General features: G+C 71.3%; 100 protein-coding genes and 1 tRNA gene. 48 read left to right on the forward strand and 53 right to left on the reverse strand.

The features are described 5' to 3' along the window. Window positions 1–119 precede the first annotated feature (119 nt). From HII36_RS04145 to HII36_RS04160, 4 genes are all read right to left on the reverse strand, one after another. Window positions 120–887: an aspartate/glutamate racemase family protein gene (locus HII36_RS04145; RefSeq protein ID WP_173521684.1), complete on the reverse strand. Its 768-nt coding sequence runs from the start codon at window positions 885–887 to the stop codon at window positions 120–122. A gap of 91 nt (window positions 888–978) precedes the next feature. Continuing rightward, complete coding sequence (locus HII36_RS04150) at window positions 979–3,546, reverse strand: glycosyl hydrolase family 18 protein (protein ID WP_173521685.1); 2,568 nt, start codon at window positions 3,544–3,546, stop codon at window positions 979–981. A 166-nt stretch (window positions 3,547–3,712) separates the two neighbouring features. Then, a complete protein-coding gene (locus HII36_RS04155) occupies window positions 3,713–4,189 on the reverse strand; it encodes a TIGR03618 family F420-dependent PPOX class oxidoreductase (RefSeq protein WP_173521686.1) in 477 nt (158 codons plus the stop codon). A gap of 30 nt (window positions 4,190–4,219) precedes the next feature. Next, window positions 4,220–4,618, reverse strand: a complete 399-nt coding sequence (locus HII36_RS04160) for an ester cyclase (protein WP_173521687.1) — start codon at window positions 4,616–4,618, stop codon at window positions 4,220–4,222. A 97-nt stretch (window positions 4,619–4,715) separates the two neighbouring features. On the opposite strand from HII36_RS04160, the gene HII36_RS04165 reads away from it, so the two are divergent. Then, window positions 4,716–5,801: a PrsW family intramembrane metalloprotease gene (locus HII36_RS04165; RefSeq protein ID WP_173521688.1), complete on the forward strand. Its 1,086-nt coding sequence runs from the start codon at window positions 4,716–4,718 to the stop codon at window positions 5,799–5,801. 74 nt (window positions 5,802–5,875) lie between these two features. Then, window positions 5,876–6,496 carry a pyridoxamine 5'-phosphate oxidase family protein gene (locus HII36_RS04170; protein WP_173521689.1) on the forward strand — a complete coding sequence of 207 codons (621 nt, stop codon included), beginning with the start codon at window positions 5,876–5,878 and terminating at the stop codon, window positions 6,494–6,496. Window positions 6,497–6,501: 5 nt separating this feature from the next. Here HII36_RS04170 and HII36_RS04175 read toward each other — a convergent pair whose 3' ends face one another. Beyond that, on the reverse strand, window positions 6,502–6,675 hold the full coding sequence (locus HII36_RS04175) for a hypothetical protein (RefSeq protein WP_173521690.1): 174 nt from the start codon (window positions 6,673–6,675) through the stop codon (window positions 6,502–6,504). 345 nt (window positions 6,676–7,020) lie between these two features. Then, window positions 7,021–7,470, reverse strand: a complete 450-nt coding sequence (locus HII36_RS04180) for a hypothetical protein (protein WP_173521691.1) — start codon at window positions 7,468–7,470, stop codon at window positions 7,021–7,023. A gap of 602 nt (window positions 7,471–8,072) precedes the next feature. Between HII36_RS04180 and HII36_RS04185 the strand changes: the two genes are divergently transcribed. Then, window positions 8,073–8,540, forward strand: a complete 468-nt coding sequence (locus HII36_RS04185; protein ID WP_173521692.1) for an MFS transporter — start codon at window positions 8,073–8,075, stop codon at window positions 8,538–8,540. A gap of 79 nt (window positions 8,541–8,619) precedes the next feature. Further along, window positions 8,620–8,871, forward strand: coding sequence for a hypothetical protein (locus tag HII36_RS04190; protein ID WP_173521693.1), 252 nt, complete (start codon window positions 8,620–8,622; stop codon window positions 8,869–8,871). Between the two features lie 5 nt (window positions 8,872–8,876). Here HII36_RS04190 and HII36_RS04195 read toward each other — a convergent pair whose 3' ends face one another. The 8 genes from HII36_RS04195 to HII36_RS04230 all read right to left on the reverse strand — a co-directional run bounded on the left by HII36_RS04195 (window position 8,877) and on the right by HII36_RS04230 (window position 20,846). After that, on the reverse strand, window positions 8,877–9,965 hold the full coding sequence (locus HII36_RS04195; protein ID WP_328807583.1) for a winged helix DNA-binding domain-containing protein: 1,089 nt from the start codon (window positions 9,963–9,965) through the stop codon (window positions 8,877–8,879). A gap of 77 nt (window positions 9,966–10,042) precedes the next feature. Continuing rightward, complete coding sequence (locus HII36_RS04200; RefSeq protein ID WP_217369148.1) at window positions 10,043–11,734, reverse strand: ABC transporter family substrate-binding protein; 1,692 nt, start codon at window positions 11,732–11,734, stop codon at window positions 10,043–10,045. 36 nt (window positions 11,735–11,770) lie between these two features. Continuing rightward, window positions 11,771–13,807, reverse strand: a complete 2,037-nt coding sequence (locus HII36_RS04205) for a dipeptide ABC transporter ATP-binding protein (RefSeq protein WP_173521694.1) — start codon at window positions 13,805–13,807, stop codon at window positions 11,771–11,773. Further along, window positions 13,804–14,721, reverse strand: coding sequence for an ABC transporter permease (locus HII36_RS04210; RefSeq protein ID WP_173521695.1), 918 nt, complete (start codon window positions 14,719–14,721; stop codon window positions 13,804–13,806). The genes HII36_RS04205 and HII36_RS04210 overlap by 4 nt, the downstream gene beginning before the upstream one ends. Next, window positions 14,718–15,704, reverse strand: a complete 987-nt coding sequence (locus tag HII36_RS04215) for an ABC transporter permease (RefSeq protein WP_173521696.1) — start codon at window positions 15,702–15,704, stop codon at window positions 14,718–14,720. Before HII36_RS04215 ends, HII36_RS04210 begins: the two co-directional genes overlap by 4 nt. An 89-nt stretch (window positions 15,705–15,793) precedes the next feature. Further along, window positions 15,794–18,139, reverse strand: a complete 2,346-nt coding sequence (locus HII36_RS04220; RefSeq protein ID WP_173521697.1) for an AAA family ATPase — start codon at window positions 18,137–18,139, stop codon at window positions 15,794–15,796. A gap of 64 nt (window positions 18,140–18,203) precedes the next feature. After that, window positions 18,204–19,100 carry a haloalkane dehalogenase gene (locus HII36_RS04225; protein WP_173521698.1) on the reverse strand — a complete coding sequence of 299 codons (897 nt, stop codon included), beginning with the start codon at window positions 19,098–19,100 and terminating at the stop codon, window positions 18,204–18,206. A 15-nt stretch (window positions 19,101–19,115) separates the two neighbouring features. Beyond that, window positions 19,116–20,846 (reverse strand): tetratricopeptide repeat protein, encoded by a 1,731-nt coding sequence (locus HII36_RS04230; RefSeq protein WP_173521699.1) that lies wholly within the window; start codon window positions 20,844–20,846, stop codon window positions 19,116–19,118. 183 nt (window positions 20,847–21,029) lie between these two features. Between HII36_RS04230 and HII36_RS04235 the strand changes: the two genes are divergently transcribed. After that, a complete protein-coding gene (locus HII36_RS04235; RefSeq protein ID WP_173521700.1) occupies window positions 21,030–22,640 on the forward strand; it encodes an MFS transporter in 1,611 nt (536 codons plus the stop codon). Between the two features lie 8 nt (window positions 22,641–22,648). After that, window positions 22,649–23,365, forward strand: a complete 717-nt coding sequence (locus HII36_RS04240) for a DoxX family protein (protein ID WP_236003188.1) — start codon at window positions 22,649–22,651, stop codon at window positions 23,363–23,365. A 67-nt stretch (window positions 23,366–23,432) separates the two neighbouring features. Here the strand turns inward: HII36_RS04240 and HII36_RS04245 are convergent, their stop codons facing one another. Continuing rightward, complete coding sequence (locus tag HII36_RS04245) at window positions 23,433–24,368, reverse strand: DMT family transporter (RefSeq protein WP_173521702.1); 936 nt, start codon at window positions 24,366–24,368, stop codon at window positions 23,433–23,435. A gap of 80 nt (window positions 24,369–24,448) precedes the next feature. After that, window positions 24,449–25,861 (reverse strand): Si-specific NAD(P)(+) transhydrogenase, encoded by a 1,413-nt coding sequence (gene sthA, locus HII36_RS04250; RefSeq protein ID WP_173521703.1) that lies wholly within the window; start codon window positions 25,859–25,861, stop codon window positions 24,449–24,451. Window positions 25,862–25,942: 81 nt separating this feature from the next. Between sthA and HII36_RS04255 the strand changes: the two genes are divergently transcribed. From HII36_RS04255 to HII36_RS04290, 8 genes are all read left to right on the forward strand, one after another. Continuing rightward, window positions 25,943–27,529: a phospholipase D family protein gene (locus HII36_RS04255; protein WP_173521704.1), complete on the forward strand. Its 1,587-nt coding sequence runs from the start codon at window positions 25,943–25,945 to the stop codon at window positions 27,527–27,529. 60 nt (window positions 27,530–27,589) lie between these two features. After that, the gene (locus HII36_RS04260) at window positions 27,590–28,411 is read left to right on the forward strand and encodes a PhzF family phenazine biosynthesis protein (RefSeq protein ID WP_173521705.1); all 822 of its coding nucleotides are present in this window, start codon (window positions 27,590–27,592) and stop codon (window positions 28,409–28,411) included. 98 nt (window positions 28,412–28,509) lie between these two features. After that, a complete protein-coding gene (locus HII36_RS04265) occupies window positions 28,510–29,217 on the forward strand; it encodes a response regulator transcription factor (RefSeq protein WP_328807584.1) in 708 nt (235 codons plus the stop codon). Between the two features lie 44 nt (window positions 29,218–29,261). Next, window positions 29,262–30,557 (forward strand): sensor histidine kinase, encoded by a 1,296-nt coding sequence (locus HII36_RS04270; protein WP_173521706.1) that lies wholly within the window; start codon window positions 29,262–29,264, stop codon window positions 30,555–30,557. Window positions 30,558–30,782: 225 nt separating this feature from the next. After that, window positions 30,783–31,139: a hypothetical protein gene (locus tag HII36_RS04275; protein ID WP_173521707.1), complete on the forward strand. Its 357-nt coding sequence runs from the start codon at window positions 30,783–30,785 to the stop codon at window positions 31,137–31,139. A gap of 47 nt (window positions 31,140–31,186) precedes the next feature. Further along, window positions 31,187–32,269, forward strand: a complete 1,083-nt coding sequence (locus HII36_RS04280) for a peptidoglycan-binding protein (protein WP_173521708.1) — start codon at window positions 31,187–31,189, stop codon at window positions 32,267–32,269. Between the two features lie 107 nt (window positions 32,270–32,376). Beyond that, window positions 32,377–33,057 (forward strand): ABC transporter ATP-binding protein, encoded by a 681-nt coding sequence (locus HII36_RS04285; RefSeq protein WP_173521770.1) that lies wholly within the window; start codon window positions 32,377–32,379, stop codon window positions 33,055–33,057. Continuing rightward, window positions 33,045–34,241 (forward strand): ABC transporter permease, encoded by a 1,197-nt coding sequence (locus HII36_RS04290; RefSeq protein ID WP_173521709.1) that lies wholly within the window; start codon window positions 33,045–33,047, stop codon window positions 34,239–34,241. The genes HII36_RS04285 and HII36_RS04290 overlap by 13 nt, the downstream gene beginning before the upstream one ends. Here HII36_RS04290 and HII36_RS04295 read toward each other — a convergent pair. The 6 genes from HII36_RS04295 to HII36_RS04320 all read right to left on the reverse strand — a co-directional run bounded on the left by HII36_RS04295 (window position 34,230) and on the right by HII36_RS04320 (window position 39,206). Beyond that, a complete protein-coding gene (locus HII36_RS04295) occupies window positions 34,230–35,090 on the reverse strand; it encodes a 5-oxoprolinase subunit C family protein (protein ID WP_173521710.1) in 861 nt (286 codons plus the stop codon). The genes HII36_RS04290 and HII36_RS04295 overlap by 12 nt on opposite strands. Next, window positions 35,087–35,728 carry a 5-oxoprolinase subunit B family protein gene (locus HII36_RS04300; protein ID WP_328807585.1) on the reverse strand — a complete coding sequence of 214 codons (642 nt, stop codon included), beginning with the start codon at window positions 35,726–35,728 and terminating at the stop codon, window positions 35,087–35,089. Before HII36_RS04300 ends, HII36_RS04295 begins: the two co-directional genes overlap by 4 nt. Next, the gene (locus HII36_RS04305) at window positions 35,725–36,480 is read right to left on the reverse strand and encodes a LamB/YcsF family protein (RefSeq protein WP_173521711.1); all 756 of its coding nucleotides are present in this window, start codon (window positions 36,478–36,480) and stop codon (window positions 35,725–35,727) included. Before HII36_RS04305 ends, HII36_RS04300 begins: the two co-directional genes overlap by 4 nt. Before the next feature lie 22 nt (window positions 36,481–36,502). Continuing rightward, the gene (locus HII36_RS04310) at window positions 36,503–37,273 is read right to left on the reverse strand and encodes a thioesterase family protein (RefSeq protein ID WP_173521712.1); all 771 of its coding nucleotides are present in this window, start codon (window positions 37,271–37,273) and stop codon (window positions 36,503–36,505) included. Window positions 37,274–37,284: 11 nt separating this feature from the next. After that, complete coding sequence (locus tag HII36_RS04315) at window positions 37,285–38,793, reverse strand: hypothetical protein (protein WP_217369163.1); 1,509 nt, start codon at window positions 38,791–38,793, stop codon at window positions 37,285–37,287. Window positions 38,794–38,981: 188 nt separating this feature from the next. Next, entirely contained in the window at window positions 38,982–39,206 is a 225-nt protein-coding gene (locus HII36_RS04320; RefSeq protein WP_173521713.1) for a hypothetical protein, read from the reverse strand. A 166-nt stretch (window positions 39,207–39,372) separates the two neighbouring features. On the opposite strand from HII36_RS04320, the gene HII36_RS04325 reads away from it, so the two are divergent. The 3 genes from HII36_RS04325 (at window position 39,373) to HII36_RS04335 (ending at window position 44,218) form a co-directional block, all read left to right on the forward strand. Beyond that, complete coding sequence (locus HII36_RS04325) at window positions 39,373–39,942, forward strand: HhH-GPD-type base excision DNA repair protein (RefSeq protein ID WP_173521714.1); 570 nt, start codon at window positions 39,373–39,375, stop codon at window positions 39,940–39,942. 290 nt (window positions 39,943–40,232) lie between these two features. Beyond that, the gene (locus HII36_RS04330; protein ID WP_173521715.1) at window positions 40,233–42,326 is read left to right on the forward strand and encodes a SpoIIE family protein phosphatase; all 2,094 of its coding nucleotides are present in this window, start codon (window positions 40,233–40,235) and stop codon (window positions 42,324–42,326) included. A gap of 242 nt (window positions 42,327–42,568) precedes the next feature. Continuing rightward, the gene (locus HII36_RS04335; protein WP_173521716.1) at window positions 42,569–44,218 is read left to right on the forward strand and encodes an RNA polymerase sigma factor; all 1,650 of its coding nucleotides are present in this window, start codon (window positions 42,569–42,571) and stop codon (window positions 44,216–44,218) included. Window positions 44,219–44,503: 285 nt separating this feature from the next. Here the strand turns inward: HII36_RS04335 and HII36_RS04340 are convergent, their stop codons facing one another. The 4 genes from HII36_RS04340 to HII36_RS04355 are packed head-to-tail and all read right to left on the reverse strand — an operon-like array spanning window position 44,504 to window position 48,320. Continuing rightward, window positions 44,504–45,241 (reverse strand): YaaA family protein, encoded by a 738-nt coding sequence (locus HII36_RS04340; protein WP_173521717.1) that lies wholly within the window; start codon window positions 45,239–45,241, stop codon window positions 44,504–44,506. Window positions 45,242–45,277: 36 nt separating this feature from the next. Beyond that, window positions 45,278–46,105, reverse strand: coding sequence for a carbohydrate ABC transporter permease (locus tag HII36_RS04345; RefSeq protein ID WP_217369149.1), 828 nt, complete (start codon window positions 46,103–46,105; stop codon window positions 45,278–45,280). Then, a complete protein-coding gene (locus HII36_RS04350) occupies window positions 46,102–46,998 on the reverse strand; it encodes a carbohydrate ABC transporter permease (RefSeq protein WP_217369150.1) in 897 nt (298 codons plus the stop codon). The genes HII36_RS04345 and HII36_RS04350 overlap by 4 nt, the downstream gene beginning before the upstream one ends. Further along, window positions 46,995–48,320, reverse strand: a complete 1,326-nt coding sequence (locus tag HII36_RS04355) for an ABC transporter substrate-binding protein (RefSeq protein WP_173521718.1) — start codon at window positions 48,318–48,320, stop codon at window positions 46,995–46,997. Before HII36_RS04355 ends, HII36_RS04350 begins: the two co-directional genes overlap by 4 nt. Window positions 48,321–48,406: 86 nt before the next feature. On the opposite strand from HII36_RS04355, the gene HII36_RS58545 reads away from it, so the two are divergent. Continuing rightward, a complete protein-coding gene (locus HII36_RS58545; RefSeq protein WP_328807586.1) occupies window positions 48,407–49,102 on the forward strand; it encodes a GNAT family N-acetyltransferase in 696 nt (231 codons plus the stop codon). A gap of 93 nt (window positions 49,103–49,195) precedes the next feature. Here HII36_RS58545 and HII36_RS56325 read toward each other — a convergent pair whose 3' ends face one another. Beyond that, entirely contained in the window at window positions 49,196–49,426 is a 231-nt protein-coding gene (locus HII36_RS56325) for a DUF7455 domain-containing protein (RefSeq protein ID WP_328807587.1), read from the reverse strand. Window positions 49,427–49,674: 248 nt separating this feature from the next. Between HII36_RS56325 and HII36_RS04365 the strand changes: the two genes are divergently transcribed. Next, entirely contained in the window at window positions 49,675–51,741 is a 2,067-nt protein-coding gene (locus HII36_RS04365; protein ID WP_173521719.1) for a DNA gyrase/topoisomerase IV subunit B, read from the forward strand. Between the two features lie 112 nt (window positions 51,742–51,853). Here the strand turns inward: HII36_RS04365 and HII36_RS04370 are convergent, their stop codons facing one another. After that, window positions 51,854–52,348, reverse strand: coding sequence for a beta-class carbonic anhydrase (locus HII36_RS04370; RefSeq protein ID WP_173521720.1), 495 nt, complete (start codon window positions 52,346–52,348; stop codon window positions 51,854–51,856). Window positions 52,349–52,486: 138 nt separating this feature from the next. Here HII36_RS04370 and HII36_RS04375 point away from each other — a divergent pair, with 138 nt between their 5' ends. From HII36_RS04375 to HII36_RS55525, 3 genes are all read left to right on the forward strand, one after another. Then, the gene (locus tag HII36_RS04375) at window positions 52,487–52,801 is read left to right on the forward strand and encodes a hypothetical protein (RefSeq protein ID WP_173521721.1); all 315 of its coding nucleotides are present in this window, start codon (window positions 52,487–52,489) and stop codon (window positions 52,799–52,801) included. An 88-nt stretch (window positions 52,802–52,889) separates the two neighbouring features. Further along, window positions 52,890–53,264 (forward strand): VOC family protein, encoded by a 375-nt coding sequence (locus HII36_RS04380; protein ID WP_173521722.1) that lies wholly within the window; start codon window positions 52,890–52,892, stop codon window positions 53,262–53,264. 299 nt (window positions 53,265–53,563) lie between these two features. Continuing rightward, on the forward strand, window positions 53,564–53,743 hold the full coding sequence (locus HII36_RS55525; RefSeq protein WP_217369152.1) for a glycoside hydrolase family 3 C-terminal domain-containing protein: 180 nt from the start codon (window positions 53,564–53,566) through the stop codon (window positions 53,741–53,743). Between the two features lie 290 nt (window positions 53,744–54,033). Here HII36_RS55525 and HII36_RS04390 read toward each other — a convergent pair whose 3' ends face one another. After that, window positions 54,034–56,523 (reverse strand): DNA gyrase/topoisomerase IV subunit A, encoded by a 2,490-nt coding sequence (locus HII36_RS04390; RefSeq protein ID WP_173521723.1) that lies wholly within the window; start codon window positions 56,521–56,523, stop codon window positions 54,034–54,036. Between the two features lie 162 nt (window positions 56,524–56,685). Here HII36_RS04390 and HII36_RS04395 point away from each other — a divergent pair, with 162 nt between their 5' ends. Beyond that, window positions 56,686–57,507: a TauD/TfdA dioxygenase family protein gene (locus HII36_RS04395; RefSeq protein ID WP_173521724.1), complete on the forward strand. Its 822-nt coding sequence runs from the start codon at window positions 56,686–56,688 to the stop codon at window positions 57,505–57,507. A gap of 6 nt (window positions 57,508–57,513) precedes the next feature. On the opposite strand, the gene HII36_RS04400 is transcribed toward HII36_RS04395, so the two are convergent. Then, complete coding sequence (locus HII36_RS04400) at window positions 57,514–58,335, reverse strand: hypothetical protein (protein ID WP_173521725.1); 822 nt, start codon at window positions 58,333–58,335, stop codon at window positions 57,514–57,516. A 131-nt stretch (window positions 58,336–58,466) separates the two neighbouring features. On the opposite strand from HII36_RS04400, the gene HII36_RS04405 reads away from it, so the two are divergent. After that, window positions 58,467–60,554: a RecQ family ATP-dependent DNA helicase gene (locus HII36_RS04405; RefSeq protein WP_236003189.1), complete on the forward strand. Its 2,088-nt coding sequence runs from the start codon at window positions 58,467–58,469 to the stop codon at window positions 60,552–60,554. Between the two features lie 76 nt (window positions 60,555–60,630). Further along, a complete protein-coding gene (locus HII36_RS04410; RefSeq protein WP_173521726.1) occupies window positions 60,631–61,437 on the forward strand; it encodes a hypothetical protein in 807 nt (268 codons plus the stop codon). 22 nt (window positions 61,438–61,459) lie between these two features. On the opposite strand, the gene HII36_RS04415 is transcribed toward HII36_RS04410, so the two are convergent. After that, a complete protein-coding gene (locus HII36_RS04415; RefSeq protein ID WP_173521727.1) occupies window positions 61,460–62,353 on the reverse strand; it encodes a carbohydrate kinase family protein in 894 nt (297 codons plus the stop codon). Window positions 62,354–62,534: 181 nt separating this feature from the next. Between HII36_RS04415 and HII36_RS04420 the strand changes: the two genes are divergently transcribed. From HII36_RS04420 to HII36_RS04435, 4 genes are all read left to right on the forward strand, one after another. Further along, complete coding sequence (locus HII36_RS04420) at window positions 62,535–65,234, forward strand: GNAT family N-acetyltransferase (protein WP_328807588.1); 2,700 nt, start codon at window positions 62,535–62,537, stop codon at window positions 65,232–65,234. 119 nt (window positions 65,235–65,353) lie between these two features. Next, entirely contained in the window at window positions 65,354–65,935 is a 582-nt protein-coding gene (locus HII36_RS04425) for a DUF5998 family protein (RefSeq protein WP_173521729.1), read from the forward strand. Between the two features lie 50 nt (window positions 65,936–65,985). Beyond that, a complete protein-coding gene (locus HII36_RS04430) occupies window positions 65,986–67,107 on the forward strand; it encodes an alkaline phosphatase family protein (protein WP_173521730.1) in 1,122 nt (373 codons plus the stop codon). Then, a complete protein-coding gene (locus HII36_RS04435; RefSeq protein ID WP_173521731.1) occupies window positions 67,104–67,919 on the forward strand; it encodes a sulfurtransferase in 816 nt (271 codons plus the stop codon). Before HII36_RS04430 ends, HII36_RS04435 begins: the two co-directional genes overlap by 4 nt. Here the strand turns inward: HII36_RS04435 and HII36_RS04440 are convergent. The 4 genes from HII36_RS04440 to HII36_RS04455 all read right to left on the reverse strand — a co-directional run bounded on the left by HII36_RS04440 (window position 67,856) and on the right by HII36_RS04455 (window position 72,733). Next, window positions 67,856–70,510, reverse strand: a complete 2,655-nt coding sequence (locus HII36_RS04440) for a CHAT domain-containing protein (RefSeq protein WP_173521732.1) — start codon at window positions 70,508–70,510, stop codon at window positions 67,856–67,858. The two genes, HII36_RS04435 and HII36_RS04440, sit on opposite strands and share 64 nt — an antisense overlap. Window positions 70,511–70,652: 142 nt before the next feature. Beyond that, window positions 70,653–71,099, reverse strand: coding sequence for a hypothetical protein (locus tag HII36_RS04445; protein ID WP_173521733.1), 447 nt, complete (start codon window positions 71,097–71,099; stop codon window positions 70,653–70,655). Beyond that, entirely contained in the window at window positions 71,096–71,632 is a 537-nt protein-coding gene (locus HII36_RS04450; RefSeq protein ID WP_328807589.1) for an RNA polymerase sigma factor, read from the reverse strand. Before HII36_RS04450 ends, HII36_RS04445 begins: the two co-directional genes overlap by 4 nt. Before the next feature lie 72 nt (window positions 71,633–71,704). Then, entirely contained in the window at window positions 71,705–72,733 is a 1,029-nt protein-coding gene (locus tag HII36_RS04455; RefSeq protein ID WP_173521735.1) for a S8 family peptidase, read from the reverse strand. A 175-nt stretch (window positions 72,734–72,908) separates the two neighbouring features. Between HII36_RS04455 and HII36_RS04460 the strand changes: the two genes are divergently transcribed. After that, entirely contained in the window at window positions 72,909–73,403 is a 495-nt protein-coding gene (locus HII36_RS04460) for a DUF3145 domain-containing protein (protein WP_173521736.1), read from the forward strand. A gap of 167 nt (window positions 73,404–73,570) precedes the next feature. On the opposite strand, the gene HII36_RS04465 is transcribed toward HII36_RS04460, so the two are convergent. From HII36_RS04465 to HII36_RS04505, 9 genes are all read right to left on the reverse strand, one after another. Continuing rightward, window positions 73,571–74,995, reverse strand: a complete 1,425-nt coding sequence (locus HII36_RS04465) for an acyl-CoA carboxylase subunit beta (protein ID WP_173521737.1) — start codon at window positions 74,993–74,995, stop codon at window positions 73,571–73,573. Continuing rightward, window positions 74,995–76,221 (reverse strand): beta-ketoacyl-ACP synthase II, encoded by a 1,227-nt coding sequence (gene fabF, locus HII36_RS04470; protein WP_173521777.1) that lies wholly within the window; start codon window positions 76,219–76,221, stop codon window positions 74,995–74,997. The genes HII36_RS04465 and fabF overlap by 1 nt, the downstream gene beginning before the upstream one ends. 51 nt (window positions 76,222–76,272) lie before the next feature. After that, window positions 76,273–76,512, reverse strand: a complete 240-nt coding sequence (locus tag HII36_RS04475; RefSeq protein ID WP_173521738.1) for an acyl carrier protein — start codon at window positions 76,510–76,512, stop codon at window positions 76,273–76,275. Window positions 76,513–76,603: 91 nt separating this feature from the next. After that, a complete protein-coding gene (locus HII36_RS04480; protein ID WP_173521739.1) occupies window positions 76,604–77,560 on the reverse strand; it encodes a beta-ketoacyl-ACP synthase III in 957 nt (318 codons plus the stop codon). Further along, on the reverse strand, window positions 77,557–78,453 hold the full coding sequence (locus tag HII36_RS04485) for an ACP S-malonyltransferase (RefSeq protein ID WP_173521740.1): 897 nt from the start codon (window positions 78,451–78,453) through the stop codon (window positions 77,557–77,559). The genes HII36_RS04480 and HII36_RS04485 overlap by 4 nt, the downstream gene beginning before the upstream one ends. 103 nt (window positions 78,454–78,556) lie before the next feature. Continuing rightward, entirely contained in the window at window positions 78,557–79,681 is a 1,125-nt protein-coding gene (locus tag HII36_RS04490; protein ID WP_173521778.1) for a PucR family transcriptional regulator, read from the reverse strand. A 118-nt stretch (window positions 79,682–79,799) separates the two neighbouring features. After that, a complete protein-coding gene (locus tag HII36_RS04495; RefSeq protein ID WP_173521741.1) occupies window positions 79,800–80,237 on the reverse strand; it encodes a DUF350 domain-containing protein in 438 nt (145 codons plus the stop codon). Continuing rightward, on the reverse strand, window positions 80,234–81,382 hold the full coding sequence (locus HII36_RS04500; protein ID WP_173521742.1) for a glutathionylspermidine synthase family protein: 1,149 nt from the start codon (window positions 81,380–81,382) through the stop codon (window positions 80,234–80,236). Before HII36_RS04500 ends, HII36_RS04495 begins: the two co-directional genes overlap by 4 nt. Before the next feature lie 3 nt (window positions 81,383–81,385). Continuing rightward, window positions 81,386–81,802, reverse strand: coding sequence for a hypothetical protein (locus HII36_RS04505; RefSeq protein WP_173521743.1), 417 nt, complete (start codon window positions 81,800–81,802; stop codon window positions 81,386–81,388). Window positions 81,803–81,904: 102 nt separating this feature from the next. Between HII36_RS04505 and HII36_RS04510 the strand changes: the two genes are divergently transcribed. From HII36_RS04510 to HII36_RS04520, 3 genes are all read left to right on the forward strand, one after another. Continuing rightward, window positions 81,905–82,930, forward strand: coding sequence for a PHP domain-containing protein (locus HII36_RS04510; RefSeq protein ID WP_173521744.1), 1,026 nt, complete (start codon window positions 81,905–81,907; stop codon window positions 82,928–82,930). A gap of 124 nt (window positions 82,931–83,054) precedes the next feature. Beyond that, on the forward strand, window positions 83,055–83,783 hold the full coding sequence (locus HII36_RS04515) for a helix-turn-helix transcriptional regulator (protein ID WP_173521745.1): 729 nt from the start codon (window positions 83,055–83,057) through the stop codon (window positions 83,781–83,783). A gap of 89 nt (window positions 83,784–83,872) precedes the next feature. Beyond that, on the forward strand, window positions 83,873–84,244 hold the full coding sequence (locus HII36_RS04520) for a VOC family protein (RefSeq protein WP_173521746.1): 372 nt from the start codon (window positions 83,873–83,875) through the stop codon (window positions 84,242–84,244). A gap of 152 nt (window positions 84,245–84,396) precedes the next feature. Here HII36_RS04520 and HII36_RS04525 read toward each other — a convergent pair whose 3' ends face one another. From HII36_RS04525 to HII36_RS04545, 5 genes are all read right to left on the reverse strand, one after another. Further along, a complete protein-coding gene (locus HII36_RS04525) occupies window positions 84,397–85,140 on the reverse strand; it encodes a maleylpyruvate isomerase family mycothiol-dependent enzyme (RefSeq protein WP_173521747.1) in 744 nt (247 codons plus the stop codon). A 90-nt stretch (window positions 85,141–85,230) separates the two neighbouring features. Next, window positions 85,231–86,733, reverse strand: a complete 1,503-nt coding sequence (locus HII36_RS04530) for an alpha/beta hydrolase (protein ID WP_173521748.1) — start codon at window positions 86,731–86,733, stop codon at window positions 85,231–85,233. Between the two features lie 187 nt (window positions 86,734–86,920). Further along, window positions 86,921–89,668, reverse strand: coding sequence for a pyruvate dehydrogenase (acetyl-transferring), homodimeric type (gene aceE / locus HII36_RS04535; protein ID WP_173521749.1), 2,748 nt, complete (start codon window positions 89,666–89,668; stop codon window positions 86,921–86,923). A gap of 601 nt (window positions 89,669–90,269) precedes the next feature. Then, entirely contained in the window at window positions 90,270–90,479 is a 210-nt protein-coding gene (locus HII36_RS04540; protein WP_173521750.1) for a response regulator, read from the reverse strand. Between the two features lie 462 nt (window positions 90,480–90,941). Next, complete coding sequence (locus HII36_RS04545) at window positions 90,942–91,292, reverse strand: hypothetical protein (protein WP_173521751.1); 351 nt, start codon at window positions 91,290–91,292, stop codon at window positions 90,942–90,944. A gap of 192 nt (window positions 91,293–91,484) precedes the next feature. Here HII36_RS04545 and HII36_RS04550 point away from each other — a divergent pair, with 192 nt between their 5' ends. The 7 genes from HII36_RS04550 to HII36_RS04580 all read left to right on the forward strand — a co-directional run bounded on the left by HII36_RS04550 (window position 91,485) and on the right by HII36_RS04580 (window position 95,388). Next, complete coding sequence (locus HII36_RS04550; RefSeq protein ID WP_173521752.1) at window positions 91,485–91,667, forward strand: DUF1918 domain-containing protein; 183 nt, start codon at window positions 91,485–91,487, stop codon at window positions 91,665–91,667. Window positions 91,668–91,676: 9 nt separating this feature from the next. Continuing rightward, a complete protein-coding gene (locus HII36_RS04555) occupies window positions 91,677–92,084 on the forward strand; it encodes a secondary thiamine-phosphate synthase enzyme YjbQ (RefSeq protein ID WP_173521753.1) in 408 nt (135 codons plus the stop codon). A gap of 115 nt (window positions 92,085–92,199) precedes the next feature. Next, window positions 92,200–92,628 carry a DUF3052 domain-containing protein gene (locus tag HII36_RS04560; RefSeq protein ID WP_173521754.1) on the forward strand — a complete coding sequence of 143 codons (429 nt, stop codon included), beginning with the start codon at window positions 92,200–92,202 and terminating at the stop codon, window positions 92,626–92,628. Window positions 92,629–93,359: 731 nt separating this feature from the next. Then, on the forward strand, window positions 93,360–93,818 hold the full coding sequence (locus tag HII36_RS04565; protein ID WP_173521755.1) for a peroxiredoxin: 459 nt from the start codon (window positions 93,360–93,362) through the stop codon (window positions 93,816–93,818). A 14-nt stretch (window positions 93,819–93,832) separates the two neighbouring features. Then, window positions 93,833–94,144, forward strand: coding sequence for a hypothetical protein (locus HII36_RS04570; RefSeq protein ID WP_173521756.1), 312 nt, complete (start codon window positions 93,833–93,835; stop codon window positions 94,142–94,144). A gap of 214 nt (window positions 94,145–94,358) precedes the next feature. Continuing rightward, window positions 94,359–95,300, forward strand: coding sequence for an ROK family protein (locus HII36_RS04575; RefSeq protein WP_173521757.1), 942 nt, complete (start codon window positions 94,359–94,361; stop codon window positions 95,298–95,300). A 16-nt stretch (window positions 95,301–95,316) separates the two neighbouring features. Beyond that, window positions 95,317–95,388: transfer RNA gene (locus HII36_RS04580), tRNA-Val, on the forward strand. 9 nt (window positions 95,389–95,397) lie between these two features. Here HII36_RS04580 and HII36_RS04585 read toward each other — a convergent pair. Next, window positions 95,398–95,649: a hypothetical protein gene (locus tag HII36_RS04585; RefSeq protein ID WP_173521758.1), complete on the reverse strand. Its 252-nt coding sequence runs from the start codon at window positions 95,647–95,649 to the stop codon at window positions 95,398–95,400. Window positions 95,650–95,761: 112 nt separating this feature from the next. On the opposite strand from HII36_RS04585, the gene HII36_RS04590 reads away from it, so the two are divergent. Both HII36_RS04590 and HII36_RS59130 read left to right on the forward strand, forming a co-directional pair. Continuing rightward, window positions 95,762–96,001 (forward strand): hypothetical protein, encoded by a 240-nt coding sequence (locus HII36_RS04590; RefSeq protein ID WP_173521759.1) that lies wholly within the window; start codon window positions 95,762–95,764, stop codon window positions 95,999–96,001. A 269-nt stretch (window positions 96,002–96,270) separates the two neighbouring features. Then, on the forward strand, window positions 96,271–96,522 hold the full coding sequence (locus tag HII36_RS59130; protein WP_173521779.1) for a CPCC family cysteine-rich protein: 252 nt from the start codon (window positions 96,271–96,273) through the stop codon (window positions 96,520–96,522). Window positions 96,523–96,682: 160 nt separating this feature from the next. Here the strand turns inward: HII36_RS59130 and HII36_RS04600 are convergent, their stop codons facing one another. Beyond that, window positions 96,683–97,450, reverse strand: coding sequence for a LysR family substrate-binding domain-containing protein (locus HII36_RS04600; RefSeq protein ID WP_328807590.1), 768 nt, complete (start codon window positions 97,448–97,450; stop codon window positions 96,683–96,685). A 55-nt stretch (window positions 97,451–97,505) separates the two neighbouring features. Here HII36_RS04600 and HII36_RS04605 point away from each other — a divergent pair, with 55 nt between their 5' ends. From HII36_RS04605 to HII36_RS04620, 4 genes are all read left to right on the forward strand, one after another. Further along, on the forward strand, window positions 97,506–97,892 hold the full coding sequence (locus HII36_RS04605; protein WP_173521760.1) for a DUF5997 family protein: 387 nt from the start codon (window positions 97,506–97,508) through the stop codon (window positions 97,890–97,892). A gap of 50 nt (window positions 97,893–97,942) precedes the next feature. Then, window positions 97,943–98,680: a neutral zinc metallopeptidase gene (locus tag HII36_RS04610; RefSeq protein ID WP_173521761.1), complete on the forward strand. Its 738-nt coding sequence runs from the start codon at window positions 97,943–97,945 to the stop codon at window positions 98,678–98,680. Window positions 98,681–98,798: 118 nt separating this feature from the next. Further along, the gene (locus HII36_RS04615) at window positions 98,799–98,999 is read left to right on the forward strand and encodes a hypothetical protein (protein WP_173521762.1); all 201 of its coding nucleotides are present in this window, start codon (window positions 98,799–98,801) and stop codon (window positions 98,997–98,999) included. Between the two features lie 79 nt (window positions 99,000–99,078). Beyond that, window positions 99,079–99,684 carry a response regulator transcription factor gene (locus tag HII36_RS04620; RefSeq protein WP_173521763.1) on the forward strand — a complete coding sequence of 202 codons (606 nt, stop codon included), beginning with the start codon at window positions 99,079–99,081 and terminating at the stop codon, window positions 99,682–99,684. A 30-nt stretch (window positions 99,685–99,714) separates the two neighbouring features. Here the strand turns inward: HII36_RS04620 and HII36_RS58550 are convergent, their stop codons facing one another. Next, on the reverse strand, window positions 99,715–101,586 hold the full coding sequence (locus HII36_RS58550) for a sensor histidine kinase (RefSeq protein WP_173521764.1): 1,872 nt from the start codon (window positions 101,584–101,586) through the stop codon (window positions 99,715–99,717). A gap of 291 nt (window positions 101,587–101,877) precedes the next feature. On the opposite strand from HII36_RS58550, the gene HII36_RS04630 reads away from it, so the two are divergent. Both HII36_RS04630 and HII36_RS04635 read left to right on the forward strand, forming a co-directional pair. After that, on the forward strand, window positions 101,878–102,717 hold the full coding sequence (locus HII36_RS04630; RefSeq protein WP_173521765.1) for an SDR family oxidoreductase: 840 nt from the start codon (window positions 101,878–101,880) through the stop codon (window positions 102,715–102,717). Window positions 102,718–102,974: 257 nt separating this feature from the next. Then, window positions 102,975–104,294 (forward strand): SGNH/GDSL hydrolase family protein, encoded by a 1,320-nt coding sequence (locus HII36_RS04635; RefSeq protein ID WP_173521766.1) that lies wholly within the window; start codon window positions 102,975–102,977, stop codon window positions 104,292–104,294. Window positions 104,295–104,371: 77 nt separating this feature from the next. Here HII36_RS04635 and HII36_RS04640 read toward each other — a convergent pair. Further along, window positions 104,372–105,323, reverse strand: a 952-nt coding sequence (locus HII36_RS04640) for an aldo/keto reductase (protein WP_217369157.1), incomplete at its 5' end; no start/stop codon positions are given.

Below are 105,323 nucleotides of genomic sequence, written 5' to 3' on the forward strand. Positions count from 1 at the left end.
AGAGGGGACAGGGCGACCCAGGAGGCCACGAGAACGAGGCCGAGTCGTCGGAACATGGATCTCCTCGATGGGGGGAGAAAGCCAACGACCCGACCATGACAAGATCGAATGACGACCGGTCAAGAAAATGATAGCGAGACGGTGCCACTCAAGTGAGCATTTCCCGCCACCGGGCCGCCGCGCCACGACGGCAGTGCCCGTTCGCCCGTCGCCACCTCATAGGCCGCGCTCGCCAGCAGCCGCGTCGAGTCCAGCGTCGGCAGCGGCGCGACCTCCGGCGTCACCAGCAGCGGGATCTCCGTGCACACCAGCGCCACCGCGTCGCAGCCACGCGCCGCCAGCTTCTCGATCACCCGCAGGTACGCCTGCCGCGAGCTGTCACTGAACACCCCGTTGACCAGCTCGGCGAAGATGATCTCGTTGACCAGACGCCGGTCGTCCTCATCGGGCACCACGGCCTCGATGCCGCGCGCCCCGAGCGCGCGCGGGTAGACCGGACCGTCCATCGTGTACGCCGTGCCGAGCACGCCCACCCGCCGCCGCCCGTCGCGTTCGGCCTGGTCGGCGACCACCTCGGCGATGTGCAGGCCGGGCAGCGCCAGGTCGTCGCCAGGACGTTCGAGCGCCAGGTGCGCGGTGTTGTCCGGGCAGGCGAAGAAGTCGGCGCCGGCCCGGGCGAGCCGCGACACGCTCACCGCCAGCGTCGCGCGCACCGCGTCGTGGTCACCGGCGTCCCAGGCGGGCATGCTGCGGCCGAAGGCGATGTAGTCGAGCGTGACGTCCGGGTGGTCGTGGCGGCCCAGGCGGCGGAAGCCCTCCTGGCAGTAGGACAGGAAGCACAGCGCGGCGCCTTCCGTGCTGTGGGCGAGAATTCCGACATGCCGCATGATGGCCCGACCTTCCTGCAGGAGATACGAGGCCATCATGCCCGAACGGCGGTATCCCGAAATTTCGGGATACCGCCGTCGAGAAACGGTGTTACCTCAGTCCCGCGTCCAGCGCGGTGGTCAGGGCGCCGTTGGCGGTGTCGCCCGACATCTCCCAGATCATCGCGCCCAGCAGGCCCTTGCTCTTCAGCCACGCGGTCTTCTTGCCGATCGACCACGCGTCGTCGAACGACCACCACTGGCCGTTGTTACCGGTGTAGCAGTACGTCGCCACCGCCGGCTCGTCGTGCCGGATCGTGCAGCCCGGCACGCTGGCGAGCAGGTTGCTGTAGCCCCTGGTACCGGCCTCCTCCTGGAACTGGCCGGGTGCGGCGCCCTTGGCGTCCTGCCACTCGCCGTACTTGCCGCCGTCCGTCACCTGCTGCCAGCCGCGCCCGTAGTAGGCGAGACCGATGGTCAGCTTGCGGGGGCTCACCCCGGCCTGGAGATAGACGTCGACCGCCTTCTCGACGCTGAAGTCCGGGTTGTACGGGCTGTCGCTGTCGAGGTAGAGGTTGCCCTGGTGGCCGGTACGGTTCGGCTCCCAGGAGTTGTCGCTGCCCGCGCCGTGGAAGTCGTAGCCCTGGACGTTGAAGATGTCCAGGTGCTTGGCGACCTCGGCGAGCTCCCAGCCGGCCTCGATCTTGACCGGGTCGGCGGGGGTGAACGCGGTGAGCTGGTACCGCTGGCCCGTCGTCGTGGTGAGCGCGTCGAGCTGGCGGCGGAACTCCGCGATCAGCAGCGTGTTGTTCCGCTTGTCGTTCGGGCTGATGTGGTTGCCCGCGTGCCCTTCGGCGCCCGGCCACTCCCAGTCGAGGTCGATGCCGTCGAAGATGCCGGCGCCGGTGCCCGGGCCGCCCTTGCCGTTGTACACGGGCAGGTTGCCCTTGATGTAGATGTCGATGCACGACGACACGAACTTCTTACGCGCGGCGTCCGTGGCGGCCACGTCGGAGAAGTACTTGGAGTACGTCCAGCCGCCGAGCGAGATCAGCACCTTCAGCTTCGGGTACTTGGCCTTGAGCTTCTTGAGCTGGTTGAAGTTGCCCTGCAGCTTCTCCCAGCCGGTGTCGGCCACGCCGTCCACCGACTGCGCCGAGCTGAACGGCCGGCCGTAGTCGGCCTCTGCGTCGCCCGCGCCGTCACCCTGGTTCGGGTCCTGCGGGTTCTGCGTGGTGCCCTTCGTCACGCCCTGCAGACAGGTCAGGTTCTGCGGGTCGATGTTGGCGAAGGCGTAGTTGATGTGGGTGAGCTTCGCCGCGGCCCCGCTGGTGTCGAGGTTCCTGACGAAGAACTGGCGGCCGTAGATACCCCACTGGACGAAGTATCCGACGCGGGCGTACCCGGTCTCCACGATATCCGCCGTCGTCACCTTCACCGCGGCGGAGGCCCCGGAGACGTTGTCGTACAGGTCCCTGGCCTTGACGGTGAAGCTGTACTCGGTGGACGGCGACAGGCCGGTGACGGTCGCGGTCGTGCCGGTGACCGTGGTGGCCACCGTCGAGCCCACGTACACGTCGTAGTTGGCCACGCCGCTGTTGTCGGTGGCGGCGCTCCAGCTCAGCGTGACGCTCGCGGACGTCTTGCCGGTGCTGGTCAGCCCGCCCGGCGTGGACGGCGCCTGGGTGTCGTCGGCCGGGTTGCGGGTGGTGACCGTGAGCGCGTTCGAGGCCGGCGACAGGGTGCCCTTGCGGTCCTTGGCCTTGACCGTGAACGTGTACTCGGTGTTCGCGGTCAGACCCGACACGGTCGCCGTGGTCCCGGTGACCGAGGCGGCCTGCGCCGTACCGTTGTACACCTCGTAGCCGACGATGGGCAGGCTGCCCGCCGTGGCGGCGTCCCAGGCCAGCGAGACCGTCTTGGTGGTCTTGACCGGCGAACGCAGGTTGCCCGGCGCACCGGGCGGTGCGTCGGGGGCGCCGTCGCAGTTCACGTCGTTGATGCGGCAGCTGGTCGGCTCGGCGTTGGCCTGGCTGACCGTGAACGTCGGGCTGTAGGGCTCGGTGGTGCGGCCCGGGTTCACCGTGGTGTTGTAGTGGGCGGGCGTGAGCGTGACCGTACGGCCGGACTGGGTGATCGAGCCGTTGGAGGCGTTGCTCGCGGTGACGCCGGCCGGCAGGTCGAAGACGATCGACCAGCCGTTGAGCGCGGCGGTGCCGTTGTTGGCCACGATGAACTTGGCCGAGGTGCCGCTCACGTCGTAGGTCGCGCTGATCGGCGGCGGGGGCGGCGGCTCGTCACCGCTGCCGTCGCACTTGGCCCCGTTGATCAGGCAGCTCGTCGGCTGGACGGCCGAGCTGAGCGTCACCTTGGGGCTGAACGGCTCGGTGCTCCTGCCCGCCTGGACGGTGTTGATGTAGTAGGCGGGGGTGAGCGTCACCTTGGTGCCGCTCTGTCTGATGGTGGCGTTCTGCGGATTGGACGCGGTGACCCCGGCGGGCAGTTCGAAGACGATCGTCCAACCGCTCACAGCGGTGGTCCCGGGGTTGTTCACCACGAATGTGCCGGTGTTCCCCGACAAGGAGAACGTGGCGATGAGGCGGCTCGCGGCCTGCGACGGTAGAGCCGACAGGGCGATGATCACGACAACGGCGATCAGGGGGGTGACTAATCGGCGCACGTAGAAAGCCTTTCTTTAAAGAAAGTTTCCTAACAATTACGCGGATCGTAAGCCCCGGTCAGCGAACATGCAAGGGCCGCCGGGGGCCTGATCTTCCTGGCGTCCCGGCTTGAGAAACGTGAGATTCGAGGTCCGGCGCCGGCTGTACGGCTCCTGACCGGGTGGTTTACTCGCTCGGCAGGTCGAGTGCGGTGCCGTACAGACGAGACACCCGCAACCTGATCACCAGCCGGCGATCGGCCACCATCTGGCTCAGGAACGCGGACTCGGCGGCCGGGTCGGCGAAGGGCGGCTGCATGGCCAGCAACTCCCTGCCCACCTCGTCCCCGGGCTCGTCGCTGACCGGCGACAGCTCGGCCAGGCCCTCGGCCACCGCGTACGACCAGAAGTCGGCGCTGGCCACGTAGAGCGCGGCCCGCGGGTCCTTGTGCAGCTGGCGGACCTTGAGCCGGTCGGCGACCGTGGAGACGCGGACCACCCGCTGCCCGGGGTCCCAGGTGTACAGGACGGTCGACAGGTGCGGGTGGCCGCTGCTCTTGTTGGTCGCCAGCGCGCCGAAGCGCTGCCCGGCCAGCATCCGCGACAGGTCCTCGTCACCGAGCGAACGCGGACCGGGGCCCTGACCGGGACCGTGCTGTGACATCCACCCTCCCCATGGGGTTTGCTGAGAATGTCACCCTATGCCCAATTGGCGGGAGAAGGTCTGCGCGTCGGAGATCACCCAGTACTCGGCGAACCTCCCCTCGGAGACCCGCAGGAGGTCGTGCCCGCTGAAGGCGACCCTGGTGCCCTTCCGCGCGGTGGCGCCGGGGATCGTGCCCAGGTAGTCGCCGCTGAACGTCCAGCGCGCCGCCACCAGGTCGCCGTCGACGACCGGGCCCACGTCGAGGGTGACCGTGACGTTCTCGAACGGCTCGTGACCTTGCCGGAGCGCCTCGGTCAGGCCGTCCGGGCCGGAGACGTCCATGCCCGGCCAGTGGCCGGTGAAGTCGGGGGTGACCAGTTCGTGGGCGAGCGCGAAGTCGCCGTTCCACATCCGCAGCAGCCAGCGCTCGTACAATTCGGCGATCATCCCAGACCGTTACCCCGGTAAGCGGCGAATTCACCGGGGAAAGCGGGGCCAAAGCGGGGATGCTGTGGTGGATGCGCCCGAGCCGAGGAGACACCCGATGACAGCTCCCCCCATGGCCCAGCGGCCGAGCAAGCTCCTGCTGATCGCCCTAGTGATCTCGGGACTCCTGGCGCTGGCCGTGCTGGCCATCCTGCTGATCTCCGGCGGGCCGTTCAGCTTCGGGCTGTCGGCGCTGATGGGGTTCGCGCCGCTGCCGGTGCTGCTGGCGGCGGTGCTGTCGATCGACCGGCTGGAGCCCGAGCCCAAGCTGCACCTGATCTTCGCCTTCGCCTGGGGCGCCGGGGTGGCGGTGCTGCTGGCCATCGCGTTCACCGAGGCCGGCCAGTCGCTGTTCGAGCGCGCCGGATACGGCACGCGCATCGTCAACGAGGTCGGCGCGGTGCTGCTCGCGCCGGTCATCGAGGAGGCGCTCAAGGGATCGGCGCTGCTGCTCCTGCTGCGCAGGAAACGGGAGATCGACGGCCTCACCGACGGCATCGTGTACGCCTCCATGTGCGCGCTCGGCTTCGCCACCGTGGAGAACATCGGCTACTACATGATGGCCTTCGACGAGTCGGGCACCGCGGGCGTCATGCAGCTGTTCGTGCTCAGAGGCCTGATCGACCCGCTCGGCCACCCGATCTACACCTCGCTCATCGGCGTCGGCGTGGCCTACGCGCTCACCCGGCGCAACCCGGCCAGGTACGCCGCGATCCCGCTCGGCTACCTGGGCGCGGTGTTCCTGCACGGGCTGTGGAACGGCGCCGCGACCCTCGCCCCGCGCACGCTGCTGATCCCGGCCTACCTGGTGATCATGCTGGTGCTGATCGGCCTGATCGTGGTGAGCGTGCGCGAACGCCAGCACCTGGTCGCCAAGATGGCCGCCTACCTGCCCGGCTACGAGAGCACCCACCTGGTCACCCCGGACGACGTGCGGATGCTGACCACGCTCTCGCGCCGCAAGCAGGCCAGGTCCTGGGCCAGGTCCAGAGGGCTGGGCCGGGCGATGAGCGACTACCAGCAGGCGGCCACCGAGCTGACGATGTTGCACCTGCGGGCCGAACGCGAGGGCATGGACCCGGACGAATTCGCCGCCCGGCGCGACGCCCTGCTGGCGGCCATGGCCTACGCCCGCAGGTGGTGACACCCGGACACCCCGCACAGTGCGCAATCCGGACGCCCTGGCAAGATTTGGGCGTACCCCCGAGAGGAGAACGCATGAGCTGGGTGGAGATCGGGTCGGAGACGGAACTGCGCGAACTGCTCGGCGAGGTGATGCCGCGTGCGCTGACCAAGGAACGCGTGCGGCTGCACGAGCGTGACAGGGAGTGGCTGGCCGCGTCGCCGTTCTGCCTGATCGCCACCTCCGACGCGGAGGGCAACTGCGACGTCTCGCCCAAGGGCGACCCGGCCGGCTTCACGTACGTCATCGACGACACCACGATCGCCATCCCGGACCGTCCGGGCAACCGGCGCGCCGACGGCTTCCTCAACATCCTGCGCAACCCGCACGTCGGCCTCGTCTACCTGATCCCCGGCCGCAACGAGACGCTGCGCATCAACGGCCGGGCCAGGCTCGTCCGCGAGGCCCCGTTCCTCGACGAGATGATCGTCAAGGGCAACCGGCCGCACCTGGCGCTGGTGGTGGAGATCGAGCAGATCTTCTTCCACTGCGCCAAGGCGTTCCTGCGCTCCTCGCTCTGGAAGCCCGACAGCTGGCGGCCCGACGTGCTGCCGTCGCACGCCAGCCTGGTCAAGGAAGTGCAGAAGGTCGAGGAGACGGTGGAGGAACTCGAGGCGTACTACGGCGAGGCCTACGCCAAGAAGCTCTACGGGTAGGCGCGTCAGGCGGCGGGGGTGGGGCCGCCGGGGAAACGCAGCACGTTGCGCCCGGTGTAGGCGTGCAGATCGACGACCTTGGGGTCCGCGGCGGCGGCGCGGCGCCGCCGCGCGGCCGAGCGGATGTCGCGGATCTTGTGCCTGGCGACCTGCGGCGGCACCACCGCTAGCCTCTTCATCGTGAGCCCCCCGTGACGTTCTTGTTACCTATGTTATCTACAGACACGTAGGTAAGTTTTGTGTAAGGACTGACCTCAGTAGGGGAGCTTGCGGCCCGACGGAGACCGCAGGTCCAGGTCCGTGCTCCGGTCCGGACGCCGTTTCGTCGTCGCCTTGATGACTCTGACGCGTTTCATGGGTCTGCCCCCTTCCCGCGTTGCCGTGCTCCAGCTCTTCGTGTCTCACGATGCGCCGCGCCGGTTGACGGCGGCTTGGCGGAGGCTTGCCATCCGCCATGCGCGCCAACCTAACGGGGTACGGCCGTCCGGCTCAATGCATTTCTACCGAATGGCCGCACGAGGCCGTCAGCCCCCGCAGTTGCCCCAGGACTTGCGGCCGCCCCACGCCTCGACCCGGTTGTGCGGGTCGCGGGTCCAGCCGGCGTACCGCACGCACTTCCAGCTGCCGTCCAGGTGGCCGGTCTCGGCGTAGTAGCGGTACTTCTGCGCGTCCTCCGACCGGCCGCCGCCCCTGACCTCCAGGTACGCGCCGGTGACCGTGCGGGTGCCGGTGTACGCCGTCTTGATCGCGGCCACGCAGTTCTTGCCGGTGCGCTTGTTGTACATCAGGTACACGTGCCCGAACACGGCGCCCGCGCGTGTCTCCATCGGCCGGTGGCCGTCCTTGACCCGGTGGAAGCCGGGGCCGCAGACCCGCTCGGGGGTGTAGCCGGCCGAGGTGGCGTAGGCGGCGGACGGCGTTGCGGCGATACCGGCGGCGACCAGGGCGGCCGCGATGACCGTGCGGGTGAGCACGTGTTTCCCTTCGGCAGGGGGGCATTGAGGACATCGCCGATCTTTACTGGGACTCAACCGGATGTGCAAGGGGTTCTGACAGATCCGCGTGGGAGGTGCCTTCGGATGCCGCTGATCGTGGTGTGCGCGATGTGGGGCGTTTTCTGGGGCTCCTGGTCGGTGTTGCTGCCCGCGCTGAAGGACCAGCTCGGCCTGTCCGCGGCCGATCTCGGGCTGGCGCTGGCCGCCGTGCCCGTGGGCGCGCTGCCCGCGATGACGCTGGCCGGACGGTGGGCGCGGGGACGCGAACGGCCGGGCTTGATCGCCGCCGTCGTCGCCTTCGGGCTCGCGGTGGGGGCGCTCGCGCTGGTCTCGTCCCGGTGGCAGCTCGTGCTGGTGCTGGTCGCGCTCGGGGCGGCCGTCGCCGTGCTCGTGCTGGCCGCCGCGCCGCCGCTACGCGCCCTGCCCGGTGGCCAGGTTCAGGCAGGACCGGCCGAACCAGGGCCCGAGCCAGGACGCGCGGAGTCAGAGCCGGTCGAGCCAGGGCCCCGCCCGGCGGGCTGTGGCGGGCGGCGCTGGGGCTGGGGGCGACGGCCGCGTGCGCGCTCGTCATCGAGAACGCGGTGGAGCAGTGGTCGGTGCTGCTGCTCGAAGCGCATCGCGGCGCCGGGCCGCTGCTGGCCGGGGCCGCCCCCGCGGTGTACATGGGCGCGCTCACCGCCGGCCGGATCGCCGCGCAGGCGCTGCCCGGGCTCTCGCTCAGCCACCTGAGCCTGGTGGCCGGCGCGGGCGGCGGCGCCGGCATCGCCCTGGCGGGCCTGGGCGGGTCGGCCCTGGTGTCGATGGCCGGGTTCGGGCTGGCCGGCCTCGCGCTCGGGCCGCTGGTGCCCGCCCTGCTCAGCCGCGCGGCCGCCGACGACCCGCGCGGCACGCTGGTGTGGATCGTCTCCACCGTGTCGTACGCGGGTTTCGTGGTGAGCCCGCCGCTCGTCGGCCTGCTGACGACCTGGGTGGGGCTGCCCGCGGCCGTCGCCTGCCTGGGCGTGCTCGGCGTGCCGCTGGCGCTGCGGTCCTTCCGATTCTTCCGATGAATATGGGCGTCATTTGAGGAGAACAGACCCGGGAACCGGGTATCCCCCCGGCGGATCGTACTGCGAGAAGGGGATCACCATGGCTGTCTGCGAGACGTGCGGCAACGACTACGACATGTCCTTCGAGGTGCACGCGCAGGGGGCGGTGCACACCTTCGACTGCTTCCAGTGCGCGATCCAGGCGATGGCCCCGATCTGCGAGCACTGCGGGACCAAGGTCATCGGGCACGGGGTGCAGTCGGGCGAGCACTGGTACTGCTGCGCCCACTGCGCCCGTCAGGAGGGGACGAAGGGCATCGTCGACCGCGTGATGGCCGGCTCGTCCGCCTGAGCCCGTTACAGCAGGGCCTCCACCCGGGCCACGGCCTCGGCCAGCGGACCCTCGGGCAGCGGCTCGAACAGGTCGAGCACGACCTTGCCGTTCTTGGGCTCCCAGACGCCCGACACGCGGCCCTGATGCACCACCACCGGCGAGATCCAGCCCGCCTGGCGGCTGACCCTGGACTTGACGTCGGCCGGGATGAGCGGGGTGAGCGAGCGCGGCGCGCCCAGGATGTACTGGTCGAAGCCGGGCAGCAGCCGGACGTCGCCGGTCGGGGCGGTCGCGGCCAGGTCGTCGAGGTGCTCGGTCAGGGCCAGCAGGCTCTGGCCGTCGTCGGCGGTGACCTCGGTCAGCTCCGGCGCCAGCGCCCGGAACCAGCTCTTGAGCAGGGTCTTGCTCGCCACCGTGCCGAACAGCCAGGTGGCGAACATCTCCGGCGTGGCCGGGCCGTGCGCGCCCAGGTAGGCGCGGGCCAAGCGGACCGCGGCCTCGTCCGCCGGCGGCAGGGCCCGCGGCCAGCCGGTGATCCACTGCCCTGGGGCGGTGAAGGTCACCCGGCCCTCGCGCGGCGGCGCGTAGCACAGCTCGCCCAGCCGGCTCAGCGGCTTGAGCAGGGCGCCCCAGCCCGAGGTGAGCGCCTCGCGCAGATGCGCGTCGCCGGTGACCTCGACCACCGCGTCGACCAGCTCTTCCCGGGTGAGCGGCGGCCCGGCCAGCGCCTGGGGCACGGCCTCGATGATCGCCGAGATCTCGGCCGCGGTGACGCCGTGGCCGCGCTGCCAGGCGCCCTTCTCCCAGGAACGCAACGTGCTCAGCACCGCGCAGTAGTCGGCCAGTTCGTCGGCCGGGACGAGATGCAGGGTGCCACGCATGACCCAGGTCTTGACCAGCGTGCGCTCGGCCCACAGCGCCCGGTCGATCGCGCCGGGATCGGCCTCGGCGCTCCTGAGCGCGATGGCCAGCTGGGCCGAGGAGGCGACCTGGGTCTGCACGCCGCACAGCCGCCGCGCCACCTCGACGGGACCGGGGGCGTCGGCGCGGCTGACGAACTGCCGGCGCAGCCGCCAGGCCAGGATCTGGGGCCAGGTCAGGTGAAGAGTCACGACACCATGTTCTACACCCGCCCACCGACGCTTTCGCCCGGCAGCCCGGGCACCGCGGACCGGACCGGGTGCGGAGGTCAGCCGGTGAAGCCGATGTCCTGGTAGCGCAGGTCGTAGAAGCCGCGGGCGCCCAGGTTCGCGATGTTCTCCCGCACCGCGACCAGCTGCGGACGCTGATACAGCGGCAGCACGTTGACCTTCTGCCAGATCAGCTTGTCGGCCTCGTTGGTGGCCGCCTTGGCCTCGGCCGGGTCGAGGCTCTGGCCGGCGCGGCTCATGGCCCGGTCGATCTCGGGCGAGCCGGTGCGCCCGAAGTTGGCGTTCCACGTCTTGCCGGTAGGCGAGTTCGCGTAGATCCCGTAGCTGCTCGAGATCGGGAAGGGCGTGCCGATGTACGCGAACGGCGTGATGTCGAAGTTGCCGGGGATGACGTACTTGCTGAAGAAGTCGTCGCTGGGCACCGCCTTGAGCGTGAGCTTCACCCCGAGCTGCGCCAGCATGCTCTGCGCCAGCTCGCCCTCCGACTTGCTCAACTGCACCCCGGACGGCACCACGAACCGCAGGTCGAGCGGCTTGCCGTCCTTCTGGCGCACGGCCCCGTTCAGCTTCCAGCCGGCCGCGTCGAGCAGCTGCTTGGCCTTCTGCGGGTTGTAGACCCCCAGCTCACCGGCGTTGTCCTGGTACCCCTCCTGGGTGTTCATGAAGAAGCGGTTGTTCAGCAGCGTGATGGGCCAGTTCAGCCCCTGCAGGTCGGACTGCACGATCGCCTGGCGGTTGATGCCGAGCTGGATCGCCTGCCGCACCCGTTCGTCCTTCAGCAGCTCGCTGGAGCCGTTGAAGGTGAAGTGCCGGAAATCGGGCCCGGCCGCCCGGCGCACCGCCGCGCCCTGCGTGGAGTTGGCCCGCGACAGGTCGGGCGCGGACGGCCCGATGTTGACGAAGTCGAGCTCGCCGTTGCTGAACGCGCCCATCAGCGAATCCTGCTCCGACGCGCGATAGATGATCTGGTCGAGCTTGGCCCGCTCGCCCCACCAGGCGTCGTCGCGCACCAGCGTGATCGTCTTGGCCGTCGGGTCGATGCCCTTGAACTTGAACGGCCCCGCGGTCACCGGGATCTTGTTCAGCCACGAGCCGTTGAACGACTGCGGCGTGCTGTTCGCCGCCACTGGCAGCAGCGGCCCGAACAGCGACTGCCAGTCGCTGAACGGCCGGGCGAAGGTGACGATCACCTCGTGGTCATCCTTGCCCCGCGCCACCTTCTCGATGTCCTGGTAGCCGGTGGAGGACACGATGTGGAACTCGGGGTTCCTGCCGTTCAGCGCCTTCCACTGGGCCTGGTAGTCGGCCCAGGTGATCGGCTTGCCGTCGGACCACTTGGCCTTGGGGTTGAGCGTGTAGGTGACGACCTGCTTGGGCGACTGCTCGGTCACCTTCGCGTCGAGCACGTAGTCGCGATTGACCGAGATGTCGGCCTTCTCGTTCGAGATGAACGCCTGCGGCAGCAGCGCGTTGCTCACCACGGCGGCCTCGGCCAGGTTGCCGTCGACGTGGTTCCTGTTCCACTGGTCGGGGAACTCGTTGATGCCCCAGCGCAGCGTGCCGCCGTCCTTGACCTTGTCACGCGGCTGCGGGTTGATGTCGAAGGCCTGGATGGACGGGGTGCCGCTGCCCCCGGCGCCGCCCTCGCCCTCCTGACCGGCCTTGCCGCAGCCGGCCAGTGACAGCGACCCGGCCACGGCGACGGCCACGACAAGACGTGATGCTTTCATTCGGACGATTCCTCCTGGGACTTCATGACGTCGCGGTCAGATGACGTCGCGTCTTTCTGCGTAGTGGCAGGCGGCCTCCTGGTCGTGGCCGCGCTCGCCGACGGCCAGCAGCTCCGGCTCGACGTCCACGCAGAGCCTGCGCTCGTCGTCGGTCAGCTCCGCGCGGAACTTCGGGCAGCGGGTGCGGAACCGGCAGCCGGTCGGCGGGTCGGCCGGGCTGGGCAGGTCGCCTTCCAGCAGGATCCGCGCGCGCCCGCGCTCCAGCTGCGGGTCGGGCAGCGGGATCGCCGACAACAACGCCTGCGTGTACGGGTGCGCCGGCGCGTCGTAGACGGCGTCGACCTGCCCGATCTCGGCGATCCTGCCCAGGTACATCACCGCCACCCGGTCCGCGATGTAGCGCACCACGGCCAGGTCGTGCGCGACGAACAAGTACGACAGCCCCAGCCGCCGCTTCAGCGAGGCCAGCAGGTTGATCACCCCGGCCTGGATCGACACGTCGAGCGCCGAGACCGGCTCGTCCAGCACCAGCAGCTTCGGCTCCAGCGCCAGCGCGCGGGCGATGCCGATGCGCTGGCGCTGGCCGCCGGAGAAGTCCTGCGGGTAGCGGGCGGCGTGGGCGGCCGGGTCGAGCCCGACCAGCCGCAGCAGCTCGGCGACCCGCCGCCCCGGGTGCGGCACGCCGTGCGTGCGCAGCGGCTCGGCGACGATGTCGTGCACGGTCATGCGCGGGTCGAGCGAGGCCAGCGGATCCTGGAAGACCACCTGCAGGTCGCGCCTGACCCCGGTGCGTCCCGCCGCGCTCAGCCCGGCCGTGTCGTGCCCCAGCACCACGATGCGGCCCTCCTGCGGCGCGGCCAGCTCCAGGATCTGCGTCAGCGTGGTGGTCTTGCCGCTGCCCGACTCGCCGACCAGGCCCAGCGTCTCGCCCTCGCGCAGGTCGAAGGTCACCCCGGCCACCGCGTGCACGGTGCCGACCCGCCGCTTGAACACCGCCCCCTTCATCAGCGGGTACTGCTTGACCAGCCCGCTGACGGCGAGCACCACGCGATCCGAGCGCGGCGGGCGCTCCTCGGCCGGCGGCGCGGCGTGCTTGCCGGGGCCGCGCGGCGGGCGCACGTCCTGCCAGCGGATGCAGGCCGCCCGGTGGCCGAGGGTGTCCGTCTCGAACAGCGGCGGCTCGGACGCGTCGCACTCGTCGATCTTCAGCGGGCAGCGCGGCGCGAACGGGCAGCCCGGCGGCAGCGCGGCCGGCGCGGGCGGGCCGCCCTCGATCGGCACCAGCGGATGCCGGCCGCCCCGGTCGACGCGCGGGATCGAGCCGAGCAGCCCCACCGTGTACGGCATCCGCGGCCGCTGGTAGATGTCGTCGACCTCGCCGATCTCGACCGGCCGGCCCGCGTACATGACGAGCACCCGGTCGGCGAACCCGGCCACCACCCCGAGGTCGTGCGTGATCATGATGATCGCCGCCCCGGTCTTGCGCTGCGCCTTCTTCAGCACCTCCAGCACCTGCGCCTGGATGGTGACGTCGAGCGCGGTGGTGGGCTCGTCACAGATGATCACGTCGGGGTCGTTGGCGATGGCCATCGCGATCATCGCCCGCTGCCGCATGCCGCCGGAGAACTCGTGCGGGAAGGCCAGCGCCCGCTCGGCCGGGCGCGGGATGCCGACCAGCTCCAGCAGCTCGACCGCCTTGACCGCGGCGTTCTCCCTGCTGATGCGCTGGTGCACGCGTACCGCCTCGGCGATCTGGTCGCCGACCCGGTAGACCGGGGTGAGCGCCGACAGCGGGTCCTGGAACACCATCGACACGGCCTTGCCGCGCAGCGCGGTCAGCTCGCGCTCGCGGGCTCCGATCAGCTCCTGGCCGTGCAGCCGTACCGAGCCGGTGACCTTGGCGTTCTGCGGCAGCAGGCCCATCACCGCGGCCGAGGTGACCGACTTGCCCGAGCCGGACTCGCCGACGATGCCCAGCACCTCGCCCGGACGTACCGCGTAGCTGACCCCGCGTACCGCGCGGACGCCGTCGAAGGCCACGTTCAGCTCGGTGACCTGCAGGACCGGCCTCATCGTGGCCTCTTCGCGGTCGGGTCGAACGCGTCGCGCAGCGCGTCGCCGATCAGGTTGACCGCCAGCACCGTGATCACCAGCAGCCCGGCCACGAACCAGAACGTCCACGGGGCGTACACCGCGGTCCTGGAGCCGTCGGCGATGAGCGTGCCGAACGACACGTCGGGCGGCTGGATGCCGAAACCGAAGTACGACAGCGACGTCTCGGTGAGTATGGCAGAGCTGACGTTGAGCGTGGCGTCCACGATGAGCAGCGACGACAGGTTCGGCAGCACGTGACGGAAGATGATCGTGGTCGGCCGCACGCCCATGTACCTGGCCGCCTGGATGTACTCGCGCTCCTTCAGCGAGATCGTCATCCCGCGCACCACCTTGGACGTGATCATCCACAGGAACAGCGCCAGCATGATCACGAACAGCGCCCACTGCCCGGAGCCGAACAGCGGCGACATGATCGCCAGGATCAGGAACGCGGGCAGCACCAGCAGCAGATCGGTCAGCCAGCTCAGCGCCCGGTCGGTCCAGCCGAGGAAGTATCCCGCGAACGCGCCCACCACCGCCGCCAGCGCCGTGGACACCAGCGCCGCCAGCAACCCGACGATCAGCGACTTCTGCATGCCGCGCATCGTCACCGCGAAGACGTCGGCCCCGGTCTGCAGCGTGCCGAACCAGTGCGTTGCCGACGGCGGCTGCAGGAACGCCATGAAGTCCTTGTCGGTGTAGGACCACCGGTTGACCAGCGGCCCGCAGAAGGCCAGCAGGAACATCAGCGCCAGCACCGCGAGGCCGAGCATCCCCTGACGCGAGCGGAGGAACCGCCCGGCCACCACCTTGAGCCTGGACGGCGCCCGCCCCTCGACGGCGGGCCCGCCGGTGAGCTCCTCGGCCAGCTCCTCCTCGGGCAGCAGGCTCATCCCGACCTCACCCTCGGGTCGAGCGCGGCGTGCAGCAGGTCGGCGGCCAGCGCGGCGAGCAGCACGGCCACCGCGGCCAGCAGCGAGATGGCCGCCACCGTGTTGACGTCGTTGGTGAAGATCGAGTCGATCAGCCGCTCGCCCAGCCCGTGCCAGCCGAAGATCTTCTCGGTGAACGTGGCCCCGGTCAGCAGCGCGCCGAACGTGAACGCGAAGTACGTCGCCACCGGGATCAGCGCGGTACGCAGCGCGTGCCTGGTCAGCGCCTGCCACCTGCTCAGCCCCTTGGCCCGGGCGGTGCGGACGAAGTCGGCGCCCAGCACGTCGAGCATCATGTTGCGCTGGTAGCGGCTGAAGACCGCGATCAGCCCGATCGACAACGAGAGCGTGGGCAGGATCAGGTGCTGCAGCCGGTCGAGCACGTGCCCCCAGAACCCGGTCACCAGCCCGTCGCTGTACTCGCCGCTGACCAGGAACACCGACCGGCCGAAGACGTTGTCGTTGGCCCAGGTGCCGACCAGTTTGAGCATGTTGGCCAGCACCACCACCGGAATCGCGAGCACCGCGAACGACAGCGCGGTCGACAGCCGGTCGAACCACCCGTACTGCTTGACCGCGGCCAGCGCGCCCACCAGCACGCCCAGCAGGCTGCCGAAGATCAGCCCCAGCATGATCAGCCGGAACGTGACGCCGGCCCGCCGCCGGAGATCGTCGTTGACCGGCGACCCCGTCACGGTCTTGCCGAAGTCGCCGTGCAGCACCCCGCCGGCCCAGGTGGCGTAGCGCTGCAGCAGCGGGGTCCTGTCGTTCAGGTTGAGCGCGGTGAGCTGGGCGTCGACCACCGCGGGCGGCGGCTTGGGCGTGCGGTCGGCGTAGTTGGAGCGCGGGTCGAGCGCGGCGGCGGCGAGCAGGTAGGCGAGGCTGGCGGCGACGGCGACGAGCACCACGTAGTTGAGCAGCCTGCGGGCCAGGAACCCCGCCATCGTCCCCCCTCCGGATGCGCACGCCGTGTAGTCATATTGCTACACCATGTCACCGAGGGATCGCAGGCAAGCGTCAAAGAGGGGTCTGATTAACGTCCGGAAAGTTCGTCTACGGCCGTTCTGACGTCGTCGCTGGTGATTGTGGTGAGATCGGCGGAGCTGGCCGATCCGCCGCGCGAGGCGTGCGCGGCCAGGCGCACGTCGCGGCGCATCGCCGCCCGCTCGAACAGCGAGCGCGCGAACCGGCCGTTGCCCAGGCCGTCGATCAGCCGCTCCTCGCACACCCAGGCGAACACCTCGTCGAGGTCGCGCAGCGCCTGCTCGTCGAAGCTGTCGCCGGCGTTCTCCGCCAGCAGCACCGCGATCTGCGACAACTCGCCCGGGCTGTAGCTGGGGAAGGCGACCCGCTGGTTGAACCTGCTGGCCAGGCCCGGGTTGGTGGACAGGAACGCGTCCATCTCGCGCTCGTAGCCGGCCAGCACGATGACGAGCCGGTCGCGGTCGTCCTCGGCCCGCTTGAGCAGGGTCTGCACGGCCTCGGCGCCGAACGCGTCGCCGCCGGAGTAGCCGGGGTTGACCAGGCTGTAGGCCTCGTCGATGAACAGCACGCCGCCCAGCGCCCGGTCGACCAGCTCGTTCGTCTTGATCGCGGTCGCGCCGAGATGCTGGCCGACCAGGTCGGCGCGGTGCGCCTCGACCACGTCGGGCCTGGCCAGCAGCCCGAGCGCGGCGAAGATGCGGCCCACCACCCTGGCCACCGTGGTCTTGCCGGTGCCCGGCGGGCCGACGAACACGAAGTGCCGCATCTGCTGCGGCGTGGGCAGGCCGCGCTCCTGCCGCATGCGCGCCACCTGGAGCTGCGCCGCGATCGCGTGGACCTGCCGCTTGACCGGGGCGAGGCCGGCCATCCTGTCGAGGTCGGCCAGCGCCTCCTCCAGCGTGGGCGTGGCAACGTAGCCGCGAAAGCGCGCGGTCAGCTCGTCGAAGGCCTTGGTCACGTCGGCGGTGGTGGTGGTGACCAGGTCCTGCGTGGTCGGCGTGCCGCCCGCGCCCACCACCCGCACGTCGCGGGCCTGCGCGGCGGCCTCGACCAGGCTGCGCGCGAACCTGGCGTTGCCCAGTTCGTCGACCAGGCCGCGGCGCTGGACGTCGTCGAACCTGCTCAGCAGCACCTGCTTGGTCTCGGCGGCCATGATGTCGCCCCTGCGCCGCTGCAGCAGCTCGGTGACCTCGACCAGCTCGGCGGGCGAGTAGCCGGGGAACCGCACCCGGGTGGCGAACCTGCTGGCCAGGCCCGGGTTGCTGGACAGGAACGCGCTCATCTCCTGCTCGTAGCCGGCCAGGATGATGATCACCCGGTCGCGGTCGTCCTCAGCCCGCTTGAGCAGGGTCTGCACAGCCTCGGCGCCGAACCTGTCGGGCTGGCCGTCGGAGGAGTTCATCAGCCCGTATGCCTCGTCGATGAACAGCACGCCGCCCAGCGCCCGGTCGACCAGCTCGTTCGTCTTGATCGCGGTCGCGCCCAGGAACTCGCCGACCAGGTCGGCCCGCTGCGCCTCCACCACGTACGGGGTGTCGAGCAGGCCGAACGCGTAGAAGATCTTGGCGACCGCCCTGGCCACGCTGGTCTTGCCGGTGCCCGGCGGGCCGACGAAGACGAAGTGCCTGGTGGGCCGGTCGGTGGTGTAGCCGGCCTCGGCCCGCAGCCTGGAGGCCTCGATGGAGGCGGCGATCGAGCGCACCTGCTCCTTGACCGGCGCCAGGCCGACCATGCTCTCCAGCTCGCTGAGCGCCTCCTCGACGGAGATCTGCGGCAGCGCGCCCTGCTTGTCGGCGGGCGACTCGGGCCTGCCCTCGCGCCCCCTGACCCTGACCTGCTCCTCGGCGGTGGTCTCCGCCTTGGCCTTGCGTGCCAGCAGGAACCGGTAGACCAGCACGGCGCCGGCCGTCAGGTACGCCCCCCAGACCGCGGCCCCCACCCCGATCAGCGAGAGCGCGGCGGCCAGCAGGCCCGCGGGGGTCAGCGCGGACAGCGTGGTCACCCAGGGCGCCACCCAGCGGATGAGATGCGCGCCCGCGGCGACGGGCAGGGCCAGCGCGACCATCAGGTGCAGGCCGTTGGACCCGGCGGGGAAGAGCCCGGAGAACAGCACCAGCGCCAGCGCCACCCAGGCCACCACCACCAGCGCGGTCGCCGCCGCCCGCGGATAACGCATGGTCAGCGCGACGAAGCCGAGCAGCGCGACGGTGAGCGGGAAGGTCGCGCTCAGGTCCCAGCCGAGCATGGCCGCCGCGGCCATGACGGCGACCAGCACGACGACGTAGAGCACCCGGCGCACGGCGGCGGGAATGTGGAAGTACCGCTCCCGCACCTGCTCGAACAGATCCCGCGCCGCGGCCCGCCCCGCGGCCTGGGCCCTGCCGGACTCACGCATCACGCCTCCCCGGTCCGCCCCTGGTTATACCGCACCGGACCGACGATTGGGCGGCCCTGACACGCTAGGTGGAGGTCACGAAAGCGGAGATTTGCCGCCCGAGTTCGGGCCCGGCGTCCTCCTGGAGGAAATGACCGGCTCCGGCGATCGTCGGGTGCTCGCGTCCGGCGGCCCCGGCCATCGTCCTGATCAGGATCGGCGCCATGCCGCCCGTGATGGGGTCACCGTCGGAGAACGCCACCAGGAACGGCCGCTCCAGCGTGGTGAGGATCTGCCAGGCAGCGCGGTTGGCCGGCGCGGCGGGATCGTCCGGGTCGGTCGGGACGAGTCCCGGCATCGCGCGCGGTCCCGCCTTGTACGACTCGTCGGGGAACGGGGCGTCGTAGGCGGCCAGCACCTCCTTCGGCAGCTCGCGCCGGCAGCCGGCCTGGACCAGCCGCGCGACGTCCAGCACCGGCGCGGTGCGCACGGCCTGCCTGAAGCGGTGCCACACCTCCGGCATGGGAATGTCACCCGTGGGCAACCCCGTGTTGGCCGCCACGATCCTGGCCACGCGCTCCGGGTGCTCGGCGGCGACGCGCAGGCCGATCAGCCCGCCCCAGTCCTGGCCGACGACGGTGACGCCGGTCAGTCCGAGCGCGTCGAACAGCAGCGCCCTGGTCCACTCGACGTGCCTGGCGTAGGTGTGCCCGGCCGGGTCGACCGGCTTGTCGGAGCGGCCGAACCCGATCAGGTCGGGCGCGATCGCGCGCAGCCCGGCCGCGGCCAGTTCGGGCATGACGTGCCGGTACAGGAACGACCAGCTCGGCTCGCCGTGCAGCAGCACGACGGGCTCGCCGCCGGCCGGGCCGGTCTCGACGTACGCCATGCGCAGGCCGTCGCCCACCTCGGCGTGGCGCGGCTCGTACGGGAAGTCGGGCAGGGCGGCGAAGCGTTCTTCGGGGGTGCGCAGGGCCTCCATAGAACAAAATTCTAACTACCGGCGCTGGTGTCGGCCAGGGAACTCCCCGACGAGCACGTGCTTGGGCGTGACCCGCAGGACGTCGGAGTCCGCCTGCGCCACGCCGCGCACCTCCACCCAGAACCGCCGCTGCAGCGGGTCGGCGGCGAAGACCGCCACGCGCGGGTCGGATTCGATGGCCGCCCAGGCCGCCGGCTCGGCGATCAGCCGCAGCTCGCCCGCCGCCGTGACCGAGGCCACCGCGCCCACCACGCGCGGGCCGAGCGGGTCGTCGTAGGACAACACGATGCTCCTGGCGTACGCGAACGCCTGGCGCACCTCGGGATCGAGCGCCACCGACGGCGCGCCGCCGACCGGCAGGTCGCACATGATCAGCGACGCCCGCCAGGGCCCGGGGCCGCCGCGCCACCAGGCCAGGGCGGCGCGCAGCACGAACACCGCCGCCACCGCGCCCAGCGCGCCCAGCCCGATCCGCCACCCCCACACCTGCCCGAGCACCCCGCCGACCGCGCAGGCCGGCGCGGCCACCACTAGCAGCCAGATCGCCACGCGCAGCCACGCGTCCCCCCGGTGCCGCACCCGGCGGTAACAACGCAGCAGCGGGTACGGCGCCACCACCGCCACCAGCGCCGCCCGCGGCTCCATCACCAGCGCCCCGCCCAGCAGCGGCACCAGCACCGACCAGGTACGCCCGAGCACGATCCACAACGTCACCCCGGCGTTCCTGCGCGCGCTGCGCTCGGACCCGGCCCGGACGAACTCGGCCAGCGCGCGCACCGGCCTGCCACGCCACGCGTCGGCCAATGCGCGCACGGCCGCCAGCACCGGCCAGCCCAGCACCACGATCCCGGCCAGCCCCGCCCAGACCGGGTCGAACGACGCAGGCAGCACCGGCACCGCGGCCAGCAGCAGCCACGCCGCGAACGCCGGGACCGACATCGCCGCCGACACCACGGCCGTGCCCAGCCACGGGTCGCGGCCGAGCATGGCGGGCACGTACGGCCAGATCCCCACCCTGCGGGCCTGCCTGATCGTGATCACCGCCACCAGGGCCAGCACGACCAGGCCGCCTGCCTCCGCCTGCCTGCCCCAGTCCAGCCGGAGCGCGGCCGCCGCGATCGCCAGCGTGGCCACCGCCAGCAGCAGGCGTACCTGGCGCGACCACACCTCCAGCGCCCGCCTGGCCCGGCCGGTCTCGCGCGGGTCCAGCGGCCAGGCGGGGTCGTGGTGCGGCCGCGGCCGCTGCCAGCGCAGCAGGGCGAGACCCAGGTTCACCCGGGCCTGCGCGTGCTCGGGCCGCCGGTCGAGGACGGCCAGGTAGGAACGTTCCGCCCCGGCGTGGTCGCCGCCGAGCAGCGCCAGGTCTCCCAGCATGACCTGCGGGTCGGGCTCCTCGGGCGCGAAGCGGTGCGCGTGCTCGGCGTGCGCCACGGCCTCGCTCCAGCGGCCCGGCGCCCGGCGCAGCACCGCGGCCAGGCGCAGCCGGGCCGACCAGGAGCCGCGCGACAGCCGGACGGCCTGCTCGGCCGGTGGGGTCGCGTCGGCGTCGCGGCCCAGGCGCTCGTGGGCCAGGCTGATCAGCCGGTGCGCCCACTCGTTGGCGGGATCGAGGTCCGCGGCCCGGCGCGCGGCACGCAGCGCCGACTCGGGACGGCCCGCGTCGAGCCTGGCCAGCGCCTCGGCACACCACTCACGCGGGGACCGATCAGGTATGTCGCCCTTTTCATCACTTTCATCGGTCCCCACGGCTCCATGATCGGTTGGCTACGCGATGTTGGATAGATGACGACATATGGCTGTATCTCTCTAGAGAGGTGAGCGGCAGCCGTGGATCATCCGATACCGCTATCCCGGGCGGGGGAGATGGCCTAACCTGTCACGCACCAGCACGTGCGGGCCTCGCGAACGGATCGGCCTGCAAGGAGGGCCATGACCGTCACCCAGGCCGCACCCGTCATACGGCGTGCCGAGCGGCGGCATCAGGACAAGCGCTGGTCCATCCTGGTGCTGCTGTGCGTCAGCCTGTTGCTGATCACGGTCGACGCCACGGTCCTGCACATCGCGGTCCCCGCGCTCACCGCGGCGCTGGAGCCGTCCGCGGTGCAACTGCTGTGGATCATCGACGTCTACTCGCTCGTCGTCGCCCCGCTGCTGATCATGTTCGGCACGCTCGGCGACAGGTACGGCAGGAAACGTCTGGTCCTGTGCGGCTTCGTGCTGTTCGGCGTGGCCTCGGCCGCGGCCGCGTTCGCCCCGACGCCGCTGACGCTCATCCTGGCCAGGGCGCTGCTCGGCGTCGGCGGCGCCATGATCATGCCGGCCACGCTCTCTCTGATCAGGCAGGTCTTCACCGACCGGCGCGAACGGGCCATCGCGCTCGGCGTCTGGAGCGCGGTCGCCGCGGCCGGCGCGGCGGTCGGGCCGCTCGTCGGCGGCGTGCTCGTCGGCCTGTGGTGGGGCTCGGTCTTCCTGATCAACGTGCCGATCCTGCTCGTCCTCCTGCCCGCCGCGGTCCGGCTGCTGCCGGAGTCGCCCAGCCGCAGCGACACGGGCCTTGAAAGCGACATGGGCCTTAAAAAGGCGGGCCGCGGGGACGTGGGCCTCAAGGACGTGGGCCGCAGGGAGGTGGGCCGTTGGGACCGGCCGAGCGCGGCGCTGTCCGTGCTGGGCCTGCTGGCGCTGGCGTTCGGGCTGAAGGAGGCGGGCTCGGGCAGCCTGATGCCGTTCCCCGCCGCCGTGCTGGTGTTCCTGGCCGGGGCGGGGCTGCTGGTGTTGTTCGTCCGGCGGCAGACCAGGCTCGCCGCGCCGCTGCTGGAGGTCGGGCTGTTCCGGCGGCGCGAGTTCGCCACCGGCGTGGCCGGGGTGCTGCTCGGCGTGTTCGCGCTGGTCGGGCTGCAGCTCATGCTGGCGCAGTACCTGCAGCTCGTGCTCGGCGACAGCCCGCTGCGTGCCGCGATCAGGATGTTGCCGCTGGTCGTCTCGGCCGTGGCCGGCGGGCTCGCGGCGGCGCACATCCTGGCCAGGATCGGCATGCGGGCCACCATGAGCGGCGGGCTCGGGCTCGTCGCGCTGTCGCTCACCCCCACGCTCACCTGGGGCGTCGAGGGCCATCCCGTGCTGCTGGCGATCTGTTTCGTGGGCATCGGGTTCGGCGTGCAGGTGGCGTTGCTGGCCGCGTCCGACACGATCATGTCCTCCGCGCCAGAGGCGCAGGCGGGCGGGGCGGCGGCGATCGAGGAGACGGCCTACGAGCTGGGCGCGGGCCTGGGCGTCGCGGTGCTCGGCACGATCACCACGATCGTGTACGCGCCCGCGCTGCGTGCCGTCCCCGGCGTGTCCGAGGCCTCCATGGAGGAGGCCAGGCAGTCCCTGGCCGGCGCCGCCCACGCCGCGCACAAGATCGGCGGCACCACCGGCGGCGCGTTGCTCGACGCGGCCCGGTGGGCCTTCGTCAACGCCCTGCACACGACCGTGGTCGTCAGCGTCGTGCTGCTCAGCCTCACCGCCGTCGCGGTGGCCGTGCTGCTCAACCGTGATTGAGGTGTGCGATGTCCCGTATAGGGCAGACAACTACCGTGAAAGCGGTCCTTCGTGATCTTGCTGCTTTAGTCGCCCGCATCGGGGTGGGCGGCATATTCTTCGCCAACGGTTGGACGAAGCTGGAAGACGGCCTCACGGCCACCGGGGCGGAATTTCTCAAGCAGGGTGCTCCCGCACCCGGTGCCTGGGCCACGGTCACCATGCTCACGGAACTGATCGGCGGCGCGCTGCTGATCGCCGGGCTGGCCGTCTCCACCACCGGGCTGATCTTGTTCGCCGAGGCGCTGGCGGTCTTCCTGGTCGCGCCTCCGCTCAATCCGATCACCATGAACGAACTGGTCCTGCTCGCCGCCGCGTCCCTGCTGCTCGCGGTGGTCGGGGCGGGACGGCTGTCGGTCGACCACATGGTGGTGATCCGGCGCAGGGAATCGGAGGCGGAGAACGAGTTCGCCGCCGACGCCGAGGCCGACCGGGTCATCGCCTCGCTACGCGACCCGGACAAGCCGCCACCGGCCGCCGGGCGCGCCTCGGACAAGCCCACGCAGGACGACGACGCGAGCCTGGAGGACACCGCGCCGCACGCGCGTCCGCAGGACAAGCCGGCCGCGGAGGCCAGGCGCGGCGACGGAGAGTCCGCCGCCGCGTCGGCGCCCGGTGACACGCTCGTGGCGGGACGCAAGAAGCCGGCCTCGGGCCGCGGCCGCCGCCCTGCCTCGGACGGCTGACGCAGCAGGCGGGCTGCCGGCCGGCCGGGCGCTCAGGGACGGCCGGCCCGGCGGCCCGCCATCAGGGTCAGGAGCGCGAGCCCGCCGCGGGCACGGACTCGCGCCTCCGGCCGGCCTTCAGCGCGCCCTGCGTCAGCGCGATGGCCAGCAGGATGATCACCGCGCCGACCGGCTGGTTCCAGCTGATCGTCTCGCCCAGCACCACCACGCCGGAGACCGCGGCGAACACCGGCAGCAGGTACGTCACCGTCGAGGTGGTCGTCACCCCCGCTCTGACCTGCACCCAGTACAGCAGCAGGTACGCCAGCCCGGTCCCCAGGCCGCCCAGACCCGCCATGCTCCACCAGACCTCGGCCGGCGCGGACAGGTCGACCAGCGGCACCCCGGCCACCAGCGTGATCACGCCGAGTTGCACGGCGCCGCTGAGCAGCTGCCCGGCCGCCAGCACCACCGGCGGCTCCGGCCGGCGCCCGGTGATGAAGCGGCCCATGTACGCGCCGCCGACGCCGTAACACATCGCCGCGCCGAAGCAGGCCAGGCTGCCGCCGAGCTGCCCGCCCGCCATCGGCTGCCAGACGCCGAGCACGACCATGACCCCGGCGAAGCCGAGCCCGAGCCCGGCCATGCGGCTCGCGGTCGGCTTCTCCGTACGCAGGAGCAGGGTGAAGGCCAGCGTGCACAGGGGCGTGGTGGCGTTCCAGATGGCGGCCACCACGGACGAGACGTACTGCTCGCCCCAGGCGAACAGGGTGAAGGGCAGCGTGGTGAGCACCACGGAGGCGAGCTGGAAGTGGCCCCACAGTCGGGGGTCGCGCGGCAGCGCCTTCCTGCCGATGGCCAGCACGGCGAGCAGGGCCGCCGCGCCGATGACCATGCGGCCGAAGGAGACCTGGAGCGGGTGCAGCACCTCCACCGCGATCTTGATGAAGAAGAAACTGTTGCCCCAGATGGCGGCCAGGGCGATGAAGCCCGGCAGCCATCCGGCGACGCCCTTGCTGCGCACGCCTTCGCCTCCCGCTGACTGAAACCATCGAGGAGCGTAGCGAGCGCGGCCGACCGAAACCTAGGGATATTTCCCTATTTTCACAGCTCAGCTGTCAGCCGGGCGATCACCCGCATCTTGTTCATCGCGTCCAGCGCCGCCACCTTGTACGACTCGGCCAGCGTCGGATAGTTGAACACCGCGCTGACCAGGTAGTCGACGGTGCCGCCGCAGCCCATCAGCGTCTGGCCGATGTGCACCAGCTCCGTCGCGCCCGTGCCGAACACGTGCACGCCCAGCAGCCTGCGGTCCTCGGAGGAGACGAGCAGCTTGAGCATTCCGTACGAGTCGCCGATGATCTGCCCCCTGGCCAGCTCCCGGTAGCGCGAGACGCCCACCTCGAACGGGATCCTGTCGCGAGTCAGCTCGTCCTCGGACTTACCGACGAAGCTGATCTCCGGGATCGTGTAGATCCCGATCGGGGCCAGGTCGTGGATGTCGGCCACCGGCTCGCCGCAGGCGTGCTGCGCGGCCACCCGGCCCTGCTCCATCGAGGTCGCGGCGAGCGCGGGGAAGCCGATCACGTCGCCGACCGCGTAGATGTGCGGCACGGCGGTGACGTAGTTCTCGTCCACCGCGATCCTGCCCCGGTCGTCGGCGCTCAGCCCGGCGGCCTCCAGGCACAGCTCGCCCGTCTGGCCCTGGCGGCCGGCCGAGTACATGACGCAGTCGGCGGGGATCTTCTTGCCGCTCTCCAGGATCGTCAGCGCGCCGCGCGGGCGCCGTTCGACCGCGGCCACGTTCTCGCCGAACCTGAACGTCACGGCCAGGTCCCGCAGGTGGTACTTCAGCGCCTCGACGATCTCCAGGTCGCAGAACTCCAGCATCCTGTCGCGCCGCTCCACCACCGTGACCTTGGTGCCCAGCGCGGCGAACATCGAGGCGTACTCGATGCCGATGACCCCGGCGCCCACCACGACCAGGGTCTCCGGCACCCGGTCGAGCCGCAGGATGGCGTCGGAGTCGATGACCGTCCTGTCGTCGAACTCCACGGTGGCCGGTCGGGCCGGCGTGGTGCCGGTGGCGATCACGATCTTGTCCGCGCTGACCTTCTTCTCGCCCTTGTCGTCGTCGCCGGAGATGCCGATCGTGTGCGGGTCGAGGAAGCGGCCCGTGCCGATCAGGACGGTGACGTGGTTGCGGCCGAGCTGGCTGCGGATCACCTGGATCTCGCGGCCGATCACGTGCTGGGTGCGCATGCCGAGGTCGGCGACGGTGATCTCGTCCTTGACCCGGTAGCTCGCGCCGTACAGCTCGCGCTGGTTGAGACCGGTGAGGTAGAGGACCGCCTCACGCAGGGTCTTGGAGGGGATCGTGCCGGTGTTGATGCACACGCCGCCGATCATGTTCCGCTTCTCGACCACGGCGACCCGCTTGCCGAGTTTCGCCGCCGCGATCGCCGCCTTCTGCCCGCCCGGCCCGGTGCCGATGACGAGGAGATCGAAGTCCGTCACAGTGTTCAGTCTGCGCACCGGAGGTGATCGGGGAAAGACCTGCGGCGGTTACAGCATCGGCTGCCGGGTAGCCAGGGGCGGGTGAAGCTGGAGGACTGGTTCCTCACCGCGGAGGAACGGGACAACCCCGACACCCGGCTGGAAGCGTGGACGACCGGCAACCTGGTGCGGCCGCTCGTGCACGGCGCCTGCTACTTCGCCGAGCTCAAGGCGAGGGTGGACCGGCTGGGCAAGGACGACCTGCTGCTGTTCGCCGACTGGCGCGGAGACCCCGACGAACGGCTGACCGACGACGGCCCGGGCGTGGCCAGGGTGCTGGCGCTCGCCGCCGAGCGCGGCGCGCTGGTCAGGGGCCTGATCTGGCGCTCGCACCTGGACCGGCTGCGCTTCAGCGCGGCCGAGAACCGGCACCTGGGCGAGGACGTCGAGGCGGCCGGCGGCCAGGCCCTGCTCGACACCCGGGTGCGTCCGGGCGGCTCGCACCACCAGAAGTTCGTCGTGCTGCGCCACGACCGCGAACCCGACAGGGACGTGGCCTTCGTGGGCGGCATCGACCTGTGCCACAGCCGCCGCGACGACGCCGCGCACCACGGCGACCCGCAGGCCGCGCCCATGCCCCGGGTGTACGGCGCCCGCCCGCCCTGGCACGACGCCCAGGTGTCGATCAGCGGTCCGGCCGTGGCCGAGGTGGAGAAGATCTTCTGCGAACGCTGGGAGGACCCGGCGCCGGAGACCAGGCAGCCCATCAGGCGGCTGCGCGACCACCTGGAACGCATGGACGACATGCCGCCGCTGCCCCCGCCGGGACCGCCGCCCGCCCCGGTGGGCCCGCACGCCGTGCAGCTGCTGCGGACCTACCCGTACCGGCGCAGGCCCTATCCGTTCGCCAGGCGCGGGGAGCGCAGCGTGGCGCGGGCCTACCGCAAGGTGCTGCGCAACGCCAGGTCGCTGGTCTACCTGGAGGACCAGTACCTGTGGTCGACCGAGGTGGTCGAGCCGTTCGCCGAGGCGCTGGAGCGCGAGCCGGACCTGCGCATGATCATCGTGGTGCCGCGTCACCCCGACCAGGACGGCTGGCTGGCCGGGCCGGCGAGCCTCATCGGCCGCGCCGACGCGCTGGCCAGGCTGCGTCAGGCGGGCGGCGACCGGGTGGCGGTCTACGACCTGGAGAACCACGCGGGCACGCCGGTGTACGTGCACGCCAAGGTGTGCGTGGTCGACGACGTGTGGGCCTCGGTCGGCTCCGACAACGTCAACCTGCGGTCCTGGACGAACGACTCCGAGCTGAGCTGCGCCGTCATCGACGAGCGGCCCGATCCCCGGCCGCCGGGCGGGGCCCGCAGGTTCGCCAGGGAGTTGCGGCTGACCATGGCCGCCGAACACCTCGACCGCGCCGAGGGGGACCCCTGCGACGACGGCGCCTTCCCCGAGGGGCTCGATGAGTTGTGTGACCCGGTGGTGGCGTTCGAGGCGTTCGCCGCCTCCGCCGAGCGCCTGGAGTCGTGGCACCGGGGCGGACGCCGTGGCCCGCGACCGCCCGGACGGCTGCGCCCGCACCCGGCCCCGGAGATCGGCCGCCTGCGCAGGAGGCTGGCCATGCCGCTGTACCGGCTGGCCGTGGACCCCGACGGCCGCCCGCCCGATCTGCGACGTTCGGGAGAGTTCTGACAAGGTAGGGGGGTCCGGGGGTTATGACAGAGCTCGGGGGGTTCTGACAGACTCGCCGGCATGTCACGTGCCTTCCGTCAGGTCGATGTGTTCACGGCCACGCCGTACCACGGGAACCCGCTCGCCGTCGTGCACGACGCCGAGGGGCTGACCACCGAGGAGATGCGGCGCTTCGCCAACTGGACGAACCTGTCCGAGACCACCTTCCTGCTCCCGCCCACCACCCCCGGCGCCGACTACCGGGTCCGGATCTTCACCACCTCCGGCGAGCTGCCCTTCGCCGGACACCCGACCCTCGGCTCCTGCCACGCCTGGCTGGAGGCCGGGGGAGTGCCGCGTGACGCGGCGCGGATCGTCCAGGAGTGCGAGGTCGGCCTGGTGCGAGTGCGCAGGACCGGCGACGGGCTGGCCTTCGCCGCGCCGCCGCTGCGCCGCTCCGGCCCGCTGGACGAGCCCACCGCCGAACGCGTGGCCACCGCGCTGGGCATCGCGCGTTCCGACATCGTGGCCGCCGCGTGGGCCGACAACGGTCCCGGCTGGGTGGGCGTGCTGCTCAGGGACGCCGGCGCGGTGCTCGCACTGCGTCCCAGGGACGTCGACCTGCCGATCGGCGTGGCCGGGCCGCACCTCGAAGCCGGCGGGCCGGCCGACTTCGAGGTGCGGGTGTTCACGCCCGACGTCGAGGACCCGGTCACGGGCAGCTTCAACGCGTCGCTGGCCCAGTGGCTGCTGGGCGCGGGCCTGGCCACCGCGCCGTACACGGCCGCCCAGGGCACCGTGCTGGGCCGGTCCGGCCGCGTGCGCATCTCCACCGACGCCGAGGGCGACGTGTGGGTCGGCGGCTCGGTGGTCACCTGCGTCACCGGCCGCGTCGAGCTGTGAACCGGCCCTGACCTGACGGTCAGCGCACCTTCAGGTTTTCGTCAGCCTCGCCGATGATGATGATCGGCGAGGCCGGCGGACGAAGCGGGGGTGACGGCGTGGCCGAGACCGTCAGGCGGCCGGAGGCGCGGCTGCTCGTCATCGAGGATGAGCCGGACATCCGCGAGTTGCTCGCCGCCAGCCTGCGTTTCTCCGGCTTCGAGGTGACCGGCCTGGCCAAGGGCATGGGCGCGGCCGAGGCGGCGCTGCGGCACCGGCCCGACCTGATCATCCTGGACGTGATGCTGCCCGACCTCGACGGATTCGAGGTGATCAAGCGGCTGCGCTCGGGCGGCGACCGCACCCCGGTGGTGTTCCTGACCGCCCGCGACTCCGTCGACGACCGGATCAGGGGGCTGACCCTGGGCGGCGACGACTACGTGAGCAAGCCGTTCAGCCTCGACGAGGTCGTCGCCAGGATCAGGGCCGTGCTCAGAAGGCTGGGCGACGGCACCCCCACGCAGCCGACCCGGCTCACGTTCGCCGACATCGAGCTCGACGAGGAGAGCCACCAGACCTGGCGCGGCGGTGAGCCGGTCCAGCTCTCGCCGACCGAGTTCAACCTGCTGCGTTACTTCATGCTCAACGTCGGCAGGGTGTTGTCGAAGGCGCAGATACTCGAGCACGTCTGGCACTACGACTTCCGCGGGGACGACTCCATCGTGGAGAAGTACGTCTCGGCGCTGCGCAGAAAGGTCGACCACCGCGACCCCCGGCTGATCCACACCCTGCGCGGCGTCGGCTACGTGCTCAGGCCGCCCCAGTGACGGGGCGCAGGATCTCGCTCAGGGCCAAGCTCACCGTAACCGTGATGCTGCTGGTCACGGTGGCCGCCCTGGTGATCAGCGCGGCGAGCGTGCTGCTGCTGCGCGACCGCCTGCTCGACCGGGTCGACGACCAGATCAGACGGGTCACCGAGACCCTGCACAACGACATGCGCGACGATCGGCCGAGCCCGCAGGGCCAGTTGCTGGTGTACGTGCCGAGCGATGTCTCGGTGCTGCGCCTGGGCCCGGACGGCACGGTGGTGGCGCGCTCCAGGAACGCCGACCCCGCCTTCGAGGCCGCGCTGCCGGAGAACCTGCCGCCGGGCAGCTCGACCGTGGGCCGCTGGCGGGTGCTCGCCGACGGCGGGCTGCTGGTGGCCATGCCGCTCGCCCAGGTCGACGAGACCGTCGCCCAGATGGCCTGGATCGACGCGATCGTGGCGCTGGCCGTGGTGGCCATCGTGGCCGCGACCGGCGTGCTCGTCGTGCGGGGGAGCCTGCGGCCGCTGGCGGAGATCGAGCGCACGGCAGAGGTGATCGCCGCGGGCAACCTGTCGCACCGGGTGGAGGGCGAGGACCCGCGTACCGAGGTGGGGCGGCTGGCCCGGGCGCTGAACGGCATGCTGGCCCAGATCGAGTCCGCCTTCCGGGACAGGGCCGCCTCGGAGTCGTACATGCGGCGGTTCGTCGCCGACGCCGGCCACGAGCTGCGCACCCCGCTGACCGCGATCCGCGGCTTCGCCGACCTGTTCAGGCGCCAGAAGGGCGAGGACGAGCTGGTCGCCAGGATCGGCCGGGCGGCCGCCAGGATGAGCCTGCTGGTGGAGGACCTGCTGCTGCTGGCCGGCCTCGACCAGCGCAGGCCGCTGCGCAGGGACCGCGTCGACCTGCTGGCGGTCGCCGCCGAGGCCGTGCAGGAGTCGGCGCTGCTGGCGCGCGACAGGAAGATCGACCTCATCGTCGAGGGCGAGAACGCGCCGCTGGTGATCGGCGACGAGTCACGGCTGCGCCAGGTGATGGGCAACCTGCTGAGCAACGCCCTGCGGCACACGCCGCCGGGCACCGCCGTCGAGGTGCGGCTGCTGGAGGGACGGCTCGACGACGGCGCGCCCGCGGTCGTGCTCGAAGTCGCCGACCAGGGCCCTGGCCTGACCCCCGAGCAGGCCGAGCGGGTGTTCGAGCGGTTCTACCGCGCCGACAAGGCCCGCTCGCGCGACGAGGGCGGCAGCGGCCTGGGGCTGGCCATCGTCGCCGCGCTCGCCACCGCGCACGGCGGCGCCGCCGAGGCCGACCCGGGCCCCGGGGCCACCTTCCGGATTCGCCTGCCCGCCGCCGACTGAACGGTCAGCCTTCTTTCCGCCGGACAGGAAGGCCGCGGTCAGCTTCGGCCGGGAGGGTGGGCGCGGAGGTGATCGAGGATGAGACCACGAGGGTCCATCAGGTTGTTCTGCGCCGCTGCCCTCCTGTCGGTGTCGGCCTGTGCGGGTACTCCGGGACAGACGGGAACGGCCGCGGCGTCGTCCACGGGAGGCGCCGAGGAGAGCCTGGCCCGGTGGATGACCTGCATGCGCGAGAACGGCGTGCCGGTGCGGGATCCACGGGAGAGCGGCCGGTTGAGCGCCGCCGACACCGGCGTCGGCCAGGAGACGCTGGAGAAGGCCCAGCAGGCGTGCCGCCAGCACGTCCAGCCGGCCGCCGGTGACCGGCCCAACGCCGACGACGCGGGGGTGATGGACAAGTACCTGGCCTATGCGGCGTGCATGCGTGAGAACGGCGTCGACCTGCCCGACCCGAAGGCCGGCGCCGACGGCGAGATCGTGATGGAGCCGAAGACCGCCACCGACTCACCCCAGTACGTGGCGGCGAACAAGACCTGCGCGAGCAAACTGCCCGGCGGCGGTGGACCCGGCGGGGCGCGATGAGCGGACAGGGCGATGAGCGGGCAGGGCGCGCCGGGCGAGGGGGCGCGATGAGCAAGAGGGGCCTCATCGCGTCGGCGGCGGCCATGGCGCTGCTGCTCGGCGTGGGCGCCGCCGCCGTCCGGCTCACCTCCTCCGTCGGCGACGAGGCGAGCACCGCGGACGAGAGCGCCGCCGGGATGGGCGGCACGGCGGAACCGGCCGCCGCCACCGCGGCCGTGGAGCGGGGTGACCTGGTCGACACGCTGACCGTGAGCGGCGTGCTCGGCCACGGCGCCGCCAGGCCGGTGGTCAACTCCGCGTCCGGCACGCTCACCGCGCTGCCCGCCGAGGGCGCGGTGATACGGCGCGGCGGCGAGCTCTACGAGGTCGACCGCGACCCCGTGGTCCTGATGTACGGGCCCAAACCGATGCACCGCACGCTCGAACTCGGCGTGGCCGACGGCGCGGACGTCCGCCATCTGGAACGCAACCTGCGGGCACTCGGCCACCGGCTCACCGTGGACGACCACTTCGACCTGGCCACCAGGACCGCCGTACGCGCCTGGCAGGACGACGCCGGGCTCCCCGTGACCGGCGCGGCCGGCCGGGACCAGGTGGTGTTCCTGCCCGGTGAGGCACGCGTCCAGGAACTGCGAGTCCCCGTCGGTGCGCCGGTGCGAGCCGGTCAGAGCATGCTGGCCGTCACCGGGGTCGAGCCCGTCGTGACCGTCCGGCTCGACGCCGGCCGCCAGAACCTGGCCGTGCGGGACGCCCCGGTACGGCTGCGGCTGCCCGGCGAGCCATGGCTCACCGGCAGGATCGCCGAGGTCGGCACCGTGGCCAAGCCGACAGGCGAGGACGGCACGCCCACCGTCGAGGTGCGCATCACGCTTGACGACCCGGCCCGGGCCAGGTCGCTCGACCAGGCGCCGGTCAGCGTCGAGCTGCGCGGCGAGGTCCGCCGTGACGTGCTGTCCGTACCGGTGGAGGCACTGCTCGCGCTGCGCGAGGGCGGCTACGGCGTCGAGGTCGTCGAAGGCGCGGCCACGCGGGTCGTGCCGGTCGCGGCCGGGATCTTCGCCGGCGGCCGCGTCGAGGTCTCCGGCGCCGGCCTGCGCGCGGGCCGGCGCGTGGAGGTGCCCACCACATGAGCACCCCCGACGCCCCTCACATGAACCCCGGACCCGCCGACACGAACCCTCGACCCACCGACGCGGATCCCGGACCCGCCGGCGTGAACGCCGCCCGTGTGACGCCCATGGTCCGGCTGGAGAACGTGGTGAAGACCTACGAAGGCGGTGTGACCGCGCTGCGCGGCGTGGACCTGGACATCCTGCCCGGCGAGCTGGTGGCCGTCGTCGGCCCGTCGGGCTCGGGCAAGTCGACGCTGCTGCACCTGATGGGCGTGCTCGACCGGCCCACCTCGGGGCGCGTACTCATCGCCGGGCACGACGTCGCCCGACTGCCCGACCGCGACCTGTCGGGCCTGCGCGCCTCGCTGCTCGGCTTCGTCTTCCAGCGGTTCCACCTGGCCGCGGGCGTGTCGGCGCTCCACAACGTGGCCGACGGGATGCTGTATTCCGGCGTGCCCCTGGCCGAGCGCCGCCGGCGGGCCGCGCTCGCGCTGGAGCGGGTCGGGCTGGGCGGGCGCCTGTCGCACCGGCCGCACGAGCTGTCCGGCGGAGAGCAACAGCGCGTCGCCGTGGCCAGGGCCGTCGTCAGGGAACCGGCGATACTCTACGCCGACGAGCCCACCGGCAACCTCGACAGCGCCTCGGGCGCCGAGGTGCTCAACGCGCTCAGGACGCTCAACGACGACGGCACCACCATCGTGATCATCACGCACGAGCCGGAGGTGGCCGCCGCGGCGAGCCGGCAGGTCGGCGTGCGCGACGGCCGGATCGTCTCCGACGTGAGGAGCCCGGCGTGGTCGCGGTGACGCCGTCCCGGCTGGCCGCCCGCGACCTGCTCAGGGTCGGCCTGGCAGGGCTCCGGGTGCGGCGCGCCCGCGTGGCGCTGGCCTCGCTGGGCATCGCGATCGGCATCGCCACCATGGTCGCGGTCGTCGGCATCTCCTCCTCCAGCCAGGCCGACCTGCTGCGCAGGCTCGACGAGCTGGGCACCAACCTGCTCACGGTCAAGGCGGGCCAGACCCTGGCGGGCGCGGACGCCGAGCTGCCCGAGCCGTCGGTGTCCATGGTGAGCAGGATCGACGCCGTCCACACGGTGGCCGCGACCGGCGACCTGGAGCCGCACGTCTACCGCACCGACCGCGTCCCGGCCGACAGGACCGGCGGGATCTCCGTCCGGGCGGCCACGCTCGGGCTGCTGGAGACCGTGCAGGGCCGGGTGCGCGCCGGCTCCTGGTTCACCCCGGCCAGCGAGCGCTACCCCACCGTGGTGCTCGGCTCCCTGGCCGCGCGACGGCTGGGCGTCGGCGCCGCCGGCGCCCAGGTCTGGCTGGGCGGGCGCTGGTTCACCGTGCTCGGCGTGCTCGACCCGGTGCCGCTCGCCCCCGGCATCGACCGGGCGGCGCTGGTCGGTTGGACGGCCGCGCGCGACCTGCTGGCCTTCGACGGCCACCCGACCACGCTGTACGAGCGTTCCACGCCCGAGTCGGTCGAGTCGGTCAGGAGCGTCCTGCCGCGGACGGTGAACCCGGAGTACCCGGAAGAGGTGACCGTCAGCCGTCCGTCGGACGCGCTGGCCGCGCGGGCCGCCACCGCGGGCGCCTTCACCAACCTGCTGCTCGGCCTGGGCGCCGTCGCGCTGCTGGTCGGCGGCGTGGGTGTGGCCAACACCATGGTCGTCTCCGTGCTCGAACGGCGCAGGGAGATCGGGCTCCGCCGGGCGCTCGGCGCCACCAGGGGCCACATCCGCGCCCAGTTCCTCGCCGAGTCGCTGCTGTTGTCCGGGCTCGGCGGCGTGGCCGGGCTGGCCCTCGGCACGCTGGTGACCTTCGGGTACGCGCTCGCCAACGGCCTGCCCACCCTGGTGCCGCCCTGGGCGGTCGGCGGCGGTCTGGCCGCGGTCGTGGTCATCGGCTCGCTGGCCGGGCTCTACCCCGCCGTACGGGCGGCCGGGCTCTCGCCGACGGTCGCGCTCAGCGCCTCAGGCCCCTGACCGGAGGCGGAAGCGCACCCGGTCGCCCGGGCGGAGCTGGGCGGCGATCGGCAGGTCCGCCGCGCGCACGACCCCGATCACCGGGTAGCCGCCGGTGGGCGGATGGTCGGCCAGGAACACGATCGGCTGGCCGCTCGGCGGCACCTGGATCGCCCCGGTCACCATGCCCTCACTGGCCAGCTCGCCGCGCCTGGCCCTGGTCAGCTCGGGGCCGCGCAGGCGTACCCCGACGCGGTTGCTGTCCTGGCTCACCTCGTACGGCGCCGCGCACAGCGACTCCAGCGCGCCGGACGTGAACCAGTCGTCGCGCGGCCCGGGCAGCACCCGCAGCACGGCGGGCGGCGGCCCGGGCGGCGGCGCGAGGTCCACCGGGATGTCGGCGAGCCCGGCCACCGGGCCGACCGGCAGCAGCGTGCCCGCCCGCAGCGGCGGCGGGCCGAGACCCGACAGCGCGTCGGTGGACCTGCTGCCGAGCACCGGCTCGACCGCGACGCCGCCACGCACGGCGAGATAGGTGCGCAGCCCCCAACGGGGCACGCCGAAGCGCAGCTCCGCCCCTGCGGGCACCCAGCAGGGCACGCCCATCCCGGCGGCGACGCGCGCGCCGGTCAGCACGCCCAGCGGCGCCCCCGTCAGGGCGATCCAGGCCCCGGCCGGGAAACGCAGGCGCGCCCCGCCGAACGTCAGCTCGACGCCGGCCAGGTCCTCAGGGTTGCCCACCAGCCGGTTGGCCAGCCGCAGGCTCACCGGGTCGGCCGCGCCGGACCTCGGCACCCCCAGGTGGGCGTATCCGGGCCGGCCCAGGTCCTGCACGGTCGCGTACGGTCCTGGCGCGAGCACCTCGATCATGCGCGCTCGAACCGCACCCGGGTCCCCGGACGGAACGGCGACGGCGGATCGGCCGTCACGTCCCACACGCGCAGCGAGGTGCGCCCGATCAGCCGCCACCCGCCAGGCGACGCCGACGGGTAGACCGCCGAGTAGGGCCCGGCCACCGCCACGGAACCGGCCGGCACCGAGGTGCGTGGCGTGTCGAGCCTGGGCACGTGCAGGCGCGGGTCGAGCCCGGTCAGATAGGCGAACCCGGGCGCGAACCCGAGCCAGCCCACCACCAGCTCGCGCCCGGTGTGCAGGGAGATCACCTCGTCGGCGGCGAGCCCGGCGTGCGCCGCCACGGATTCGAGGTCGGCGCCGTCGTAGACGACCGGGATCGTCACGGCCGCCCCGACGCCCTCCTCCCGCGGACCGGCGCCGCCGGCGGCGGCCAGGCAGTCGGCGGCCAGTCTGGCGCGCAGCCGCGCCAGATCGGCGCCCGGCGCCACCACCAGCACCGTCTCAGGCCCTGGCACGATGTCGGTCACCCCGGACGGCCTGCGGGCCCGCAGCGCCGCGTGGAGGCGGTGCGAGAGCGCCAGCGAACCGGTCTCCACCAGCAGCGCGTGCTCGCCGGCCGCCCTGATCACCGGCTCGCCCGCGACGGACGTCACGTGAACGCCTGCAGGACCACCCCGGCCGCCAGCAGGTCGTTGCGCACGGCACGGGCCAGCCCGACCGCGTCAGGCGTGTCTCCGTGGACGCACAGGGACCGGGCGGACATAGGGACGGAACTCCCGTCAACGGCCGTCACGGAGCCTTCCACGGCCATCTGGAGCGCACGGGCGGACACCGCCACCGCGTCGTGCAGCACCGCCCCGGCCTGCCGGCGCGGGACGAGCGTGCCCTGCGGGGTGTAGGCGCGGTCGGCGAACGCCTCGTTCACGGTGGTCACGCCCTCGGCCGCGGCCACCGCGTGCACCGCGGAGCCGGGCAGCGTGAGCACCGGCAGGCTCCTGTCGTAGTCGGCCACCGCCTCGATCACCGCCGCCGCCTGGACCTCGTCGCGGCAGATCCGGTTGTACAGGGCGCCGTGCGGCTTGACGTACGACACCCGCCCGCCCATCGCCCTGGCGATGCCGTCGACGGCGGCGAGCTGGTAGAGCACCTCGGCGCACAGCTCCTCCGGCTCGACGTCCATCTCCCTGCGGCCGAAGTGCGCCAGGTCGCGGTAGGACACCTGGGCGCCGATCGCCACGCCCCGGTCGACCGCCGCCGCGCAGGTGCGCCTGATCGTCACCGGGTCGCCGGCGTGGAAGCCGCAGGCCACGTTCGCGCTCGTGACGATGTCGAGCAGCGCGAGGTCGTCACCGAGCCGCCAGATGCCGAAGCCCTCGCCGAGATCCGCGTTGAGGTCGATCACCATGACCCCATCATGGCGTCAGTGGCTACCTCGGCGCGACGAACAACGTCTGACTCGCGGTGCCCACCTGTCCCTTCTCGTCGAAGAGCGCCGAGGTGGTCAGCCCGCGCCCGGCGGGGCCGATGGCGGTGGCGGCGTCCAGGCAGATCCACTCGCTCACCGGGGCGCGGAACAGGGAGATGACCAGGTCCACGTTGACGAACAGGTGGGTCTGGAAGTCGAGGGCGAAACTGACCCCGTTGCCGCTGTCGGCGAACAATGCCAGGCGTTCCAGCGGGGTGATCTCCTCGCCGTCGACCAGCGGGACGGTGACCCTGCCCCAGACGGTGGCCGGGCCGAGCCCCATCGGCTCGCCCTTGACGAACCGCCAGTCGAGCGCGCGCCCGTAGCCGAACCCGGAGGCCAGCCACGAGTCGCCGGCGTCGGCGGGACGCGGCGGCACCGGCGCGGGCGGCTCTGGCGCGGCGGTCGACGGCGTCTGCGCGGTGCGGATGCGCCAGGCGGTCGCCCTGGCGAACTCCCGCCCGCCCGCGCGCACGCTCGCGGTCAGGCACTGCACGCGCTTGCCGTCGCGGATCACCTCGGCGCCGATCTCCAGCTCCCCGATGGGGACGGGCGCGAACACCTCCACCGCCAGCCGCGACAGCTCCAGCCCAGGACGCGGCTCCGCGCGGGCCAGCTCGTGCAGGATCAGCGCGGTGACCGGGCCCATGTGCTGGGTGCCCGGATCCCATGGACCCTGCGTGTGCTCCGATGCCAGGTAACGTCCCGCGGCCAGGCGGGTGTACATCGCCATAGAAGAAGATTCTAGATCTCGTCCGGGATGTCCGCGATGTCGTCGAGGGCCGCGGCCAGTTCGTCCGGGTCGCCGCCGATGCGCTCGGCGATCTCGATCAGCACGTGCAGCACGTCGTGGCGGTCGTGGCCCAGGTCGAGCAGGCGCTGGGCGGCCTCCCAGAGCTGCGGCGGGTCGCCGTCCCACAGCCGGGTGGCGATCTCCTCGTGCCAGGCCAGGTGCTCCTGGTCGATCAGGCCGCCGTGGTCGATCTCCAGCAGCGTGCGCCGGTCGGCCTGGTCGGCCGGGTCGAGCTTGTCGAGGTCGATGCCGTTGTGCACGCCCTGCAGGTACGGGAACGCGAACACCCGCCTGGCCAGCGCGGACAGGTCGCCGTCCGGCAGCAGCCGCTCCAGCAGCGGCCGGTCGAGACCGAACGACGTCGGGTCGCGGTAGGCCTCGGGGAACTTGCCGGTGGCCTCCCACACCGCGTCGAGCGTGGCCTTGAGCCCCTGCTCGGGCAGGCCGGTGCGGTGCGCGGCGAAACGCACCCACGCCGACAGCACGTGCGGCATGGCCTCCTGCTCGGCCTCGCTCAGCATGACCTTGCGCGGCAGCCAGTCGAGCAGGAACGTCTCGCACTTGGTCGGGCTGACCCGAAGCGGACGGCTGAAGTCCTGCTCGCAGCCGTAGCCGATGATGTGGTCGGCGCAGCGCGAGGCCGCCGACGGGTCGGACAGGTGCTCGGCCGCGTCGGAGGCCAGGAACTCGGCCGCGAGCATGGCCCGGCGCTCCCTGCTGTAGGGCGCCTCGATGCGCAGCGGCGCCGGACGCTTGCGGCCCGGCGGCAGCGCCTTCAGCCTGGCGCGGGCGAAGGCGTGGTAGGCGCTGTAGCTCTCGCTGACCGGCGGCGGGGTCTTGGGCTCCCTGGTGGCCTTCATGGCCGATTCGAGCAGCGCCCTGGCCTGCTGCGGCTCGATCTCCTCGAACAGCAGCATCGGGTTGCCCGCCGCCTCGGCGCGCGCCTGTTCGAGCAGCTTGTCGACCTGGGACGACACCCAGGCGTCACGCGCCATGCCGGACATATTGTAGTCGACCACCACGACCAGCGCGTGCCTGTCGGCGCCAGGCTCGCCGATCGCGGGGCCCGCGCCCTCGGCGTTCCTGTAGGCGAACGTGCAGATCACGGTGTCCTGGTCGCCGTAGGCGTCGCGGGAGACGTAGCAGCCGGTCGGCTTGACCGCGCCCACCCGGTCGGCCCAGCCCGGCCTGGCCACGCCGGACTCCATCATCGCCAGCGCCGCGCCCTCGGCCTTGGCGCCCTGGCGCGCGGTGCCGAGGTAGGCCAGGCAGATCAGCAGCGTGAGCGACGCCGGCGTGCCCGCCTTGGCGGCGTAGTCGACCAGCCCTTCGCCCAGCACCTGCTCGACGTCGCCGCCCCGGACCCGCCTGCCCCACCAGGCGCCGATCATGTCGGACACCATCAACTCCGCGTCGAGTGGGCTGCGCACGGCGAGCAGCTCGCGGGCCGCCTGCACCATCTCCTTGAACACGTCGTCGGGCGGGGTGCTCTCCCGGGGATCTCGTCGGTGTCGGCGCACGCCCTCACTCTCTCGTATTCCAGGCGGAAACGGTGCGTAGAACGCGGCCTGGTGACCCCGATGTTATCGGGGAGGTGGTGGCGGAGGCACGCTTCCCGCGCGCCGTCCTGTAGGGGTCGAGCGGGGACTCAGCGGGGACTTCGCGGCGGAGGCGCGGAGTTCACGATCGCGAGCAGGTGCTCACGGGCGATGCGTTCGACGATCTCGGGTGTCGCCTTGATGCCGAGATGCTGCGCGCACGCGCACGCATCGGCCACACAGCGGTCGATGGTGTCCACGGGCACGGTCAGGAACTCTTCGGTCAGCCGGAGACTGACCGGCTCCCTGAGGAAGCGTGTGGCCAGAGCGAGCATAGATGTGAAATTCCTCTGGACGCCCAGGGGCAAACCCCCAGGAAAGTATGCAGGGCGACTTGCGCTCCCCATTTCATCTTTTCTCGGGCGCGTGTCAACCCTCCGAAGAGCCTGTGTTCACTTCACGATTCGCTCTCCCGGAGGGCTTTCGTGCGAAGCTGTTCCCATGCGCATCCAGCTCGCCCAGCGGAGCGAGGCCGACGAGTTGCTCGGCCGCAGCCCGCTCGCCCTGCTCGTCGGCATGCTGCTCGATCAGCAGATCCCGATGGAGTGGGCGTTCACGGGCCCGCACACCATCTCGCAGCGCCTCGGTCACGACCTCACCGCCGAGGAGATCGCCTCCTACGACCCCGAGGCGTTCGCCGCACTGCTCGCCGAGAAGCCGGCCGTGCACCGCTATCCGAAGTCCATGGCGGCCCGCGTCCAGCAACTGGCTGCGTACCTGGTCGAACAGTACGACGGTAAGCCGGAGCTGATCTGGACCGAGGCCGCCGACGGCAAAGAGTTGCTGAAACGACTCATGGCCCTGCCGGGATACGGCAAGCAGAAGGCCCAGATCTTTTTGGCATTGCTGGGCAAGCAGCTGGGGGTCGAGCCGACAGGCTGGCGGGAGGCCGCGGGTCCCTACGGCGAGGAAGGGTCCTTCCGTTCGGTCGCCGACGTGGTCGACACCGACAGCCTGGGGCGCGTCAGGGCCGCCAAGCAGGAGGCCAAGAAGGCGGCCAAGGCCCGATAGCGGGCGCAGTAGCCTGATCTTGCTGCGCGACGTGGAGCGACTTTGACAGGATGCGTTCACCCCAATGATCAGCTCAGGCGACAAGGCGAGGACGACCGCGTTGACGACAGTGTTGACGACCACGTTGACGACAACGCTGACGACAGGGCGGCGGCAGGGGCTTCCTTCCGCACCTGCCCATCGCCGATGATGTACTGCAGAATCCGGTCGCCCGGAGCTGCGCTACGCCGATACACAGTTATGGAGATGTGCCGCGTGGGAGACCCTGGCACGCGACGGAGGTGCCGACCATGAGCGCCGAGACCTCCGTTCCCCGTCCCCGGGAGTCGGATGTGGACATCTCAGACTCCGCCCTCATCAAGGGCCTGCTGTCGGAGGCGGAGTTCGCCTTCGCGTTCTTTGACGCCGATGGCCGCATCCAGCGGGTCAACGACGTGTTCAGCGACGTCGTCAACGTGCCCGCCGACCGGCTGGTCGGGCGCACGCCGGTCGAGGCGCTCGCCGCCGACCTGGGCCAGATCATGACCCACGCGGCCCAGGCCGTCATGGAGAGCGACGCCCCGGTCACCGAGGGCCGCGTCCGCGTGCGCTCCGCCGAGGGCGACACGCGGCACTGGTCGCTGTCGTTCTCGCCGGTCCACGACGACGCCGGCGAGCTGCGCGCGATCGCGCTCGTCGGCCTCGACGTCACCGAGCGCAGCCAGACCGAGGAGGCGCTGCGGCGCAGCGAGGAGCGCTACCGCTCGCTGGTCGAGGCGCAGTCCCAGCTCGTCTGGATCACCTCGCCCACCGGCGCGGTGACCGAGGACGCCGCCCAGTGGCGCGCCATCACCGGCCAGGGCCTGGAGGAATACCTGGCCAACGGCTGGCTCGACGTCGTGCACCCCGAGGAGCGCCAGCACACCGAGGAGGCGTGGCGCGAGGCGCTGCGCGGCCGGACCATGTTCGAGTGGAACTACCGGGTCCGCACCCGGGCCAGCGGCTACCGGCACTTCGAGGTGCGCGCCGTGCCGATCATCAGGCACGGCAGGGTGGTCGAGTGGGTCGGCGCGAACACCGACGTCACGCCGCAGCGCGAGGCCGAGGAGATGCGCGGCAGGCTGACCGACCAGCTCGGCGCCGCCGCCCTGCGCACCGCCAGGCTGCAGGGCGCCACCGCGCTGCTGGCCGAGGCGCTCACGGTCGAGCAGGTGGTGCAGGTCATCATCGACGTGGGCCGCACCGCGCTGGCCGCCGACCGTTCGGCCGTCGCGCTGCTCGACACCGACCGCGCCGCGCTCAAGCTGGTCAACGGCGAAGGCATCCCCGAGGCGTCCGGCGCGTCGGGCGAGGAGATCCCGCTGCAGTCGTCCAGCGTGATGACGATCGCGGTCAACAGCCGCAGACCGGTCTTCGCCGAGTCGCCGGACAGCCTGAAGTCGCAGCTCCTGGAGGCGGGCGGCGACGAGGAGGTGCTGGCCAACTACCTGGCGGGCAGCGACGAGCGGGCCTGGGTGGGCCTGCCCCTGCTGGCGGCCGGGCGGGCGCTCGGCGCGCTGCGCTTCTCGTTCACCAGACCGCAGAAGATCTCCCAGGAGGACGGCGTCTTCCTGGAGGCGCTGGCCGGGCAGTGCGCGCTCGCCGTCGAGCGGGCCACGCTGTTCGAGCGCGAGCACCGCACCGCCGAGACCCTGCAGCGCAGCCTGCTGCCCGACCGCCTGCCCGTGGTCAAGGGCCTGGTGCTGGCCCAGCGCTTCCGCTCGGGCAGCCGCCACGTGCAGGTCGGCGGCGACTGGTACGACGCGTTCGTCCTGCAGGACGGGCGCGTGGCGGCCGTCGTGGGCGACGTCATGGGCAAGGGCGTCAAGGCGGCCGCCGGCATGGGCCGCATCCGCAACGCCATGCGGGCGCTGGCGCTGACCAACCCGCCGCCCGCGGCCGTGCTGACCGGGCTCGACCGGGTCTTCGAGGCCACCGAGGAGGAAGAGCAGGTCACGACGCTGGCGTACATGGTCGTCGAGCCCGTCACCGGCGAGGGCACGCTGGCGCTGGCCGGCCACCCGCCGCCCGTGCTGGTCTCTCCGCAGGGCACGGCGATCCTCTGCGACGCCGAGCCGGGCACTCCGCTGGGCTGGCCGACCAGCCGAAGGCAGTTCCGGTTCGTGGTGCCGCCCGGCCATACCGCCGTGCTCTACTCCGACGGACTCGTGGAGAACAGGAAGCGCGGACTGGATGCCGGACTCGCGGAGCTTTGCAGTGTTGTGACCGAAGCGCCACCTGAGGTGGTGAGTAGTCCGCACATGCTGCTGGACTTCCTGGTTGACCGGATGTTGTCGGGATATGAACAGGATGATGACGTTACCGCGCTCGCGATTCACGTTCCGCCGGCCACGAAGAGTGACTGAATGAAACAGTCATAAGGGTTGCTTTCGGGTATCAGTGCCGCCCTTACGTACGCACTACTGTCTGGGTCGGCCTAGGGTGGAGGTCAACCGCCGGGAGGTGGCCGTATGGAGTGCGAGGTCGTGCCACAATGCTGTGCAGGCCTGTCGCGGTCCGCACGGCCTCACCGATCTCCGAGAGAGGCATCAGCCCCCCAGCGGGCATCTGGGTCCATTGTCGCCACGCGTTCGTTCGAGAGGTGTTCGTGTCGCCTGCAAGTTCGACTCGCTCGAAGCCACAAGAGCTGAACGAGCCCGTCATTCAGCGACTGCTCGAGCGTGGGCGCTCGCAGGGTTTCCTCGAGTCTGAGGATGTCCGTCAGGCCTTCGAGGAGGCGGACATCCCCATGTCGCACGCCGCCGCGTTCTTGCGGAACCTCAGCAAAGAGGGCGTGACCGTGGTGGTGACCGCCGCGGATTCGGCTGCGCCGAAGAAGAAGCCTCGAGGTTCAGCAAAGCGCCAGACCGCCGCCCCCGTCAAGACCAAGACGGCGGCGGCCGCCAAAGAGCAGCAGCCCGAGACCGTGACCGCGGTCGTGGGCACCGCCGAAGCCGAGCCGGCCGCCAAGAAGGCGGCCCCAGCCAAGAAGGCCGCTCCCGCGGCGAAGAAGGCCGCGGCACCCGCCGCCGCCAAGAAGGCCAAGCCAGACAACGCTGGGCCTGCCGAGACCAAGCCCAAGGGCACCGAGGGCCCCAAGTCGTCCGACGACGATGACGACATCGAGCTCGACGGCGACGTGGAGCTGGAGGACCTCGAAGACCTCGAAGTCGACGACGACGAGATCGTGGCCGAGGGCGACACCGAAAGCGACGACTCCGAGTCCGACGACGACGAGCCCAAGGCCGCCGACATGGCCGCCGTGGAGAAGAGCGAGGACGAAGTCCTCATCCTCTCCGACGACGACGATGACGCCCCGGTCGCGCAGGTCGCCGCCGCCGGCGCCACCGCCGACCCGGTCAAGGACTATCTCAAGCAGATCGGCAAGGTCCCCCTGCTCAACGCCGAGCAGGAGGTCGAGCTGGCCAAGCGCATCGAGGCCGGCCTGTTCGCCGAGGAGCAGCTGGGCGGCGGCGAGGCCGACAGCCTGCCCGTCGACGTCCGCGCCGAACTCGAATGGATCGCCGAAGACGGCCGCCGGGCCAAGAACCACCTGCTGGAGGCCAACCTCCGCCTGGTGGTCTCGCTGGCCAAGCGCTACACCGGCCGCGGCATGCTCTTCCTGGACCTGATCCAGGAGGGCAACCTGGGCCTGATCCGCGCGGTGGAGAAGTTCGACTACACCAAGGGCTACAAGTTCTCCACCTACGCCACGTGGTGGATCCGGCAGGCGATCACGCGTGCCATGGCCGACCAGGCGCGGACCATCCGCATCCCGGTCCACATGGTCGAAGTGATCAACAAGCTGGCCCGCGTCCAGCGGCAGATGCTGCAGGACCTCGGCCGCGAGCCCACGCCGGAAGAGCTCGCCCGTGAGCTGGACATGACCCCCGAGAAGGTGGTCGAGGTCCAGAAGTACGGGCGCGAGCCCATCTCGCTGCACACCCCGCTGGGTGAGGAGGGCGACAGCGAGTTCGGCGACCTCATCGAGGACTCCGAGGCCATCGTCCCGGCCGACGCGGTCAGCTTCACGCTGCTGCAGGAGCAGCTGCACTCGGTCCTCGACACGCTGTCGGAGCGCGAGGCGGGCGTGGTGTCCATGCGCTTCGGCCTCACCGACGGCCAGCCGAAGACGCTCGACGAGATCGGCAAGGTCTACGGGGTGACGCGCGAGCGCATCCGGCAGATCGAGTCGAAGACCATGTCGAAGCTGCGGCACCCGTCGCGGTCGCAGGTACTGCGCGACTACCTCGACTGATCGCCTGTTCGGTCTGATCGGTTCGTACGTCCGGGACCCCGGCGTCGCCCTCACGGGCGGCCCGGGGTCCCGCCGTTTCACGGGCCCTGGGCCTGGGTTGCGTTTCGCCGCGCCCGGCCTCGAAGGCGCCGATGCGGGTCCGGGCTGCTGCACGCCGCAGGACACCCGCAGGCCGCAGGACGGGAAGCCGGGCGGACGCCTGGGGGAGTGGCCTGCCGCCGTCGTGGCACGCCCACCACGTGGGACCCGAGGCCCAGGCGGGCACGCACCCCGGCCCGGGAGAGGTCAGGGGAGGGCGATGTCCAGGGTCCAGGGGCGGCCGGCGCGGGCCGGGGGCGTGAGCGTCACGGCGTAGCCCAGGTCGGCGAGGAGTTTGGCCAGTTCCTCCGGCGACCCGGGCTCGGCGCCCGACCGCAGCAGCGCGCGGGCGATCTCGCCCCGGGTGGCCTTGGCCATGTGGCTGACCACCTTGCCGCCCTTGAACACCCGCACCCCCACCGACCGTTCGCCCGGCTGCCAGGCCCCCGCGTACGTGGCCGACCGCAGGTCCACCACCAACCCAGGCACCCCGTCGAGCTCCTTGGCGATCAACGGCCGCCAGAAGGCCGCCAGAGCGCCCAGCGGCGGCAGGTTGACCCCCATGGACAACCGGTAAGGCGGAACCCGGTCCGTGACCCTCAGGACGCCCCACAGGCCCGAGAAGATCAGGACGCTCTCCTCGGCCCGCCTCCTGGCGTCGTCCTCCAGGGTGTTCAGGCCGAGATTGTCGTACAGGACGCCGGTGTAGAGGTCGGCGGCGGGGAGCGTGGGTGCGGTCTTCAGCGCCGCGTTCTTGGCCAGTTCGCCCGCCAGGCCGGGCGTCAGGCCCAGGACGTCGAGGGCGTCGCGGCGCTTGGACGCCCGGACGAGCGCGCTCATGACACGCTTACGGTGCCTGTCCAGCTTGGGGAACGACAGAGACGAGACGGGAGGCCCGTCCCCTTCGGTGGCCTTCCCCTCGGACGGCGGCAACAGGATCAGCACGACCAGCAAGCCTATAAGTCCAGGCAGACGGCTGGTTCACCGCTGCCCGGTGGTGGCGATGCCGCGGACGAAGTGGCGCTGGCCGAGGAAGAAGACGACGATCAGCGGCACGGTGGTGATGACGCTCGCGGCGAGCACGATCTCCCACTTCGGGTCGCCGCCCTGGTAGAACCGGTCGACGATCGCCTTCAGGCCTCTGGGCAGCGTGTACAGCGCCGGGTCCTGCAGGTAGATGAGGGGTTTCATGAGGTCGAACCAGCTCGCCTTCAGCTCGAAGACGAACGCGATGATCAGCGCCGGTCTCGACAGCGGGAGCGCGATCCGCCAGAACAGGTCCAGGTAGGTGGCCCCGTCCACCCTGGCCGCCTCGAACACGTAGCGCGGGACGCTCAGCAGGAACTGGCGCAGCAGGAAGATGTAGAAGGCCGAGCCGAACAGGTTGGCCGCCCAGAGCGGCACCTGCGTGCCGGTGAGGCCGAGCGCGTTCCACACCAGGAACGTGGGCACCAGCGTGACCGCGCCCGGCAGCATCATCGTGCCCAGCACACTGGCGAAGAGCAGGTTGCGGCCGGGGAAGCGGAAGTAGGCGAAGCCGAAGGCCACGAACGCGCTCGACAGCGTCACGGCCGCCGCCGCGGCCAGCCCCACCACCAGGCTGTTGAACAGCCACACCAGCATCGGCGCGGCCTGCCAGACCGAGACGTAGTTCTCCGGCGCGAACGGCGAGGGCCACGGCGTGAACGGGTCGGAGAAGGTGTGGGCGCGCGGCTTCAGCGAGGCCACGACCAGCCACACGAACGGATACAGGAACACCGCCGAGGCCGCCGCGAGCATGACGGCGAAGAACGTCCGCCGGGCCGTCACGGCCGCTCCTCGTAGTGCACCAGGCGGTTGCCCACCCGCCACTGCACCACCGTGACCAGCGCGATCACCAGGAACAACCCCCACGCCAGCGCCGAGGCGTATCCCATCCGCAGGAACTGGAACGCCTGCTGGAACAGGTAGACGACGTAGAACAGCGCCGCGTCGCCCGAGGACTCCTGGGTGAGCTGGTTGCCGAAGAACATGGCGTAGACCTGGTCGAACAGCTGCAACGAGGTGATCGTGTTGATGATCACGACGAAGAACAGCGCCGGGCTGATCATCGGCAGCGTGATGTGCAGGAACAGCCGGAACCGGCCCGCGCCGTCGATCCTGGCCGCCTCGACCAGCTCTCGCGGCACGTCGCGCAGGGCGGCGAACAGGATGATCGTGGTCGAGCCCAGGTTCCACAGCGACATGAGCACGATGCCGGGCAGGATCCAGTCCGGGTCGCTGGTCCAGTGCGGGCCCTCGACCCCGAACAGGCCGAGGAACTGGTTCACCATCCCGGCCTGGCCGTTCAGCAGGAACAGGAACAGCACCCCGACGGCCACGTACGGCGTCATCGACGGCAGGTAGAAGACCGTGCGGAAGAAGCCGGCGCCGCGCCCGCCGAGCCGGTCGAGCATCAGCGCGAGCACCAGCGCCAGCCCGATGGCCAGCGGCACGTGCAGGGCCGTGTAGAAGGCGGTGTTGCCGACGGCCAGCGCCACCTTCGGGTCCTCCAGCATGCGCCGGTAGTTGTCCAGCCCGGCGAAGCCCGCCCCGCCGATCAGGTCGTAGTGGGTGAACGACAGCACCAGGCTGGCCAGCATCGGCCCGAGCTGGAAGAGCACCAGGCCGATGAGCCAGGGGAGCAGGAACACGTACCCCCAGCGCGTGGAGCCGGCGGTCACGAGGTGGCCTTGGCGATGGCCGCCCGCGACTCCGACTGGGCCTGCTCCAGCGCGGCCCGCAGCTCCTGGCGGCCGGTCAGCACCCGGCTCACCGCGTTCTCCCAGGCGCTCCTGAACTCCGCGGACGCCGCCGTCTGCGGCACCGAGAACCCGGCGCCCCACACCGACCTGATCGTCTTGACCGCGTCGTCGAACGGCTTGCGCCCGCTGGGCCGGACGATCTGGCCGAAGATGACCTCGTCGGCCCTGGCGTTTCCGGTGTAGGTGCCGATGTTCACCTTGTTCTCCTGGGTGCGCTTGGCCTGCCTGGCCTTGGCCGCGGCGATCCAGGTGTCGGCGGCGGTCATCGTCTTGATCCACCTGCACGCCATGGCGGGGTTCGCCGCGCCCTTGGGCACCACCCAGGCGTTGCCGCCGACGTAGTTGATCGGGTTGCCCGCGCGGTCCTTGACGGGGAGCACGGTGATGTCGGCGTCCGGGCTGCTGCCGGCCATCGCGCTGATCACGAACTGCTCGCTGAGCATCGCGCCGAGCTGGTCCTTGACGAACGGGTTGGCCTCGCCGAAGTAGTCGAACGTGTCGGTGAACGCCTTGAGCCGGCGCCAGCCGCCCTGCGACTCGACCAGGCCGGCGGCGTACGTCAGCGCCTCGACGACCTTGGGATCGGTGAGACGGGGCGTGCGGCCGTCGGCGGACAGCAGGTCGGCGCCGTTGGCCTTGGCCCACAGCGGCAGGAACTCCGGCAGTTTGGGGTGGAGGCCGAAGCGGCGGACCTTGCCGTCCTCGATCTTGGTCAGCTTCTTCGCCAGGCTCGCCAGGGCGTCCCAGTCGGAGGTGTCGATGCTCGCCGGGTCGACGCCCGCCTCCCTGGCGGCCTTGTTGTTCACGATCAGGACGACCGAGTTGTAGAACTCCGGCAGGGCGAACCACCTGCCGTCGTACCTGACCTGCTGCCTGGCGGCCGGATAGAAGTCGCCGGTGGGGATGGACTCCCTGGCCAGGCAGTCGTCCAGGGGCTGGATCGCGCCTCTGGCGGCGTAGCTGCCGATGCGGTCGCGGCCCAGGTACACCACGTCGGGCGGGTTGCCCGCGGCGATCGCCGACAGGAACGCCTGCTCGTCGAACGCGCCCTCGTTCATGCGGAGCGCGACGCCGGGGTTGGCCCGTTCGAAGGCGTCCACGCGTACCGTGGCGATCTCGTCGGGGAGGCCGAAGCCCATGGTGGACAGCGACTGGGCCGCGCTCGGGCCGCCGCCTCCGCCCACGCCGCCGCACGCGCTCAGCAGGAGGATTCCGGCCAGCGCCGGAGCTAATCGGGACATGGTGCCGCCTTTCCCTCGCGCCGTGCGACTTAACGGGGAAAGGTCGGCCAAACCTCCTGCGGTGCAGGTCAGCTAGGCTGCGGCGGGTGAATTTCGACCTTCTTGTGCACCAGGCTTGGCCCGCGTACGAGCAGCGGTCCCACGACGGCTGGGTCCTGCGTTACGCCGGGGGCGTCACCAAGCGGGCCAACAGCGTCCTGGCCCTGAGCGAACCCGCCGATCTCGACGCGGCCGTCGCCGCCGCCGAGCGTTTCTACGGCGAGCGCGGGCAGCGCACGGCGTTCTCGCTCGGCCCAGGCACGCCCGCCGGGCTGGACGAGGAGCTGGCGCGGCGCGGCTACGAGCTGGTCGACCCCACCGTCATCATGGCCGGCGCGCCCGCGGGCACCCCTGATCACTTGGTACGTGTGGAGGACCGGCCGTGGGAGTCGTGGCTGGAGACGTGGTGGGCGGTGGACGGCAGGTTCGGCGCCGGCATCGAGGAGGCGGAACGCATCTGCACCGGCGTGCCGGCCTGGTACGCGGCGGTCGAGGAGAACGGCGAGACCCTGGCCGTCGGCCGGGCCGTGGCGCAGGGGGACACGCTGGGGATCTACTGCATGGCCACCCGGCCTCAGGCGCGGCGGCGCGGCCTGGCCAGGAGCGTGCTGCGGGCGCTGGTACGGCACGCGGGGGCGCGCTCGGCGTACCTGGTGACGACGGCGCCCAACCTGGGGGCCCAGGCGTTGTACCGGGCCGAGGGCTTCGAGCTCGCCGGGCGATACCACTACCGGGTGAAATAATCGGATGATTACGGGAACGCGAACGGCGATCCCGGGCATGCCGGAATCGCCGTTCGCGTTGACGCTATGTGGTTATCTCATCACGCGAGCGCGTCAGCGCTCGTCGTTGGGGGCAACAGAAGGGGTTTCGCTGAGTCGAGCCGACTCGTCCAGGATGTCGGCGCCCTTTTCGCGCAACGCTGCGATGTGCTGACGCCCATGGTGAGCGCAGAACAACAGCTCCCCACCCACGGGCAGGGTCGCGCGAATGTAGGCCTGGGCGCCGCAGCGGTCGCAGCGGTCGAGGGCCGTCAGCGGCTTAACGGGGGCGAGAGCTCCAGTCACGTATCGCCTTTCGGGTCACCCTCGCCGGAGCGAGGATCTGGCGTCAGTCACTTGGAACAACATCTAACCGGACCTGGACGTTCCCAATCACCAGGTCTCTACGCCCAGAGCGGAATGTGTCCGAAAGTAATGACGATCAGCCGGTTGGTAACGGCAAACGTGACGCCATGGCAAGCTTGTACGCGTGCGTAGGGGAAGAAACGGTAGGCTACGCACACGTGTTCGATGACTAGACCAGGGGAGCTGGAGTGACGCTAGTGGAGGCGGGTTACACAGCTCGTCACCTGTCGGTGCTCGAGGGCCTTGAGGCCGTACGCAAGCGCCCGGGCATGTACATCGGGTCGACCGACAGTCGCGGGCTCATGCACTGCCTCTGGGAGATCGTCGACAACGGCGTCGACGAGGCGCTGGCGGGGCACTGCGACCGCATCGAGGTCGAGCTCTACGCCGACGGCTCCATCGAGGTGCGCGACAACGGCCGCGGCATCCCGGTCGACGTCGAGCCCAAGAGCGGCCTGGCCGGTGTCGAGCTCGTCTACACCAAGCTGCACGCCGGCGGAAAGTTCGGCGGCGGCTCCTACGGCGCCTCCGGCGGTCTGCACGGCGTCGGCGCCTCCGTGGTCAACGCCCTGTCCGCGCGCCTCGACATCGAGGTCGACCGCGACGGCCTCGTCCACGAGATCAGCTTCCGCCGCGGCGTGCCCGGCGTGTTCGACGGCGACGGGCCCACGGCCAAGTTCAAGAAGAAGTCCGGGCTGCGCCACGGCCGCAAGCTGCCCAAGCGCGTCACCGGCACCCGCGTGCGCTTCTGGGCCGACAAGCAGATCTTCCTGCCCGACGCCGAGGTCTCGCTCGACGAGATCCACGTGCGCCTGCGGCAGACCGCGTTCCTGGTGCCCGGCCTGACCCTGGTCGTCTACGACAGCAGGCACGAAGAGCGCATCGAGGACGAGTTCCACTTCGACGGCGGCATCTCCGAGTTCACCGAGTTCCTGGCCCGCGACGAGGCCGTCTGCGAGGTGCTGCGCCTGCAGGGCGTCGGCCACTTCCACGAGACCGTCCCCGTCCTCGACGACCAGGGCCACATGACGCCCACCGAGGTGCAGCGCGAGCTGACCGTCGACGTGGCGCTGCGCTGGGGCAAGGGCTACGAGTCCACCGTCCGCTCGTTCGTGAACGTGATCGCCACCCCCAAGGGCGGCACCCACCTCACCGGCTTCGAGCGCGGCCTGATCCGCACGATCAACGAGCAGCTGCGCGAGACCCGGCTGCTCAAGAACGGCGACGACCCGGTCACCAAAGACGACATCCTCGAAGGCCTCACCGGCGTGGTCACCGTGCGGGTGCCCGAGCCGCAGTTCGAGGGCCAGACCAAGGAGATCCTGGGCACGTCCGCGGCCACCCGCATCGTCTCCCACGTGGTCTCCCGCGAGCTCAAGGAGCTGTTCGCCAACCCGCCGCGCGGCTTCAAGCAGCAGCTGCGCGCGGTGCTGGAGAAGATCGTGGCCGCCGCCAAGGCGCGCATCGCGGCCCGTGAACACCGCGACAACCAGCGGCGCAAGAGCGCGCTGGAGAGCTCCGCGCTGCCCGCCAAGCTGGTCGACTGCCGCAGCGAGGGCGTCGACCGCAGCGAGCTGTTCATCGTCGAGGGTGACTCCGCCCTGGGCACCGCCAAGCTCGCCCGCGACTCGGAGTTCCAGGCGCTGCTGCCGATCCGGGGCAAGATCCTGAACGTGCAGAAGGCGTCCGTGAGCGACATGCTCAAGAACGCCGAGTGCGCCGCCATCATCCAGGTGGTCGGCGCCGGCTCCGGCCGGTCGTTCGACATCGAGGCGGCCCGCTACGGCAAGGTCATCCTGATGGCCGACGCCGACGTCGACGGCGCCCACATCCGCTGCCTGCTGCTCACCCTCTTCCACCGCTACATGCGTCCCATGGTCGAGGCCGGGCGGGTCTTCGCCGCGGTGCCGCCGCTGCACCGCATCGAGCTGACCAACCCCGGCAAGGGCAAGGACAAGTACATCTACTGCTACTCCGACGCCGAGCTGCAGAAGGTGCTGCGCGACCTGGAGCGCCGCGGCAAGCGCTGGAAGGACCCGGTGCAGCGCTACAAGGGTCTGGGCGAGATGGACGCCGACCAGCTCGCGGAGACCACCATGGACCCCAGGCACCGCATCCTGCGCCGGGTGCGCATCGAGGACGCCGAGGCGGCCGAGGGCATCTTCAGCCTGCTCATGGGCAGCGACGTGGCGCCGCGGCGCGAGTTCATCGTGAACAGCGCGGCCGAGGTCGACCGCGACCACATCGACGCCTGACCGCGCCACGCCGACGGCGGTCTGATCGCCTCGCCCCCGCAGAGGGGGACGGCCGGCACCTCACGTCGAGGCGCCGGCCCGCGGTTCAGGCGTGTTCAGGCTTGCCTGTGGTTCAGGCTTGGACGGGGAGCAGGCGGCCCGAGTGCACGTCGTAGATGGCGCCGGCGATCGGCATGTCCTCCGGCAGGAACGGGGTCGTGCGGATGCGGGTCAGGTCGTGCCGGAGCGCTTCGTTCTGGTCGGGAACCGTGTGGAACTCCAGGCTGCGGGTGTCGACGCCGCGCTCGCTCGTGAGGGCGTGCACGTCGGCGTCGCTGACCTTGGACATGCCGCAGTCGGTGTGCGGCATGACCAGGACGCGCTCCACGCCCAGCAGGTAGACGGCCAGCACCAGGGTACGCAGGACGTCGTCCGTCACCCTGGCGCCCGCGTTTCTGAGGATCTTGGCGTCGCCGGCTTTGAGCCCGAGCAGGCCGAGCGGGTCGATCCGGGAGTCCATACAGGTCACCACGGCCAGGCCGCGGGCGGCGCGGCCGGTCAGGCCGGAATCGCCGAACTTCTTGGCGTACTTCGCGTTGGCGGCATACAGGTCGTCGAACGCACTCATGTGTCAGATGATCCCGCATGCAGATTTCCTGATGGTTTCCGGGGTGGCGACAGGCGGGTCCTGGCCAACCTCCCACGATCGAAGCTCACCATGAGTGATGATGTCGTAGCCAGCTGTACGCGACTGAAGAGAGATGTCGTGAGTAGGTCTGCTTCGCTGGCCGCGTACTTCCGTGCCGCGGCCTGGCGCCGACTCGACCGGGTGGAGCCCAACGACGACGACCGGAACGCCCGCTCCGCCCTGGCGCTCCTCGACGCCGCCGCTTACGCGGCCGACCTGCCCGAGGATGATCCGCTGATCATCCGGCTCGACGAGGCCGGGTGTTTCGGGCTGCTGGGATGCGACGAGTTCGATCCGGGCGAGGCGGGCGAGCGGCTCGTCCGTGACTGGTCGGGCGGCGAGCCCCACGAACTGCTCCTGGCCATCCCGCAGGCGATGACCACCGGCGCTTAGCGGGTGAAACCCAGCGCGGGCGGGTGCTGCGGCTTGCGTTTGGGTGGCGTCGCGCGGGTAGGTTCGGCTGTTCTGAGGAGGAGCGTCGATGGACGGTATCGCGAAATTTCGGACAACGGTGGTGGACTGCCCCAACCCCCTGGAGCTCGCCGAGTTCTACTCGAAGCTCGTCGGCTGGCCCATCACCTCGGTCGAGGACGACTGGGTCGTCGTCACCCAGGACGGCCCGCCGGCCAGGCTGGCGTTCCAGCTCGCCGAGGACTACCAGCCGCCGGACTGGCCTAAGCCGGACCGTCCGCAGCAACTGCACATCGACGTGACCGTGGACGACCTCGACCGGGCCGAGCTTCAGGTTCTGGAGATCGGCGCCACCAAGCACGAGCACCAGCCCAGCGAGGACGACAGCTTCCGCGTCTTCCTCGACCCCGCGGGCCACACGTTCTGCCTCTGCAGAGAGCCCTGACCCCGGGGCGGACGGCCCGCCCCAGGGGCCGCCCCCAAAACCGCCCCCGGTCTGAGGGGTCGGCCCAAGGTCTAAGGAGCCGGCCTCGGTTTCGCTCTCGGCCCCGTTTCGGTCTCGGCGGGTCAGCGGGTCGACCGGGCCGGGGTACGCCGAGGGCGTCGGCGACGCCGGCCGCCGGGGCCGCACGTTGGAGCTGTCGGCCGCCGACCAGGCCGCCGTGGACCGGGTCTGCGCGGCGCTGAGATGCGTCGTGCCGGTCGTGGGCGGGCGTCCGCTGGTGCGTGGGCGACCTGTCGCGCATGGCGGCCCTGGTGGCGGCCTGGCTGCCGAACAGCGAGGGCGACGGGGTGGCCGATCCGCTGTTCGGGCGGGTGCCGTACACCGGGCGGCTGCCGTTCTCGTGGTTCCGGGACCTGGCGCAGTTGCCGCTGAACGCGGGCGACGCGGTCGACGACCCGCCGTTCCCCTGGCCGCGCTAAACGGCCGCGCTAAACGGCCGCCCGTCGGACTCGAAGTCGGTGACGGCGAACAGCTCGGCGGGACGGGCGGCGCGACGAGGAACGAGGCGACAAGGGCAGCGGCCGCCCACAACCGGGTCCGGAACATGGGCCCATCAGAGAGAGCGTTCTCTCAGAGGGATCGGCAGCCGGGCCGATTTCATACCACCTGAGGGTCAACCGGAGTGCTCACGGTCCGCATCCGCCCCGAGAGCGAGACCGCCGCGTCACCTCCCACGGAATGTGACGCGGCGGTCGCGCACAAGCAAGCGCTACGCCTCGGGCGGCGCTTCCGCCGGGCTCTCGGCCTCGGGGCCCGCGCCCAGCGCGCCGCCGACGGCGCCGATCGTGTGCGTGAGCCGCACGCCCGACCCGTCGCGCCGCCCGATCTCGTCGGGCAGCGGCACCGGCTTGCCCACCGCCGACACCGCCTTGGCCGGCGCGGGACCCGCCCAGGCCAGCAGCAGCTCGTCCTCACCCTTCAGGAACCGCTGCGCCCGCACGCCGCCCGTGGCGCGCCCCTTGGGCGGGAACTCGGCGTAGTCGGACACCTTGCCGCCGCCCACCTGCGTGCCGGGCAGCGCCGTGGACGAGCCCGCCACCGTGACCACCTGCGCGGGACGCTCGGGATCGACCACGCCGAACCAGATCACCCGGGCGCCGTCGTCGAGCCTGATGCCCGCCATGCCGCCGGCCGGACGGCCCTGCGGACGCACCAGCGAGGCCGGGTAACGCAGCAGTTGCGCGTCGGAGGAGATGAACACCAGATCGTGCGACTCGGACTCCAGCTCGGCCGCGCCCACCACGGTGTCGCCGTCCTTGAGCGTGATCACCTCGAAGTCGTCGCGGTTGGCCGGGTATTCGGGCACCACCCGCTTGACCACGCCCTGCGCCGTGCCCAGGGCCAGGCCGGGGCCGTCGGGGTCGAGCGAGCCGAGCCCGACCACCTTCTCGTCGGGCTGCAGCGAGACGTACTCGGAGACCGGATGACCGCCCGACAGCGTCGGCGGGTTGGCCGAAGGCGGCAGCGTGGGCAGGTCGACGACCTGGACCCTGATCAGCCGGCCCTGCGACGTGACCACGCCGACCTCGCCTCTGACCGTGGTGCGCACGGCCGAGACCAGCACGTCGTGCGCGGCCCGCTCGCCCTCGCCGGACAGCGGCTCGGCGTCGGCGGTGCGGGCCAGCAGCCCGGTCGACGACAGCAGCGCCAGGCACGGCGTGTCGGCCACCTGCAGCTCGACGGTCGGCGTGCGCGGCGCGCCAGACGCCTCCAGCAGCACCGTGCGGCGCGGGGTGCCGTATTTCTTGGCCACGTCGGCCAGTTCGCCCGAGACCACCTGGCGCAGCTTGGCGTCGGACGACAGGATCTCGGTCAGCGCCGCGATCTCGTCGCTCAGCGTCTGCTTCTCCCTGTCGAGTTCGAGCTTGTCGAACTTGGTGAGCCGGCGCAGCGGCGTGTCGAGGATGTAGGAGGCCTGGATCTCGCTCAGGTCGAAGATGTCCATCAGGCGCACGCGGGCGTGGCCGGAGTCTTCGGACGAGCGGATGATCTGGATGACCTCGTCGATGTTGAGCAGCGCGATGATCAGGCCGTCGACCAGGTGCAGGCGCTCCTCGCGCTTGCGCCGCCGGAACTCGGACCTGCGCCGCACGACCTCGAGCCGGTGGCCGACGTAGACCTGCAGCAGCTCGCGCAGGCCCAGCGTGCGCGGCTCGCCGTCGACCAGCGCCACGTTGTTGATGCCGAAGGTCTCCTCCATCGGCGTCAGCCGGTAGAGCTCCTCCAGCACGGCCTCGGGGATGAAGCCGTTCTTGATCTCGATGACCAGGCGCAGGCCCTTGTGCCGGTCGGTGAGGTCTTTCAGGTCGGCGATGCCCTGCAGCTTCTTGCTGGTCACCAGCTCTTTGATCTTGGTGACCACGCGCTCGGGGCCGACGTTGTAGGGCAGCTCGGTGACGATGATGCCCTTGCGGCGCGGGGTGATCTGCTCGACCGTGCACTTGGCGCGCATGCGGAAGGTGCCGCGCCCGCTCTCGTACGCGTCGCGCACGCCCTGCAGGCCGATGATCGTGCCGCCGGTCGGCAGGTCGGGGCCGGGGACGAACTTCATGAGGTCGTCGAGCGTGGCGTCGGGCTTCTTGATCAGGTGCCTGGCGGCCGCCACGACCTCGGTGAGGTTGTGCGGCGCCATGTTGGTGGCCATGCCGACCGCGATGCCGCTGGTGCCGTTGACCAGCAGGTTGGGGAACGCCGACGGCACGACGACCGGCTCGGTCTCCTGGCCGTCGTAGTTGGGCTTGAAGTCGACGGTGTCCTCGTCGAGCGACTCCACCATGAGCATGGCGGCCGGGGCCAGCCTGGCCTCGGTGTAACGCATGGCGGCCGGCAGGTCGTCGGGGGAGCCGAAGTTGCCGTGCCCGTCGACCAGCGGCAGCCGCATGGAGAACGGCTGCGCGAGCCGCACCAGCGCGTCGTAGATCGCGCTGTCGCCGTGCGGGTGCAGCTTGCCCATCACGTCGCCGACGACGCGGGAGCACTTGACGTGCCCGCGGTCGGGGCGCAGGCCCATCTCGCTCATCGAGTAGAGGATGCGCCGCTGCACCGGCTTCAGTCCGTCGCGAGCGTCGGGCAGTGCCCGCTGGTAGATCACCGAGTAGGCGTACTCCAGGAAGCTCGTGCGCATCTCCGAGGAGACGTCGATGTCGACGATCCGCTCCTCGAAATCCTCTGGCGGGGGTGCAGTCGTACGTCGGGCCATGTCGAACATTGTGCCGAAGAGACGAGAGTGCCCGCGACTTCAACGGCGTCTTGTCCGGCTAATCCCGGATCCGCGGGCGCGTCACCGGCGTCCGAAGCTCTTGACCAAGCAATTGCTTGGGCTTTACGTTGCTGGGGACGAGAACCCGTCCCCGGAGGCGTCATGATCGAGTTTCATCCCGTGACCAAGCACATCGGCGCCGAAGTCACCGGGGTCGATCTGCGCAAACCCCTCTCGCAGGAGGACGCCGCGACCCTGCGTCAAGGCTGGCTCAAGCACCTGGTGCTGTTCTTCCGCGACCAGCACATCGACGACGAGCAGCACCTGCAGTTCGCGCTGAACTTCGGCACGCTCAACCATCCGGCGTTCAAGAAGGACTCGGGCAGCCCCATCCATGTGCTCGACCAGACCGACCCCAAGGGCGAGGGCGGCGACGAGTGGCACAGCGACAACACCTTCGAGCCCACGCCGCCCATGGGATCGCTGCTGCGCTGCGTGCAACTGCCCGGCGTCGGCGGCGACACCTGCTGGGCCAACACGTACCTGGCCTACGAGACGCTCTCGCCGCCGATGCAGCGGCTGTGCGACGAGCTGACCGCGGTGCACGACATCACGATGTCGATGAAGAAGGCCATCTCGAAGGGTCACCCGTTCGACCTGGCCGAGATCCAGGCCAAGTGGCCGCCGATCGAGCGTCCGGTGGTGCGCGTGCACGCGGAGACGGGCAGGAAGGCGCTGTTCGTCAACCGCGCGTCGACCACCAGGTTCGTCGGGCTGTCCGACCGCGAGAACGAGGCGCTGCTGCCGTTGCTGATCGACCACATCAGGTCCCCCGAATACCAGCTCAGGCTCCGCTGGCGGCCGGGCACGCTGGCCTTCTGGGACAACCGCCCGACCCAGCACTACGCGGTGGCCGACTACACCGAGCGCCGGCGCATGCACCGGGTGACGATCAACGCCTTCCCCGAGCACGCCGACCGGTAGCGGTCGTCACGGCCGGACCGCCCACAGGACCAGGCAGACGAAGGACGCGATCAGCGCTTCGAGCCCGTACATGATGTTGCGCGCCGTCGGCCCGGCCAGCGTGTACGCCACGGCGGCCAGGAAACAGCCGACGGTCAGCGCCACGTCCACCACGCCCAGGACGATGGCCAGCAGCAGCCGCACCAGGAACCAGACGAACCCGAGCCCGAACCAGCTGTCCATGGTGGAGTCGTCGTAGGCCCAGCGCGACAGCGCCATGGGGGAGTAGAAGCAGGAGTCCCAGTACTCCTGCCACTTGTCCCCGAACGTGGCCGTGCGCTGCTGGGCCACCGGCTGCCCGCCGCCGGTGAACTCGACGGTCTGGACGTCTCCCCTGGTGACGTCGATGAGGATCTGACGGTCGACGACCTCGATCACGGCCGTGCCGTTCACCACGGCCCTGAACCGTCCCTCGCCGGTCTTGACCCGGTAGATGTGGTCGTAGCCGGTGATGTTCGGATTGCCGGGGTCTCGGCGGGCGTCGCGGAGTATGACGTGGAGGACGTCGTCCCCCGGCTCCGTCAACGTGTAATGCGCCCCGATCGAGAACACCCCGAGCGGTGTGACCAGCGTGCTCTCGCCGGTCACCTTCCAGCCCGCCGGCCCCCATTCCAGCTTGACCGGCAGGAAGGCGGGGCGGTAGGACGCCTGCACGTCCGACCCCTGGCAGCCGGTCGTCACCATGATCATGGCGGCGAGAAGGACGCGGGCGATGGTGCGTAGACGGTGGGGCGCCGCGCGGCCACGCGCGGCACCTGGAACGACGGGCGCGAGTAAGACCTGCGTCATCGACACTCCCCTGTGCGGTCCTGCATGGACAACGGCCGGCCCGCCCGCGGGGTTCCGCTCAGGGTGAGCAAGACGCGACCGGAGCGGAGACGCGTGCGAAACCGTCGGTGAAACCTGGTAACAAGGAGCACATGATTGAAGCCCCGGATGCCGCGATGCTGCGCGAAGAGGCCGAAGAGCGGCTGCGGGCGCTGGCGGGCGACCACGCCAGGCTCCGCGAAGACCAGTGGTCCGCCATCGAGGCGCTGGTGATCGACCGGCGCAGGGTGCTGGTCGTGCAGCGCACCGGCTGGGGCAAGTCCGCGGTCTACTTCGTGGCCACCGCGCTGCTGCGCGAGCTCGGCGAAGGGCCGACGGTCATCGTCTCGCCGCTGCTCGCGCTGATGCGCAACCAGATCGCCGCCGCCGAGCGGGCCGGGATCAGGGCCGTCACGATCAACTCCGCCAACCCCGAGGCGTGGGAGGAGATCTACGGCCAGGTCGCCGACGGGCTGGTCGACGTCCTGCTGGTCAGCCCCGAGCGGTTGAACAACCCCGACTTCCGCGACAACGTGCTGCCCGAGCTGGCCGAGAGCGCCGGCCTGGTGGTCGTCGACGAGGCACACTGCATCTCCGACTGGGGCCACGACTTCAGGCCCGACTACCGGCGGCTGGCCACGCTGTTCGAGGAACTGCCGCCCGGCATCCCGGTCCTGGCCACCACCGCCACCGCCAACGCCCGCGTCACCCGCGACGTGGCCGAGCAGCTGGCCGGCGACGCCCTCGTCCTGCGCGGCGCGCTGGAGCGCGAGAGCCTGCACCTGAGCGTGGTCCGCCTGCCCAGTGCCGAGCAGCGGCTGGCCTGGCTCGCCCAGACGCTGCGCGAGCTGCCCGGCTCCGGCATCGTCTACACGCTGACCGTCGCCGCCGCCCACGAGATCGCCGGCTACCTGCGCGAGCAGGGGCTGGAGGTGGCCGCCTACTCCGGCCAGACCGACCCGGCCGAACGGCTCGCGGCCGAAGAGGCGCTGCTCAACAACAAGATCAAGGCGCTGGTCGCCACCAGCGCGCTCGGCATGGGCTTCGACAAGCCCGACCTCGGCTTCGTCGTGCACGTGGGCGCCCCGCAGTCGCCGGTGGCCTACTACCAGCAGGTCGGCCGGGCCGGGCGCGGCGTCGAACGGGCCGAGGTGATCCTGCTGCCCGGCACCGAAGACCGCGACATCTGGGCGTACTTCGCCTCGCTGGCCTTCCCGCCCGAGCCCGTCGTCCGCGCCACGCTCGACACGCTGGCCGAGCGCGGCGTCATGTCCACCCCGGCGCTCGAAACGGCCGTCGACCTCAGCCGCAGCCGCCTGGAGATGATGCTCAAGGTGCTCGACGTCGACGGCGCCGTGCGTCGCGTCAAGGGCGGCTGGGAGGCCACCGGCGAGCCCTGGGAGTACGACACCGAGCGCTACACCCGCATCGCCGCCGAGCGCAAGGCCGAGCAAGACGCCATGCTCGCCTACCTCACCACCACCGAGTGCCGCGAGCAGTACCTGCGCAGGCACCTCGACGACGACGCGGCCACCCCCTGCGGCCGCTGCGACAACTGCACCGGCAGGCACCGCTCGCCGGAGATCGCCGCCCAGGCCGTCGAGACCGCGCGCGAGCGGCTGAGCAGGCCGGGCGTCGAGGTCGACGCGCGCAAGCAGTGGCCGACCGGCCTGTCCGACCTGTCCGGCCGCATCAAACCCGAGCTGGGCGCCGAGCCGGGGCGCGCGCTCGGCCGGCTGACCGACATCGGCTGGGGCAACCGGCTGCGCGAGCTGTTCAACGCCCCAGACGCGCCGATGCCCGACGACATGTTCAAGGCCGTCGTCCAGGTGCTGGCCTCGTGGGAGTGGCGCGAGCGGCCGGTGGCCGTGGTGAACGTGCCGTCCGCCACCCGGCCTCTGCTGGTGCGCGGGTTCGCCGAGCGGCTGGCCCAGGTGGGCCGGCTGACCTACCTGGGCGAGCTGGGCTACCGCGTGGGCTCGCCGGGGCAGCAGTTCAACAGCGCCAAGCGGGTGCAGGCGATCAGGGGAACGCTGGCGATGCCCAGGGAGCTCGGCGCGGCGATCGCCGCGTGCGGCGGTCCCGTGCTGCTGGTCGACGACCGCGTCGACACGGGCTGGACGATGACGCTGGCCACCGCCCTGGTCAGGCACGCCGGCGCACCGGCCGTGCTGCCCCTGGCCCTGGCCACCACCACCTGACCACAGCCACGCGTAACTCCACCGGGCCCCGAGGCCCGGGCCACATGGTGCCCCTTCTCTCCCCCCAGGAAGTGTCGTGCTCCGTCGTCATCGTGCGGGCGTGCCCGCGCTGGTCGTCACCGTCCTCTACCTCGTCGCGCTGGCCGTCGCGGCCGGCCTCGCCCTGAGCGGCGGCGGGCTCGATCTGCTGTGGCGGCTGACGGTGTTCGGCGAGATGGCCGAAGGCGCCACGCCGTCCTGGCCGCACGTGCTCGCCCTGGGGGCGGCCGGCCTGGTGTGGGCCTGGATCCTGTGGCAGAGCCTGCGCGGGCCGCTGGCCGGGCCCGCGCCCGAGCTCGACCGGCCGGAGCGGCGGCTGCGCCTGGCGCTCTACGCGGCGGCCGGGGCCTGGGCGCTGTTCGCGCTCTTGCCGTTCTGGCCCTGGTGGGCGGCGGTCGACAGCCTGACGATGTGGGTGGTCGTCCTGCTGTTCCAGCCGGTGCTGAGCCGCCGCATGAAGCACGCCGGCGGCCTGCAGCTCCTGGGCGCGGTGGGATTCGGCGGCATGACGATCAACAGGGTGCTCGACGCCCCTGGCGGCTTCGGCATCCTGCCCGGCGGCTTCCTGCTGGTCGTCGGTCTGGCGGCCCTGGCCTGGATGGTGCTCATCCTGCGGGTGCAGTGGCGCGACGACCGCTGGCGCCGGGCCACCGTCGGGTACGGCATCGCGTCGTTCGTGCTGCCGGTGGTTCTCGGGGTGGCCTTCCGGGGCCTGGGAGACGTCTACGGCGAGGCCGTGCTGGCCGCGGAAGGGCTGACGGTGGTCTGGCTGGCCAGGTCGGCCCACGACCTCGCCGAAGCGCGCCCGCAGCCGGCCGTCCCCGAGCAACCGCTTCCCGCGTAACCCGGGGCGGCGGGATCGGCCGTCAGAACGGCGGGCGGGCGCCCAGGTGCATGATCGCCTTGGCCGCCAGCCGGCAGCCGGAGGCCAGCGACTCGGCCGGCGGCTTGCCTTCGAGCCACGAGGGCAGGAAGCCGGCGCAGAACGCGTCGCCCGCGCCCGTGCCGTCGACGATCTTGTCGACCGGCTCGGCGGCGGCCCGCACCGGCTCGGGACGGCCGTTGCTGTACCAGAGCGCGCCTTCGGCGTTCATCTTGATGACGACCTGCGGGAACCAGGCGGTGAGCACCTTGGCCGCGGCCTCGGCGTCGTCGCGCCCGGTCAGCACCTTCGCCTGGTCGGCGTTGGCGAACAGCAGCTTGACGCCGTTGGTCCACTCCAGGAACGGCTCGGCCCCGGTGCGCTCCAGCGGCGCGGACGAGGCGCAGTCGACCGAGATCGACATGCCGTTGCGCCTGGCCATCTCGAGCGCGGCCAGGCCCGCTTCGCGCGAGCCCTCGTTGATCAGCGTGTAGCCCGACAGGTGCAGGTGCGTGCCCGAGGTGAACAGGTCGCGCGGCAGGTCTTCAGGAGACAGCGCGGCGTTCGCCCCCGGGTCGGACAGCATGGTCCGCTCGCCCTTGTGCGTGACCAGCACCACGCAGGTGCCGGTGGGCCGCTCGGGATCCATGACGAGCCGGGCGTCGACGCCGTAGCCCATCAGCTCCATGTCTCGGTTGCGGCCGGTGATGTCGGCGCCCCTGCGCCCGATGAAGGCCACCTCGGCGCCTTCCACGGCCAGCCAGGACGCGATGTTCGCACCGGACCCGCCACCATGCATGGTGACGATCGCGGGCGTGTCGCTCGCCCTGGCGAGCGCATAACGGGCGCGCGCGACCGCGTCGGTCATGAGATCGCCCACCACGACGACCCGCGTCATGATGCCACCACCTTGCATCCTTCAGAACGAGCAGCTCTAAGAGCCGGGCCAGGGCAAAACTAACAGCTTCGGGGCTGTTCGTGGGGCTGACCCAGGACACCGGGCCGCAGTCGATGCACAAGCGTTGTCCAACGACCCCCACAGGTCTTGTCATGTGAGATGCGGGTTTACGCTCGGGACTGTGGAGGCTCAGTATCCGGCTCACTGGGAGGCCGACGTCGTCCTGGCCGACGGCGGCACGGCGCACGTACGTCCGATCAGGCCCGCGGACGCCGATCGCCTCCGATCCTTCTACTCCCGCCTGTCCGACGAATCCATCTACTTCCGCTTCTTCGGCCCGCGTCCCCGGCTGTCCGACAAGGAAGTGGAACGCTTCACCAACGTCGACTACGTCAACCGGGTCGCGCTGATCGCCACCCTCGGCGCCGAGATGGTCGCGGTGATCCGCTACGACCGGGTCGAGCCGGGCGAGGCCGAGGTCGCCTTCCTGGTCGAGGACGCGCACCAGGGCCGGGGCGTGGCCTCCATCCTGCTCGAACACCTGGCCGCCACCGCCCGCGAGCGCGGCATCGAGCGGTTCGTCGCCGACGTCCTGCCGGCCAACATGCGCATGATGGGCCTGCTGCGCCAGGCCGGCTACACCGCGCAGAGCAGCTTCGAGGACGGCGTCGTCCGCATGACGCTCGACCTCACGCCCACCGAGACCTCCGCCGAGGTGACGACGTCCCGCGAGCACCGGGCGGAGGCCAGGTCGATCGCCAGGCTGCTGGCGCCGGGCTCGGTGGCCGTCATCGGCGCGTCGCGCGAGCCGGGCGGCGTCGGCCAGACCGTGCTCCGCAACCTGCTGGCCGCCGACTTCACCGGACCGGTCTACCCGGTGCACCGCGAGGTGCGCGCGGTGGCCGGCGTACGCGCCTATCCGAGCGTGACCGCGATCGACGGCGAGGTCGACCTGGCCGTGGTCGCCGTCCCGGCCGAGAGCGTGCGCGGGGTGGTCGAGGAGTGCGCGGAGAAAGGCGTGCACGGCCTGGTCGTGGTCTCCTCCGGCTTCGGCGAGACCGGTGCGGAGGGCCGGGCCAGGCAAGACGAGCTGGCCCGCATCGCCCGCGCGCACGGCCTGCGCGTGGTCGGCCCCAACTGCCTGGGCATCGCCAACACCGACCCGGCGATCAAGCTGAACGCCACGCTCGCCGCCACCGTGCCCGGTCGCGGCCGGGTCGGCTTCTTCAGCCAGTCGGGCGCGCTCGGCACCGCCCTGCTGCAGCGGGTGGCCCAGCGCGGCATGGGCATCTCCGCGTTCGTCTCGGCGGGCAACCGGGCCGACGTCTCGGGCAACGACCTGCTCCAGTACTGGGAGGAGGACGACCCGACCGAGGTGATCCTGCTCTACCTGGAGTCCCTGGGTAATCCGCGCAAGTTCACCCGGCTGGCCAGGCGCATCGCGCGCAGCAAGCCGATCGTGGTGGTCAAGAGCGGCGGCACGCCGTCCGGGCACTCGGCCGAGGAGCTGGGGCTGCCCGACACGGCGATCAGCTCGCTGTTCGCCCAGGCGGGGCTGATCCGGGTGCACGACCTCATCCAGCTCTTCGACGTCGGCCAGCTGCTGGCCTACCAGCCGCTGCCGGCCGGGCCGCGGGTGGCGCTGGTGACCAACTCCGACGCGCTCGGGCTGCTGGCCGCCGACGCGTGCGTGGCCGCCGGGCTCGAACCCCGCGCCCCGGTGAACCTGGGCCCGGCGGCGGGCGCGGCCGAGTTCGGCGCGGCGCTGGCCGGGGAACTGGCCGCGGCCGAGGTCGACGCGGCGGTGGTGATCTACATGCCGCCGATCCCGGGCGGGGCCGAGGAGGTGGCCGCCGAGCTGCTGCGCGTCTCGGGCGCGCAGGACCAGGGGCGGTCGGCCAAGCCGGTGCTCGCCACGTTCGAAGGCCATCTGGGCATGCATCGGCACCTGCGGGTCGCGGACGGCACGGGCGGGCCCGCGCGCGGCTCGATCCCCTCCTACGCCGCGCCCGAGGAGGCGGTCAGGGCGCTGGCCCACGTCGTAAGGTACGCCACCTGGCGCGCCCGGCCCGCGGCCGCGCCACCGGAGCTGGCGGGCATCGACACCCAGCGGGCCAGGACGCTCGTGCTCGACACCCTGGCCGCGGCGGCCCCGGCGGAGCCGGGCAAGGCCCCGGCCGAGCCGGGCGGGGCCGCGTTCGCCGAGCAGGGGCCGCCGGTCCGGCTCGACGCCGCGGAACTGCTGTCCTGCTACGGGCTCACGGTCTGGCCTGCCGAGGTCGTGCGCTCGCCCGACGAGGCGGTGCGCGCCGCCGACCGGCTCGGCTGGCCGGTGGTGCTCAAGGTGGCCGACCCCGCCGCCTCCCGCCGAGCAGGCACCGTACGCCTGGGGCTCACCGGCCCGGAGATGGTGCGCCACGCCTACGCCGAGCTCGCCGGGCAACCGGGCGAGCAGGTGGAGTTGGCCGTGCAGCGGATGGCGCCGCAACCTGCGGTGCCCACGGTGGTCGGCGTGGTGGAGGATCCGGCGTTCGGCCCCGTCGTGTCGTTCGGGCTCGGCGAGGTCACCGCGCGGCTGCTGCTCGACCAAGGTTTCCGGCTGGCCCCGCTGACCGGTGAAGACGCCGCCGCGCTGGTGCGCTCGGTGCGCGCGGCCCCGCTGCTGTTCGGCGAGTACGGCTACCCGCCGGTCGCCGTCGGCGCGCTGGAGGACCTGCTGGTGCGCGTGGGACGGCTGGCCAACGACCTGCCCGAGGTGGCCAGGCTCGACCTGGACCAGGTGCTGGTGGGGGAGTCCGACGTGATGATCCTCGGCGCCCGCGCCACCCTGCGCACCCCGGCCGGCCCACGCCTGGACGGCGGCCCGCGCAGACTCGGCTGACGCCCCGTCCTGTGGGTATTGCCTGGGCCAGGGACAACGTAAGTGAACCGTGATGTCCGGATAAAAGTCGTTATATCCATCGGGTGAGGGCACTGCGCGGCCCTGGCAGGATGGAAGGCATGAGGGAAACCCGAGTCTCAGCCGCGGGCCTGCGTGAAGCGATAGAGCGCAGCGGCTACTACCCCGACCTCGTCACCGATGCGGTCGAATCCGCGCTGGGCAAGGAGGCCGTGACCGCGTTCGTGGTCCACCACGAGGCCACCTTCGATCCCGCCATGGAAGTACGCAGGCACGTCACGGTCCTGGTGCTGACGGCGGCGAGGCTGCTGGTCTGCCACACCGACGAGCACCCGGCCGTCGAAGGGGTCTCGGCCTCGCACGCCTCCACCACCACCGAGGCCGTCCGGCTCAGCCGGGTGCAGTCGGTGGCGGTCACCCGAGTCGTGCCCGACCCGGCCGCGTACGTGCCGGGCGTGCCGCCCACCGAGGTCACGCTCACCATCGGCTGGGGCGCCATCTCCCACGTCGACCTGGAGCCCGCCACCTGCGGCGACGAGAACTGCGAAGCCGACCACGGCTACACCGGCGCGATCACGGCCGACGACCTCTCTCTCAGGGTCAGCGAGGCCGCCGACGGTCCCGAGGCGGTCCGCCACGTGCTCGACTTCGCCAAGTCCCTGTCGGCCGCCACCGCCGCCTGAGCCCCGTTCACCCGCTGCGCTCCTCCCGACACCGGCGTTAGGATCAGAGGATGGAGCGGCCGTTGGTGCCTGGGTATGGCGGCGCGTCGTTGGCGGATCTCCCCGGGTCGCTGCTGGCCGCGCTGGGGGTCGGCGAGTCCAACGCGCTGGGTCTCGACCCGCTGGAGCGGGCCTGTGTGTTCCTCGTCGACGGGCTCGGGGCCGAGCTGCTGCGCGCCCATCCCGACCGGGCGCCCTTCCTGGCCGAGCTGACCGACCGCACGCTGACGTCCGGGTTCCCCGCCACCACCGTCACCAGCCTGTGCTCACTCGGCACTGGCGTGCCCCCGGGCGAGCACGGCATGCTCGGGCTGATGCTGGCCGTGCCCGGCACCGGCCACCTGTTCAACTGCCTGCGCTGGACCCTGCCCGACAAGATGGTCATGGACCCGGTCGACTGGCAGCCCACCGAGACCGTCTTCCAGCGGGCCGCGCGGGGCGGGCTCGACCCCATCTACGTGGGCCCGGCCGAATACGAAGGCACCGGGCTGACCCAGGCCGTCTACCGGGGCGTGCGCTACCGGGCCGCGGAGAGCGCCGACGAGCGCGTCACCCGGGCACTCGAGGCGCTGCGCGAGCCCAGGGCGTTCGTCACCGTCTACTACAGCGACCTCGACAGCGTCGGCCACATGGTGGGCTGGGGCAGCCCGCAATGGCTCGACCAGCTGGCCATCGTCGACGACATGGCCAGGCGGCTGGCCGAGGGCCTGCCTCCGGGCGCCGCACTCTACGTCACCGCCGATCACGGTATGGTGAACGCCGGCGAGAAGATCGACGCCGAGCAGATGCCCGAGCTGTGCGAAGGAGTGGCCATGCTGGGCGGCGAGGCCAGGGCACGCCACGTCTACGCCGCGCCCGGCGCGGCCGAGCACGTGCTCGATGCCTGGCGCGAGACCCTGCGCGGCAAGGCGTGGGTGGTCTCCAGGCAGGAGGCCGTCGACTTCGGCTGGTTCGGCCCGCGCGTGCAGCACCGCTGGCTGGCCCGCATCGGCGACGTGATCGCCGTCCCGAGCGACGACCTGGCCATCACCGCGCCGAAACGGCACAAGATCGAGGCGCTGTTCACCGGCTACCACGGCTCGATGACGCCCGCCGAGCAGTACGTCCCGCTTCTGGAGGTCTCCAACCGATGAGCCCGCTGATCACCGCGGCCGAACTCGCCGCGTTCGACGGCGTGACCCTGCTCGACGTGCGCTCGCGGCTCGGCGGCCCGCCCGGGATCGAGCTGTACCGCGCCGGCCACCTGCCCGGCGCGGCCTACTGCGACCTCGACGCCGACCTGGCCGCGGCCCCGGGCAAGGAGGGCCGGCATCCGCTGCCGGAGACCGAGCCGTTCCAGCGGGCGATGCGCCGCCTGGGCGTGCGCGACGGCCACCCGGTCGTGGTCTACGACGACACCGGCTCCACGATCGCCGCCCGGGCCTGGTGGAACCTGCGTTACTTCGGCCACACCGACGTCCGGGTGCTCGACGGCGGGCTCGACGCCTGGGCCGCCGCCGGGCTGCCGACCACCACGGAAGAGCCGGTGGTCGAGCCTGGAGACTTCACCGCCACGCCGGGCGGGATGCCGACGCTGAGCGCCGACGAGGCCGCCGCGCTGGCCCGTACCGGTGTGCTGCTCGATGCCAGGGCCGGCGCCCGCTACCGGGGCGAGACCGAGCCCATCGACCCCGTCGCAGGGCACGTCCCCGGCGCGGTCAGCGCGCCGACCACCGAGAACGTCGGCCCCGACGGCAGGTTCCTCGACCCGGCCGCGCTGCGGGCCCGCTTCGCCGCGCTGGGCGTCGGCGCGGGCACCAGGGCCGGGGCGTACTGCGGTTCCGGCGTGACGGCCGCGCACCAGGTGCTCGCGCTGGAGCTGGCCGGCGTGCCCGCCGCGCTCTACGTCGGCTCGTGGTCCAACTGGGTCGCCGACCCGTCCAGGCCCGTCGCCACCACCGGCTGATCCGCCGGAGCACGGCCCACCACGGGCTGATCGGCCGGAGCAAGGTCCACGACCGGCTGATTTGCCGGAGTACGGCCCACCACGGGCTGATCCGCGGGAGCGCGGCCCACGACCGGCTGATCCGCCTCGGAACGGCCCACCACCGGCCGGTCGCCCGCGCCGAAGCACACGAACCCCGGCACCCCGGTCTTGGCCGAGGCCGTGGCCAGCGCCGCGTCGGGCGCCTGCCCGGCCGCCACCAGCTCGTGGAAGGCCGTCATCACGCTCAGCGCGGCCTCGTCGCGCACCGGCACCAGCCCGGCAACCACACAGGCCGTGCCATGGGCGAGGAACGTCCCGGCCAGGCCCAGCGGCGCGCCCTCCGACGGCGCGCGGGCCAGGCCGGAGTCGCACGCCGACAACGCCACCAGCCGGGGCGAGCGCGCCAGGTTCAGCAGGTCATAGGCCATGAGCTGGCCGTCGTCGAGTGTGATGCCGGACAGCAGCGGGCTGCGCGCGTTGAACACGCCATGCGCCGCCAGATGCAGCACGTCGCACTGGCCGAGCGCGGCCAGCACCGCGCCGGTGCGGCCGGGCAGCCGCCGGGCCCCGGGGTGGCAGGCCAGCACCCGCTCCACCTCCTCGCCCGCGTGCGCGAGCGCCGGACCCGCCGCCGCCATCACCACCGGCGCGGGCGTCGCGAACGCGTACACCCTGGCCTTCAACCAGGCGGACGCGCTCGCCGCCACACTCACCGGACGATCACGCAACCCGGGCAGCGCGTTCCACGGCAGCGTGTGCAGCAGCCCCACCGGCACGATCACCAGCGGCCGGTCGCCGAGCTCGGCCGCCAGCGGGCGCAGCAGCAGCCGATCGAGTTCCTCGGCGGCCGGCCTGAGCTCGCCGTCGCCGTCGCCCAGGCTCAGCCGGCGCAGCGCGTAACGCAGCCGGGCGACGGCCTCGTTGATCGGCCCCAGCGCGCCCAGCCTGCGCAGCAGCACCCGCGTGCCGGAGATGACCACGGCCAGCAGTGAGTCGTCGTCGGTGACGAACTCCACCAGCGCGGAGCCGCCCAGCGCGGCCCGCGCCTGCTCGGCCTCGATCGGTTCCCCGGCGTGCGCGGGGGCGGTGACGGCCCGCCACCGCTCCGCCCACTCGAACACCTCGCCCGCGCACCCGTCGCGCACGGCCAGCCCCAGTCCGAAGGCGGCCAGCCGCTCGCCCGCCCTGGCCGCGTGCGCGCGCAGCGACGGGTCGTCGAACGTCTCCACCTGCTCGCCCACCCGGGCCAGCCCCTCGTTGACCGCCCGGAAGGCGGCGGTGATGTCCTCCTGCAGCGCCGCTTCGAGCGCGAGCGCGTGCTGGCGTACCACCGACGGGATCTGCGAGGCCTGCGCGAGCTGCCTGGCCTGCAGTTCCGAGGCCAGCGAGGTGAGCCGGGCGCCGGCCGGCACCCACCGCTCGCGCTCGCGCTTGGCATGTACGGTGAGGTGGGCGAGCTGGGCCGAGGCCGTCGGATGATCGTCGAGCGCCAGCGCCGCCTCGGCCGCGGCCAGCCGCAGCGCCGCCGCTCCGTCCAGGCACGACGCGGCGTCCTCCAGCTCGTCGGCGCACCCGATCAGCTCACCGAGCAGGGCCGGGGTGGTGGGTTCGAGCTCCAGCCTGGCGCGCAGGATGACCTCGGTGGCCAGCGGCAGCCACGACTTGCGGTCCTGTTCGGTCAGCTCGCGCGCGGCCTGCTCGGCGACCTGCCGTGCCTGGCGCGCGTCGCCGGTCAGCAGCTCGACCTGGGCCAGCTTGAGCCGCGCCTCGGCCAGCGCCGCGTGCGAGCCGGACGCCTCCAGATCGGGCACTGCCAGGCTCAGCATCGCTCTGGCCTCACCGGGCAGATGGGCGGCCAGCAGCGCGCCGGCCAGGTCGGCGCGCATCGCGGCCAGCCGCTCGGGAAAGCCGCGCAGGGTCTCCTCGGCGGCGCGGTAGTGGCCGAAGGCGGCGGCGACGTCGCCGCGCCGCACCGCGAGGAACGGCAGGTTCGCCGCGGCCAGCCTGGCCAGATGGTCGAGCCCGGCCTCCTGCGCGATGCGCAGGCACTCCTCGATGTCGCGCATCGCCGAATCCCAGTCGGCCCGGTAGGCGTTGACCACGCCCCGGTTGAGCAGCCCGCCGGCCAGGAACCTGCGGTCGTCGAGCGAGCCGGGGGCCGACATCAGGGCGGCCAGCGAACGGTCGCACGAGGCGATGGCCTCCTGGTAGCGGCCCAGATGGGCGAGCGCGACCGCGCGCTGGGTGTCGAGCTTGGCCCGATCGAGCGGAGACAGGTAGGCCCAGGCCAGGGCCGCGACGCGCAGGGCCTGCAAGGGGTGCCCGCGCTCGGTGCGTACGGTGACCAGCGACAGCCTGGCCTGCGCCAGCCGCTCCTGCGGCGCGCCGGTGGTGCCGATGGCCTGTCTGAGATAGTGCTCGGCCGCCTGCAGGTCGCCCAGCTCACGCGCGGCCAGGGCCATCGCGCGCAAGGCCACCACGACGGCCTCCGCGGCGCCGGCCCGGCGGGCGGCGGTGAGCACGGTACGGCCGACGCTGAGGGCCTGGCCGGGGTCGATCAGCGACCTCATCACGGCCGCCTCGGCCGCTCTGACCAACAGATCGAGATGCCGGGACAGTCGCCCTGCCTGCGCGGTGGCGCTCATGGCGTCCCCTGGTCGTTGCGGTGGGGAGCCAGGAGAGAGCGCGGCTCTCCCGGCTCCGTACGCTCGGTCACGGACGGATGCGCACCCATTTCGACTGCACGGGTGCGCGGCCAGGTCGATAGCACACCACACTGAGCCAGCCCGGAGGCAGCCCGGTGACAGCGAACTGGCCGGTCTCTTGTAGACGCCTTGAGAGCGTCAGATGGGGTGTCCTTACATCGACGTGGGTGCCCTCTTCAGGCAGGGGGGAAACGTGCCCCGCGACATCGATGAGGCCGTCGCCTACCGTCACCTCCAGATCGAAGAGAAAACCTGACAGCTGGAATCGGACCAGGTGGGAGCCGTGCGGCCCGCGAACGCCGCTGGTGGCGGCGGCTTCGGCGGGAGTGGCGGTCCGCGCCTGGGGGATCCGCAACCCGTAGACATCGCGACCTGACAGGGACACGTGGTCGGGGATCGGATCATGCCCGGCGGCCAGACGAAGCGCCGCCAGAAAATACTCGTCGTCACTCATTGCGCCGTCTCCTGTTTTGAGAGCAGAATGCGCAGTTTCTCGAGACATCGGGCCCTCGTCGGCCCGACGCTGCCCAGGGGAATGCCCAACCGCAGCGCCATCTGCTGGTTGCCGAGATCTGTGGCGACCAGCTGGAGAAGCGTGCGGCAAGGCTCTTTCAAACCGGAGACCCACTGCCAGAGCGAACGGCCGCCGTCGGCCTCCAGGACGGCGGACGCCGGATCAGGGTCGAACGCGACCTCGAAGGAGGCGGGCCCGATGGGCTCCCTCCTGATCAGCGACAGCGCCTCACGACGCGCGGTGGTCGCCAGCCACGCGCCGACGCTCGCCGGATCCCTGATCGTGTGCATGTTCTCGAGCAGCCGCAGCCAGGAACCCTGGACCACGTCCGCCGCATCGGCTTCGTTCAGGCCACACGCGCGGGCGACCGCCCACATGCGCGGCCCGAACCTGGACTCAAGCTCGTCCCAGGCCAGCCGGTCACCGTCGGCCGCCGCTTTGAGCAGCTCCGCGGGTGAACGGGTGTCGTGCACGCGCCCTCCTTCCACCCGGCACAAAGGACTCATCCTGGCTCCTCGTGATCGCCTGAGGACTGAGCGTAAACTCTACAGACTCGTGGGAACGAGAACCCCCAGATCCGGAATTTGCCGGGAGCCCTCGGGGTCGAGCATCCGCGCGGCCGCTTCCTTGGCCGGTTCGTGCCTGGCCGCGTCGGCGATCGCGCCGGCCACCAGGGCGCTCGCGAACGACGTGCCGCTCCAGGCCGCGTAGCCGCGGAACTCGCCGAGGTCCAGGTAGCTGCTGTCGAGCCAGTCGCCGCTGGCGCACGCGTCGACCCAGGTGCCGAAGCCGGAGAAGGGCGCGCGGTGCCGCTCGGTGCCGTCGACCGCGGCCACGCCGACCGCGCAGGGCAGCGCGGCGGGCCAGAACGGCCGGTCGGAGGCGGTGTTGCCGGCGCAGGCCACGGTGACCGTGTCGCTCAGCGCGGCGACCGCGTCGGCCAGCAGGGGCGGCGGCCGGTCGTCGAAGCTGTGACATCCGAAGGACAGGTTGAGCACCTGCGGCGGATCGTCGCGCAGGCGGTTCAGCGCCCGCACCACGCCCGCCTCGTCGCCGATCCCGTCGCCGCCGAGCACCCGGCGCACCCGCAGCGCCGCGCCGGGCGCCTGACGCACCAGCAACCCCGCGATGAACGTGCCGTGCCCGGCCTGCTCGCCCTCGGTCGCGTCGGCCTCGTCCGGGCCGAGCCTGGCGTACCAGTCGGTGCCCGACCACCAGGGGTGCTTGGCCACGCCGGTGTCGAGCAGGCCCACGACCACGTCGGAACGGTCCCTGCCGGATCGGCCCGGCCCCGGCTTGAACGAGATGGGCGGCGTGGGGAAGGGCCTGGAGGCCGGACCACCGAAGAACAGGGGCTGGCCGGAGAGCACGTGGTTGGGTGAGGCACGGAAGCCCTGTTCCCGCAACTCGTTCGTGATCTCGCAGGGGTCGGCGCCGTCCGACAGGTGCACCACGCACACGCCGTCGGCCTCGGCGACCGCCTGGGTCCAGCGGGATGCGGCGGACAGTGCGGACCGGTCGGTCAGTATCTGACCTGGCCTGATGTACGCCTCGCCGACTGATTGGATGTCCATGGCGGGGTATGTTTCCCCACGTCGGCGAGTGTCACATGTCACTCCCTCACCAAGTTGGTATGGCCCCCCTCTGGTGTCGGATAGCGACCGACGGTAGTCTCTCCCTAGTCACTTGTGATCATCCCGGGGCGAGGCCGTTGGGGAAGGCGCACCTCGTACCGAAACGGGAGGTCCGGTGTCTGCTCGTGGCGTCCTTTACGTCCACTCGGCTCAGCCCGCGCTGTGCCCTCACATCGAATGGGCAGTCGCGGGTGTCCTTGGCGTGCCCGTAGATCTGACGTGGACGCCGCAGCCCGCCGCGCCCAACGTCGTGCGGGCGCAGGCCGAATGGGAAGGCAGGCCGGGAATCGCCGCGGCCATCGCCTCCTCGCTCATGGGCTGGCAGCGCCTCAGATTCGAGATCACCGAGGACGCCTCGCCGGGCGTCGACGGCACCCGACATGCCTACACGCCGACGCTGGGCGCGTTCACCGCGGTCATCGGCGCGGCAGGCGACATCATGATCCCCGAAGACCGGCTGCGCGCGGTGATGATGATGGCCGGGCAGGGCCGGTGCGTGCTGGAGGAGGAGCTCGACAAGCTGCTCGGCCGGCCGTGGGACGAGGAGCTGGAGCCGTTCAGATACGCGGGCGACGGCGCCCCGGTGCGCTGGCTGCACGCCGCCGTCTGACCCCGGGCGCCACCCGGACGATCCGGTCCCTGGCGCCATCCCGGACGCCCCGCTTGCCCTGGCGCCATCCCGGACGACCCGCCTATCCCGGCGCCGTCCCGGACCACCCGGCCGGACACGCGCGAAGGCCCCGCACCGTGGCACGGTGCGGGGCCTTCGCGAAGGTTCTACAAGGGGATGTTGCCGTGCGCGCCCCTGGCCGGGGTGGCCCGGGCGAGTAGCCTGGCGATGGCGCCCCTGGTCTCCTCGGGCTTGATCACCTCGTCGATGACGCCCAGGTCTCTGGCCCGGTCGAGGCCGCCGGCCAGCTTCTCGTGCTCGGCGGCCAGGCGCTGCTCCAGCTCGGCCCGCTCCTCCTCGGGAGCGGCGGCCAGCTCGCGCCGCTTGAGCACGCGCACCGCCGCCACCGGGCCCATGACCGCGACCTCGGCGGTCGGCCAGGCGAACACCTTCGTGGCGCCCAGCGAGCGGGAGTTCATCGCGATGTACGCCCCGCCGTACGCCTTGCGCGTGACCAGCGTGACCCGCGGCACGGACGCCTCGGCGAAGGCGTGCAGCAGCTTGGCGCCGCGGCGCACCACGCCGTCGTGCTCCTGGCCGACGCCGGGCAGGTAACCCGGCACGTCCACGAGGACAACCAGCGGGACGCCGAAGGCGTCACACATACGAACGAATCGGGCGGCCTTCTCGGCGGACGTGGCGTCGAGACAGCCCCCGAGCCGCATCGGGTTGTTGGCGACCACGCCCACGGTCCGGCCGCCGAGCCGGCCGAGCGTGGTGACGACGTTCGGCGCCCACTTGGGGTGCAGCTCGATGCCGGCCTCGTCGAGCAGGCCGTTCACCAGCGGCTTGACGTCGTAGGCGCGGCGCGGGGACTCGGGCAGCAGCGTGGAGAAGTCGACGTCCTCGACCTCGCCGGCGCGGACCCGGCCCTGGTGGCCGAGCAGCGAGGCGAGCCTGCGCGCCTGCACGTAGGCCTCGGTCTCGGTCTTGGTGACGACGTGGACGACGCCGCTGCGCCTGCTGTGCGGCTCGGCGCCGCCCAGGGCGGCCGAGTCGACGTCCTCGCCGGTGACGCTGCGCACCACGTCGGGGCCGGTGACGAAGATGCGGCCGGTGTCGGCCAGGATCACCAGGTCGGTCAGCGCCGGGCCGTAGGCGGCGCCGCCGGCCGCCGCGCCGACGACCACGGACAGCTGCGGGACCACGCCCGAGGCCTTGGTCATGGCGGCGAACACCCGGCCGACGGCGTGCAGCGACTCGACGCCTTCGGCGAGTCGCGCACCGCCGGAGTGCCAGATTCCGATGACCGGCACCCGTTCACGGACGGCCACGTCGTAGGCGTGCACGATGTGCTCGCAACCTTCGCTGCCCATCGCGCCGCCCTGGAAACGGGCGTCGCTGCAGAAGGCGACGACCGGCACCCCCTCGATCCGGCCCATGGCGGCCTGGACGCCGCTCTTGTCCTCGGGAGTGATCAGTCGCAGTGTGCCTTCGTCGAGCAACGCGGTGAGGCGGATGACGGGATCGCGAGGATCCGCGGGCTCCTGGTCGGAACCCGCCGCCACCACCCGGTTGTCGAGCACGGTCATTAAGCCCCCTTGAATACGACGGTCACGTTGTGACCGCCGAAACCGAACGAGTTGTTGACCGCGGCGATGTCGCCCTGAGGCAGCGCGCGGTTCTCGCCGTGGACCAGGTCCACGTCGATGCCGTCGTCGAGGTTGTCGAGGTTGATCGTGGCGGGGACGATCCGCTCCTGCAGCGCCTTGATGGCGAACACGGACTCGATGCCGCCGGCGCCGCCGAGCAGGTGCCCGGTCATGGACTTGGTCGAGGTCACCAGCGGGTGGCTGCCGATGGCCTTGGCCACGGCCTGCACCTCGGTGACGTCGCCCGCCGGGGTGGAGGTGGCGTGCGCGTTGACGTGCTTGACGTCGTTGCCGGTGATGCCGGCGTCGTTGAGCGCCTGGGTCATCGCCATGATGATGCCCCGGCCCTCGGGCTCGGGCTGCGTGATGTGGTGCGAGTCGGCGGAGTAGCCGACGCCGGCGGCGTAGGCGTAGATCCGCGCGCCCCTGGCCTTGGCGTGCTCCTCGGACTCCAGCACGATGATGCCGGCGCCCTCGCCGAGCACGAACCCGTCGCGGTCGCGGTCCCAGGGACGCGAGGCGCCCTCAGGGTCGTCGTTACGGGTGGACATCGCGCGGGCGGCGGCGAAGGCCGCCATGTTGAGCCCGTGGATCGCGGCCTCGGTGCCGCCGGCGATCACCACGTCGGCGCGGCCGGCCCTGATCATGTCCATCGCGTAGCCGATGGCCTCGGCGCCCGAGGCGCAGGCCGACACGGTGGCGTGCACGCCGGCCTGGGCGCCGCGGTCGAGCCCGATCCAGGCGGCGGGGCCGTTCGGCATGAGCATCGGCACCGTGAAGGGCGACAGCCGGTTCCAGCCGCGCTCCCGGTAGGTGTCGTAGGCGGTCAGCGTGGTGGTGATGCCGCCGATGCCGCTGGAGACCACGACGCCCAGCCGCTCGGGCGCCACCTCGGGGGCCCCGGCGTCCTGCCAGGCCTCCCGGGCGGCGACCATGGCGAACTGCTCGCTGCGGTCGAGCCGGCGCGACTCGGGCCGCGGCAGCACCTCGGTCGGGTCGACCGCGGCCGTCCCCGCGAACTTCACGGGGACGGTGTCGATCCAGTCCGCGGTGAGAGCCTTGACGCCCGACTGACCGGCGAGGAGCGCCGACCAGGTCGAGGTGACGTCTCCACCGACGGGCGTCGTCGCGCCAAGCCCGGTGACGACGACTCGTACCCGGTTCACACTCACGTTTCTCGCTCCTTCAAAGGTCAGGCGGGTGGGTCAGAGAGGCTTTCAGCCCTGGATGAAGTTGAGGACGTCCTTGACCGTCTTCAGGTTCTTGAGCTGGTCGTCGGGGATCTCGACGCCGAACTCGTCCTGGGCGGCCACGGCGATCTCGACCATGGACAGGGAGTCGATGTCGAGGTCGTCCACGAAGGACTTCTCGGGGGTCACCTCGGCGGCCGGGATGCCGGTGATCTCGTTGATGATCTTGCCGAGGCCCGCGAGGATCTCCTGCTCGGTGGCAGCCATGTCGTTGGTTCTCCTTTTGATTTCTTCTGGGTTCTGCACGGCTCTCGCCGTACAAGCTCTGTCAGGCACGACGAAAGTGTCGTACCGGATCCTACGGAATCTCGATCACTTGGCCCGCGTAGGTCAGGCCGGCGCCGAAGCCGAGCAGCAGCGCCAGGTCGCCCGAGCGGACCTCGCCGCGCTCCACCATGCGCGAGAGCGCCAGCGGGATCGAGGCGGCCGAGGTGTTGCCCGCCAGGACGATGTCCTTGGCGACGACCGCCTTGTCGGCGCCCAGCTTGCGGGCGATCGCCTCGATGATGCGCAGGTTGGCCTGGTGGGGCACGAACGCCGCCAGCTCGGACGGGTCGACCCCGGCGCGCTCGCAGGCCTCCTTGGCGACCGGGTGGAGCGCGGTGGTGGCCCAGCGGAAGACCGTCTGGCCCTCCTGGCGCAGGAAGTGGTCGCGGTCCTTGATCGCGATGGCCTCCGACTTGTCGCCGGAGCTGCCCCACACGACCGGGCCGATGCCCGGGATGTCCGACGGGCCCACCACGGCGGCTCCGGCGCCGTCGGCGAAGATCACCGCGGTGGACCTGTCGGTCCAGTCGATCCACTGCGACAGCTTCTCCGCGCCGATCACCAGCACGTTCCTGGCGGCGCCGCCGCGCACGGCGGCGCTGGCGGTGGCCAGCGCGTAGCAGAACCCGGAGCAGGCGGCGTTGACGTCGAACGCGCCGGGCGACTCGATGCCCAGCCGGTGCGCCACGACCGCGGCGGCGTTGGGGATCTGCGTCTCGAGCGTGCAGGTGGCCACGATGACCAGGTCGATGTCGGCGGCGGACAGGCCGCTGGCGGCCAGCGCCTTGCCGCCAGCCTGGACGGCCATGTCCTCGAGGGACTCCTCGACGCCGGCGACCCGGCGTTCCTTGATGCCGACGCGGGTCTGGATCCACTCGTCGTCGGTGTCGATGGTCCTGGCCAGATCGTCGTTGGTGACGATGTTGGCCGGCTGGTAGTGGCCCAGAGCCAGCACCTTGGCGCCGGGGGAGACGTCGGGGATCCTCACTTGATCAGCTCCCTGGCCTTGTCGAGATCGTCGGGGGTCTTGAGCGCCACGGTCTGCACGCCGCGCAGGCCGCGCTTGGCCAGGCCGGTCAGCGTGCCGCCGGGCAGCAGCTCGATCATCTTGGTGACGCCGAGCTCGGCCATGGCCGCCACGCAGGAGTCCCACCTGACGGGGGCGCTGACCTGGGCGACCAGGCGCTCCATGAGGTCGGCGCCGGTGGAGACGACCTGGCCGTCGGCGTTCTGCAGCAGCCTGACGGACGGGTCGGCGGGCGTCACCGAGGCGGCGGCCGCGCGCAGCCGTTCGACGGCCGGGGCCATGTGGTGGGTGTGGAACGCGCCGGCCACCGACAGCGGGATCAGCCGCGCCCGGGCGGGTGCGTCTTCCTTGAACGCGGCCAACTGCTCCAGTGTTCCGCCGGCCACGATCTGGCCCGCGCCGTTGATGTTGGCCGGGGTCAGCCCCTGCTTGTCGATGGCGGCCAGCACCTCGGCCTCGTCGCCGCCGAGCACCGCGGTCATGCCGGTCTGGGTGACGGCGGCGGCCTCGGCCATCGCCTGGGCCCGCTCGCGGACCAGGGCCAGCGCCTGCTCGGGGGTCAGCGACCCGGACAGGGCGGCCGTGGCGAACTCGCCGACGCTGTGCCCGGCGACCAGGTCGGGCGTGACGCCCAGCGCCTCGGCCGAGGCCAGCGCGGCGGCCACGAGCAGCGGCTGGGCGACGGCGGTGTCACGGATCTCGTCGGCGTCACCCTCCGTGCCGTACTTGATCAGGTCGAGCCCGACCACGTCGGACCACCCGGCGAGCCGGTCGGCGAGGCCGGGCAGCTCGAGCCAGGGGGTCAGGAAGCCTGGGGTTTGGGCGCCTTGGCCCGGAGCGACGAGTACAAGCACGAAATCCACCATGCCCTGTAGAACTTCGACACGTTGATGGAGATCCGTACGAACTTTGTCCTGGGTGATTTGTAGGAACCCTACAGTGGGGATTTCGGCCTGGTTACGTTAGGGCCCGCCACATTTCGGCGCTTTCCGAGAGCCTGCCGAGGATGAGCCCGACCTGGAGGGTGAAGGCCGAGCGGCCCTCGGTCGGCTGGTAGCCGGTCAGCTCGGTGATCTTCTTCAGCCGGTAGCGCACCGTGTTCGGATGCACGAAGAGCAACCGGGCGGTGGCCTCCAGTGAGGTGCCCTGCTCCAGATACGTGGCCAGCGTATCGAGCAGCGGCGTTCCGGCCAACGGGAGATAGACGTTCTCGATCAGTTGCTCGCGCGCGTCGGTGTCGCCGTCGAGCGCCCGTTCGGCCAGCAGGTCCTCGGCGTGGACCGGGCGCGGCGCGTCGGGCCAGCCAGGCGACGCCTTCAGCCCGGCCAGCGCGGCCCTGGCCGACCTGGCGGCCGCGTGCAGGTCGGGCACCTCGGGGCCGATCACGATCGGGCCGGCGCCGAAGCGGGCCACGACCTGGCGGGTGGCGTCCTCGACGCTCTGCGCGCCGCCCACGATGATGATGAGCCGGTCGGCCTGGACGCCGGCCAGCAGGTCCATGCCGATGCGCCGGCCCTTCTCGCGCAGGCCGTCGATGACCGCGCGTGGGTCGCCGTCGGGGGCGTGCCCGGCGATGACCACGACCGGGGAGGAGGTCCAGCCGAGCGCCGCGGCCCAGGAGTGCAGGCCGTCGTCCACCTCGCCGCGCACCAGCGCGTCGACGATCAGGGCTTCGAGCCTGGCGTCCCACGAGCCCCTGGCCTCGGCCTCGCGGGCGTAGACGTGCGCGGCGGCGAAGGCCACGTCGCGGGTGTAGCGCAACATGGCCTGCTGGAGCTGGTCCTCGCCGCCGGGCGCGGCCAGCTCGTGCGTCTGCGCCTCGACGACCTCGACCACGACCCTGACGATGTCGACCGTCTGCTGCAGCGAGATGGACCGCTTGAGCTCGCGCGGCGCGGTGCCGAAGAACTCGATGCTGGGAGTGGGCCGGTTCTCGCCCGCGTGCTGGAACCACTCCACGAACGCGGCGATGCCCGCCTGGGCCACCAGCCCCACCCACGACCTGTCCTCCGCGCTGAGCGCGCGGAACCACGGCAGCTGGTCGTCCATGCGCGCCATCGCCGCCGTGCCGAGCGCGCCCATGGCCCGCTCGAGCCTGCGTGTGGTGTCCTCCCGAGTCCGGTCTGTCACGCCTCCTAGAGTGCCAGGTCGTTTCCGATGACCGCGACGCCCAGGTGGCCGCGCGGGCTCAGACGCGGCCTCAGATGACCGCGACGGCGGTGATGAGGCCGATCGCCACGTGGGTGACCGCGAGCATGCGCGCGCCGGGCTGCAGCTCGGACTCCTTGACCAGGTCGCGGACGGAGATGCCGACCACCCGGTCGAAGGCCAGCATGGCCAGCGTCTGCATGACGATGCCGACCAGGCCGAACACGGCCGTCGCGGCCAGGCCCTCGACCAGCTTGCCGCCGGAGCTCCAGATGGACGCGGCCACGATCAGCCCGATCGCGCCCATCGCCGAGGTGGCGAGCAGGGCCGCGTTCGGGTTGCGCTCGGTGCGGATGACCTCGCTGAGCTTGCCCGGGGTGGCCCAGTCGATCACGTAGAAGCCGATGATCAACAGGATCACGCCCACGGCGGCGTAGGCGGCGATGGCCCCGGCGCCGCGCAGGAGGAACTCCAGGAGGGTGCTGTTCATGATTGCTCGATTCGGTGCGGGACGAAGGAGGAGGTGTTGTCGGTGATGTAGCCGGTGGTCTCTCTGATGCCGAGCCCGGCCGCCGCGTCGGCGACCACCCAGGCGCCGAGCACGGGCCGCTGGCCCTCGAAGGCGGGCAACGCCTCGAAAGCCTGGTGGACGTAGCCTTCACGGCCGTAGACGCCGGATGTCTCCTGGGTGCCCTCAGGGGTGACGATGCGCATCGAGGCGCCCTCGCGGCCCAGCAGCGGCTTGGCGATGTACGACGTGAGCTCGCGCGGCCCGTCGAGGTAGGCGGGCAGCAGGTTGGGGTGGCCGGGATACAGCTCCCACAACACGGCGAGCAGCGCCTTGTTCGACAGCAGCGCCTTCCACAGCGGCTCGATCCAGGTGGCGTGCCGCACCGCGTGGCGGCCGAAATCCTCGGCCAGCATCCACTCCCACGGGTACAGCTTGAACACCGAGCGGATCATCTCGTCCTGCATGCCGGCGAAGCGCCGGTTGAGTGCGTCCCAGCCGATGTCCTCCATGGCGATGGAGATCGTCTGGAGCCCGGCCTGCTCGGCGGTCTCCTGCAGGTAGGCGACCGTCATCGCCTCTTCGCCGGTTTCGTCGCGGCTGGTGAAGGCGAAGTGGGTGGGGCCCGGCGGCAGCCGCAGCTCGCCCCAGCGCTCGATCAGCCGCTCGTGGATGGAGTTCCACTGGTCGTCGCCCGGATGGGCGTCCTGCAGCCAGAACCACTGCACCACCGCCGATTCGACCAGCGACGTGGGCGTGTCGGCGTTGTACTCCAGCAGCTTGGCCGGGCCGGTGCCGTCGTAGCGCAGGTCGAAGCGGCCGTACAGGTGGCCGTCGCGGCGCTCCCAGGAGCGGGCGACCTCGTCCACCGCCCACTCGGGGATGGCGAAGTCCGCGAAGCGGCCGGTGGAGACCACGTGCTCGACGGCACGCAGGCACATCCCGTGCAGCTCCTCGACCTGCTCCTCCAGCGACTCCACCTCAGCCAGCGAGAAGACGTAGTGCACCGACTCGTCCCAGTACGGCCGGACCAGCCCGTCGGGGTGCGCGGCCCGGTGGTAGGCCAGGCCCTGGCTCTCGATCGTCTTCTCCCAGCCTTCGCGGGGAAGACCGTGTTCGCGGCGCACGGCTCAGCTCCCGCTGCTGTCGCTGTAGCTGCTGCCGAAGCCGCCACGCTGGATCGAGCGGCCGTTGCGGCTGCTGATGTCGACGTCGGACGGGCGCAGCATGGTGCCGCTGCCCACCCGGTTGCCCACCCTGGTGCCGCCGTAGTACCAGCGGTAGGCGCCGCTGTAGCCCCGGTAGACGTAGGTGGTGCTGGTGCCGTCGTCATCGTCGTCGCAGTATTCCTCGTCGACGATGGGGTAGGTGCCGTCGGGAAGTTGCTGGGTCATGTCGACGCAGTCGGCGGTGACCTCGTCCCGGCTCGCCTGGACCGCGCAATAGCCGACGAACATGACGCTTAACGCGCCGAGGATGGTGAGCGGAATGACTTTCGACGCCTTCCGCTCCTGCGGCGGCGGCGACTTCGGCGGCTGTTGTGCCATCTAGCTCCTGCTTTCAGTGGCCGCACAGCCTATCGGTGGCTGTTGTCGTCCATCAATCCGTAACCCCTGCGGCTTGCGATTCACTTGGGTATCAATCAACGTATGGAACCCGTCAAGGCCCTGCGTGACATCGCCTTCCTGCTGGAACGTGCGGGCGAGCCCACCTACCGGGTACGCGCCTTCCGCAACGCGGCGGCCGTCATCGCCGATCTGCCGCGCGACCGGCTCGTCCAGCTGGCGCGCAGCGGCGGGCTGGGTGATCTGCCGGGGATCGGGAAGGTCACCACACTTGTGATCAACGAGGCACTCGATGGCCAGGTTCCCACCTATCTGCGGAGATTGCAGGCGACCAAAGGCGTGGAGCTCGACGCCGAGACCGCCGCGCTGCGCGCCGCGCTCAAGGGCGACCTGCACAGCCACTCCGACTGGTCGGACGGCGGCTCGCCGATCGAGGAGATGGCCGAGTCGGCGATCGCGCTCGGGCACGAGTACTGGGCGCTGACCGACCACTCGCCCAGGCTCACCGTCGCCAAGGGCCTGTCGGCAGAGCGGCTGACCAAGCAGCTCGACGTGGTGGCCGAGCTCAACGAGCGGCTGGCGCCGTTCAGGATACTCACCGGCATCGAGGTGGACGTCAACCTCGACGGCAGCCTCGACCAGGAGCCCGAGCTGCTGGAACGGCTCGACGTGGTGGTGGCCAGCGTGCACTCCAAGCTGCGCATGGGCGAGGCGGACATGACCAGGCGGATGGTCCAGGCCATCGCCAACCCGCACGTGGACGTCCTGGGCCACTGCACCGGGCGGGTCGTCCAGGCCGGGGGCAAGCGCGGGGTGAAGCGTCCCGAGTCGGAGTTCGAGTCCGACATCGTCTTCGAGGCCTGCCGGCGGTTCGGGGTGGCCATCGAGATCAACTCGCGGCCCGACAGGCTCGACCCGCCCAAGCGGCTGATGCGGCAGGCGTACGAGGCCGGGTGCCTGTTCGCCATCGACTCCGACGCGCACGCGCCGGGCCAGCTCGACTGGCAGCGGTTCGGGTGCGAGCGGGCCGCGCGGTGCGGGATCGAGGCCGAGCGGGTGGTGAACACCTGGGAGCTGACCCGGCTGCTGGACTGGACGCGCGAGAGGTGAGCGGGCCGGTGGCCGCTGGGGCTGTGGCCCTGGCGTGAGACTGCTGTTGCCGGTCGGTGAGGCGGGCCTGCGGAGACCGGCGGGCGGCCCGCGATTGTCGGTGGCCCGGCGTAACGTCTCGATTGTGAACCGTACCGATCGGCTCTACGCGCTCGTCGAAGACCTGCGCGCCATCGCTCCTCGCTGTCGTTCCGCGCGCGAGCTGGCCAGGCGTTTCGAGGTCAGCGTGCGCACGATCGAGCGCGACATCACCGCGCTGCAGGAGTCGGGAGTGCCGATCTACGCCGAGCCCGGGCGCAAGGGAGGTTATGCGATAGACAAGAAGATGTCGTTGCCGCCGCTCAACTTCACCCCGGCCGAGGCCGTGGCCATCTCGATCGCGCTGAGCCAGGCCGGTGACCAGCCGTTCGGCAGGCACGCGCGCAGCGCGCTGCGCAAGGTGGTGGCCGCCATGCCGGGCACGGAGGGCGATCTGGCCAGGGAGCTGGCCAGGCGGGTGCAGGTCGTCTCACATCCGGCCGACTCCGACACGCAGATCCAGCCGCTCGGCGCCGAGGGCATCTCGCGGGCCATCGAGGAGGCGCTGCTGCGCCGCCGCGTGCTCAGGCTCGACTACGCCGACGCCAAGGGCGCGCTCAGCTCGCGCGACGTCGAGCCCGGGGTGTTCCTGGGCGGGCGCGGCGGCTTCTGGTACCTGGTGGCGTGGTGCCGGCTGCGCGACGACGTGCGGGTGTTCAGGCTCGACCGCATCGCCACCGCCACGGTCACCGCCGAACGGTGCCCGGACCGGCCGCTCGAAGGCTTCGCCACCGACGTGCCCGAGATGATCGTCCACGGCACGGTGCTCGATTGATTTTTCGATAAGTCAAGAGGAAACACCGACATAGGGTTGTCGCTCACCCGTTAGATCGTTGTCTTGTTCGAGAAAACGAGGAGATGACGATGGATAACACGGTGACCTGGTTCGAGGTCGCGAGCGCCGACCCGGAAGGCGCCGAACGCTTCTACGGCGGCCTGTTCGGCTGGTCGTTCTCCCGCGAGGACGGCCCGATCGACTACCGGATGATCGGCTACCCGGGCGGCGGGCAGCCGGCCGGCGGGCAGCCGGCCGGCGGGCTGTTCAACACCAAGGGCGACTTCCCCGACCACGCGGTCTTCCACGTGCAGGTCGCGGACGTGGAGGCGGCATGCAGGCGCACCGAGTCGCTGGGCGGCAAGGTGGTCAAGATGGTGATCGACGATGGCGCCGGCACCGACTTCGCGTATCTGCAGGACACCTCGGGCAGCCTCTTCGGGATCTTCCACCGCAGGTGATGACCCCCTTCGCGGGCCGGTGAAGCACCTTCCCCGCCTATCCGGCACCGCACGTGGGCGGTTCACCGCCCTGGACACGCCGCCGACCGCCGAGTGGCGGCGCGTCCAGGGCCATCCCTTGAGGGGGCAGAGGCCGATGCCCCTTCGGGGGTTCAGAGGTTGACGGCCGCGAGCCAGCGGTCGAGCAGGTCGCGGTCCCCGAACACGGTCAGCGCGCCCGGTGAGCGCCGGCCGTACAGCATGAGCAGCAGGTCCGCGGCCGAGCCGCGGACGGCCGTGTCGCCCTTGGCGTGGCCGCGCGACCAGGTGATCGTCCCCGACGGTCCCTGGGTGAGCGTCCACTCGCCGTCGTGGGTGTCGGTGGCGTGGAGGTGGATCGTGGCCCCCTCCACGCCGAGCTCGGCCAGCGGCCCGGTCACCCAGGCGGCGTGCGAGAGGTTCTCCAGGAACTCCGCCACGCCGTCGACGGCCGTCGCGATGTCGATCTCGGGGGTGATCCCGAGCGCGAGCTCCACGTCCACGCGGTGGATGACCAGCTCGAACAGCATGCGCGGCGGCCACCAGGCGGCCCTCTTGCCCGGGCCCCAGGTCCACAGGGGCGTGTCGGGGTCGGTGGCGCGCATCGCGGCCAGCATCCCCGCCAGCCCGGCCGCCAGCCACTCCGCGTCGCCGCGCTGACCTTCGGCCAGGCCGTTGGGCACCTGTCGCGACCAGATGCGCTCCTGCACCCGGTTGGTCAGGATGTGCGTCACCCAGTGGTGCATGGTGCCGATGTGCACGACCACGTCGTCCAGCCGCCAGCCGGGGCAGGTGGGCACCGGGGTGTCGGGGTCGGCGCCGCGGATCAGCCCGGCGACGCGGGCCGTCTCGCTCTCGATGTGCGAAAGATAGTCCACGCGCCCGACCTTAGATCAGGGCGCGCGGACCTCAAGGTCTCGATTCACGCGGCCGGGCCCCGCCGGTTCAGGCGGCGGGGCCCTCCCGGTTCAGGCGGCCGGGCAGGACGCGTTCTTGCCGGGCACCTTGCCCTCCAGCAGGTAGCCGTCCACCAGGCCCTGCACGCACTTGCTGCCCGACAGGTACGCCCCGTGCCCCTCGCCCTCGTAGGTGACCAGCGTGGCGGTCTTGAGCTGGGCGGTCAGCTTCGGCGCCCACTCGTACGGCGTGGCCGGGTCGCCCTTGCCGCCCACCACCACGATCGGCGCCGAGCCGGTGGCGTCGACGTGCCTGGCCTGGTCGCTGCCCTTGGCCGGCCACATCCGGCACAGCCCGCCCGAGCCCTCGCTGCCGAACAGCGGCGAGATCTTCTGCGCGGCCGCCTCGGTGCGCCGCAGCTCGGCCTCGGCCGGACGTTCCGCCGTGTCCACGCAGGTGATGGCCGGGAAGCTGGTCATCTGGGTGGAGTAGGTGCCGTCCTCGGCGCGTCCGGTGTAGGTGTCGGCCAGGTACATCAGCGCGTCACCCTGGCCCTTGAGCGCCTGGCCGAGCGCGGCCTCCAGGAACGGCCAGGTCATCTCCGAGTACAGCGCGGCGGCCACGCCGGTCGAGGCCAGGCCCTGGGTGAGCTTCCTGTTGCCGACCTGCAGAGGCTGGGCGGCGAGCTGGTTCATCAGCTTGGTGACGTTGGCGTCGGCGGCCTTGACGTCGGTCCCGACCTCGCACTGCTTGTTCTTCACGCACGCCTTCAGAAAGCTCTCGTAGGCCTTCTGGAAGCCGCGGGTCTGCGCCAGCGTGCGCTGCTCGAAGGTGACCGTGGGATCGAGCGGCGCGTCGAGCACCATCCGGCCCACGTTCTTCGGGAACAGCGTGGCGTACACGCCGCCGAGCTGCGTGCCGTAGGACATGCCGAGGTAGTTGAGCTTGGCGTCGCCCAGGGCGGTGCGCATCCTGTCCATGTCGCGGGCGGCGTTCACGGTGCCGACGTGCGGCAGGATCTTGCCGGAGTTCTTGGCGCACTGCTCGGCGAACTCCTTGTTGGCGGCTTCGCTCTCCTTGTGCGTCTGCTCGTCGGGCGGCAGCGTGTCGAGCGCGGTGAACTCGTCCATCTGGGCGCTGTCCCCGCAGCGCACGCCGGAGCTGCGCTCGACGCCGCGCGGGTCGAAGCTGACCAGGTCGTAGCGGGAGCGCAGCCCGCCGAGCGTCTTGGCGGCCTGGTCGAGCGTGTCGACCCCGGAGGCGCCGGGGCCGCCGAAGTTGAACACCAGCGAGCCGATCCGCTTCTTCGGGTCGCCGGCGGGGATCTTGATGAGCGCCAGGTCGATCTTCTCGCCGTCGGGTTTGGCGTAGTCGAGCGGCACGGCCAGCTTGCCGCACTTGACGGAAGGATCCTGCCTGGCGGGCTTCTCTCCGTCCGGACGTTTGATGTCCGTGCACGGGCCCCAGGTGATGGTCTTCTCGTCGGCGGTCGAGCCTGTGGCGGGCTCGGCCGGGGTGCTGCCGCAGCCGGCCACCGGGACGAGCAGGATGGCCGCGGCCAGAACACGTCGCATACGAAAACTTCCCCTCGATGTCTCAGGGGGAGGTAGTGCCCACAATAAGGGAAGCCGCACGTAGAAAGGGTGAGGCGGCACGTACCCCTCCTGAACGTGCCGCCTCACACTCCCCAAACGGGAGTCCGCCCGGAACATGACGCGTCCCCCGGAAAAAACTTCTCCGGGGGACGCGTCATCGTCGGTGTCAGACGCCCATGGACTGGGTGTCGTTGCTCTCTGCGCCACCGGCCTCGGTGACGCCGTTCTTGAGGTGGTAGCGGGCGATCGCCTCGCGCAGCACCTCGGCGTCGAGCTGCCCCTGCTTGACCAGCGCGGTCAGCACGGCCAGCGTGATCGAGGCGGCGTCCACGTGGAAGTGGCGGCGCAGCGCCGAGCGGGTGTCGGACAGGCCGAACCCGTCGGTGCCCAGCGAGGACCAATCACCCGGCACCCACTGCGCGATCTGGTCCTGGACGGCCTTCATGTAGTCGCTGACGCCCACGAACGGGCCCTGCGCCTGCGAAAGCGCCTGGGTCACGTACGGCACGCGCTGCTCGGCGTCGGGGTTGAGCAGGTTGTGCTCGTCGCAGGCCAGCGCCTCGCGGCGAAGCTCCGACCAGGACGTCGCCGACCACACGGTGGCCGACACGCCCCACTCCTCGGCCAGCAGGCGCTGGGCCTCGACCGCCCACGGACCGGCCACGCCCGAGGACAGGATGTTGGCCTTCGGCCCGTCGGCGCGCGGCGAGTCGGCGAACTTGTACAGGCCCTTGAGCAGGCCCGGCACGTCGAGGTCGGCCGGCTCGGCGGGCTGGATGTACGGCTCGTTGTAGACCGTGAGGTAGTAGAAGACGTTCTCCGGGTCTTCCCCGTACATCCGGCGCAGGCCGTCCTTGACGATGTATGCGGTCTCGTAGGCCCAGGACGGGTCGTAGGAGACGGCGGCCGGGTTCGTCGAGGCGATGAGCGGTGTGTGGCCGTCCTCGTGCTGCAGGCCCTCGCCGTTCAGCGTGGTGCGGCCGGCGGTGGCGCCCAGCAGGAAGCCGCGGCCCATCTGGTCGGCGAGCTGCCACATCTGGTCGCCGGTGCGCTGCCAGCCGAACATCGAGTAGAAGATGTAGATCGGGATCATCGCCTCGCCGTGCGTGGCGTACGACGTGCCGACCGCGGTGGTGGAGGCCATCGAGCCGGCCTCGTTGATCCCCTCGTGCAGGATCTGGCCGACCGTCGACTCCTTGTACGACAGCAGCAGGTCACGGTCGACGGCCTCGTACGTCTGGCCGTGCGGCGAGTAGATCTTGGCGCTCGGGAACATGGCGTCCATGCCGAACGTGCGCGCCTCGTCGGGGATGATCGGCACGAAACGCTTGCCGATCTCCTTGTCGCGCATGAGGTCCTTGAGCAGCCGGACGAACGCCATGGTGGTGGCCACCTGCTGCTTGCCCGAGCCCTTGGAGAACTGCTTGTACACGTCGTCGCCGGGCAGCGTGAGCGGCTTGGCCCGGACCACGCGCTTGGGCAGCACGCCGCCCAGGGCCGCGCGGCGCTCCTTCATGTACTCGATCTCCGGGTCGTGCTCGCCCGGGTGGAAGTACGGCGGCAGGTCGCCTTCGAGCGCGGAGTCGGGGATCGGCAGGTAGAGCCGGTCGCGGAACTCCTTCAGCTCGGCCTTGGTGAGCTTCTTCATCTGGTGCGTGGCGTTGCGCGCCTCGAAGTCCTTGCCCAGGGTCCAGCCCTTGATGGTCTGGGCGAGGATCACGGTCGGCTGGCCGACGTGCTCGCGGGCCGCCTTGAACGCCGCGTAGACCTTGCGGTAGTCGTGGCCGCCGCGCGACAGCTTGCGGATGTCGTCGTCGGTCAGGTGCTCGACCATCTTGCGCAGGCGCGGGTCGCCGCCGAAGAAGTTGTCGCGAATGTAGCCGCCGGTCTCGACCGAGTAGGTCTGGAACTGGCCGTCGGGGGTCGTGTTCATCTGGTTGACCAGCACGCCGTCGACGTCGGCCGCCAGCAGCGGGTCCCAGTCGCGGCCCCACACGACCTTGATCACGTTCCAGCCGGCGCCGCGGAAGTACGACTCCAGCTCCTGGATGATCTTGCCGTTGCCGCGTACCGGGCCGTCGAGGCGCTGCAGGTTGCAGTTGATGACGAAGGTGAGGTTGTCGAGCTCCTCACGGGCGGCCAGGCCGATCGCGCCGAGCGACTCGGGCTCGTCCATCTCGCCGTCGCCGAGGAACGCCCACACATGGCTGCGCGAGGTGTCCTTGATCTGCCGGTTGAGCAGGTAGCGGTTGAACCGCGCCTGGTAGATCGCGCTGATCGGGCCCAGACCCATGGAGACGGTCGGGAACTCCCAGAAGTCGGGCAGCAGCCGCGGGTGCGGGTAGGAGGGCAGGCCGTGGAAGCCGTGCGACAGCTCCTGGCGGAACGCGTCGAGCTGGCTCTCGTTGAGCCGGCCCTCCAGGAAGGCGCGGGCGTAGATGCCCGGCGCCGCGTGGCCCTGGAAGAACACCTGGTCGCCCGACTCGCCGTGGTCCTTGCCGCGGAAGAAGTGGTTGAAGCCCACCTCGTAGAGCGAGGCCGCCGAGGCGTAGGTGGCGATGTGGCCGCCCACGTTCGTGCGCGCGTTGGCCCGCGACACCATGACGGCCGCGTTCCAGCGGATGTAGGCGCGGATGCGGCGCTCGACGTGCTCGTCACCGGGGAACCACGGCTCGCGCTCCGGCGGGATCGTGTTGATGTAGTCGGTGCTGCGCAGGCCCGGCACGCCGACCTGGTGCTCGCGGGCCCGCTCCAGCATGCGGAGCATCAAGTAGCGGGCTCTCGTGCGGCCCTCCGTCTTGACGACGTTGTCGAGGGACTCGAGCCACTCGTTGGTCTCACTGGGGTCGACATCAGGCAGCTGGCTGGGTAGGCCGTCGCTGATGATCGAGAAACGCTGGCGTCCGGAAGCCACTGGGTCTCGCCTTCCGAGGATGACTGATGTCTGGTCTGGGTCTCGCCTTCCATCCTGGTCGCTAGTCGTAGAAAGTGCATCTCTACTGACGAGTAACCAGGGTGTCCCTGCTGGCAGGGCTACTCTGCGTGGCCTAGACCACCGATGGTAGGACGAATCGCCACCAAAGGTTACATCGAAGCAGCAATTTAACAAGACCGGAAAACGAACGAAATTTCGCTCGAAAGTCTTGGAGGATCGCCCGAGGTCGTCCCCGCCTCACCTGAACCTCCCCCGAAGAGGGGAGATCTCACCCACGCCCGCGCGATGCGACCGGCGAGTCTATCGGTCAGGCTCCCATGGTGGCCTGCTCGGGGCCGGGTTAACTCGTGTTCATGGGGGCGTTTCTGCTGGTCACGGGGGTGACGTGCGGATCGGGGACCGGGGGCGCGGCGGTCTGCGGCACGGGAACCCGGGCGCGTCCGCCTGTGGCACGGGAACTGGGGCCGCGCCCGCCTGCGGCCAGGGCGACCCCGAGCCTGATGGCGGCATCACCGCCACCGACCCGGCCCCGTCGCCAGGGCCGTGATCGTTCGCCGGCCTCAGGGCCTTCACGGGGCCTTCACAGGGCCTTCACAGGGCTTCGTCCAGGGGATGAGGCCCTGTTGCAGGGCCCCTGGCCAGGGGCCCTGCACGTCGCGTTCGCGCGCACCGCCTCCGCCACCCGCTCGTCGTCCTGGAACGACGTGAGCACGATCACCGCTGGCGGCTCGTCCTCGGCCCGCAGCGTGCGCAGGCCGTGCCAATCCACGACGAGGACCCGGATCGTCATTCAGCCGCGTTCTTCCACTGTGTTGACGGTGGCCGTCACGGTGGCGCTGTGGCCCGGCCGGCTGCGGACGTCCAGGGCGCCGCCCAGCTCGCTCACCCGCATCAGCGCCAGGCCCATGCGTGCCGCGCGGCCACCTCCGCCGGGTCGAAGCCACGCCCGTCGTCAGTCACTCGACTGTGACGAGACCGTCGCCGCGGCTCAGACGTACCCGCAGCGTGGCAGGTTCGGCGTGCTTGACCGCGTTGCCCAGCGGCTCCCGCACGAGGCGGAGCACGGCGTGCTCGGCCGGGGAGAGCGAGCAGCACGTCGGTCAGCTCACAGGTCACCGTGATGCCTATGCGGGTCTCGTAGGCGCGACACAGTTCCGCGATCGCCGGCCGCAGCCCGGCGTCCTCCAGCGGCACCGGGCGCCGCTCCAGTAGCAGCTGCCGCACGATGACCGGGCTGGCCCACCAGGTCACCTCACGACCGCCGACGTCGCCGCTCCCGCCGCCGCCCGTCCCCGGGCCGGGCGCCCGGATCCGGAGTTTCGCCGGACGTGAGCCGCCTCGGGTCGGTGCCGCGGACGATCCGCAGGCCGGGGGCGAGCAACGCGGCCACCGGCGGCGCCTGAATCTCCTCGCCCTCGGCCAGGGCCTTCATGTTCGGGATCTCGTAGCCGAAATTCCATCTGTCCTGGTCGGCGGACGAGGCGGCGGGGACGTCCGGGTTCAGCCTGGACGCGGTCAGACCGAGGACCTTGGGGTCTCTGGTGGCCAGTTCCCGGGCCGCGGCGGCCGCGTTCGAGCTGCAGGCCAGAGGGATCAGGATCAACGGCGCCAGCGCGGTCTCCACCAGGAGCGCCGCGGTGGCGGTGGCGAGGGCGTACGAGACGGTCGTCCGGCCGTGGGGCCCGAAGCGCCACAGCCGCGCAGCGTAACGTTTCGGACATCTTTTTCCCTCGCCCGATGAGGGGAGGTGGATATGCCTCTTTTCCTATGGCGGTCGGCGTACGAAGGTGGAGGTATGAATGCGACGGTAGGCGACCGGCTCCTGGTGCACGGGAATACCGTTGGCGAAAGGGACCGGAGCGGCGTGATCATCGAGGTCCACGGCCAGAACGGCGGGCCTCCGTACATCGTGCGGTTCGACGACGGACACACCGGGCTGGTGTTTCCCGGCCCTGATGCGGTCGTTGTGCCTCAGTAGGATTCTCATGTGAGATCTGAAATCATCTCCGTGGCCACCGGGTCACGAGAGACGGTGCACGACATCACCGCCGAATGCGCGGAATTCGTCCGGGCGCAGGGTGAGGACGGCCTGCTGCACGTTTTCGTGCCGCACGCCACCGCCGGCGTGGCCTTGCTCGAGCTGGGGTCGGGCAGCGACGACGATCTCCTCGCGGCGCTTCGCGATCTGCTGCCCGCCGACGACCGGTGGCGTCACGCGCACGGTTCGCGCGGTCATGGCAGGTCGCACGTCATGCCGGCGCTGATCCCGCCGTACGCCACGATCCCCGTGCTCGGCGGCAGATTGGCGCTCGGCACCTGGCAGTCGGTGGCGCTGGTGGACCTGAATGTCGACAACCCGCAACGCCAGGTTCGCCTGTCGTTTTTGTCCCATTGATTCTGGCCGACTACGGCCGTACCCGTGGCGACCGTTGACGACTGAGGGTCACAGCGTGTGGACTGTGCCGAAGCGATAAACCGCATAAGCGGCCACTCAAGCAGGAGGGATAAACGTGAGCGCGACCGCGGGTCAGGCGCAGGGCGAGCGCGGCCTGGCCGAACGACTCGGCCTCAAGCCGGGTCAGGTGGTGCAGGAGATCGGTTGGGACGAGGACGTCGACGACGAGCTTCGCGACTCCATCGAAGACCTGACCGGTAACGAGCTGCTGGACGAAGAGACTGACGACGTCGTGGACGTGGTGCTGCTGTGGTGGCGCGACGGAGACGGGGACCTCTTCGACGTCCTGAGCGACGCCATGCGAGGTCTCGCCGAGGGCGGCCAGATCTGGCTGCTGACTCCCAAGGCCGGGCGCGATGGCCATGTGGAGCCGAGCGACATCGGGGAGGATGCCGCTACCGCGGGTCTCTCGCAGACGAGCAGCATCTCCGCCGCGCCCGATTGGTCGGGGACCAGACTCGTCACGCCGAAGGGACGCCGGTAGAGAACCCGAGCACAACGGCCCACGGTTCGGTGTGTTCGACACGGCCGACACGGGCCTGAATGACCTGAACGGCCTGAATGGTTTGTATGGCCGGTGGTCGCCGACGTCGGTGGCGTCGGTGGCGTGACCGGCGGGGTCTCGGTTCGGTGCGGTTCGGGTGTCGCCTGGCCCGGTGGGCCGGGTTCGGTCCGGTGAGGTCGGACCGATCGATGCCGGATCGTTGTGCTGGACGGTGACGCCAGGTCGGGGTGCCCGATTTCGGGGCTGGATCGTGGCGTCGGCTCAGTCGTGTCAGCTCGGTCGTATCGGCTCAGTTGTTCGGTTCGGTCGTGTCGGCTCGGTCGTGTCGGTTCGGTCGTGTCGGTTCCGGTGCGTGGACTGCGGTGCGGCGATCCCGGTGGGATCGACCGCATCGATCCCGGATCGATCCCGGCACGTCGCTTCAGGTGCGTCGGTCGGGTCGGGCGGTCCGCGGTGTCCGGGTGCGAGTTCTCGCGGTGCGGGGCTCGCGTCCATGACCGGGGTCATGACTGTGATCGAGGTTGTGATCGAGGCCGGATCGTGACTGCGGCCGTGAGGCGGCGAGATGGCGTGGAGGCCTGGCCGCCGCTGAACCGGAGTGCGGTGCGACGACCCCGCCGTCATGCCGCTGGAGCGGCGTGGCGGTCCGATGGTGCGTTCGTGGCCATCCCGTGGCGGCCCGAGCGTCGCCCGTACGGCAGGATGGTGGTGTGAACGCGCATCCTGCCAAGGTCGGCGCCCCGGCGCCCGACTTCGAACTTCAGGACCAGCACGGCACTCCGGTGCGACTCTCCGAGCTCCGGGGCAGGAAGGTCGTGCTGGTCTTCTACCCGCTCGCGTTCAGCGGGATCTGTCACGCCGAGCTGTCGGCTCTGCGCGACTTCACCTTCCCCGAGGGTGTGCGGGTGCTCACCGTCTCGGTCGACTCCATATATTCGCTGCGTGCCTGGGCGGACCGGGAGGGTTACGCGTTCTCGCTGCTCTCCGATTTCTGGCCACACGGACAGGTCGCGCAGGCGTACGGTGTGTTCGATGAGGTGAAGGGGCTCGCGCTGCGGGGGACCTTCATCATCGACGGCGAGGGCGTGATCCGGTGGTCGGTGGTCAACCCGACCTCCTCGGCACGTGACGTCGCCGACTACGTCAAGGCACTCGCCGACATTTCTTGACTTCGGAGGAAACGATGCCCTGCTACCGCTGCGGGGCCCGGCAGACCGACCCGGTCCGAGGCGCCAGCCCGTGGAAGCGCGGGGTGCGCGACGAGACCCAGGTGCTCATCTGCCCGGACTGTCAACGGCTGCACGACCTCGATCTCGACACGTGCGGCACCTGCGGATCCACCACGCTCATCTGCCGGCTCGGTGAAGTGGAATGCCGGTCGTGCGGTGCGGTCCGGATGGCCCGATCCGACGCGCTGGCGGGCACGGTGGCCCCGCCACCCGGGCTGTCGGCGGAGGTGGAGGCCGCGCTCAACCGGGTGCTGGGCCGAGCCTGACCGGCGTGAGACAAGGCGTCGACGCCGACCACCGAAGGCGGGACCGGATGTCGAGATCTCATGCCCCGAGGCCCCCGTCCTCCGGAGAGTTGCCTGCGTGCGGACGTGGACGGCGACCGCCGTCTCACCCACTCGACGGCGTCGTCTCACCCACCGGCGTGCGGATTTTCCGGACACGAGCTGACCTGCGCTATCGTCTCCTATCGTGTCCGCAATGAGTTCGTTCGTCGTCGCGCTCGACGTCGGTGGCACGTCCATGAAGGGCGGCCTGGTCAGCGAGTCCGGCGCGGTGCTGCTGAGCGAGCGGCGCCCCACCCCGCGCGCAGACGGCCCTGAGGCCGTCGTGGCCGCCATCCGTGACTTCATCAGTCACCTGGCCGCGTCCGGCGATGGTGTGCCCGCAGGGGTCGGTCTGGCCGTTCCTGGGCTGGTCTCGGAGAGCTCGGCCATCTACGCGGCGAATCTCGGCTGGCGCGACGTCCCGGCCACGGACTTCACGTCCCTGGACGTCCCCGTCATGCTCGGCCACGACGTACGCACCGGCGGGCTGGCGGAGAGCATCCTCGGCGCGGGCAGGGGCGTTTCCGACTTCCTGTTCCTGCCGATCGGCACCGGGATCGCCGGCGCCATCATCGTCCACGGCGAGCCGTACGGCGGCGTCTCGGGCTGGGCCGGCGAGATCGGCCACACGCCCGTCTTCCCCGACGGCGAGCAGTGCGCCTGCGGCCAGTTCGGCTGCCTGGAGACGTACGCGTCCGCGGCCGCTGTCGGCCGCCGCTACAGCCAGCGCGCGGGCGTGGAGGGCGTACGCGCCGAGCAGGTGGTCAACTCCGACGACCCGATCGCGATCGAGGTCTGGGACGAGGCGGTGGAAGCGCTGTCCCTGGCCCTGGCCACGTACACGCTCCTGCTGGACCCCTCCATGATCGTCCTGGGCGGCGGCCTCGCGGAGGCGGGCCCCGCACTGTTCGACCCGGTCCGCACCCGGCTGGTCAAGCGTCTCACCTTCCGCGACGCGCCCCCGCTGGTGCCGGCCGCGCTCGGCGTGGACGCCGGCATGCTCGGCGCCGCCCTGCTGGGCTGGCGAGCGGCGGGACGTCCTGAACTCGGTCCCGGCTGGGTATTGGATGTGCGATCGGCCCCGTTGGTGTCGTAAGGTTAGTGCCGATCAGGGGCGGTTAGCTCAGCGGTAGAGCACTCGCCTTACAAGCGAGGGGTCACTGGTTCGAACCCAGTACCGCCCACCTGCGACCTCAGCCCCGTTTCCGATCGCGGAAGCGGGGCTTCGTGCCGTTGACGTGCCATTGGATCGCGCGGCGGAAACTTTTGCCGGAGTCGGCGGGAATCCTTGTTGCCGGGAGATCGTGGAAGTGTCGCCCAGGGACGCCGATCTTCCTGATGGTCTTGTTCCACTTCGCCGCGCGTAAGAAGTCGGTGCGGCGAAGGATGCCGCCTCGTGCGCCGGGGAAGATCAGCGCGTCGGTTTTGAGTGGTGAACTCGACATGCTGGCTGCTGTCGTGCGGGGCTTCAGATCAGGGTGATGGGTGCGCCGTCGCACTGAGGCGGGCCGGGTAGGGGATTCCTGCTGATTGATGCCATGTGGGATGCTCTCCGCCGTGACCGAATCCGAGGACCACAAGGCTTACCGTTCGCCGGCCGATGCCCCCGAGGACCATGATGTGGTCCGGAACATCGGGACGGTCGCGATTGTCGTCGGCGTCGCCGTATCGTTCGGGATTCTGATCTTCGAGGAACGATTTCCCTCGTGGCCATGGCTGGTAGGTCTATGGATCATGGCGCTGATCGGCGTTGGTTTGCGGATCGAGGCGGCAATTCGTGAGCGCCGCCGCTCTTGAGGCCCCGCACTAGGCAACCGCTGGCCTGATCATCTGGGCTGACAGTCCACACATACGTAGGAGACGGCCCGGTTGATGGGCTGGGCGTCTTGGACTGCGACGAAAGCGGTGAGGGGCTGGCCCGGCCTCTGCTGCTGAGGTTCGCCGTTGGTGAATATTTTTTTTCTTTGAGGTGTGGGCATTGAAGTGGGAGGTGCGGTGGCGTGGCGGAAATGAAGCATCCCAGTATCGAGGAGATCCGTGAGCGGAGGCGATGGGTTCTGGGTGTGATGGCGGAACAAGGGGGAACTTTTCTTCGGCTGCCGCCGCGTGATGAGCCGTACTCGTGCCCATGCTGTTTCCTGCCCACCCTTCGGTATCGGGGTGGCTTGGGGTTCTGTGCAGAATGCTGGTGGGAGGATGACGGGCAGGACGATCACAATGCCGATGTCGTCTTGGGTGGCCCCAACGGGTCGGCGAGTTTGACCGAGGAGCGGCGGCGTTATCGGGCGATGCGGGGATTGCCGCCGTTGGAGCTGTGACGTGGCGGAGGTGGCCTCGCGTGCTCATGGATCGTTAAACGATGAAAGCGCAAAATCGGCTGGGCTGTTTACTGCCGAGGAACGCGGGATCGGGGTGGACGACTTCCCGCCCGCGTCGGCGGCCTGTGTGTATCTGGTGCGTCTTTTGACCGGGTGGGGGTCAGCGGGGGCCCTTTCGTTTGCGGCCGGTTTGGGGTGAGCGGCGGGGGGTGGAGCCGGTTCGTGCGCGCTTCTGCGACGGCGACTGTGACTGCGACTGCGATTGTGACTTCGGCTGCGGCTGCCGTTGGGGCTGCTTGTCGGCGTGCGGGGCGGGGGTGCGGCCGCGGGAGCTGTTCACCGTCCGGCCTCGGACGATCCCGATGAAGTCCTCGACCAGGTCGGTCGTCGCGTCCGTCGGCCAGGCCAGCGCGATCTGGGACTGCGGCGCGTCCGTCACCGGGCGGTACTTGAGGTCCTTGCGGTGGTGGAGGCGGGCCAGCGACTGCGGGACCAGGAGCAGCCCGGCCCCGGACGCGACCAGCCCGATCGCGTCCGCCGTGGTGTCCGGGCGGGTGAACGCGGGCAGCCCGGGCAGGGACGTCCACTCGATGGTGTCGTCCAGCGGGTGCAGCACCTCGTCGTCGGCCAGGTCGGCGAGGGTCACCTCCTCGGCGGCGGTCACCGCGTGGTCCTTGGGCACCACGACGACCGTGGTCTCCACGTAGAGAGGGATCGCGCTGAGCCGGTCGCGGTCGACGGGCAGCCGGACGAAACCGGCGTCGGCCTCGCCGTTCAGCAGGAGGGCCGGCACTTCGGCGGCGGGGACCATGGACAGCGTCACCGGCACGCCGGGAATCCGCTCGCACCAGACGTTGACCCATTTCGCGGGTGTCACCCCGGGCGCGTACGCCAGCCGGAACACCCTGCCGGTCTCCTCATCAGTCACTTCGTCAGCCTACCGATGGCGGGGAGACCGGTTCCGATTGACTACTCTTGACGCCATGACCTCGTCCAAACCGAAGAGCATCCAGACGATGAAGCCCGAGACCGCGGCCAAGAAGCTGGGCGTGCTCCTCTCGGCCACTCCCGCCGAGTTCCAGGCGGGCGTCGTCTCCAGGGACGAGCTGAACGAACTGCAGGCCAAGCCGCCGTCCTGGCTCGCCGACCTGCGCCGCAACGGCCCGCACCCCAAGCAGGTGGTCGCCGCGAAGCTCGGCGTGTCGATCTCCGGCCTGGCCAGGAACGGCATCACCGGACCGCTCACCACCGCCGAGATCGACGCGTTGAAGGCCGAGAACCCCGACTGGCTGGAGCGGGAGCGGTCCATCCAGGCCGAGAACCGCAAGGAAGCGCTCCGGCTCAAGGAACAGCAGCAGCAACAGCGCTAGCCGCTCGGCCGCTGGTCACGAAGGCGGCGGTGGTCCTAGGATCCAGGGCCATGATCATTCGCGTGTGTGCGGTGGCGGCCGCGGGGCTGGTGCTCTTCTCCGGGGCGGCCGTCGCCGACCCCGTCACGGGCGCTCCTGAGCTGACCCACAACGAGCTGTACAAGGCGGGCAAGCTGCCCAAGGTCCGCTGCAAGGTGGCCAAGGGGACGAGCCGCTCCTCGGCCGCGAAGTACGCCACCAAGCTCGTCTCCTGCCTGAACACGGCCTGGAAGTCCAAGATCAAGGACTTCGTGCCGGTCGAGGTGAAGATCAAGGCGTCCGACGACAAGAAGGCCTGCAGCAGCGGCATGGACATCGCCGGTTCGTTCGCCGAGATCTGTTTCAGGGCGATCGAGGTGCGGCTGGCCGCGGACTGGATCAAGGCCAAGGACGATCTGGCCATGTTCTCGGCCATCACCAAGAGCTGGAGCGGGGTCGTGCTGGGGCAGACCGGCATCGGCCAGGCGTACTGGGCGCTGGGCAGCGACGGGTCGGAGTCGGAGTCCCGTGAGCAGACGCGGCGGTTCTCGCTGCAGGGGGACTGCCTGGCCGGGGCGTCCATGAAGAGCCTGGGCCGGGTGATCAAGGATTGGAAGCCGCTCGTGGCGTCCGTCGAGCCGCCCGAGTACGGCAGGTTCAAGTGGCAGGGCAAGCAGGCCAACCGCGTGTACTGGTTCAAGCAGGGATACCAGGCCGGTGGGCCGGCGGCGTGCAACACCTGGAAGGCGAGCTCGGCCAAGGTGGCGTAGGCCGGGGCGCGTTTCCCTTCGTGGTCCGGGCGCCGGTCGTGCGGCCTACTTGCCTGCCTCGGCTGCGGGACGTGGAAGGCGCGGTGCTCGGCCGGTCCCGGGACTCTATGATCGCGCCATGGTGGGGCGAATCGTGTTCATGGTGCTGGGTACCGGGGTCCTGCTGTACGCGGGGCTCGGCGCGTTGTTCAGCGACCCCCAGGCGGCGGGTCAGGTCACGGCGCTGGCCATCGTGGGGGTCGGGTTCATGATCGGGGCGCTCGCGTTCGCGGTCGGTGCGCGCGACCGAAGCGGCCGGGCGCGCTCGGACGAGGTGTGACCCGGCGCCGCGAGGTGGCCCGCGCCTGAGGTTCGGGGCGCTGAGCTGCGGATATCCTTCGCCTCATAGGGGGTGACGGGTGATTCGGGTGCTGCTGGCCGAGGACATGCGCATCTTGCGCGAGGCGCTGGCCGGGCTGTTGCGGCTGGAGGCCGATCTCGAGGTCGTCGCCGAGGTCGAGCACGGTGACGCCATCGTGCCCGCCGCGCTGGAGCACCGCCCGGACGTCGCGGTCATCGACATCCAGCTCCCCGGCATGGACGGCCTCGACGCCGCCGCCCGCCTGCGCGAACGGCTGCCGTCGTGCAGGACGCTGATCCTGACCGCCGTCGGACGTCCGGCGAACCTGCGGCGCGGGATCGCCGCCGAGGTGGCGGGGTTCATGCTCAAGGACGCCGGCCCCGACGAGCTCGTCGCCGCCATCCGGACCGTGGCCGCGGGCGGCCGGGTGCTCGATCCGCAGCTCGCCTACGCCGCGCTGGGCGCGGCGGGCAGTCCGCTGTCGGAGCGCGAGGCGGACGTGCTGCGGCTGACCGCGCGAGGCGCCACGCCGCGCGAGGTCGCCGGGCAACTCCACCTCACGTACGGCACCGTGCGCAACTACCTGGCCTCGGCGGTGACCAAGCTGAACGCGCGCAACCGGGTGGACGCCATTCGCATCGCCACCGAGGCCGGCTGGCTGTAACGCACCTCCACCTCCTGGAAGCGCGCCGTGTCAGGCTGGGACTTCGGTGCGGGCCGTCGGAGTGAGCGGCAGGTCGGCCGTGAGTACGAACAGGCTGCCGTCGGGTCCCGCCGTCAGGTGTCCGCCGCCTTCCGCTGCCCTGGCGGCCAGGTTGTCGAGCCCGGTGCCCCTTCTGAACCGCGCCCCGGTCGCAGGGCCGGTCGCGGGTTCGGGTCGTGTGGTGTCCGGTGCGTGGCCGTCGTTGGTGATGCGTAGCCGTACGCGTCCGTCCACCACCTGCGCCGACACCTGGCAGGTACGTGCCGTCGAGTGCCGTACGACGTTGGTGGCGGCCTCGCGCAGGACGGTGGCCAGCAGCGCGTCCGTCCCGGCGGGCAGGACCGGCGGCGTGCGGTCGTCGGCGGACAGCCGGATGCCCGCGGCCGCCAGCAGCGAGCGCGTGGCGGCCAGTTCGTCGCGGAAGGTCAGCGCGGCCGGGCGGCCGGTGATGGCGCGCACCTCGCTCAGCGTCCGCTCGGCGGCCGAGCCGATGCCGTGCGCCTCCTCGCGGGCCCGGCAGGGGTCCGCGGTCAGCAGGCGCAGGGCCAGCTCGGCCTTCAGCCGGATCGCCGAGAGCCCGGCTCCGAGCAGGTCGTGGACGTCGCGGGCGACCCGCAGGCGTTCCTGGAGCACGGCCATCCTGGCGAGCTCGGCCCCCGTCTCGTTGAGTGTGCGGGTGACCTCGGGCAGCCGGTGCAGCGCGTAGATCTCGAGCACCGTCATGACGCCCGCGGCCACGAAATACGGGTGCGCGAACGAGCCCGCGGGGCTGTGCAGCGCCGCCAGACCGGCCAGCCCCAGCGCGGCGAGCGGCCACGACCACGGGGGACGTACCCGGACCGCCACCGTGCCGAGCACGAGGATCGCCGCGGAGCCCGCCAGGGTGCCGAAGCGCAGGAGGACGGGCACCAGGAGCGCCGCCTGCAGGGCCAGCGTCCACGGCCAGGCGCGCGGCGCGGACCCGTCGCGGCGGGGCAGGCCGTGGTAGAGCTGCAGCGCCGTGGTCACGGTCAGGAACGCGCCGATCAACGCCCATGCGCGGACGTCGAGACGGTGGAACTCGGCCAGGTTGGACAGCACCAGCTCCTGGTGGTTGAGCACCATGAAGAGCATCGTCCACCAGGTGAAACGGAACATCACCGGAGCCGGCCGGTCCGGCGCTCGAACGGTGGCCAGGCCCAGCTCCCGCCGCGTCCCGGCGATCTCGCGGGCGGCGGCGAGCGACCTCTTGGCCCGTTCGGCGATATCGGTCAGCTGCGCGCGTCCGGGGGCACGGGACAGCCTGATCACGGCCGACAGGTCCTCGCCGATGCCCAGGTGCAGCAGGCGCGCGGTGGCGAGCCGGTCCCTGGCGACGGCGAGCGCGGCGAGTTGCCGCCGCCGTTCGCCGGCCAGACGGACGCGCTCGGTCAGCCGGCCCACGGCGTAGAGCGTCAGGCCGACGTTCAGGTTGACGACCGTCAAGCCGAGCGCCACGATCGGCGGGTCACCGGCGCCGCTGAGCGCCCTGGCCGCCGCGTCCGCGGCGATGACCAGCGCGAACACCACCCATGACACGGGGGCGGCCAGCGTCAGCAGGGCCGCGGACGCGAGCATCCCCGCCACCGGCCCCCAGGCGGCGCCCACGATCAGGTACGGCGTGAAGACCAGCACCGCCTCGGCCGCGAGCGCCCACGACGTACGCCGGCCCGGCCGGAGCATCACCAGAGCGTGCACCATCACCAGCGCGACGAGCGCGGCGTAGGCGACCACCTGGCCGGGGCCGGGTTCGAGCTGGAGCGAGAGTGCGGTGGACCTGGCCACGAGCAGGCAGAGCAGCACGACGACGGGCAGCGCCGTCGCCGGCCACGGTCTCTGCTCCACCCGATCTCCTTCGCGCACGTGCGAAATGCACACGAATCATATGCAACAGCGACAAATAGCTCTTTTTGTCTGCATATGCGGCGATTCACCAGGCACTGGTAGGAATCCGGCGCGGGGGAGGAGGATGGCGGCGCGGGCGGGCGGTGCCGGCAATCCCGGCCCTGGTTCCGTTCGTGACTGGCTGCCGACGTCTCGTCGACGAGACGGCAGCGCGATTGGAACAAAGCATTCCGTTCTGATATGTTGAGGTCATCGGCGGCGAACCGTCGCCGATGATCTAAGGAGACCAAGATGATCCTCGTTGTCGGGGCCACCGCCCACTTCGGCCGCCAGACCGTCGAAGCGCTCGCCACCGCGGGCCACCAGGTCCGCGCCCTGAGCCGGACCCCCGAGAGCGCCGGGCTGCCCGCGGGTGTCGAGGTCGTGCGTGGTGACCTGACCCAGGCGGAATCGCTCGCCCCCGCGCTGAGCGGTGTGAACGCGCTTTTCCTCGTCCTGCCGTACCAGATGGACCCGGCGCCGATCCTGCGCGCCGCTCAGGACGCCGGGGTGCGCAGGATCGTGTTCCTGTCCTCGGGCGCGGTGGTCGACGGCGCCGCCGAGCAGCCCGACGTGATCGCCGCCTACCACTACGGCGTCGAGCAGGCGATCAAGGCCACCGGCGCGGAGTGGACGTTCCTGCGGATCTTCTTCCCGGCCATCAACTCGCTGTCGTTCGCGATGCAGCTCGGCGGCGGTGACGTCGTGCGCGGTCCGTACGCCGGAGCCACGAGCGCGCCCGTCCACGAGGGCGACGTCGCCGCGGTGGCGGCCCGCGTGCTGACCGGCGACGCCCACGCGGGCCAGGTCTACGAACTCACCGGGCCCGAGTCCATGACCCAGGCCGAGCAGGTGGGCGTGCTCGGCTCGGCGCTCGGCCGGTCGCTGAGCTTCGAGGAGATCGACGACCAGCCGGTCAGGGCGCAGCTCGGGCAGTTCATGGACCCGGCCTTCATCAACGCGCTGTTCGACCTGATGGCCGCCACCGCGGGACGGCCCGCGGCGGTCAACTCCCTGGTCGAGGACATCACGGGCCGGCCCGCGCGCACGTACGCGCAGTGGGCCGCCGACCACGTCGCCGACTTCGGCTGACCCTCACGGGGGCGGGTCACGCCGACCACGCGGGCGTGGGCCGACCGGCCCACGCCCGCACCCCAGGCGACCGGCACCGCCCTTCACCCAGGCACCGCCCCTCGCCACGGGTGCCGCCCTTCGCCCCGGAGTCGCCTGTCACCCCGGGAACTGCCTGTCACCCCGAGAAGCGGCTCGTCATCCCGAGCCGCACGTCGCCCCGCATGCCGCTCATCACCCCGAGAGCTGCTCACCACCCGAGAACGGATCGCACCCCGATGAGAACCACTCTGAACCGTGTCACCGCGATCGCGGCCGCCACCGCGGCGACGCTCGCGCCGCTGACCCTCCCCGCCCAGGCCGCCGAGCCGGCCGCCGCCGTCGCCGCTGCCAACGCGGCGGGTGAGCGCGCCTGGAGCGGTGCGTGGGCCGCCGCCGTGCAGCGGCCGTCCCCCGGCGGCATGCCGGGCGGCACCAACTGGTCCGAGTCCGGCTTCGCCGGCCACTCGATCCGCCAGGTGGTACGACTCAGCACCGGCGGCGCCAAGCTCAGGATCCGGCTGTCCAACAGGTACGGCACCACCCCGCTGCAGGTCACCGGCGTCTCGATCGCCAAGTCCGGCGACGGGGCCGAGGTCCGGCCGGCCACGCTGCGTCCGGTGACGTTCAGCCACGCACGAGGCACGGTGATCCCGGCCGGGCAGGAGGCCGTCAGCGACGCCGTCCACCTCCGCACCGACGCGCTCGACCAGGTGAGCGTCACCCTCTACGTCAAGGGCAGGACGGGTCCCGCGACCTTCCACGACATCGCCTCCGCCACCTCCTACCGCGCCCGCGGCGACCACCGCTTCGACCCGCGGGCCAAGGCGTTCACCGAGACCTCGTCCTCCTGGTACTACCTGACCGGCGTGGACGTCCTCGGCGGCCCGGGCTCGGTGGTCACGTTCGGCGACTCGGTCACCGACGGCACCGGCTCCACCCAGGACGCGAACAACCGCTACCCCGACCAGCTCGCCGAGCGGCTGGCCGCCTCGGGCAGGAAGCTGGGCGTGCTCAACGCCGGCATCTCCGGCAACCGGGTGCTGAACGACTCCTCCTGCTTCGGCGAGAAGGCCATCGCGCGCTTCCAGCGGGACGTGCTCGACCGTCCCGGCGTGCGATCGGTGATCGTGATGGAGGGCATCAACGACATCACCTATCCCCTCATGGACTCGCCCTGCAGCACACCGAACCCGACGGTCACGGCCGAGCAGATCATCGAGGGCCACCGCGCGCTCATCCAGGCGGCCCGGGCCAAGGGCGTCAAGGTCGTCGGCGGCACGATCATGCCGTTCAAGGGCAACCCCTGGTTCTACCCGGAGGACAACGCGCGGACGCTGGCCATGGAGAAGACGCGGGACGCCGTCAACCAGTGGATCCGCACCGGTGGCGAGTACGACGCGGTGGTCGACTTCGAGCGGGTGCTCGCCGACCCGGCCGACGGTGACCGGCTGCGTCCTGAGTACAACACCCGTGATGGTCAGGAAGGCGACTGGCTGCACCCGAACGACGCGGGGCTCGACGCGATGGCCAAGGCCGTCGACCTCGCCGCGCTCTGACCTCTGCCTGCCGCACGGCCCCCGACCCCTCTGCGGGCGGGGGCCGTTCCAGCTGCCCGGCGACCCCAGTCCGGCGGCTACTGCCAGGTCAGTGCGCCGCGGGTCGTCCAGTACGCCTGCGGGTCCTCGGTCAGCCCGGCCAGCCGTTCGTCCAGTTCCGCGTCCCAGCCGGCGCCGGCCGCGGCCAGGTTGTCGTGGAGCTGGGCCACTGACGCTGCCCCGCTCAGCACCACGCCCGCCCACGGCCTGGCCAGGACGGCCGCCAGCGCCAGGGCGTCAGGGGTGAGGCCGCGTTCGCGGGCGGCGTCGGCGAGTACGGGCGGCGCGGCCGGGCCGGCCAGGCGGCCGTTCGCCACGCCTTCCTTGACGATCACACCCAGCCCGGCCCGGTGCGCGCGGGCCAGCGCGGGGCCGGCGGAGGGTTCGAGCAGGTTCCAGGTCGACTGGACGGTGTCGAACACCCCGGTCTCGACCGCCCTGTCGACGGTGGCGGACTGGCCCGGTCCCGTCGTGGACAGCCCGATCGCCACGCCCCGGTCGCGTAGCTCGCGCAGGCCGGCCAGGACGTCCGGGTCGTCGAGCACGCCGCTCTCCACGGTCGCCGAGTGGATCTGGTACAGCGACAGGTGCTCGCCCAGCAGCGCCAGGCTCTCGCCGAGCTGAGTGCGCAGCCGGGCGGCCGAGAGTTCCTTCACCTCGTGCCGGTCGGCGTCCATGCGCCAGCCGCCCACGTAGGCGTAACCCCACTTCGATCCGACGGTCACCGTGCCGGGCGCGATGGCGCGCTCGCGCAGCCAGCCGGCCAGGAACTCCTCGGCCCTGCCGTAGGAGCGGGCCACGTCGAAGTAACGCACTCCGGCCGCCAGCGCCGCGTCGAGCACCGCCCAGCTACGCGCCCGCATCGCGGCGACGCCACGGTCGGCGCCCAGGTCGCGGTCCCGGCCGAGCGTGATGTAGGCCGGACGCCCCAGCGCCGCCAGCCCGACCCCAATCGCCGTCACCCGCAACCCGGCCCGCCCCAGCCTGCAC

The sequence above is a fragment of the Nonomuraea antri genome, assembly GCF_013283785.1.
GTDB classification, from domain to species: domain Bacteria; phylum Actinomycetota; class Actinomycetes; order Streptosporangiales; family Streptosporangiaceae; genus Nonomuraea; species Nonomuraea antri.

What these genes read in the sequence shown, in the direction of transcription:
- HII36_RS04610 (WP_173521761.1), top strand. Translation starts at nt 97,943, where the DNA reads ATGATCATTCGCGTGTGTGCGGTGGCGGCCGCGGGGCTGGTGCTCTTC.
- HII36_RS04260 (WP_173521705.1), top strand. Translation starts at nt 27,590, where the DNA reads ATGTCACGTGCCTTCCGTCAGGTCGATGTGTTCACGGCCACGCCGTAC.
- HII36_RS04490 (WP_173521778.1), bottom strand. Translation starts at nt 79,681, where the DNA reads ATGGGCGCGCTCGGCACGGCGGCGATGGCGCGCATGGACGACCAGCTG.
- HII36_RS04575 (WP_173521757.1), top strand. Translation starts at nt 94,359, where the DNA reads ATGAGTTCGTTCGTCGTCGCGCTCGACGTCGGTGGCACGTCCATGAAG.
- HII36_RS04285 (WP_173521770.1), top strand. Translation starts at nt 32,377, where the DNA reads ATGGTCCGGCTGGAGAACGTGGTGAAGACCTACGAAGGCGGTGTGACC.
- HII36_RS04465 (WP_173521737.1), bottom strand. Translation starts at nt 74,995, where the DNA reads ATGACCGTGCTCGACAACCGGGTGGTGGCGGCGGGTTCCGACCAGGAG.
- HII36_RS04165 (WP_173521688.1), top strand. Translation starts at nt 4,716, where the DNA reads ATGACAGCTCCCCCCATGGCCCAGCGGCCGAGCAAGCTCCTGCTGATC.
- HII36_RS04570 (WP_173521756.1), top strand. Translation starts at nt 93,833, where the DNA reads ATGCCCTGCTACCGCTGCGGGGCCCGGCAGACCGACCCGGTCCGAGGC.
- HII36_RS04505 (WP_173521743.1), bottom strand. Translation starts at nt 81,802, where the DNA reads ATGGCACAACAGCCGCCGAAGTCGCCGCCGCCGCAGGAGCGGAAGGCG.
- HII36_RS04205 (WP_173521694.1), bottom strand. Translation starts at nt 13,807, where the DNA reads ATGAGGCCGGTCCTGCAGGTCACCGAGCTGAACGTGGCCTTCGACGGC.
- HII36_RS04475 (WP_173521738.1), bottom strand. Translation starts at nt 76,512, where the DNA reads ATGGCTGCCACCGAGCAGGAGATCCTCGCGGGCCTCGGCAAGATCATC.
- HII36_RS04425 (WP_173521729.1), top strand. Translation starts at nt 65,354, where the DNA reads ATGAGGGAAACCCGAGTCTCAGCCGCGGGCCTGCGTGAAGCGATAGAG.
- HII36_RS04305 (WP_173521711.1), bottom strand. Translation starts at nt 36,480, where the DNA reads ATGGTGATCGACCTCAACGCGGATCTCGGCGAGGGCTTCGGCATCTGG.
- HII36_RS04380 (WP_173521722.1), top strand. Translation starts at nt 52,890, where the DNA reads ATGGACGGTATCGCGAAATTTCGGACAACGGTGGTGGACTGCCCCAAC.
- HII36_RS04220 (WP_173521697.1), bottom strand. Translation starts at nt 18,139, where the DNA reads ATGCGTGAGTCCGGCAGGGCCCAGGCCGCGGGGCGGGCCGCGGCGCGG.
- HII36_RS04325 (WP_173521714.1), top strand. Translation starts at nt 39,373, where the DNA reads ATGCGCATCCAGCTCGCCCAGCGGAGCGAGGCCGACGAGTTGCTCGGC.
- HII36_RS04270 (WP_173521706.1), top strand. Translation starts at nt 29,262, where the DNA reads ATGCTGCTGGTCACGGTGGCCGCCCTGGTGATCAGCGCGGCGAGCGTG.
- HII36_RS04370 (WP_173521720.1), bottom strand. Translation starts at nt 52,348, where the DNA reads ATGAGTGCGTTCGACGACCTGTATGCCGCCAACGCGAAGTACGCCAAG.
- HII36_RS04280 (WP_173521708.1), top strand. Translation starts at nt 31,187, where the DNA reads ATGAGCAAGAGGGGCCTCATCGCGTCGGCGGCGGCCATGGCGCTGCTG.
- HII36_RS04315 (WP_217369163.1), bottom strand. Translation starts at nt 38,793, where the DNA reads ATGGTGCAGGCGGCCCGCGAGCTGCTCGCCGTGCGCAGCCCACTCGAC.
- HII36_RS04390 (WP_173521723.1), bottom strand. Translation starts at nt 56,523, where the DNA reads ATGGCCCGACGTACGACTGCACCCCCGCCAGAGGATTTCGAGGAGCGG.
- HII36_RS04215 (WP_173521696.1), bottom strand. Translation starts at nt 15,704, where the DNA reads ATGGCGGGGTTCCTGGCCCGCAGGCTGCTCAACTACGTGGTGCTCGTC.
- HII36_RS04630 (WP_173521765.1), top strand. Translation starts at nt 101,878, where the DNA reads ATGATCCTCGTTGTCGGGGCCACCGCCCACTTCGGCCGCCAGACCGTC.
- HII36_RS04455 (WP_173521735.1), bottom strand. Translation starts at nt 72,733, where the DNA reads ATGGACATCCAATCAGTCGGCGAGGCGTACATCAGGCCAGGTCAGATA.
- HII36_RS04355 (WP_173521718.1), bottom strand. Translation starts at nt 48,320, where the DNA reads ATGTCCCGATTAGCTCCGGCGCTGGCCGGAATCCTCCTGCTGAGCGCG.
- HII36_RS04400 (WP_173521725.1), bottom strand. Translation starts at nt 58,335, where the DNA reads ATGACGCAGGTCTTACTCGCGCCCGTCGTTCCAGGTGCCGCGCGTGGC.
- HII36_RS04395 (WP_173521724.1), top strand. Translation starts at nt 56,686, where the DNA reads ATGATCGAGTTTCATCCCGTGACCAAGCACATCGGCGCCGAAGTCACC.
- HII36_RS04240 (WP_236003188.1), top strand. Translation starts at nt 22,649, where the DNA reads ATGTCCCGTATAGGGCAGACAACTACCGTGAAAGCGGTCCTTCGTGAT.
- HII36_RS04225 (WP_173521698.1), bottom strand. Translation starts at nt 19,100, where the DNA reads ATGGAGGCCCTGCGCACCCCCGAAGAACGCTTCGCCGCCCTGCCCGAC.
- HII36_RS04415 (WP_173521727.1), bottom strand. Translation starts at nt 62,353, where the DNA reads ATGACGCGGGTCGTCGTGGTGGGCGATCTCATGACCGACGCGGTCGCG.
- HII36_RS04495 (WP_173521741.1), bottom strand. Translation starts at nt 80,237, where the DNA reads ATGAACAGCACCCTCCTGGAGTTCCTCCTGCGCGGCGCCGGGGCCATC.
- HII36_RS04435 (WP_173521731.1), top strand. Translation starts at nt 67,104, where the DNA reads ATGAGCCCGCTGATCACCGCGGCCGAACTCGCCGCGTTCGACGGCGTG.
- HII36_RS04585 (WP_173521758.1), bottom strand. Translation starts at nt 95,649, where the DNA reads ATGTCGAGTTCACCACTCAAAACCGACGCGCTGATCTTCCCCGGCGCA.
- HII36_RS04550 (WP_173521752.1), top strand. Translation starts at nt 91,485, where the DNA reads ATGAATGCGACGGTAGGCGACCGGCTCCTGGTGCACGGGAATACCGTT.
- HII36_RS59130 (WP_173521779.1), top strand. Translation starts at nt 96,271, where the DNA reads ATGGCGGAACAAGGGGGAACTTTTCTTCGGCTGCCGCCGCGTGATGAG.
- HII36_RS04405 (WP_236003189.1), top strand. Translation starts at nt 58,467, where the DNA reads ATGATTGAAGCCCCGGATGCCGCGATGCTGCGCGAAGAGGCCGAAGAG.
- HII36_RS04160 (WP_173521687.1), bottom strand. Translation starts at nt 4,618, where the DNA reads ATGATCGCCGAATTGTACGAGCGCTGGCTGCTGCGGATGTGGAACGGC.
- HII36_RS04275 (WP_173521707.1), top strand. Translation starts at nt 30,783, where the DNA reads ATGCGCGAGAACGGCGTGCCGGTGCGGGATCCACGGGAGAGCGGCCGG.
- HII36_RS04145 (WP_173521684.1), bottom strand. Translation starts at nt 887, where the DNA reads ATGCGGCATGTCGGAATTCTCGCCCACAGCACGGAAGGCGCCGCGCTG.
- HII36_RS04615 (WP_173521762.1), top strand. Translation starts at nt 98,799, where the DNA reads ATGGTGGGGCGAATCGTGTTCATGGTGCTGGGTACCGGGGTCCTGCTG.
- HII36_RS04530 (WP_173521748.1), bottom strand. Translation starts at nt 86,733, where the DNA reads ATGCGACGTGTTCTGGCCGCGGCCATCCTGCTCGTCCCGGTGGCCGGC.
- HII36_RS04330 (WP_173521715.1), top strand. Translation starts at nt 40,233, where the DNA reads ATGAGCGCCGAGACCTCCGTTCCCCGTCCCCGGGAGTCGGATGTGGAC.
- HII36_RS04295 (WP_173521710.1), bottom strand. Translation starts at nt 35,090, where the DNA reads ATGATCGAGGTGCTCGCGCCAGGACCGTACGCGACCGTGCAGGACCTG.
- HII36_RS04170 (WP_173521689.1), top strand. Translation starts at nt 5,876, where the DNA reads ATGAGCTGGGTGGAGATCGGGTCGGAGACGGAACTGCGCGAACTGCTC.
- HII36_RS04320 (WP_173521713.1), bottom strand. Translation starts at nt 39,206, where the DNA reads ATGCTCGCTCTGGCCACACGCTTCCTCAGGGAGCCGGTCAGTCTCCGG.
- HII36_RS55525 (WP_217369152.1), top strand. Translation starts at nt 53,564, where the DNA reads ATGGCGGCCCTGGTGGCGGCCTGGCTGCCGAACAGCGAGGGCGACGGG.
- HII36_RS04440 (WP_173521732.1), bottom strand. Translation starts at nt 70,510, where the DNA reads ATGAGGTCGCTGATCGACCCCGGCCAGGCCCTCAGCGTCGGCCGTACC.
- HII36_RS04190 (WP_173521693.1), top strand. Translation starts at nt 8,620, where the DNA reads ATGGCTGTCTGCGAGACGTGCGGCAACGACTACGACATGTCCTTCGAG.
- HII36_RS04445 (WP_173521733.1), bottom strand. Translation starts at nt 71,099, where the DNA reads ATGAGTGACGACGAGTATTTTCTGGCGGCGCTTCGTCTGGCCGCCGGG.
- HII36_RS04635 (WP_173521766.1), top strand. Translation starts at nt 102,975, where the DNA reads ATGAGAACCACTCTGAACCGTGTCACCGCGATCGCGGCCGCCACCGCG.
- HII36_RS04520 (WP_173521746.1), top strand. Translation starts at nt 83,873, where the DNA reads ATGGATAACACGGTGACCTGGTTCGAGGTCGCGAGCGCCGACCCGGAA.
- HII36_RS04310 (WP_173521712.1), bottom strand. Translation starts at nt 37,273, where the DNA reads ATGGCGATGTACACCCGCCTGGCCGCGGGACGTTACCTGGCATCGGAG.
- HII36_RS04605 (WP_173521760.1), top strand. Translation starts at nt 97,506, where the DNA reads ATGACCTCGTCCAAACCGAAGAGCATCCAGACGATGAAGCCCGAGACC.
- HII36_RS04235 (WP_173521700.1), top strand. Translation starts at nt 21,030, where the DNA reads ATGACCGTCACCCAGGCCGCACCCGTCATACGGCGTGCCGAGCGGCGG.
- HII36_RS04540 (WP_173521750.1), bottom strand. Translation starts at nt 90,479, where the DNA reads ATGACGATCCGGGTCCTCGTCGTGGATTGGCACGGCCTGCGCACGCTG.
- HII36_RS04200 (WP_217369148.1), bottom strand. Translation starts at nt 11,734, where the DNA reads ATGAAAGCATCACGTCTTGTCGTGGCCGTCGCCGTGGCCGGGTCGCTG.
- HII36_RS04510 (WP_173521744.1), top strand. Translation starts at nt 81,905, where the DNA reads ATGGAACCCGTCAAGGCCCTGCGTGACATCGCCTTCCTGCTGGAACGT.
- HII36_RS04210 (WP_173521695.1), bottom strand. Translation starts at nt 14,721, where the DNA reads ATGAGCCTGCTGCCCGAGGAGGAGCTGGCCGAGGAGCTCACCGGCGGG.
- HII36_RS04155 (WP_173521686.1), bottom strand. Translation starts at nt 4,189, where the DNA reads ATGTCACAGCACGGTCCCGGTCAGGGCCCCGGTCCGCGTTCGCTCGGT.
- HII36_RS04430 (WP_173521730.1), top strand. Translation starts at nt 65,986, where the DNA reads ATGGAGCGGCCGTTGGTGCCTGGGTATGGCGGCGCGTCGTTGGCGGAT.
- HII36_RS04175 (WP_173521690.1), bottom strand. Translation starts at nt 6,675, where the DNA reads ATGAAGAGGCTAGCGGTGGTGCCGCCGCAGGTCGCCAGGCACAAGATC.